Source organism: Micromonospora sp. NPDC049366, assembly GCF_044466625.1.
In the GTDB taxonomy this organism is placed as follows: domain Bacteria; phylum Actinomycetota; class Actinomycetes; order Mycobacteriales; family Micromonosporaceae; genus Micromonospora.
Window position 1 is genome coordinate 454482 of the sequence record NZ_JBITMV010000001.1, and the last position, 111455, is coordinate 565936.

The following is a 111455-nucleotide window of genomic DNA, read 5'->3' on the forward strand; positions in this document are numbered from 1 at the left end:
CGCCACGAGCGCGCTGGGTATGGGCTTCGACAAGCCCGACCTCGGCTTCGTGGTGCATCTCGGGGCACCGCCTTCGCCGATCGCCTACTACCAGCAGGTCGGCCGCGCGGGCCGAGCCGTGGAGCACGCCGAGGTGCTGCTCCTGCCCGGCGCCGAGGATGCGGCGATCTGGCGTTACTTCGCCTCGCTCGCCTTCCCGCCCGAGGAGCAGGTGCGGGCCGTGCTGGCCGCCCTGCACACCGACCGCCCGCTCTCCACGCAGGCCCTGGAACCCCTCGTCGACCTGCGCCGGGCCCGCCTGGAGTTGATGCTCAAGGTGCTCGACGTGGACGGCGCCGTCCGCCGGGTGCGCGGCGGCTGGCTCGCCACCGGCGAGCCGTGGACCTACGACGAGGCCCGGTTGCGCCGCGTCGCCGCCGCGCGCACCGCCGAGCAGCAGGCCATGCGGGAGTACGCGACCACGGCCGGCTGCCGGATGCGCTACCTGCGGGAGTGCCTGGACGACGCCGGGGCGGCCGACTGCGGGCGGTGTGACCGGTGTGCCGGGCCGCTCTTCGACGCCGAGGTGTCCGGCCCGGCGCTGACCGCCGCGCAGACGTTCCTGGGTCGGCCGGGCGTCGAGATCCCGCCGAAGAAGCTCTGGCCCACCGGGCTGGAGGCGGTCGGCGTACCCCTGAAGGGGCGGATCGCCCCCGCGGAGCAGGCGCTGCCGGGCCGGGCCGTGGGTCGCCTCTCCGACCTGGGCTGGGGCGGGCGGCTGCGCGGCCTGGTCGGTCCCGAGGCCGCCGACGGCCCGGTGCCCGACGACGTGGCCGGCGCGGTGGTCGAGGTCCTGAAGGCCTGGGCGCACGGCGACGACCCCTGGCCCCGGCGTCCGGTGGCGGTGGTCGCGGCCGGCTCGCAGCGGCGACCCCACCTGGTCGGGTCCCTCGCCGAGCGGATCGCCACGGTGGGCCGGCTCCCGCTGCTCGGCCAGCTTCCGCCGCACACCGGCGGTGCGGCGGCGGGGGGCAACAGCGCCCAACGGGTACGCGCGCTGCACGACGCCTTCACCGTGCCGCCCGACCTGGCCGCCGCGCTCGCCGGGCTGGACGGGCCGGTGCTGCTGGTGGACGACCTGGTCGACTCGGGGTGGACCATGACGCTCCTCGCCCGGGCACTGCGCCAGGCCGGCGCCCCGGACGTGCTGCCGCTCGCCCTGGCGGTCGCCGGCTGAGTGTCGTGACGGTCCGTCGCCGCCGGAGTGCGAAAAGTTCCCGAGCCGTGGGGATTGCGACCGTCGCCACGCCGCCGCGACAGCCGGCGGGCACCGGTCAGCGCGGCGGTACGGTGGGCGCCATGGACGAGGAGGGCGTCACCCGCACGGTGCCTGACCAGCACCCCGCCGCGCCTGACCGCGCCACCGTCCGGCTCGCCCTGGTCGTCGGCGGTCTGATCCTCGCCGTGCTGCTCGGCTTCGGCCTCGGCCGGATGGGCGCCGGGGGCGGCCCCGCCACGGCGGTGGGCCTGGAGACCGTCACCGACCACACGCACCCGCCGGGCACCGGCGCCCACGACCACGGCGCCGTCGCCGACCAGACGACCACCGACGCGGGTGGTCTCTCCGTCACCTCGGCCGGCTACACGCTGACCCCGCTGGGCGGCGCGTTCACCCCCGGCCGCGAAGGCTCGCTCCGGTTTCAGATCCGCGACGCGCAGCGCCGGGCGGTCACCCGGTTCGCCATCGTGCACGACAAGCCGATGCACCTGATCGTCGTCCGCCGGGACCTGAGCGGCTTCCAGCACCTGCATCCGACGATGGCGCCCGACGGCACCTGGTCGGTGCCGCTGACGCTGCCGCAGCCGGGCACCTGGCGGGCGTACGCCGACTTCACCACCGTCGCCGACGACGGCACCCAGACGGTGCTGACCCTCGGCGTCGACCTCGTCGCGCCGGGCCGGTACGAGCCGACGCCGTTGCCCGCCCCCACGAGCACCGGCACCGTGGACGGGTTCACCGTCGACTACCAGGGCACCCCGCAGGTCGGCGTGAACGTGCCGTTGACCTTCCGGATCACCGCCGACGGTGCCGCGCCGACGGTGGAGCGCTACCTCGGCGCGTACGGGCACCTGGTGGCGTTGCGCGAGGGGGACCTCGGCTATCTGCACGTCCACCCCGAACCGGCGTTGGTCGACGGGGCGGTGCGGTTCTGGCTGACCGTGCCCGGGCCCGGCCGCTACCGGCTCTACCTGGACTTCCAGGTGGCCGGCGTGGTGCGGACCGCGGAGTTCACCGTCACGGTGCCCTGAGGGTCGGGCTCACCGGCGCGGCGGGCGGTCTGGTCGTCCGCGCGGCCGGCGGTCCGGGTGGGGCTCTGTCGGCGCGGCGGGCGGAGTGGTCGTCCGCGCGGCGGGCGGTTTGGTGGGGCTCAGCCGGCGCGGCGGATGGGGCGGCGGGCGAGGTAGCGGAGCAGGTCGCGGATGTGGTGCTTCTCCTCGGCCGGGACGGTCGGATCGGCGAGCCGGTCCAGGATCACCCGGACGTCGGCCTCGACCGGGCCGTCGTCGGTGCGGCGGCGCGGTGCCGGACCGGCGTCGGGCAGGCCGAGGGCGCGGAACGCCGCCGCGACCGGCAGGTCCAGCGCGGCGCAGAAGCCTCGGACCTTGGCGAGTTCGGGGTAGTCCTGCCAGTCGCCGGCGAGCCAGCGGAAGACGGTCGAGCGGCCGACGCCGGTGTGGGCGGCCAGGTCGGTGACGGTCCAGCCTCGTTCGTCCCGAGCGTCGTCGATGGCCCGCCGCACGAACCGTGCGAACGCCATCTGTGGCGAAACCTCTGCGGAACCCATCCCTGCGGCTCTTCCCTCCCGACCGGAACACCGGGGACGATCTCGCACCTGAGCGTAGTACCAGATGGCCCGGAAACAATTGACTGACCGCACAAACTGTCCCATGAACGGGACCAAATTCCACGCAGCATCGTGGGGAGCCGGATCGATGGCGTGATGATTGCCGCCGGTCAACCAAACGTGGTGCCGCCGACCACCGCCGGCGCGGACCGGTCGATCAGTCCACAGCGGACGGATCGGGTGGGAGCAGGGTCTCCAGTCGTGGCGTCACCCGCCACTGGTCGACCAGCTCCCGGTAGTCCCGGCGCTGCTCCCGGCTCGGTCCACCGCCCGTGCGACGGGCCCGGATCAGCAGGTTGCGCGGGGTGTGCCGGGAGTCGACGAACTCGACCACCTCGGTGCGGTAGCCGTGCAACCGCAGCAGCGCGGCTCGCAGCGAGTCGGTCAGCACGTCCGCGAAGCGCTCGCGCAGGATGCCCTGCCGCGTCAGCAGCTCGTACGGGCCGGGCGCGGGTCGGCTGCGCAGTTGGGCGGCCAGGTCGTGGTGGCAGCACGGCGCGGCGAGCACCCAGCGGGCGTCCCACCGCACCGCCCGGGCCAGCGCCTCGTCGGTGGCGGTGTCGCAGGCGTGCAGGGCGAGCACCAGATCGGGCGTGGGCTCGACCACGGCGTCGGCGATCGTGCCGGCCACGAAGCGCACCCGCTCGCCCCAGCCCAGCCGCTTTGCCAGTTCGGTGTTGCGCTGCCGCTGGTCCTCGCGTACGTCCACCCCGACCAGTTCGACGTCGAGCCCCCGCTGCGCCAGGTAGCGGTACGCGGCGAAGGTCAGGTAGGCGTTGCCGCAGCCGAGGTCGACCACCCGCAGGGGACCCGTCAGGTCGTCGGGCAGGGTCGCGGCCAGCGCCCGCAGGAACGCGTCGACCTGCCGGCGCTTCGCCGCGGAGCCGCCGATCTCCGCGAAGATCGGATCGCCTGGGTCGAGCAGGTACTCCTTCTCCCGGTCGTGCCCGCCGGCTACGGGGGCCGGCCGGGTGGCGGCGGCGCGGTGCACCTGGGCCTCACCGGACTTCGTCACCCGCAGTTGGAGGGTCCGGTCGGCCGTCTCCACGTGCCAGTTGCCGAAGGGTTCGGCCAGCAGGGCCCGGACCGCGGTGTCGGCCTCCGTGCCGGGGGCGACGTTGCGGGTGTACGGGCGGGCGCCGTCCGACGTGGAGATCTGCAACCGGGGCCCGGCCTTGAGGGTCACCGGCCGCAGCTCGGCCCGGACCACCGAGGGGCGCTGTCCACGCCGACGCCCGGCGGCCACCGCCCGGGTCAGCGCGGGATCGAGCAGCAGCCCCCGCACCTCGTCCAGCGCGGCGTCCAGATTCTCCGGCATCTCCCCATCCTCCCCATCCTGTCGCCCCACCCCCCGCCCTCACCCCCGGCCCGCCCCTCCTCGCCGCCCCGTCCTCGTCTCCGGCGATCATGGAGTTCTGGTGCCTGAAATATCCTGCCTGGCGGCTTCTGTGAGGCACCACAACTGCATGATCGACGGGGGCGTGGGGTGGGGGTGGGGTGGCGGAGGACGAGGGTGGGGTTGGGGTGTGGGGTGAGACGGAGAGTCCCCCGGCCCGGGTGGGGGCGGGGGACTTCTCTGGTGTTCGTGTGTCAGTCGGCGGTGGCTTCGGCGGGCGTACCGGAGCCGGAACCGCCACCACGACGGCGTCGGCGGCGGCGCGGCTTCGACGACGCCTCGACGGCCTCCCCGGCGTTGGCCGTGGTCGGCTCGCTGGTGCCGCCCTCGGCGATCACCGCGGTCGCCTCGCCCGCGACCACCTCGCCGGCCCGGCGGCGACGCCGGCGGCGCGGGGTACGGGTGCCCTCCTCGGCGGCGTCGACGGCCACCGTGGGGGTGGTGTCCGGCGCGTCGGCGGACGACGAACCGGCGCGGCCCCGGCGGCTCTCGCCCCGACCGCCGCCGCCCCGGCGGCTGCGGCCGCCCTCACCTCGGCGGGACCGGCCACCGCCGAGGTCCTCCTCGACCTCGGCGGAGAGCCCGGCCCGGGTGCGCTCGGCGCTCGGCAACGTGCCGCTGACGTCCGGAGAGATGTGCAGGTCGGTGTAGAGGTGCGCAGAGGTGTGATAGGTCTCCGGCGGCTCCGGCATCTCCAGGCCGAGCGTCTTGTCGATGATCCGCCAGCGGGGCATGTCGTCCCAGTCGACGAAGGTCACCGCGACGCCGCTCGCCCCGGCGCGACCGGTGCGGCCGATCCGGTGCGTGTACGTGTCCTGGTCTTCCGGGCAGTCGTAGTTGATGACGTGCGTGACGCCGGTGACGTCGATGCCGCGCGCCGCCACGTCGGTGGCGACCAGCGTGTCGATCTTGCCGGCGCGGAACGCCCGGAGTGCCCGCTCACGTGCGCCCTGCCCGAGGTCACCGTGCACGGCGGCCACCGCGAAGCCGCGGAAGTCGAGGTCCTCGGCGACCCGGTCGGCGGCACGCTTGGTCCGCGTGAAGATCATGGTCAGGCCGCGGCCCTCCGCCTGGAGGATGCGCGCCACGATCTCGATCTTGTTCATCGAGTGGGTGCGGTACGCCAGCTGCTCGGTCTGCGGCGACGGACCGGTCTCGGCGGTGTGCCCGGCGTGGATCGTCACCGGGTGGCGCAGGAAGCGCCGGGAGAGGGTGACGATCGGGTCCGGCATGGTCGCCGAGAAGAGCATGGTCTGCCGGTCCTCCGGCAGCATCGCGAGGATCTTCTCGACGTCCTCGAGGAAGCCCAGGTCGAGCATCCGGTCGGCCTCGTCGAGGACCAGCGCGCGCACCCGGTCGAGCCGCAGGTGCTTCTGCTTCTGCAGGTCCATCAGCCGGCCCGGCGTGCCGACCAGGATCTCCACGCCCTTGCGCAGCGCCTCGATCTGCGGCTCGTACGCCACCCCGCCGTAGATCGGCAGCACCCGGACGCCCCGGGTGCGCCCGGCCGCGGCCAGGTCCTTGGCGACCTGGATGCCCAGCTCGCGGGTGGGGACGACGACCAGTGCCTGGGGCACGCCGTCGCCGCCCTCGGACGGCGCGAAGACCCGCTCCAGCAGCGGTACGCCGAAGCCGAGGGTCTTGCCGGTGCCGGTCGGCGCCTGGCCGATGAGGTCGGTGCCGCGCAGCGCGATCGGGAGCGCGTACTCCTGGATCGCGAAGGCGCGGGTGATGCCGGCGGCGGCCAGCGCGTCGACGGTCTCCTGACGCGCGCCGAGCTCGGCGAAGGTCGGTGCCTCCGGTCGTACCGGAGCGGTGGGGGCCAGCTCCTGGCCTCCCGTGCTTTCCTGCGTCAATTCGCTCATGTGGATGTGGGGGTGCCCTCTCGTGGTGCGCCCCGTCGTGTCCGCAGGGCGCGTCTGGTATGGCGCGGGCCACACGGTCGGGGGCGGATCGCCGAGCCGGACCGGGCCGCACGCGCGCGCCGCGGGCTTGGCGTCGAATCAGATCGGCGCCCACGGCAACTGCTCCATACTACCTGAACCAGCAGGGGGTCGTCCCGATTCCATTTCCGCACCGTCTCCTCCCGGGACGGTCGATGCGGCCGGACTAACGGGCGGTATCGGCGATCCGGGTGTGGTTTCGGGCATGGGTGGGGACTTCACCGGGCGACCGGAGAACGGGCCCGTTCGAGCCCCCCCGCGCGGGTGTCGTGGGCGGTAATCTCCGCTCGTGTCCGTGCCGACCACCCCCGGTACCGCCGTCACCGACCTGCTCGGCCTGGTCGCGCTCGGCGAGCTGCTCGCCTTCGAACGGATGGCCGGCGACGCCCGACTCGCACCCGACCTGCGGCGGCGCGCCGCACTGGGCGAGATGGCCGCCGCCGAGATCGCCAACTACCGTCGGCTCGCCGACCGGCTCGGCGCGCTGGGCGTGGCGCCGGAGGAGGCGATGGCACCGTACGTGGCGGCGTTGCAGGCGTACCACGACTCGACCGAGCCGCGGGACTGGGCGGAGGCGGTGACCAAGGCGTACGTGGGTGACGCGATCACCGACGACTTCATCCGGGAGATCGCTGTGGCGCTCGACGGGCCGGACCGGGAGCTGGTGCTCGACGTGCTGCACGAGTCGCGGTACGCCGAGTTCGCCGCCGCCGAGATCCGGGTGGCGGTCGAGGCGGACCCGCGGGTGGCGAACCGGCTCTCGATGTGGGCCCGCCGGCTCGTCGGCGAGGCGCTGTCCCAGGCCGGGCGGGTCGCCGCGGCCGACCGGGGAGCGCTCACCGCGCTGATCGCGCAGGGGGGTCGGGTGGACGCGCCGGCGCTGTTCCGTCAGCTGACCGCCGCGCACACCGCGCGCATGGCCGCCGCCGGCCTCAACAACTGATCACGATCGACCGGTGCCGGGGCGGGCGGATCGGACCGCACCCCCCGGCCCCGTGACGATCAGCGAACGGTGAACCCGACCGCCCGCGGGGACGCCTCGGCGATCTCGACGTAGGCGACCTTGTTGACCGGCACGATCACCCGCCGGCCCTTCTCGTCGGTCAGGGACAGCGTGCCGCTGTCGTTGGCGAAGGCGTCGGTCACGATCTGCTCGATCTCGGCCGGCGACTGCGCGCTCTCCAGAACCAGCTCGCGCGGCGCGTACTGCACGCCGATCTTGACCTCCACTGTGCCTCCTCAACTGGGGCGAAAGAGCCGCCGTGGGAAGGCTATCCGATCTCGGCCGGGACGGTCAGGCTGACTCACCTTGCAGGGGGAAGCTGGCGATCCCGCGCCAGGACAGCGCCGCGACCAGCGCCTCGGCCTCCGCCTTCGGCACCTGCCGGCCGCTGGCCAGCCAGAACTGGGCGGCGGTCTCCGCCGCGCCCACCAGCCCGGAGGCGAGCAGCTCGGCGTGCGAGCGGCAGACCCCGGTGTCGGAGATGATCGTGTCGGTGATCGCGGCGATGCAGCCCTGCTCCACCCGCTCCACGCGCTGCCGCACCGCCGGGTCGTTGCGCAGGTCGGACTCGAAGACCAGGCGGAACGCCTCGCTCTCGTGGTCGACGAAGTCGAAGTACGCGCGGACGGAGGCGCTGACCCGCTCCTTGTTGTCGCTGGTGCCGCGCATCGCCTCCTGGACCTTCGCCACGATGGCGTCGCAGTGCGTGTCGAGCAGCGCCAGGTAGAGCTCCATCTTGCCCGGGAAGTGCTGGTAGAGCACCGGCTTGGAGACCCCGGCCCGCTCGGCGATGTCATCCATCGCCGCAGCGTGGTAGCCCTGCGCGACGAACACCTCCTGCGCCGCGGCGAGCAGCTGCTTACGACGGGCCGACCGGGGCAGACGGGTGGGCCGTCCGGTCGCCTGTGCGCCGTTCCCCACAGCGGTCATGGGAACCTCCGAGTTCTTCGTCCGAGCCGGCACTTTTACCCCGAACCGGTCGACCTTGACGGCTCGTCGCGGAATTGGCCCGCCGCGGTAACTTATCGCCACTCTCACCACACGGTAGCCTCAGCGGGGGCGACCAAGGAGCGCACGGTGAGTGAAGCAGGGCAACCCGGTGCCGCCACCCCGGGAGAGCACGGCGACGGGACGGGTCAGCAGGACGACCCGGGCCGCGCCGGCGGTGGCTGGGCGCCCCCGGCGGCCGACTGGGCCGGCCCCGGTGACGGACCCGCCGCCCGTGCGGCGGCGGCGCGCTGGCGGACCGACCCGGCCCCGGGCTGGGCGGCTTCCTCGCCCGGCCACGGCGACCTCCCCGCCCCGCTGAACGGCCGGTCGGGCGAGCCCGAGCCCCCCGCCCGGATCAACGGCCACCGCAGCAACGGGGTGAGCCACCCCACTGAGCAGCCGTTCGGCCGGCCCACGCCGGTGAGCGCCCCGCCGGTCGACGACCGCCGTGAGCCGGGCGGTGACCGCCTGATCGTGCCCGCCCAGCGTCCCGCCCCCGCGGTCGAGCAGCCCCTCGGCCCCGCCGACCCGGAGTCCGGGCCCGCCCGTCACTCGTCCGACGAGCCGCCGGCCCACCCACCGCGCTGGGCCGAGCCTCGTTTGCCGACGTCGGCGCCGCCCGCGATGCAGGTCCCGCCGGTCGGCACGGCCGCGTCCGGCTTCGAGGTGCCGCCGGGCTTCCACGCGCCCGCCGCGGAGCGGAACGCCGCCGAGGAGCCTCCGGCGGAGCCGCGCGGGTGGGGTGCCGCCTACCCGCCGCCCGCCGATCCGCACGCCGCGCAGCCCCGGGCCGCCGCCGAGCCGCCGGCCAACGAGCCGGACTGGTCCGGGCCGAGCTGGAACCGGCCGAGCTGGGGTGGCGGCTGGGCCCCGGCCTGGTCACGCACCAACGAGCCCGCGGCGCGCCGGGGGCGCGACGACGACGAGCCGGCCGCGCGCCGGACCCGGGACGACGAGCCGACCGGGCAGCGCCGAGCCGACGAGGAACCGACCGGACACCGCGGCCGGGCCGACGACGAGCCGGCCGGGCGGGAGACCGAGGAGCCCGCCGGGCGCCGGGCCCGCGAGGAGGGGCGGCCGTCGTGGGCGGCCGAGCCGCACCGGGCGTACGAGCCCGTGCGGGCCGAGCCGAACCACCCGTACGAGCCGGTCCGCACCGACCCGGGCCAGCCCTACGAGGTGACCCGTGCGGAGTCCGGCCCGGCATATGCCGCCGAGGCCGAACGGCGCGTCACCGGGGACCGACCGGCCTGGGCCGGCGGCAGCCCGTCGGCCGCGCCGAGCAGCGGCCCGCCCGATCCGTCCGGTCCGTCCCCGGCGACCGTCGAGCGGCCGGCCTGGGCTGGCGAGCGTACGACCGGGGAGCCGCCGGCCTGGGCGGGCGACCGGGCGACCGGGGAGCCGCCGATGTCAGCGGAGCGGGGGTCCTGGGCACCCGTCCCGCCCCCGAGCAGCGCGGTGCCGGTGTCGCCGGCCGGTGTCCGGCCGAGCAGTGCCCCGCCGGTGCCGTCCAGCGCGCCGCCGGCCGCCCCGGATCGGCCGGCCTGGGCCGGCGGTCCGGGCGGGGTCTGGTCGGCGCCGCCCGACCGGCCGTCCTGGGCCGGGCGCCCGGCGAGCGTGCCGCCGGCGATGTCCGACCCGACCACCGGCGACGACGGCCCCGACGCGGCGCAGTCCCGTGCCGCGGGGCTCCGCTCCCGGTCCACTGAGCCGACCGGCCCCGCCCACCCGCAGGCCGTCGGTCACCGCCCCGATCCGGCCGCCGTCGGTCACCGCGCCGACCCCGCTGACCTCGGTCACCGCGCCGACCCCGCCGCCGTTGGTCAGCCCGCCAGTTCGGCCGCCGGTCACCGCGCCGCGAACTCGGCCGTTGCCGGCCACCCGGCCGCGACCGCCGCCGGTCACCACGCGCCGGCTGCGGCCGCGGATCCCCATGCCGCCGCACCGAGCAGGCCCGGCGAATCCGGGTCGACGAGTCCCACGGCGTCCTCCGCCACGAGCAGAGGCGGCCGGGGCGACCGCACCCTGTCCGCGCCCGCCCCGACGAGCGCACCGCCCTACGCGGCCCGCCGGTCCGCGCCCGACCCGGTAGCCTCGGCCGGCCCGGCCGACGACCACCGGCCGGACCAGACGGCGGCGGTGTTGCCGCAGCGCGTCCCCGCCGAGCCGGACGTGCCCGTCGTGCCGGAGCCGCCAGCCGTGGAGCCACACGCCGAAACCCCGGAACTCGCCCGCATCGCCACCCACCTGCGCCGCGACGACGAGCCCGCCCCGCCGCAGGAGCGGCCCGAGGGGTTCGACGTCAACGCGATCCTCGGTGCCGTACGGGAGGTGGCCGGCGTCCGTGACGCGTCGCTGCGGCGTACCGCCGCCGGCGCCCACAGCCTGCGCCTCGACCTGGCCGACGGGGCCGACGCGGCCGAGGTGAGCCGGCACGTCGCCCGCCTGCTCCAGGAGCGGATGGGGCTTGCCGCCGCACCGCAGAACGTGCCGGGCATGCCGGCGACGCCCCCGCCGCCGGTTCGTCGGCGCGGCGCGGAGCCCGCCGCGCCGCGGGGAGCCGAGGGTCGCGCGGAGTTCGGGTCCCGTGCCCCCGAGGGGCGGGCGGAGGCCGGCTCCCGGGCCGCCGAGCGCCGCGCCGCCGACAGTGGCGCGGGTCCGGTCGCCGGTCGGCCCGACCCCCGGGCCGAGGGGCGGGTGCCGCGTGCGGAGACCGAGACGCCTCGACGGCGCCGGCAGAACGCCCCGCCGCGCGGGCGGGCCACTGTGGAGGAGACCTCGACCGGCGCTGCGGCTGGCATGGCCACCGGCAGCCCGGCGACGATCGGGGCGTCGTACTCCGGGGCGCAGTTGACGACCACGGAGAGCGCGCCGTCCCGGCCGCTGGACACCGGCGGCGTGCCCGGCCCCCGGGTGGTGATCGACCACGTTCTGGTGAGCACGTTCGGGCTGGACGCCACCGTCGAGGTCCGGCTGATCGCGGGCGACCGGAACGCCTCCGGCTACGCCACCGGCCCGGCCGTCGACGGCTACGTCCTGCGGCTCTGCGCGGTGGCCGCCGCGGCGGCGGTCGACGAGCTGCTCCGTCGTCCGGACAACGCCGAGGGCGGGCGGTGCTTCGTCGAGCATGCCGCGGTGGTCCCGTTCGGCAACTGCGAGGTGGCCACCGTCGTCGTGCTGCTGGTCTGTGACGGGTGGGTCGAGCAGTTGGCCGGCTCGGCGCTGGTCGCGGGTGACCCGCGACAGGCGGTCGTCCGGGCCACTCTGGCCGCGGTGAACCGTCGCCTGGAGGCCCTGCTCGCCTGAGCTTCGGAGGGCAGACTGGGACGATGAAGCGTGCCACCCTCTGCCCGGAGCACGTCCTTCCCGAACACCGGGTCCCGCCGCCGTGGCCCGGTCGGCCGGTCCGGCTCGACGGCTCCGTCATCTACGTACGGGACACCCCGGCCACCGGCCCGACGGCCGAGCCCGCGCTCTACGTGCACGGCCTCGGCGGCTCGTCGCAGAACTGGACCGACCTGGCCGGCCTGCTCGCCCACCGGCTGGAGGGTCAGGCCATCGACCTGCCCGGCTTCGGCCGCAGCGAGCCGGGTGCCCGCTACACGGTGCCGGCCTTCGCCGAGCGGGTCGTCCGGTGGATCGAGCACTCCGGTCGAGGGCCGGTGCACCTGTTCGGCAACTCCCTCGGCGGGGCGATCTCCGTCCACGTGGCGGGGCTGCGCCCCAACCTCGTACGCACGTTGACGCTCGTCTCTCCGGCTCTGCCGTTCCTGGACTTCCGGCGCTCGTTGCAGGGCCGCATGCTGCCCCTGCTCGCCCTGCCCCGGGCCGAGCGCCTCGCCGCCCGTCGGCTCGCCCAGGTGGCGCCCGAGGTGATGGCCCAGCAGGTGATGGAGGCGTGCGTCGCCGACCTGAGCCGGATCTCCGCGCAGCGCCGCCAGGAGGCGTTGGAGGAGATCCTGGTGCGCTACCAGGCGGCGCACTACGCGTCCGCGTACGTCCGCACGTTCCGTGGTCTGGTCTCCAGCTTCCTGCGGTCGTACCTGCCGGGGTCGGGCTCGCTGTGGCGGCTGGCCCGGGCGGTGCGGGCACCCACGCTGGTCATCGGTGGTCGGCAGGACCGCCTGGTGGACGTACGCGTCGCGCCGCAGACCGCCCGGGTGATCCCGGACAGCCGACTGCTCATGCTGAACGGGGTGGGGCACGTGGCCCAGCTCGAGGTGCCCCGGGTGGTGGCCCGTGCGGTGCTGGGCCTGCTCGACGAAACGGGGGAGGGCGTCCGGCGTTCCGATCTGGCAGGCTGAGCCGGATGCCCAGCTCACCGTCCGGTCGATCCGCCGTTCCCCGGCCGTCGGCCACCGCAGCGGTCCCCACACCGCGTCCGCCCGCCGGCCGCGCGACCGGTCCGTCGCCCGCCGGTCCGGTGATCAGCGGGCGGGGCTCGTCGCCCCGGCCGGGCGACCGGCCCCGGCGCGGCGGTGGCCGCAGGTTCCAGGCGTTCGCCCAACTGGCCGCGGTGCTGCTGGCCGTGGGCGCGGCGGTCATCGTGGTGGCCCGGCACCAGGAGCCGCGTACGACGCCGCCGCCCCGCCCGGAGGCGGCGGCGCTGCCGTTGGTGGCCGCGTCGCCGGTGGAGTCGACCTCTCCCGTCGCGTCGGCGTCGAGCCCGGCCGCGCCGGAGCCGCCGGTGCTGACGCTGCCCGGGCCGGTGCCCTCCGCCGGCTCCGGCCGGTTCGGCTACGACGACCGCACCGGGCCGGTGCTGGGCCGGGGTGGGCGGTTGCAGCACTACCGGGTGGCTGTCGAGTCGGGCAGCCGGGAGGACGCGGGCGAGTTCGGCGAGGCGGTGCGGGTGGCGCTGGCCGGGCCGGGCAGCTGGGTGGACAGCGGCCAGCTGAGGTTGCAGCAGGTGCCCGGGCGGCAGGATGCGGACTTCACCGTCTACCTGGCCACCGCGCGCACGGCCGGGCAGATGTGTGCGGCCGGTGGGGTCGACATCCGGGTCGGCGGGCGTCCCTACACGTCCTGTCGCGCCCCCGGGAAGGTGATCATCAACCTGGACCGCTGGCGGCTGTCCGTTCCGCACTTCGTCCGGGCGCAGGTGCCGCTGTCGCTGTACCGGACGTACGTGGTCAACCACGAGGTGGGTCACCAGCTGGGGCATCGCCACGAGCGGTGCCCGGGTGCCGGCCGTGTCGCGCCGGTGATGATGCAGCAGACGCTCTTCCTGAACGGGTGTGTCGCCAATCCGTGGCCGTACCGGAACGGTCGCCGCTACTCCGGGCCATCGCTGTGATTCGCCCTATTTGGTCCCATTTAGAACAGATTATTCCGTCTGCGGCATTGGCAACATAAGTTGTTTTCACACGTATAAGCGGAGTAATGCGCGCTTAATCTGGCACGCTGGGATTCATGACGTCGTCGTCCCCTAACGACCCGCCTGAACCCGGTCATCGCGAGCGTGCGCCCCGGCCGGCGTCGGACCGGCCCCATCGGCCCGCGAGCCCCGCCCGCACCCGGATGTACCGGCGTCGCCGCCGCTCCCTGCTGCTCGGGCTGGTGCTGATCGCCGCCGCGACGGGCGGCGTGGCGGTGGCCCGGACCGGTCCGCCGCCGACGCCGCCGCCGACCGCGCTGCCGGGCCGGCTCCCGCAGGCCGCCGGAGCCGCGACGCACGCCGCGCCGCAGCCCGTGCCCTCGACCGGGGCGGGACGGTTCGCCGCCGCCGGCGGTGGGACCTCCGTCCAGGGCGAGGACGGCCCGCTGCACCGCTACCGGGTCGTGGTCGAGCAGGGCACCGGCCAGGACGTCGACGCGTTCGCCGCCAGCGTCGACGAGACGCTGGCCGACCCGCGCAGCTGGATCGGCTCGGGTGAGCTGCGCGTCCAGCGGGTGGCCGACCGGGCCGAGGCCGACTTCACCATCTACCTCGCCACCCCGGTCACCTCGGAGCGCATGTGCGCCGAGGGCGGGCTCAGCACCGAGGGCTACACCTCGTGCCGGCTGCCGGGTCGGGTCATCATCAACCTGGCCCGCTGGATGGAGGCCGTGCCCGACTACGGGGCTCCGCTGTCGGTCTACCGCACCTACGTCATCAATCACGAGGTCGGGCACGAGTTCGGCGAGGGGCACGAGGCCTGCCCGGGGCCGGGTCGGCCGGCGCCGGTGATGCAGCAGCAGACGTACGGACTGGACGGCTGCCTCGCCAACGCCTGGCCCTACGTCGACGGTCGCCGGTACGCCGGCGAGATCATCCCCTGACCCGGCCGCCGCGACGCCCGTCGGGCGGGGCGGGCGGCGTGGCCGGCCCCCCGACCGCCGCATCGGTCGACAGCTTTATTCCCGCTCCCGAATGGCGGGCGGAGTGTCCTCCCTCATGGCCGACCGGGACCTGAGCGAGCGACAATGGCGCGGTTCGCACCGCCGATCCCGGGGAGTCCACCGTGTCGTTGCCCCCCCTCGTCGAGCCCGCCGCCGAGCTGACCGTTGACGAGATCCGCCGCTACTCGCGCCACCTGATCATCCCGGATGTCGGGGTCGAGGGGCAGAAGCGGCTGAAGAACGCCCGGGTGCTCTGCGTCGGCGCCGGCGGCCTCGGCTCGCCGGCCCTCATGTACCTCGCCGCGGCCGGTGTCGGCACGCTCGGCATCATCGACTTCGACACCGTCGACGAGTCCAACCTTCAGCGCCAGATCATCCACGGCGTCTCGGACGTGGGCCGGAGCAAGGCCGAGTCCGCGGCGGCGAGCATCCGTGAGATCAACCCCCTGGTCAACGTGGAGATCCACAACACCGCGCTGGACCGGGAGAACGTCCGCGAGATCTTCGCCCAGTACGACCTGATCGTCGACGGCACGGACAACTTCGCCACCCGCTACATGGTCAACGACGCGGCGGTGCTGCTCGGCAAGCCGTACGTGTGGGGGTCGATCTACCGCTTCGACGGCCAGGCGTCGGTCTTCTGGGCCGAGCACGGCCCCTGCTACCGCTGCCTCTACCCGGAGCCCCCGCCGCCCGGCATGGTCCCGTCCTGCGCCGAGGGCGGCGTGCTCGGCGTCCTCTGCGCCTCGATCGGGTCGATCCAGGTCACCGAGGCGATCAAGCTGCTCACCGGCATCGGCGAGCCGCTGGTCGGTGGCCTGATGGTCTACGACGCCCTGGAGATGTCCTACCGCAAGATCAAGGTTCGCAAGGACCCGGACTGCGTGCTCTGCGGCGAGAACCCGACGGTGACCGACCTGCTGGAGGACTACGAGGACTTCTGCGGCGCGGTGTCGGTGGAGGCCCAGGAGGCCACCCTCGACGCGACCATCACCGCGGCGGAGCTGAAGGAGTGGCAGGACGCCGGCAAGGACATCTTCCTCGTCGACGTGCGCGAGCCGGCCGAGTACGAGATCGTCCGGATCCCCGGTGCCACCCTGATCCCGAAGGGCGACATCCTCTCCGGCGAGGCGCTGTCCCGGCTGCCGCAGGACCGCCAGATCGTGCTGCACTGCAAGTCGGGTGTCCGCTCCGCCGAGGCGCTCGCCGCGCTCAAGGCGGCCGGGTTCCGGGACGCGGTCCACGTCCAGGGCGGCGTGCTCTCCTGGATCAAGCAGGTCGACCCGTCGCTTCCGGCGTACTGAGTCGTCGACGAAGGGGCCTTTCCGACGACGGAAGGGCCCCTTCCGTCTGCCCGGGGTGGGCGGGGCCACCTGGCCGAGCTACCGAGGCGTAATCACGTTTGCGCCGGTAGCGTGTCCGCCGTGGTCGACTTGGACGCCGCGATCGGCTACGTCGTGGCTCATGGGGACGCGGTGGAACGCGCGCGTCTCTCCCGGCTCCGGACCGGCGCGTCGCCGCCACCGGAGCTTTTCGAGCGCGCGGAGGTCGGGCAGGCGCCCGACGGCGGTTGGCCGCCGGTCCTGGGCGGTGCCGTCGGCTCCGTCGACGCCACCTGTTTCCGGCTCGCCGAGCTCGACGACCTGGGCGCGCTCGGGCGGCCCGCCGCCCGCAAGGCCCTCGACTGGCTCGCGTCCCGGCAACTCGCCGACGGCAGCTGGGAGGAGGACGCCTCGCTCGCCGAGGTGGCGCCGCCCTGGGCCCGGCCCGGTGATCCCGAGGCCCGGTTCCTGCTGACCGCGAACGCCGGCTACTGGCTGGCCGTCGCCGGGCGGGACGCCCGCGCCGGTGGCCCGCTGGACAGCCGGGTCGGCGGGGCGTACGCCGGTGTGGTCCACGGCGCGGCGGAGGCCCTCGCCGGCCAGCTCGCCCCGGACGGCGGCTGGCCGTCGTACCTGCCGGCCGGGTGGCTGGCCGCGGCCGTCTTCCACGGCCAGCACATGTACGACGAGTCGGCGCGGATCCTGGTCGCGCTCGCCGGGCGGCTGCCCAGGATGTCCCCGGCGGACGCCGCCTGGCTCGCCGCGACGCTGCGCCGCGTGGACCTCGACCCGACCCACCCGACGATGCTGGCCGCCCGTCGCCGGCTCGCCGAGACCCAGCGCAGTGACGGTGGCTGGGAGAGCGACGACGGCCACCAGTTCGACGTCCACACCACGCTGACCGCGATCCGCGCCCTCCGCTGACGCTCGCCCGCGCCGGCCGGGAGCGCGCCGTGGTCAGCCGCGCAGGTGGCCGTCGCCGGTGACCACGTACTTGGTCGACGTCAGCTCCGGCAGGCCCATCGGCCCTCGGGCGTGCAGCTTCTGCGTGGAGATGCCGATCTCGGCGCCGAAGCCGAACTCGCCGCCGTCGGTGAACCGGGTGGAGGCGTTCACCATCACCGCCGCCGCGTCGACCCGGGCCACGAAGTCCCGGGCCGCGGTCGTCGAGTCGGTGACGATGGCCTCGGTGTGCCCGGTGCCGTACCGCCGGATGTGCGCGACCGCGGCGTCGAGCGAGTCGACGACGGCGACCGAGATGTCGGCGGAGAGGTACTCGGTGGCGAAGTCCTCGTCGGTGGCGGGCACGACCGCGGCGGAGAACGCGGCGACCTCGGGGGAGCCGTGCACGGTCACCCCGGCCTCCGCGAACGCGGCGAGCATCGGCGGCAGGAACGCGTCGGCGACGGCCGTGTGCACCAGCAGCGACTCGGCGGTGTTGCAGGTCGACAGGCGCTGGGTCTTGGCGTTCAGCGTGATCGCCACGGCCTTCGACAGGTCGGCGGCGGCGTCCACGTAGACGTGGCAGTTGCCCACCCCGGTCTCGATGACCGGCACCGTCGACTCCTCGACCACCGTGCGGATCAGCGACGCGCCGCCGCGCGGGATCAGCACGTCGACCAGCCCGCGGGCGCGCATCAGCTCCTTGACCGAGTCGCGGGAGGTGGCGTCGAGCAGCTGCACCGCGTCGGCGGGGAGGCCGGCGGCGGCGACCGCGTCACGCAGCACCTCGACCAGCGCCGCGTTCGAGTGCGCCGCCGAGGAGGAGCCGCGCAGCAGCGCCGCGTTGCCGGACTTCAGGCAGATGCCGGCGGCGTCGACGGTCACGTTCGGCCGCGCCTCGTAGATGATGCCGACCACCCCGAACGGCACCCGGATCTGGCGTAGCTCCAGCCCGTTGGGCAGGGTCGAGCCGCGGACCACCTCGCCGACCGGGTCGGGCAGGGCGGCCATCTGCCGCAGCGCGTCCGCGATGCCGGCCACCCGGCCCTCGTCGAGGGCGAGCCGGTCCAGCACGGCCGCGGTCAGCCCGGCCTCGCGGCCGGCCGCCAGGTCCGCCGCGTTCGCGGCCAGGATCTCCGGCGTACGCGCCACCAGCGCGTCGGCCATCGCGTGCAGCGCGGCGTCCTTGGCCGTACGCGTCGCCACGGCCAGCTCGTTCGCCGCCTCCCGGGCCCGCCGTGCCTGCTCGGTCACGCCCATCCTCGTCTCCCTCACAGCAGCACCAGGTCGTCGCGGTGGACGACCTCCCGTTCGTACGCCGGGCCGAGCGCCGCGGCGAGCTCCGAGGTGGAGCGGCCGAGCAGTCCCGGCAGCTCCACCGCGTCATAGTTGACCAGACCGCGGGCCACCGGCGCGCCCTCGGCGTCGACCAGGTCGACCGGGTCGCCGGCGGTGAACGCCCCGTCGACCGCGGTGATCCCCGCCGGGAGCAGCGACTTGCGTCGCCCGACCACGGCGGCGACCGCCCCCGGGTCGAGGTGCAGCCGGCCCCGGGGCGAGGTGGCGTGCGCGAGCCAGAACAGCCGCGCGGCCGGGCGCCGCTGGCGGGGGTGGAAGAACGTGCCGACCGCCTCGCCGGCCAGCGCCGGAGCGGCGAGCGGGGCAGCGGTGAGCACCACGGGGATGCCGAACCCGGTGGCGATGCGGGCCGCCTCGACCTTGGTCACCATGCCGCCGGTGCCCACCCCGGCGCGGCCCGCGCCGCCGATGGAGACGCCGCTCAGGTCGTCCTCGTCGCGTACCTCGGTGATCCGGGTCGACCCGGGCCGGGCCGGGTCGCCGGTCCACAGCGCGTCGACGTCGGAGAGGAGCACCAGCAGGTCGGCGTCGACCAGGGCGGCGACGAGCGCGGCCAGTCGGTCGTTGTCGCCGAACCGGATCTCCTCGGTGGCCACCGTGTCGTTCTCGTTGACGATCGGCACCGCCCGCAGGTCGAGCAGCTTGCGCAGGGTCCGGTAGGCGTTGCGGTAGTGCGCCCGCCGGGTGACGTCGTCGACGGTGAGCAGCACCTGCCCGACGGTCAGCCGGTGGCGGGCGAAGCTGGTCGCGTACCGGCCGATGAGCAGGCCCTGGCCGACGCTGGCCGCCGCCTGCTGGGTGGCCAGGTCGCGCGGGCGCCGGGCCAGGCCCAGCGGGGTCAGGCCGGCGGCGATCGCGCCGGAGGAGACCAGCACCACCTCGCGGCCCTCGGCGGCCAGCGCCCCGAGGGTGTCGACCAGTGCGTCGACCCGCTCGTCGGCCAGCCCACCGGCCGCGGTGGTCAACGAGGAGGACCCGATCTTGACGACGACCCGCCGGGCCGTCGTTACCGCTTCGCGCACCCGCCCATTCTGCGTGGTCACGGGCGCGGCGCCCGGCGGCGTTCCCATATCGTGGCGCTCGTGACCCCTGACGAGTACGTGGAGGCGGTGCTCGACCTGGTCGAGCGGATCCCACCGGGGCGGGTGATGTCGTACGGCGCGGTGGCGGACGCGCTCGCGGACCGCAGCGGGCGGACGTCGGCCCGCCTGATCGGCTCCATCATGTCCCGCCACGGCGGCTCGGTCCCCTGGCACCGGGTGGTCAACTCGGCGGGGCGGCTGCCACCCGGCCACGAGCGGGAGGCCCGGGCGCGACTGCGCGCCGAGGGGACGCCGCTGCGCGGCGAGCGGGTGGACATGGCGGCGGCCGGCTGGTCACCGGAAGAGGGGATGTGACCCACCCCATAACGTGAGTAACATTCGGCGCCATGGACGCGCCGCCGGTCGCCCCGGCTCCGGTCCCGGGCGGCCTTCCGCGTCGGGTGCACGCCGGCTACGCCCTCGGTTCGTTGGCCACCGGAGCCTTCGGCACGGTGCCCGGCTTGCTGCTCCTGCCCTACCTCACCGACACGCTCGGCGTCGCCGCCGGGGTGGCCGCGCTGCTGGTGCTCCTGCCCAAGGCGTGGGACGTGCTGGTCAACCCGGTGGCCGGGCGGATCTCCGACCGCACCCGCTCCCGCTGGGGAGCCCGCCGCCCCTACCTGCTCGTCGCCGGGCTCGCGCTCGCGGTGCTCTTCGCCGCGATCTTCGCCGGGCCGTTCGGCGTGGGCGACGCCGCCGGAGCGTACGTGGCGGTCGCCTTCCTCGCCACCGCCACCGCGTTCGCCTTCTTCCAGGTGCCGTACGTGGCGATGCCGGCCGAGCTGACCGACGACTACGCCGAGCGGACCCGGCTCATGACCTGGCGGATCGCCGTGCTTGCGCTCGCCATCCTGGTCTCCGGCGCGGTGGCGCCGGTCGTGGTGACCGCCGGCGGGGAGGGGCTGCCCGGGCACCGCTGGATGGGGCTCTTCGTGGCGGCCCTGATCACGGTCGGCGCGGTGGGCGCGTTCCTCGGCACCCGGTCCGCGCCGACCGGCGCGGTACGCCAGAGCGAGCCGACGCTGCGGGCGCAGCTCGCGGTGGCCGGGCGCAACCGGCCGTTCCGTGCGCTGCTGCTCTGCTTCGTGGTGCAGTCCGCCGGGGTGGCGACCGTCCTGGCCGGGGTCAACTACTTCGCCGACCAGATCCTGCGCGACCCGGAGACCGGAGCGACCCTGCTCTTCGCCTGCTTCGTCGGGCCGGCGCTGCTGGTGATGCCGCTCTGGACGCGGGTCGGCGCCCGGGTCGGCAAGCTGCGCGCCCTCGTGGCCGCCTCGCTGCTCTTCGCGGTGGGTGCGCTGGCCCTGGCCGCCGCCCCGGTGCTGCCCGCCGTCGCCGGGTACGCGGTGGTCGCCGCGATGGGCGTCGGCTACGCGGGCCAGCAGGTCTTCGCCCTCGCCATGCTGCCGGACTGCATCACCTTCGACGAGGCGCGCACCGGGCGGCGGCAGGCCGGGGTGCTCACCGGGCTGTGGACGGCCGGGGAGACGTTCGGGCTGGCGCTCGGGCCGGGCATCTTCGGCCTGGTCCTCCAGCTCACCGGCTACGTCTCCTCGGACACCGGTGTCGCGGCCGCCCAGTCCGACACGGCCCGCCTCGGCATCCTGCTCGGCTTCACCGCGCTGCCGGCCCTCCTGGTGGCCGTGGCCCTGGTGTTCCTCCGCCCGTACGACCTGACCCCCGCCCGCCTCGCGGCCGCGCGCACCGTCGACGCGCCCGTCGATCATGCGGTTGTGGTGGGGGACGAGAGCCGCTGAACCGCACGGAAAGGGCACCGCAACTCCATGATCGACGAGGAGACCGGGGGCTTCAGCGCCCTGCCGGAGCGAGGAGTTCCCGCGCCGCGGGTGCTGGACGAGATCGCGGCGTTGCGGGCGGCCGACCGGCCCACGCACGGGGGGCGGTTGTTCGCGTACGTCTACGACCCCGCCGTGCCCGGGCTCGACGAACTGGCCGCCGCGGCGTACGCGGCGAGCGCGCACGTCAACGGGCTCGACCCGACGGCCTTCCCGTCCCTGCTGGCCATGGAGAACGCCCTCGTCGGCGCGGCCGCCCGGCTGCTCGGCGCCGGCCCGGGCAGCGCCGCGCCGGACGCCGTGGGCAGCGTCACCAGCGGCGGGACCGAGTCCCTGATCCTGGCCGTCAAGACCGCCCGGGACGCCCGCCCCGACATCACCGCACCGCGGATCGTGGTGCCGGCGAGCGGGCACGCGGCCTTCGCCAAGGCGGCGCACTACCTGCGGGTGGCGCTGGACGTCGTGCCGGTCTCCCCGCAGACGCTGCGCCCCGACCCCGCCGAGGTGGCCGCCGCGATCGGGCCGGACACCGTGCTCGTCGCCTGCTCCGCCCCGTCGTACGCGCACGGCGTCGTCGATCCGGTCGCGGAGATCGCGGCGGCGGCCGAGGCGGTCGGGGTGCGCTGTCACGTGGACGCCTGCTTCGGCGGCTGGACGCTGCCGTACCTGCGGCGGCTCGGCGCGCCGGTGCCGGCGTTCGACTTCGCCGTGCCCGGTGTCACCTCGATCTCGGTCGACCTGCACAAGTACGCGTACGCCCCGAAGGGCGTCTCGGTGCTGCTGCACCGCGACCCGACGCTGCGGGCACCGCAGTACTTCGCGTACGCCGACTGGCCCGGCTACACGATGATCAACCCGACGATCGCCTCGACGCGCTCCGGCGGGCCGATCGCCGCCGCGTACGCCACGCTGCGGCACCTCGGCGACGACGGCTACCTGCGGCTCGCGGCCCTGACCCGGGACGCGGTGACCGCGTTGGCCGGGGCGGTGCGGGGCGTCGACGGGCTGCGGCTGATGGCCGAGCCGGAGTCGACAGTGGTCTGCTTCACGGTCACCGACCCGGGGCTCGACCTCTTCGTGCTGGTCGACGAGCTGACCGCCCGGGGCTGGCACACCCAGCCGCAGCTCACGTACGCCGGCCTGCCGGCCAGCGTGCACCTCACGGTGACCGCCGCCGTGGCGCCCCGGGTGGCGGAGTTCGGCCCCGACCTGGCGGACGCGGTCGTGGCGGCCCGGACGGCCGGACCGGTCGCGCTGCCGCGGGAGCTGGTCGCCCTCGCCGGCAGCCTGACGCCGGACGCGCTCACCCCGGAACTGGTCGCCGGCCTCGCCGCCGGTCTGGGCCTGGGCGGCGGCGAGACGGGCGGCGGTGCGGCGGCCGGGCCGCCGGTGCCGGAGCGGATGGCCCCGGTGAACGCCCTGCTCAACGCGGCCCCACCGGCGCTGCGGGAGCGGCTGCTGATCGAGTTCGTGGGCCTGCTCCAACGCCCCACCTGGGCATAGCGCGCGTGCGGTATCAACGACCATATGTATAGAGATCTGTAAATTAAAGGAGGTTTCTTCGCTTTAGCGTGCGGGCCCGGCCGGGAAGCTCCGGCCGGGCCCACCCCGATCGTCGACGGCCGCTGGTGCCCCGCGACCACGGGTGCCCTCAGGACACCACGTTCAGCTCGACCGTGTTGTCCTGCCGCTTCCGGTCCGCCCAGTAGCGGTCCTGCGCGTCGAAATGGATCACCTGAAGCTGCGGCCGGATGGTGCGGACCTCCGGCCCGTACCGGAACTCGAAGGTGTACGTCTTCCGTCCCCCGGCGGCCAGCGGGTCCAGCAGGCACGCGCCGGAACCGTCCCCGTCCACCGCTCGGCATCGCGTGAGAGTTCCACCGGTGGGTTCACCGATCGTGTCGAACCTGGCGAACCCGAGCCGGGGCACGTCCACCGGTCCCTTGTTGACGACGGTGACCGTCACGAAGGCGATCCGCTGACCGCTCTCGTCCGTCGGGCTGAGCCGGAGGTCACCCGCGCTCAGGGTGAGGTCGGTCAGCCGGGGATCCGCCCCGAACCGGGTCGGCCCGCTGGTCTGGTCGAACCGCTCGCCCGTCCACTTGTACGTGCGCCACTGCCGTTGGGGTGACCACGCGGGGGTGCCGCAGCAGGGCTGGATGTCGGCCACCTGCACCCGGACCACGCCGCCGGCCTCCACCGAGAACGCGGTGATGTCGTCCATGTCCTCCCGGGTGCCGATCACCCGGCCCAGCGTCACGATCCGGCCGTCGCGGTCACGGTCGAACGCCACCACCTGCTTCGCGCTCGCCTCGCCGTAGCGGCACGCCACGAGCGCGACCGTCTCGGTGGCCCCGTCGTCGTCCAGGTCGCCGTAGCGGAGGTCGCCGCGCACCTCCGGGAGGTACTCCCGCTGCGGCTCGCGCAGCCGCACGTCCCTGGTGGTGCAGGTTCCCGGGACGCCCGTCTGCCAGGCGGGCAGGTCGACCCGGGCGGCGAGGAGTCGGGCGCGGGTGATGCGCCCGTCCGGCGCCGCCGGGGTGGCGGGGGTCGCGCTGGGCGTCGCCGATGCGGACGGGGTCGGCGGCGGAGTCGGCGCCGACGGGGTCGGATCGCCGGTCTGGGCCGGTCCGGGCGGCGTGGGCCGCCCGTCGAGGGCCGCGTTCGCGCCGACCGGAATGGCCACCGCCAGCACCGCGACGGCAGCCGCGACCACGGCCGTCCGCCGGCGGCGTCGTACGGTCCGCCGCACCTCGCCCGTGCCGGGCGGCCGCACCGTCGGAACGTATGCCTCGCGGAACGCGTTCAGCTCGCCGTCGACCAGGATCTCCTGCGGGTCACTCATTGTCGTTCACCTCCTTCGTGGTGGTCAGGTGGGTCGCCAGCGCGGCCCGACCGCGGTGCAGCCAGGACTTGACCGTGCCCTCCGCCACCCCCTCCTGCCTCGCGATCTCACTGACGGACATGTCGGCCAGGTGGTACAGGACCACCGCTCGCCGATGCTGGAGCGGCAGCAGTGCCAGCGCCGCGGTCAACGCGACCCGGTCGGGGCCGGGGCCGGGCACGGTCTCCTCCCGCTGACGGCTCAACCAGGACCGGGCGGTCCGCAATCGCCGCCACCGGGTGGTGGCCAGGTTCCAGGCGACCCGGCGGACCCAGGCGACCGGGTCGTCGTAGCGGGAGACGCGGGACCAGCGGGCGAAGGCGCGGCAGAACGCCTCCTGCACCAGGTCCTGCGCCTGTGACAGGTCGCCGCAGTACGCGGTCAGCTGCACGGTCAGTGACCGGAAGTGCGCGTGGTAGATCGCGTCGAAGTCGACCCCGTCGGGGCGCTCCGCGCGCGGCACGGTGTCCTCGGGTGGTGGCTCACCGAGCCTCGGTTCCTTCGTCACCGTCATCTGATCCTCCCCGTTGACGTGGCCGTGGTCGCGGTACGGCCGTCACACGTCCGGCCCGGTAGACCGGTTGCACCCGCCTCCCGTCGCCGACCCTGTGGTTGACTGTCGAATCGGGGACACGGGAGGGAGACGGCGAGGTGCAGCTACCGGCGGTGCTCGGCGAGCCGATCCGGTTCGTGCTGAACTGGGGCCGCCGCTACTCGCTCTGGGTGTTCAACTTCGGCCTGGCCTGCTGCGCGATCGAGTTCATCGCGACCAGCATGGGTCGGCACGACTTCATGCGACTCGGCGTGATCCCGTTCGCCCACGGCCCGCGGCAGGCCGATCTCATGGTGGTCTCCGGCACGGTCACCGACAAGATGGCGCCGGCCATCAAGCGGCTCTACGACCAGATGCCCGAGCCGAAGTACGTCATCTCGTTCGGCGCCTGCTCCAACTGCGGCGGCCCCTACTGGGACTCCTACTCGGTGACCAAGGGCGTCGACCAGCTCATCCCGGTGGACGTCTACGTGCCCGGCTGCCCGCCCCGGCCCGAGGCGCTCCTGCACGGCATCCTGCGCCTGCAGGAGAAGATCGCCGCCGAGCAGTCCGGCGTCGGCGGGGTGCCCCGACCGGACGCGCTCGCCGCCCCCGTCGACACCGCACCCCGCGACGGCGCCGCCCCCCGCTCGGTCGAGTCGCTCACCGCTCCACCCGTACGCCCACCGGCAGGTTGACCGGTCGTCCGACTCTCCCGGCTGGCGGTCCGGGACTAGCGTGCGCAGCATGAGCACCTCCGCGGACCAGCGATCCGCCTTCATCATCGACGTCCTGACCGAGGAGTTCGGGGCGTCGATGACGCTCGACCCGGCCGCCTTCCGTCGCAAGTTCCGCAAGATGGCCGCGTCGCCGTTCGCGTTCTACCGGGGCAGCGCCTCGCTCTTCTACGCCGACCAGCGCGGCGACTTCACCGACGACCGTTTCCTCGACGAGCGCACCGGCCGGGTGTGGATCCACGGTGACCTGCACGCCGAGAACTTCGGGACCTACATGAACGCGTCCGGCCAACTGGTCTTCAACGTCAACGACTTCGACGAGGCGTACGTCGGGCCGTTCACCTGGGACCTGCGGCGGTTCGCCGCCAGCGTCGCCCTGCTCGGCTACGCCAAGGCGCTCTCCGACCAGGTGATCAGTGACCTGGTCGGTGCCTTCGCCCGGTCCTACCTGACGGAGCTGCGGGCGATCGCCGCCGGCGGGGACGACGCGATCGGCTCGATCACCCTCGACAATGCCGACGGGGTGCTCCGCCGGGTGCTCCAGCAGGCACGGCTCAACACGCGGGTGGACCTGCTCGCCGCGCAGACCACGATCGACAACTATGAGCGGCGGTTCTCCCTCGGCGACGGGGTGTTCGAGATCGACGGGAGCACCCGCGAGCGTGTCCTCACCGCCTTCCACGACTACCTGGGCACGCTGCCGGTCTCCTCGGCGCAGCTGCGCCCGGTGGAGGCGCGAATCAAGGACGTGGTGCTGCGCAAGGGCGTCGGCATCGGCTCGGCGGGGCTGCCGTCGTACAACCTGCTGCTGGAGGGGCACACGCAGGCGCTGGAGAACGACGTCGTCATCTACATGAAGCAGGCCCAGGTGCCGGCGGTCGCCCGGCACATCCCGGACGAGACCGTACGCGGCTACTTCCAGCACCAGGGCCACCGGACGGCCGAGTCGCAGCGGGCGTTGCAGGCGCATGCCGACCCGTGGCTGGGCTTCACCGAGCTGGACGGGGCCGGTCAGCTCGTCGCCGAGGTCTCCCCGTACGCCGCCGACCTGGACTGGGCGGACGTCAACGAGCCGGAGGAGCTGGCCGGGATCCTGGGCGACCTGGGCCGGGCGGTGGCCCGGATGCACTCCGTCGCCGACGACGAGTCCAGCCACGACCTGGTCGACTACTCCACCGAGGAGGCGATCGTGGCGGTGGTCGACCGCGACGAGCCCGGCTTCGTCACCCACCTCGCGGAGTTCGCCCACGAGTACGGGGTCCGCGCCCGCACCGACCATCAGCTCTTCGTGGACCTGTTCCGCAACGGCCGGCTGCCCGGCATCTGATCCGGCGACGGATCACACGGCGAAGTCCAGGACCACCTTGATGTCGTCCGGCCCCGGCTGGTAGGCCTCCTGGTAGCGGGACACCGGCAGCCGACGGCTGATCAGGGTGCTGAGCCAGTGCCGGTCGGCCCGGGCCAGCGCCTCGGCGGCCAGCTCCCAGTGCCGCCGGTTGGCGTTCACCGAGCCGAAGACCACGTTGTTCTCCAGCACCAGCGCCCGGTTGAGCGCGCCCGCGTCGAAGTCGATGGTCCGGCCGCCGCTGGAGACGCCGGCCAGGCAGACGATGCCGGTCGGCGCGGCCTTGCACATCACGTCCAGCACCACCGTCGGCGCCCCGGTGCACTCGACCACCACGTCCGGCTCGAAATCGAGGTCGTTGACCGGCACCGAGTGGTACGTCGCGCCGAGCGCGTGCACCAGCTCCGGCTTGGGACCGTCGGTGGCCAGGTCCAGCACGTGTACGGAGAGCCCGCGCTGACTGGCGAGCAGGGCGGCGAGCAGGCCGATCGGCCCGGCCCCGGTGACCAGGACGCTCTGCGGCTGCCACTCCGCCCGGTGCCCGATGCGTTCGATGTGGTCCCACGCCTTCGCCACCACGCTGGTCGGTTCGAGCAGCACCCCGACGTCGGAGAGGGCGGGGTCCAGCGGCACCGCGAAGGTCGGCCGGACCCGCCAGCGTTCCCGCGCGAAACCGGGCAGCGCCTTGATGCCGTGCTCGGTGTAGCGGCCGTTGCGGCACATGTCCCACTCGCCGACCGCGCAGTTGGTGCAGGGCACCGGGTCGGGGTGGCGTACGACACCGGCGACGAGGTCACCGGGCTGCAGTGCGCCGGTCGGATCCTCCAGCACCCGGCCCAGCGACTCGTGCCCGATCACCAGGCGGCGCTCGCCCGGCGGCGCCTCGCCGTAGTGCCCGGCGATGATCTCGTGGTCCGTGCCGCAGATACCGACGGCCACGGCCTCGACCAGGACGGCGCCCTCCTCCGCCGCCGGTTCCGGATAGTTCTCGTCCAGGGCCAGCGAATCGGCGACTCCGGGGATCACAGTCACAGCGCGCACGGTTCACATCTTGGCGTGCCGGCCCGGCTCGCGCCCCGTAAAGCGACAGATGCCCCACGGACGGCGCGGACGGCCCGGCGCGGCCGGGCGTTCGCGGTCCTAGGATCAGCGGCATGACTCCGGAAGAGGTCGGCCGCCGGATGGCCGCGCTGCTCGCGCCGGCCGAGGTCACCCCGTCGATCTCCGGCGGTCAGCGGCACACCCGCGCCACCGTCGACGTGCCGGCGGCGAGTTGGCGTTCGGCCCTGCTCGTCGCGCGGGACGACGGGGAGTTGGCCTGTGACTACTTCGACTGGCTCTCCGCCGTCGACGAGCTGGCCGACGGGTTCGACGTGGTCGCCCACCTCTGGTCGACCCGCCACCGGCACGGGGTGCTGCTGCGCGCCCGGGTGCCCCGGGAGGCGCCCGCGGTCGCCTCCGTCGTCGACGTCTACCCCGGTGCCGCCTGGCACGAGCGGGAGACGCACGAGATGTTCGGCATCGACTTCACCGGCCACCACGAGCTGCGTCCGCTGCTGCTCCCGCCGGAGTTCGAGGGCCACCCGCTGCGCAAGGAGTTCGTGCTCGCCTCCCGGGTGGCGAAGCCCTGGCCGGGGGCGAAGGAACCGGGCGAGTCGGAGGCGGGCGGTGGCCGTCGACCGATCCGGCCGCCGGGCGTACCCGCACCGGGTGAGTGGGGCACCACCCCCACCCCGGCCGGCGCCGGTGGCGTGGGGGAGGGGCCGCGCGGCGGCACTCCGGCCCGCCCGGCCCGGGAACGACCGGCCCGCCCGGCCCCCGGCGCCCGCCCGACGCGTACCCCCCGGCCGGCCTCCGGGACCTCCGGCCCGGCGGCGGGCGACGGCCCGGCGGGGAGCCGCCCTGCGGCGCCGCCGCAGGGCGGTGGGGAGCGGCCGGACGGTGCGGAGGAGGCGGGCTGATGCCGCTCTGGCTGGAGTTGGTGATCCGGGTCGGCGGCGTGCTGGTCGCCTTCCTCACGCTGCCGCTGCTCGTCGGGCAGGCCGAGCACAAGGTGATGGCGCACATGCAGGGCCGGTTGGGCCCGATGTACGCGGGCGCGTTCCACGGCTGGGCCCAGCTGGTCGCCGACGGGATCAAGTTCGTGCAGAAGGAGGACGTGACCCCGCGCGACGCCGACCGGGCGGTGTTCCGGCTGGCCCCGGCGGTGGCGCTGGTGCCCTACCTGCTCGTCCTGCTGGTGATCCCGCTCGGCCCGGACGACCTGGTCGGCCAGCCGCTGGACATCGGGTTGTTCTTCGTCCTCGCCGTGGTCGGCGTGGGCGTGGTGGCGGTGCTGATGTCGGCTTGGGCCTCGGCCAACAAGTACAGCCTGCTGGGCGGGCTGCGCGGCGCGGCCCAACTGCTCGGCTACGAGCTGCCGCTGGTGCTGGCCGCCGCCTCGGTGGCGATGGCCGCCGGCACGCTCAGCCTCTCCGGCATCGTCGAGGCGTGGCAGCCCTGGTGGCTGATCTGGCAGGCGCCCGCGATGGTCGTGTTCTTCATCGCCGGGCTCGCCGAGATCCGTCGCCCGCCGTTCGACATGCCGGTCGCCGACTCCGAGCTGGTCTTCGGCTACATGACCGAGTACACGGGGCTGCGCTTCGCGTTCTTCCTGCTCGCCGAGTACGTGGGCATCGTCGTGATCGCCGCGCTCACCACCGTGCTGTTCCTGGGCGGCTGGCAGGGGCCGTTCGCCGACGCGCAGCTCGGCTGGCTGTGGACGCTGCTGAAGGTCTTCGCCGTCGCGTTCGTGATCATCTGGCTGCGGGTGTCGTACCCGCGGCTGCGCGAGGACCAGCTCCAGCGGCTCTGCTGGCTGGTGCTGGTCCCCGCGTCCCTGGCCCAGCTGGTGCTGACCGCTGCCGTCCGCGTCGCCCTGTAGCGGGCGCTCAGCGCAGCGGCGTGTGCGTCGGTTCGACCCGCTCCTTCTCCGGTGGCGGCGGGGGTGGGGTGCCGTCGCCGAACGGGCGCCCGCCCAGCGCCTCCCGGCCGTGCGGGGTGAGCCAGTTCGACAGGTCCGGTCCGAGGGGCACGATCCCGGTCGGGTTGATGTCCCGGTGCACCTCGTAGTAGTGCCGCTTGATGTGGTCGAAGTCGATGGTGTCGCCGAAGCCGGGGGTCTGGAACAGGTCCCGCGCGTACGCCCACAGCACCGGCATCTCGGTCAGCTTCTGGCGGTTGCACTTGAAGTGCCCGTGGTAGACGGGGTCGAAGCGGACCAGCGTCGTGAACAGCCGTACGTCCGCCTCGGTGATCGTGTCCCCGACCAGGTACCGCCGGTCGGCCAGCCGCTCGCTCAGCCAGTCGAGCCGGTCGAAGAGCCGCCGGTACGCCGACTCGTACGCCTCCTGGCTACCGGCGAACCCGCACCGGTAGACGCCGTTGTTGACGTCCCGGAACACGACGTCGTTGACCTCGTCGATCTCGGCGCGCAACCGCTCCGGGTAGAGCTCCGGCGCGCCGTCGCGGTGGTACGCGGTCCATTCGGTGGACAGGTCCAGGCTCATCCGCGCGTAGTCGTTGGTCACCACCTGGCCGGTCGGCACGTCCACGATCGCCGGCACCGTGATGCCCCGGTCGTAGCCGGGGAACCGCGCGAAGTACGCGTCGGCGAGCCGCTCGATGCCGAGCACCGGGTCCCTGCCACCCGGATCGAGGTCGAACGTCCAGCTCCGGGCGTCGTGGGTGGGGCCGGCGACCGCCATCGAGATCGCGTCCTCCAGGCCGAGCAGGCGCCGGACGATGATCAGCCGGTTGGCCCAGGGGCAGGCGCGGCTGACCGCGAGCCGGTAGCGCCCGGCCGTCACCGGGTAGCCGTCCCGCCCGTCGGCCGTGATCCGGGTCGCGATGTAGCGCTGGTCGCGGGTGAACTCGCCACCGGGCTCCACGTACTTGCCGCCGGTCTCGCCCACGTCGCCTCCTCGGTCGTGGCCCGCCCCGTCCGCCGATGCGGTGGCCGACCCGGCCGGCGGCCCGTGGCGGGGATCCTGCTCCCCGCCCCATCATGGCGGATCTCCGGCCGGCCGGCCGGACGACGCTGGCTACGCTGCTCCGATGACCGATGTGGAGGCCGTCGCCCGGCGCTTCGTCGCCGACGTGTGGAACGCCGGCCGGGAGGAGTCCGCGTACGAGTTGGTGGGCCCGGAGTGCCCGGGGCTCGGCGGGACGGGCCCGGACGCCACGCTGGCCTGGCACCGGGACCGCCGGGCGGCGTTCCCGGACCTGCGCTACAAGATCGTCGACCTGGTCGCGGCGGGGGACCGGGTGGCCGTCCACTGGCGGGCGGCCGGCACGCAGGTCGGGCGGTTCGGCCCGGTGCCGCCGACCGGTCAGGTGGTCAGCTACTCGGGCGCGAGCTTCCTGCGCTTCGACGGGGCGGGCCGGATCGTCGACGTGTGGAGCTGCAACGAGCTGTTCCAACTCCTGCAGCAGCTCGGCGTCGAGATGATCCCGCCGGTCGGGGGTGTCAGCGGCGCCGGGGCGTGATCCGACTGACCGGCAGGTTGACCGGGAACGGCTCGCCGGTGTCGACGAACTTCGTCCACCGCCCCGTCTCGGTGTAGACCTCGTTCGCCGCGTCGATCCGGTAGGTGACGAACTCCAACCCGACGCCCTCGGTCTCGATCCGCCAGTAGAACGGGATGCCGGCCTGGGCGTAGAGCGTCGGCTTCAACACCCGGTCGATGGAGCGGGTGTTCGGGGAGACGATCTCGACGGCGAGGACCACCTCGTGCGGCTCGTACCGCGACGGTTCCCGCGCCGCGGCGGCCGCGGTCGTCACCAGCACGTCCGGGATGAAGGAGCGGGTGCGGTTGATCCGCACCTCGACCCCCTGGGTGACGTCGTAGTCGTCGGGGCACTCCGCTTCGAGCGCGACCATCAGCCGGCCGGCGATGGTCTGGTGCGTGCGGGTGGGGGAGGGGGACATCAAGAGCACACCATCGAGCAGTTCCCGGCGGTGGCCGTCCTCAGGCAGCGCGTCCAGATCGTCCGTCGTCCACCCACCGTCGGGCGGGTAGTCGCTCTGCAGCGCGGCGGTCATGGGCGGGTCCTTCCCGGTGTGTCGTTCTCCCCGCACCCACGGTACCGCCACCGGCCCTCGGGGGGTGGTCGCGCGCGCCCGGGGCACAGGGCAGGATGGTCGGCATGAGCGACCCCAGCGAGCACAGCGCACCGCAGGCCGGCGCCGGCGAGCGCGGGCTGCCCGGCGCGGGCCTGGTCAAGGGGCTCGCGGTCACGCTGAAGACGATGACCCGGCGCTCCACCACCCAGCAGTACCCGGACGTCGCCCCCGAGCTGCCGCCCCGCTCCCGCGGGGTGATCGCACTGCTGGAGGAGAACTGCACGGTCTGCATGCTCTGCGCCCGCGAGTGTCCGGACTGGTGCATCTACATCGACTCGCACAAGGAGGAGGTGGCGGTGCCCGGCGCCGCCCGCCCCCGGCAGCGCAACGTGCTCGACAGGTTCGACATCGACTTCTCGCTCTGCATGTACTGCGGCATCTGCATCGAGGTCTGCCCGTTCGACGCGCTCTACTGGTCGCCGGAGTTCGAGTACGCCGAGTACGACATCAAGGACCTGCTGCACGACAAGGACCACCTCGGCCAGTGGATGGGCACCGTCCCACCGCCGCCCGCGCACGACCGCAACGGCGAGCCGGCCAAGGAGGAGACCAGCGCGGCCCGGAAGGCCGCGGTCCCCGCCGCCCGGCCCACCGCCCCGGCCGTACGCCCCGAGCCCGCCCCCGGCGAGGGGACGCCGTGACCGGCGCGGACGTGCTGCTGGTCGCCCTCGGCGCGGTCGCCGTCGGCGCGGGGGTGCTGGTCGTCACCACGAAGCACCTGGTCCGCGCCGGCCTCTACCTGGTGGTCTGCCTCGGCGCGTTGGCCGGCGACTACCTGGTGCTCACCGCCGAGCTGGTGGCCTGGGTGCAGGTGCTGATCTACGTGGGCGCGGTCGTCGTGCTGCTGCTCTTCGCGGTGATGCTCACCCGGGCGCCCATCGGCGCCTCCGACGACCTCGACCGTCCCGGCTGGCCGGCCGCGCTCATCGGCGGCGGCAGCGGGCTGGGGCTGGCAGCGCTGCTGGTCGACGCGTACCGCTGGACGGCGGTGGACCTGCCGGAGGCGGGGACCGCCGAGCGGATCGGCGGGGAGATCTTCCGCAGCTGGGTGCTGCCGTTCGAGGTGCTCTCCGTGCTGCTGCTCGCCGCACTGGTCGGCGCCGTCGTGCTGTCCCGGCCGGACATCGGCCGGTCCGGCCCGGCCGGGCGGGGGATGGAGGCGCCGCGGTGAGGCCGGTGATCCCGTACGTCACGGCGGCGCTGCTGTTCGGCCTGGGCGCGTACGGCGTGCTGCGCCGCCGCAACGCGGTGCTGGTCCTGATGGCCGTGGAGCTGATGCTCAACGCGGTCAACCTGATCCTGGTCACCGCCGACACGACGGTGCGGGCGGTGCTGCCGCACAGCGGTCAGGTGTTCGCCCTGTTCGTGATCGTGCTGGCCGCCGCCGAGGTCGGGGTGGGTCTGGCCATCGTGCTCCAGCTCTACCGGCTGCGCGCCACCGTGGCCGTCGACGAGGTGCCGCTCGCGGAGCCGCCGGCCGTCGCGCCGGTGCCGGCCGCCGCCGTGCCCGCCGCTGCGAGTGGGGCGTCCGGCGGGCAGACCGGGCCGGGGGAGCAGCGGTGAGCACGGCCACGGTCCTCGGCGCGTTGCTGCCGGTCGTACCGCTGGTGGCGGGTCTGACCGGCCTGCTGCTGCCGCCGTCGCCGCGCGGCCTGGGCGGCGACGGCGTCGACGTCGAACAGCGTGCCCGGCGGGCGGCGATCACCCTCGGGGTGGCCGGCGCGGCCGGTGCCCTGGTGCTGGCGGTCGCCCTGCTGGCCACGTTGGACGGGCCGGTCGAGGCGTCCACCACCTGGGTCGACCTGGGCGGGCTCGCGGTCACCCTGGGCGTCCGGCTGGACGGCGCGGCGGCGCTGGTGGCCGTGGCGGTCGCCGCGGTCGCGTTGGCCGTGCAGGTCTACTCGATCGGCTACCTGAAGCGCGGTCCGCACGACGACGTGGACGTCGACCACCGCTACCCGCCGTACGCCGCCCAGATCAGCCTCTTCACCGCGGCGATGCTGCTGGTGGTGGTCTCCGGGGACCTGATCCTGCTGCTGGTGGGCTGGGAGGTGATGGGCCTCTGCTCCTACCTGCTGATCGCCCACGACCGTCGGCTCCCCGAGGCGCCGACCGCCGCGATGAAGGCGTTCCTCGTCACCCGGGTGGGTGACGTCGGGTTCCTGCTCGGCATCGCGCTGCTCGGCGTCTCCGCCGGCAGTTTCCGGATCGCCGACGTGCTGGCCCACCCGCACTCGCCCGGCATGCTGACCGCCGCCTGCCTGCTGCTGCTCGCCGGGGTGGCCGGCAAGAGCGCCCAGTTCCCGCTGCACACCTGGCTGCCCGACGCGATGGCCGGCCCGACGCCGATCAGCGCGCTCATCCACGCCGCGACGATGGTGGCCGCCGGCGTGTACGCGGTCACCCGCCTCTACCCGCTCTTCACCGCCGCGCCGGTCGCGTTGACCGTGCTCGGAGTGCTGGCCTCGATCACGCTGCTGCTCGGCGCGTTCGCCGCCACCGCGCAGGACGACATCAAGCGGGTGCTCGCCTGGTCGACGGTCTCCCAGATCGGCTACATGACCGGCGCGCTCGCGGTCGGCTCGCCGGCTGCCGCGCTGTTCCACCTGCTCACCCACGCGGCCTTCAAGGCGCTGCTCTTCCTCGCCGCCGGCGCGGTCATCCACGCGGTCGGCACGACGCTGATGTCCCGGATGGGTGGGCTGCGCCGCACCATGCCGGTGACGTTCTGGTGCACGGTCGTCGGGCTGGGCGCGCTGGCCGGGCTGCCGCCGCTGTCCGGGTTCTGGAGCAAGGACGGCGTGCTCGCCGTGGCGCAGGCCGCCGCGTTGGACGGCGACGGCCCGACCCCCGCCTGGGTGGGCTGGCTGGTCTGGCTCGCCGGGCTGGTCGGTGTCGCGGTCACCGCCTGGTACGCCACCCGCCTGCTGCTGCGCGCCTTCTTCGGCGACGCCCGCGTCCCGCTGGTCCATCCGCACGACCCGCCGGGCACGCTGCGTTGGCCGCTGCTGCTGCTCGCCGTCCCGGCCGCGCTGCTCGGTCTTGCCGGACTGGCCGGCGCGTTCACCGCCCGGCTGGTGACGGAGCCGCCCGCCACCCGGGAACACCCGTCGGATCTCCTGCCGCCCGAGCCGCTGGTCCACCTCACGCCGTCGCTGCTGCTGCCGCTGCTCCTGCTGCTGGTCGGCGCCGGGCTGGCCTGGGGCCGCTGGCGGCGGGACCCGGCCGCCGACCCGGCGACCGCGCTGGGCCCGCTGCGGCCGGTCCTCGCCCGCGCGTTCCGGCTCGACGACGTCCAGCACGCCCTCGTCGTACGTCCCGTCCGGGCGCTCGCCCACGTCGCGCGCACCGGTGACGAGGTGGTGGTGGACGGTGCTGTCGAGGGCAGCGGTCGGGCGGCGTCCGGGTTGGGCGCGGCGCTGGCCGCCCTGCACCGCGCCGCGCTGCCCCGCGCCGCCGCCGGGGTGCTCGCCGGGGCCCTGCTGATCGGCCTGGCCGCCGCCCTGATCGGAGCGAACGCATGACGGTCGGTCAGTTCCTGCTGGTCGCGGTGCTCGCGGTGCCGGCGCTCGGCACGGTCGCGGTGGTCGCGACGCGCGCCGACCGGGTGGCCCGGCTCGTCGGCACGGTGGCGGCGGGCCTGACGCTGCTCGCCGCGCTGCCGCTGGCCGCCGGGGACCGGGGCTGGTTCGCCTGGTCCGCCACCGCGCCGGCGGTGCGCCCGTGGCACCAGCTGGACCTGCCGTGGGTGCCCGGTCTGGACCTGCGCTTCCACCTCGGCGTGGATGGCATCTCCTACCCCCTGGTGGTGCTGACCGCCCTGCTGACCCTGCTCTGCTGCGGCTACACGCTCGCCCGGGTGCCGGCCGGCGGCAGCGGCCGCGCCCTGGTGGCGCTGCTGCTGGTCGTCGAGGTCGGCATCCTCGGCACGTTCCTGGCGCTCGACCTGGTGCTGTTCTTCCTCTTCTTCGAGGTCGTCCTCCTGCCCATGTACGCGATCATCGCCGGCTGGGGTGGCGAGGACCGGCGTCGGGCGGCCCGCAAGTTCGCGCTGTACACGCTCTTCGGCTCGGTGCTGCTGCTGGTCGGCGTCTACGTGGTGGTGTCGGCGGCGGGCACCGCCGACGTCGTGGCGTTGACCGGCGGCGCCGGGCTGTCCCGGGGCACCCAACTCGCCGCGTTCACCCTGCTCGCGCTCGCGTTCGCGGTGAAGAGCCCACTCTGGCCGCTGCACTCGTGGCTGCCGGACGCGCACACCCAGGCCCCCACCGTCGGCAGCGTGGTGCTCGCCGGGGTGCTGCTCAAGATGGGCACGTACGGGCTGATCCGGGTGGCGGTCGGGGTGGCTCCCGAGGGCGCCCGCTGGGCCGCGCCGGTGCTCGGGGTGCTCGCGGTCGCGGCGATCCTGGTCGGTTCGCTGGTCTGCCTCGCCCAGACCGAGCTGAAGCGGCTGATCGCGTACTCCAGCGTCGGGCACATGGGCTTCGTGCTGCTCGGGGTCGCCACGCTCACCACCACCGGCCTCCAGGCCGCGCTGATCGGCAACGTGGCGCACGGCGTGATCACCGGCCTGCTGTTCTTCCTGGCCGGAGCCGTCAAGGACCGTACGCACACCGGCGCGCTCGCCGACCTGTCCGGGCTGCGGGAGACCGCGCCCCGGCTCGCGGGGCTGCTCGGCTTCGCGGCGGTCGCGTCGCTGGGCCTGCCCGGGCTGGCCGGCTTCTGGGGCGAGGCGTTCGCGGTGATCGCGGCGGTCCAGGTGGGCGGTGCGCTCTGGACCACCCTCGGCGTGCTGGCGGCGGTGGGCGGGGCGCTCACCGCCGCGTACTTCCTGCGGCTGCTGCGTCAGGTCAGCCACGGTCGGCCCAGCCCGGCGGTGGGCCGGCTGACGCCCGGCCTGGCCGGCGCGGAGCTGACCGCGTGGACACCGCTGGTGCTGCTCGCGCTCGCCATCGGGCTGGCCCCGGCGCTGGTGCTGGGCGTGGCGGAGGCGCCGGTGGACGCCCTGGTGAAGGCGGTGTTCCGGTGAGCGCGGTGCAGAGCGTGGACAACGTGGCGCTGCTGCCGGCCTACCTGGCGGCGGGAACGGCCCTGCTGGTGCTCCTCACCGACCTGCTGTTCGCCCGGCCGCGCGCCACCCTCGCGGTGGCCGCCGTGGGCGCGGTCGCCACCGCGGTCGGCGCGGGGCTGGTCGCGGCCGGCGGCGAGCGGCGGACGTTCTGCGTCGCCGGGGACTGCTCGTTCGTGTTCGGGGACCGGGCGGGCCTGGTCGCGGCGGTGTTCGCGCTGCTCACGCTCGGGGTCCTCGGGCTCTCCGGCGGGCACCTGCGAGCAGGTCGGGCGCCGACGGGCGAGTACGCCTTCCTGCTGGCCTGTTCGATGACCGGCGGCGTGGTGCTCGGCGCGGCCGGTGACCTGATCACGCTGATCGTCGCCTTGGAGACGCTGACCCTGCCGCTCTACGTGCTGGTGGGGCTGCGCCGGGGCAGCCTGGCCAGCGCCGAGGCGGCGGTCACCTTCTTCGTGGTCAGCGTGGTGGCCACCACGGTCAGCCTGCTCGGCGCGGCGCTGCTCTACGCGGTCGGCGGCACCCTGCACCTGGGCCGGCTCGGTGTCCTGCTCGGTGAGCGTCCGGAGCTGCACGATCTGCCGTTGACCGCGGCGGCGGTCGCGTTGCTCGTCGTCGGGCTGGCGTTCAAGGTCGCGGCCGTGCCGTTCCACGCCTGGGCCCCGGCCACGTACGACGGCGCGCCCCTGCCGGTGGCCGCGTACCTGTCGACGGCGTCGAAGCTCGGCGGGGTGGTGGCGCTGCTCGCGGTGGTCGGGACGGCCCTGCCGGCGGACCGGACCGGCCCGGTGCTGGCCCTGCTCGCGGTGTTGACGATGACCGTGGGCAACCTGGTGGCGCTGCGCCAGCGGCGGACGGTCCGACTGCTCGCCTGGTCGTCGGTGGCCCAGGCCGGCTACATCCTGGCCCCGCTGGGCGCCCTGGCGCTCGCCGCCGGCCGCACCGGGGAGGCCCGCGCCGGCGCGTACGCGGCGGCCGTCGCGTACGCCGTCTTCTTCGTGCTGTTGGAGTTGGCCGCCTTCGCCGGGGTGACCGCCCTGCGCCCGGCGGACGCCGACGGCGGCGCCCTGGACGACCTGCGCGGCGCGGCCCGCCGCCGGCCCTGGATCGGTGCCGGGCTGGCGCTGGCCCTCATCGGGTTGGCCGGGCTGCCGCCCGGTCTGGCCGGCCTGTTCGCGAAGGTGACGGTGGTACGCGCGCTGCTGGACGGCGGGGCGGCCTGGCTCGCTTTGGTGGTGGCGGTGAACGCGGTGATCGGCCTCGCCTACTACCTGCGGGTGGCCGCGAGCCTGTACGCGCCGCTGACCCCCGAGGCGGCGCCGGTCAGCGTGCCCGGCGCGCCGGCCGCCGCCGCCCGGACGGTCGCCGTGGTGCTCGCCGTGGCGACGGTTGCCGCCCTGGTGGTCGGTTTCGCACCGCAGATCCTGCTCGACCTCGCCGCCCGCTGATCCGGCCCGTCGAGCCCTGCTCCTTCTCCTGGGTGCGCTCCCAGCGAACTCACAGCCATAGGACGGATGGTTGACGGGTACCGGAGTGTTGAACCGGTCGACGGGTCTCCTCGATCCGTACACCGAAGGAGTGATCGTGCACCACAACCGTCTGAAGACCGCCGCGCTGCTCGGCCTTCTCACCGCGCTTATCCTCGGGGTGGGCTACTGGTTCGGCGGCAGTGGCGGACTGGTCATCGCCGTCATCATCTCGCTGCTGATGAACGGCATCAGCTACTTCTACTCCGACAAGCTCGCCCTGCGCGCGATGCGGGCGCAACCGGTCAGCGAGGCACAGTTCCCCGAGCTGTACCGGATGGTGCGTGAGCTGGCGACCGAGGCGCGGCAGCCGATGCCCCGCCTGTACGTCAGCCCGACCGCGCAGCCGAACGCGTTCGCCACGGGCCGCAACCCGCAGCACGCCGCGGTCTGCGTCACGCAGGGCATCACCGAGATCCTCGACTACCGCGAGCTGCGGGGTGTGATCGGGCACGAGCTGTCCCACGTCTACAACCGGGACATCCTCATCTCCAGCGTGGCCGCCGGTCTCGCCGGCATCATCACCACCCTGGCCAACATCGCCTGGTTCATCCCGCTGACCAGCGGTGACGACGACGACGCGCCGAACCCGGCCGTGCTGCTGCTGACCATCATCCTGGGCCCGATCGCGGCGTCGATCATCCAGTTGGCGATCAGCCGGAGCCGCGAGTTCCAGGCGGACGCGTCCGGTGCCACGCTGACCCGCGACCCGCTGGCCCTGGCCAGCGCGCTGCGCAAGATCGACGCGGTGGCCCGCCGCCGGCCCCTGCCGGCTCAGGGCAACCTGACCAGCACGGCGCACCTGATGATCGCCAACCCGTTCTCGGGCGGCGGCATCGCGGCGCTGTTCTCCACGCACCCGAAGATGGAGGACCGCGTGGCCCGGCTGGAGCAGATGGCCGGCGCGGTCAACCCGGTGCAGTACCGGCGCTGACCCGCAGATCCCGACACCTCGCCCGCATCCGGTTCGCCGGGTGCGGGCGACGTCGTGTCCGGCGCAATATCCACTTCACCCGCCGGCCGCCCGGCGTTAGGGTCGAAACGGCTCATCACTCATTACAGCCCCTGGAGGTACGTGTGGCCGCGCTGCGCCAGTATCTGGGCGTCTGGCGGATCCCCGGAGCGCCGATGCTGCTGGTCACGGGCATCATCGGGCGGCTCGGGATCGGCATGACGCCACTGGCGCTCCTGCTGGTCGTCGAGCAGGTCACCGGGCGCTACTCGCTCGCCGCCGTCGCCGGCGGCATCTACGCCATCGCGGGCGCCGCGCTCAGCCCGATCGCCGGCCGGATCGCCGACCGCGTCGGCCCCAGCCCCGTGCTGCTCGCCACCGCCGTCGCGCACCCACTCGCCCTGACCGGGCTGCTGCTGGCCAGCCGGGCCGGTGCCGACGGGCTGGCCGGCATCTACCTCGCCGCCGCGGTGGCCGGCGCCACGTACCCGCCGCTGACCGCCGCGATCCGCGGCGCCTGGAACGACCTCACCGCACCCGCGTCCGGCCGGTACCACCTGCGCAACACCGCCCTGGCCGCCGAGACCTCCCTCTTCGAGATCGTCTTCGTGCTCGGCCCGCTGCTGGTGGCCGGCTTCGTGCTGGTCGTCGACGCGACCGCCGCCCTCGTCGGCGCCGCGGTCGTCACCCTCGTCGGCACCGCCGCCGTGGCCCTCGGTCGGGTCATGCGCGGCTGGCAGCCGCACGCGCGGGAGCACCAGGCCCGCGGCCTCGGCCCGCTGCGGGTCGCCGGCTTCCCGGCCCTGCTGATCTGCGTGGCCTGCCTCGGCATCGCATTCGGCGCCGCCGGCGTGACCGTGCCCGCCTTCGCCGGCAACGCCACCACCGACGACCCGGAGAGCCTCGCCGGCATCCTGCTGGCCGTCTGGGGCGTCGGCAGCGCCGCCGGCGGGTTCTGGTTCGGGGTACGCAAGCCCGCCCTGCGGATGACCCGCCAGTTCGCCTGGCTGCTCGCCGCCGTCGCCGGCAGCTTCGCCGTGTTCGCGCTGATGCCCACCCCGTTGGCGCTGGGCACCGCCCTGATCGTCGGCGGGGCCACCATCGCGCCCGCCCTCACCCTGGAGAACACCCTGGTCGGGCGGATCGCCCCGGCCGGCATGCTGAACGAGGCGTACACCTGGGTGGTCACCATGTCGGTGGCCGCCAGCGCGGCCGGGGGCGCGGTCGCCGGGCTGATCGTCGACCACGCCGGCGGCGTGCCCTGGGCGTTCCTCTTCGCCGGCGGCGCGGTCGCCGTCGGGGCCGGGGTCGCCGCGCTGCCCGCCGGGCCCATCGCCCGCGCGGAAGCCTCCGCCGTACGCCTCGAAGAGCCCGTCCCCGCCTGACAGCCGCGTTCGGTCTGCCGCCCTGCCGTCGGCCTGCCGCGTGCCCGCTTGCCGGCGTCCACCGGGCGCGGGGAGGGGCAGGCCAAGATCACGATTTGGCTCCGGCCGTTGACGGTCCAGTTGATCTGTCGTGTGCTGTGCGCGGACAGAGGTCCGGATCGGGGGAACGACGATGGAAACCGCGGCACCGGCACCGGCACCCGTTACGCCGAGACCGCAGCGACACCGTGCGTGGTGGCTGGTCGCGTCGGCGGTCGCGCTCGTCGGAGTGCTGGCTCTCGGGGCCGCCGGACTGACGGTCTGGCGGATCAGCGCCACCCGGACACCGGCGACCGCCGCCGCCCCGGTCACCGTCCCGGAACCCCTCGCCGGGCTGCCCGACCGGCTGCAGCCGCCGGCCAACCCGACCGCCCTGCCCAGCGGCCGGGCCGTGGGACGGGGAGCGCTGCTCTACCGGATCGACAATCCCGACGACTTCGACGCAGCGACCGGCTCCTTCGCCCCACAGCCGATGTATCTGGTGACCGCGTCCGGTGAACAGTTCGGCGTCGGACTGGCGGCCCGGGTCGGCGAACTCAGTCAGGCGCTCTCCCCGGACGGGCGGTGGTTCGCCCACCGCCGGGACGGACAGTGGTGGATCCGCGACCTCACCGGGACCGCCGAGTTGGCCGTTCCGGTCGGGTACGAGCTGCGGCTGTGGTCGACCGACGGGCGGGCGGTGCTGCTCGGGCAACGCTCCGGCAGCGGCGAGGCGTACGCGGCGTTCTCCCTGCCGGGAGGGCAACTCCGCACGCTGGCCCTACGCGGGATGGGGAACCGCCGGCATGTGGCCTTCCTGGACGGGCGTGAACTGGCCACCACGGAGTTCACCAACGCTCCCAACCCCCGGCCGTACCGTCAGCTCACCGTCGCGATCCAGGACGTTGACGGCCGCACGGCCCGCTCGGTGTCGGTCGCCACCACCCAGGAGGTGGGCCCCGGCGACCTCCGCAACGCGCCCGTCCCGCTCGTACGCGGCGGCGGTGACCCGCCGACGATGTGGGCCATGGTCGTGGGGACCGAGGTCCCGGCCGGGAAACCGGCGGGGACGGAACCGCCGGTGACGTTGGTCGGGGTCGACCTGCGTTCCGGCCGCCCGGTCGGCCGGCTCGAACTCGCGGTGCCTCAGGACCGCGAGAGCGAAGAATTCCTCGGCCTCGCCGGCACCGCGATCCTCCTGCAAAGTCACACGACGAACGGCAGCCAGCTGGTCGCCGCCGACCCGGCCACCGGCCAGCGTCGCGTGCTGACCACGCTGCCCGACCCGGCGCGGGTGTTCATCCCAGGCGAATAGGGCCGGAACCTGCACGCGGGCCGCGCAGGCCGTCACCAGTGCTGTCGCAGGACGATCGGGGCGACCAACGACGGCACTGGTGACGACGCCTGATCAGGCGGCAGGCGCCGTGCGCTGCCTAGCGGTAGTTGGTGAACTGGTGAGAAACCACCTGCTACCAGCGAAAACGCACCCATGATCGCCGCTAGGCCGTCGCCAGGCCGTCCGAGGGTAAGGCTAGTACCTTGTCCACGGCTCGACGCGTGCGATCCTCGCTGGTCGGCATGAGGTGGGTGTAGGTCCGGAGGGTGAAACCCGGGTCGGCGTGGCCGAGGTATTCCGACAGCGCCTTCACGCTCTCCCCAGCATCGAGCAGGACTGAGGCGTAGAAGTGCCGCAGGGCGTGCATCCCGGTGGCCCGGGAAGACTGGATACCGGCAGCCGTCAGGGCGGGATGCCAATAGTCCCGGTTGAGCGTGTGGCGGTCCAGGGCGACGTTCGTCCGACCGTGAACGACCAGGTTGACGGTCACCGGAGGACCGCCCGGCGTCTCCCACGGCAGCGTCACCGGAACCGGGGAGAACTCTTCCAGGTGACGGGTGAGGGCAGCGCCCACCGAGGCGGGCAACGGGATGTCCCGCGTCTTACGACCCTTGGGCAGCGCGTAGACCAGGCGGCTACCCACGATCTTCAACTGCCGGACCACGTGCAGGGTGCCCTTGAGGAAGTCGACGTCGTCCACGGCCAAGGCCAGCACCTCACCCTGACGAAGCCCGCAGCCCGCGCCTAGGTCGACGGCGACTCGGTAACGCGCCGGCAGGCCGGCTCGGATGGCGAGCACCTGCTCCCGGGACCAGGGCACCACCTTGCGGGGCGGCACCTTCGGTGGCCGGACCGTCTTCGCATGGCACGGGTTTCGAGGGATACGGCCGTCATCGACCGCCGCGTTGAGGATCGTGGCGACGTTGCTGTAGGCGACGACCCGGTAGGTGACCGCCAAGCCGAGCTGTTGCAACGAGCGGTCCAGCTCCCGCAGGTGGGCCGGCAGGATCGCCGCCAGCGCCCGGCCACCGAGGTAGGGGAAGATGTGCCGACGCAGCCGCCGCTCCGTTACCTCCCGAGTCGACTCGTCGAAGGTCTGTGCGGCCAACCACTGCTCCGCATACTGGCGGAAGGTCACCTTGCCGGCGGCAGGATCGATGTAGGCACCGCGCAGCTTGTCCGACTCCACCGAAACGAGGAACGCCTCAGCAGCCCGCTTCTCCTTGTCGGGGAAGGACTTCGACCGCTCCCGGCCATCCGGCGCGATGTACCGAACCCGATAGCGGAGACCCTTCCCGTGAAGCGGTGTCTTGACCCGCTCCGACTTGCCATCCGGACGCGGAACAGTCTTAAACCAGCGATCTTCAACGTGGGCCAAAGCTCGTCCTCCCCTCAGGCTGCGGCTTGCTGCTCGAACCAGGCCCGGACGGCATCCGGGTCATAGCGCAGATGGCGGCCGACGCGTCCGGCGGGTGGACCGATGCGGCGTTTGCGCCAGGTGTAGAGGGTCTGGACCGGGACGCCGAGGTAGGCCGAGACGTCTTCGACGGTCCAGAGCTTGAGCGGTTGGGCGGTGGTCATGTCGTCTCCCGTGATGGAGGGGTCAGGCGGCGGCCGACACGGTGTCGGCCGGGGTGGTGGCGTGTTCGTGGGCGAGTTCTTCGCGGCCGGTGGTGTGTCGCTCGCGGGCGAGGGCGGCGGCGGTGTTGGCGAGGAGGGCGTCTCCGGTGGTGTGCCAGCCGACGCCGGCGAAGGTGAGGGTGCCGACGATCAGCGTGGTGTCGTCGTCGAGGTGGTCGACGGCGCGGAGGGTGCCGGTGTGGTCGTCGGCCTGGTGGTGGTGTTCGTGGCGTCGGTAGGCGACGCGGGTGTCCCGCAGGAGCCGGAACGTGACGGAGTAGCGGCGGCCTTTGGTGAGGAAGTGGCCGCCGAAGCCGAGCATGTGCGCCCACCGCCGCAGCCGGGCGTAGGGGTTGGTCGTCGCTGGTTTCGTCGGTTCGGTGTCAAGGCTGGCTTGACGGTGGGCGACGCAGGTGGGGCAGGCCGGGTAGCGGGTGTGGGTGCCGCAGTCGGGGCACTGCCACCGGTCGACGAAGCCGGGCCGGGGTCGGTGGTCGCGGGGCCGCTCGGACAGGGGCCGGGGTGTGCTGGTGGGTCGGCCGATGCGCCAGCAGGCGTCGATGAGGCGGGCGGTGTGGTCGCCGTCGGGGTCGGCGTAGTCCCCGACCGTGTCGGCGTTGAGACGGGTGGAGGTGTGCCCGGTGGCCTCGGTGCTCTTGGTGGCGTACTTGGCAAGGTAGCCGGCGACCATGCCATCGGTGACCTCTCCGTCGGTTCCGGTGGTGATCGGTCGTAGGTCGACCTGGTCGCCCCAGGTGATCGGCCACCCGCCGGGCTGGTCGGGGTGGGCGGGGGTGTGGAACGCGATCTGCGCGGCGGCGTGGCGCAGCGCGTCGACGAGGTCGTCGATGGTGAACCCGGCCGGCGGGGGGACGACGGCGTCGGGGTCCTGGCCGTTGACGCCGTCGAGGCGGGCGATGGCGTGGAAGTGGACCGCTCCCCGGGCTTGGAGTTCGGCGACCTTCCCGGGTGAGAGCCGCACCGGGGCGACCGTCCGTGTCTTCCCGGAGGCGGTGACGACCTCAACGCGGGGGATGCCGCGGCGGCGGGCGAGTTTCGCCAGCCACCGTTCCGCGGCTTGCTTGGTGCGGTGCCACAGTTCGCCGGAGAACAGGTTCCAGACGACCTGGTGGTCGTGGTCGTAGCAGTCCAGGCACAACGGCTGCCCGAGCACGGCGTCACCGGCTTCGTGGCGAGCCCAGCAGACGGCCGGGCGGCCGTGGGCGCAGACGCCGGTGTCGCGGCGGGCGTGGCACGGCTCCGCACGGCAGTCGCAGCGCTTGCGACTGCGGCAGGTGTGCCGCTTCACCACCCGGTTGTGAACGATGCCGAACGACGGCGCGGTGAAGGTCGCGAACACCGCCGGATGCTCCGAGACCGTCTCGGGGACGCCCTTTCCGCCGACCAGCCCGGCGCGTAGAAGTTGGAAAGCGTCGCGCTGGTAGGTGCGGGCACAGGACGGGCAGACCCTCGACCGGCGGTTGCCGCAGGCGGTGTAGATCGCGGCGTCGGGCATGCCGTCGGTGTGCCGCTGGTCCAGGACCCGGCCGGTGGCGGGGTCGACGGTGTAGAGGCTGCCGGCGAGGCGGATGGGTCGGGTGCAGCCGGCGGCGGCGCGGACGTGGTCGAGCCAGCCGAAGTAGTCGGGTCGGGTGGCGCGTTCGAACGCGGACCCGGCCGCCGTGTAGCCGTAGACGGGCGCGATGGTGTCGGCGTTCGAGCCCACCCCCCGGGCCTTGGAGGCGCGGGGGGTGAGGTCCAGCGTCGAGGCCATCAAGCCGCGATCCCGGTGTGGGTGCGGGTGGTGATGGTGTTCTCTCGCACGATGGTGCGGCAGGCGCCGCACTGGCGGTGGGCCGGCTCGTGCCGATGACAGGGAATCGTGGTGGTCACCTGGCCGCAGCGGATGGTGACCGGGGTCCGGCAGGGTCCGCCAGGGATGACGTCCAGGAGCACCCGGCGGGTGTCGTAGGGGTGCGGGTCCGGCTGGGCCGGGCAGGTGTGCAGGACGTGAACGACGTCAACGAGGTGAATCGTCATCGGGCACCACCGGCCAGGGTGGTGAGGATGTGCCCGGCGGTGGTCGGAGTGACGTCGAGCCGGTCGGCCAGCTCGGCGGCGGTGATCGGGTCGCCGGTGGCTTGTTCGTGCTGCACGGCGGCGAAGCGGGCCATGGGCAGCAGGTGGGTAGGGACGTCGACCGGCTCGGAGGCCGGCACGGTGACGGGCACCGGGTCGACAACGGCCGGGGTGATGGTCGGCTCGACGGTCGGGGCGGGTGCCGGGGTGATGGCGGCCGGCGCTTCGGTGGTGACCTGCTCGGCCACGTGAACGCGGATCGGCTCAGCCGGCGCAGCGGCCGGTGGAGTGCCGTCCCGGGCAGGGGCCGGGGTGGGGGCGAGGACGAGTTTGACCAGGGCCATGAACGCCAGAGCGGGCACGGCGGACAGGAGCCAGCCGGACGGGCCGGGCTTGGCGACCGCCAACTGAGCGGCCAGGGAGAGACCGGCAGCGGCGACGAGCAGGAACAGCGGATAGCCGATCGCGCCACCTGACCGGCGGCGTCGGCGGATGCTCAACAGGGCGGCGATGGGGACGAGTTCGGAGATGACCGCGTTGGCCCAACCGAACCAACCCGGCGTGTTGGCCGGGCTGTTGGCCATCGTCCAGTCGTGAACGTGGGTGAAGGAGGCGGCACCGGCGAAGCCGGCGACGGTGAGCAGGATGAGGACCAGGACGACACCCTCCACGCGGGTGCCCCGATTGGTCGTGGTGGTGACGGTCATCAGTGGCCTCCGTGGCAGTCGAGGCAGCAGCCGTAGCGGCGGGGGATGTAGTAGGGCTGGACCAGGCCGCAGACGCGGCAGGTTCGGCGGGCGAGCAGGGCTTTGGCGATGGCCTCCCGCTGCGCCGGAGTAGCCACCCGCTTCGGTTTGGCGTGGTCGAGGCGGTAGAGGTAGGCGATGCGCTTGCCGCGCCGCCACAGCAGTTGCGCGACCGGGTCGTGTCCTGCGGGGCGGAGGCCGGCGGCGCGTAGTTGGCGGCGGGTGGCGAGGCCGTCGGGGGCCATGCGGTAGGGGAAGGTGGGGAACCCGTGCCGGATGCCGAGCGGGTCGTAGAAGCGGACCTGTAGGCCGATGTGGTCAGCGAAGTCGGTCACGGCCGGTCACCGCCCCAGCGTTGTTGGGCGGCTTGGCGGGAGATGCCGAGGCGGGCACCGATCTCGGCCCAGGAGTAGCCGAAGGCCCGCAGGCCGATGACGGCTTCGCCGATGGCGTCGTCGAGGTTGGCCGACAGGGCGACCAGGTCCCGGAGCGCTTCCACGTCTCCGGTGGCGACGCGGCGGCCGTGAGCCCGGATGATCCGGCGGGCGAAGGCGGCGAACGAGGTGTTCTCGACGATCTCCCGGCGGCGCTGCTGTCGAGGCACCGACGTCAAGGTGTGCTTGACGGTGGTCATCGGTTGTCGCCTCCCTGGTTGTGGAGGCAGTCCCAGTCGTCGGCAGCCGCGTGCAGGGCGGTGATGACCTGCTCGGCGGTGCGGGCGGGGTCGTCGTTCCAGGAGAAGGGCCAGGTGTGTTCCTCGATGAGGAAGCCGTCTTCGTCGGTGTAGGAGAGGGGTTCGTAGGCGTCGAGGTAGTCGACGAACGCGCCGAGGGCGGCGAGGGTGTCGGTGCGGGCGTCGCCGTCGAGGTGCAGGAAGTGCGTGACCCGGTGGCCGGTGCAGGCGATGCCGATGGCCCCGGCGACGCAGGCCGGCGGGGTGGGGGTGTCGGTGGTGGCGTAGTAGGTGCCCTGGTGCCAGCCGTGCCGGCGCAGGTAGAGGGCGGCCATCCGGAGCAGGTCAGCGGGTGTGACCTGCACTGCGGTGGGTGGGTTGTGGGTAGCCTTCATGGCAGCCACGTCCTTTCGGTAGGGCTGTTGGCGGGAGGTCGGCAGGACCAGCTCTGCTGGCAGGCGAAGTCCTGGTCCTGTCGGCCGTTTCAGTGGGTGCGCAGCCGCAGGTAGCGGCGGTGGCGGGTGTCGTCGCCGCCCATCGGTTGGGGTGCGGAGACGAAGACGAGCCGGCCGGTTCGGCTGGCGGCGTGGATCATCACGGCGATGTCCTCGGGACTGCCGATGACCCACAGTTCGGTGTATTGCGCGGCCCGCTGCTGGTTGGCGCGGGTGTAGGTGCGCTCTCGGGTGGTCATGCGACGGCCTCCCATTCGGTGGTGGTGCCGGCCGGCGCGGTGGTGGGTCGGCGGATCCAGGCGGCGTAGTCGGCGATGCCGGAGATTTGGGTGTCGGTGAGGTAGGCGACCTTGATGCGGCGGGGGATGCCGCCTTCGGCGATGAGGTAGGCCGCGCCCTGGTTGGTGGGTGCGATGTCGGTGGCCGTGTAGCCCTGCTCGGCCCAGCCGTGGCCGAGGACGATGTTCGAGCTGTTGGGGGTGGTGCAGCGGAACGCGGCGCGGTAGCCGAACAGGTCCCGCAGGCTGGTGGGGATGATGTCGAAGGACGGCCGCTGAGTGGCGGCGACCACGGGGATGCCGGCGGCGCGGCCCCGGGCGACGAGGTCGCGCAGGAGGGCGACGAACTCTTCTTGCTCCTGCTTCGACCCGACGGTGGCGGAGTAGTAGGCGATTTCGTCGACGAGGACGGTGATGACCGTCAGGTTGTCGGCGGCGGTGAGTTTGCGGCGCCCGTGGGCACGGAGCCAGGCGTAGCGGTTGTTCATCACGACCTGGAGCCGCCGCAGCACGGCGAGGGCTTCGGTGATGTCGGGGCCGATGAAGGCGTCGGCGACGTCTTCCCACTGGCCGAGTTCGACGAGTTTGCCGTCGAGCAGGACGAGTCGGGAGTCGACGGAGAGGGCGGCGTGGGCGGCGATGCCGTTGAGCAGGCCGGATTTGCCGCCGCCGGGTTCACCGCCGGCGAGGAGGTTGCGGTAGGCGAGGGTGATGTAGACGGGCTGACCGAACTCGTCGATGCCGATGAAGATGGGGTCGAACATCGACAGGCCAGGTCCCACCGGAACCCCGGAAGCGGGGGCGGGAATCGTGGTGGCCATGAGGTGCCCTCCTTGGGCGTGAAGTGGGCGCGAGGAGCCACACGAACGAGCCGCAATGGCTCCTCGCGTCCGAGGTTGGGTGTGGGTCAGATCCAGTCGGTGACGTCGTCGGCGGCGTCAGCCGACGAGGAAGCCGCGGGCTTGTTGCCGTTGGCGGTGGTGGCCGGCTTCTTCGGGACCGGCTTGCCCTGGGTCGGGAGGGTGATCGTCGGTGCGTCGACGTCCGGCAGGTCCAGGGCGGTGGGGACGACCGGGATGGGCCGGTCGGTGGTGGGGGTGTCGGGGTTGATGACGTCGGCCAGTGGGGAGGCGACGTCGGCGGTGAGGACTTCCCGGCGTTTGATGTCGAACCGCAGGTAGGCGGCGTTGCCGTCGGAGGCCCGCTCGATCAGCGCCGAGGCGGCGTGGCAGGCGACGGCGATCTTGTCCAGACGCCCTTCCAGGTCGGCCAGGGAGAGGCCGGGGCGTAGGTAGACCCAGACCCGCTCACCCACGGGGGTGGGCTTGGCCCAGAGGATCAGGGGGAGGGTGCCGGACTGGTTGGCGATGATGAACTGCGCGAAGCACACGCGCAGCCGGTGCCGCACGAACAGGCACATCCCCCAGGCGAGAATGGCCCGGCGGGACGCCGGGATCGCGGCGGGGACGCCGACGACCAGGGCGACCACCACACCGGTGACCAGACCCGACGTGTGGTTGGCCAGCTGCACCCAGAAGGTGAGCAGCCCGATGGTGAGCACGATTTCCGTGAACCACCACCACAGCCGTTGCAGCACCGGCCAGATCCGGACCAGGACCCAGGCCATGCCGCCGGTCGGCACGCCGATCAGCCCACCGAGGATGAGGGCGAGGATCGGGTGAATGGAGGAAGCGGCCACCACGGCCGCGAGTAGGCCGACGATGACCGCCGTCAGGATGAACGCCAGGCGAGCTTTCCTGGCCGAGGAACGGTGAACCCTGGTCTCGATGACCGTCACCGTGCCGCTGGACTTCCGCCCGAAGGAGCGGCGGGGGCTAGACTTGGACACGACGAGTCCTCCCAGATGATGGGCGGGATGAGTTGGAGGGCACGGGGTCGGCAGATGTAGGAGTCGGACCGACCCCGCGCCAGCTCTTGCAGGGTTTGCCACCACCGCAGGTGGTGACCAGACCGGGAATGTAGGAGTCGGAACCACTCCCGGACCGTTGGGGTTCAGCGGACCATCAGGCCGCGTTGAGGTGAGACACCGCAGGCTTCACGCAGCACCCTGCGCGAGAGACCTACTTGGCCGCCGACGTACCCGTCTTCGGCTTCAGCGAGATCGCACGGAACGCGACGCCGTTACGCCCGTTGGTCGCCCACGGGATGGCCTCCAACTGCTCGACCTCGATGAGCTGCCCCACCATCACGCCCGGCTTCTCACCCGCCGTGGTGATGGTGATGACCTCACCGCCCGTCTCGTCGAGCACGAAGACCTGGGTGGACCACATGAGCCGGCCCGTTCCCTTCTCCGACCGCTGACTGCCGTTCTGGTCGTTCTTCGGCTCCGGGTCCCTCGACACCGTCACCTGCTTCGCCTTGGTGTCCACGTACAGCTTCACAACAGACCTCCTGTGTCTCGGGTCGTCTTGAGCACATCCCCTGTGGACTTTCGCTCGTGACCTCTGCCAATAGGCTGCCGGTTTGGCGAGGACGAGCCACCCGACGACGTAGACAACTAGGGACGTCTTGGCTATGGTGAATGCGTCCTAGTCGTCCCTTGGAGGCTTCCGATGCCGAACGATCGACTCCGCGACACCATCCTTCGCAATGGGATGACGCCTGCCGTGATCGCCGAGAAGATCGGCGTTGATCCGAAGACCGTGGAACGATGGATCACCCAGGATCGGACGCCCTACCCGCGCCATCGACACGCGATCGCTGCTGTCGTTCGAGAGAGCGAGTCGTATCTGTGGCCGAACGCGGTGGCTCCCGAGAAGGCGTCGAAGATCGGGCAGAGCGAGATGGTCCAGCTCTACTCGCGACGTTCATCGGTGCCGTACGAGGTATGGCGGCGGCTGATTGATCGGGCGGAAGAGCAGATCGGCATCCTGGCCTATGCCGGCCTCTTCCTGGTGGAGCAGGATCCGAAGATCATTGACACTCTGCGCCAGAAGGCGCTCGACGGTGTCTCGGTGACGGTGCTCCTTGGCGATCCGACGAGCCCCGCGATCGAGCGGAAGAGTGTGGAGGAGGGCGCGCCGGGGGTCATGGCGGCGAAGATTCGCCAGGTGCAGGGGTACTACGACCGCCTTGAAGACGTGCCTGGCGTCACGGTCCGCTACCACGACACAACCCTCTACAACTCGATCTACCGGTTCGATGACGAGATGATGGTCAACATGCACGTACTGGGGTTCCCCGCTCCCCACGCTCCTGTGATGCATCTCCGCCGGATATCCGGCGGTGACCTGTTCGGCACCTACGCGGACAGCTTCGATCGGGTCCTGTCGGGCTCGCGGCCCAAGACGTCGAACGAGGTGGCAGCCTAGACGCATGGCGAGGACCGAGCATTACCACGACCCAGAGGCGCCGAAGGCCAACAGCATCGTTGTGGCGGTCTCCGTGTTCGTGCGTGACGAGCTCGGTCGTGTTCTGCTCATCCGGCGGAGCGACAACGGGCTATGGTCGCTGCCGAGCGGAGGGCAGGAGATCGGGGAGACGGTAGCCCAGACGGCAGTCCGGGAGACTCGCGAGGAAACCGGGATCACGGTCGAGGTAGCAGGGTTGGTGGGGGTCTACTCCGATCCTGGACACGTCATCGCGTACTCCGATGGCGAGGTGCGGCAGCAGTTCTCTCTGTGCTTCCGGGCTGTGCCTGTCGCCGGAGAGCCGACACCGAGCAGCGAGTCAATTGATGTCCGCTGGGTGCAGCACGACGAACTGGGCGACTACGACATCCACCCGTCGACCCTGCTGCGCATCCAGCACGGCTACGAAGAGCGCGCTGAGCCCTACATCGGTTGAGGAAGTCGCGCCGTCAACCGCTGCTGAGTGCGACGAACCGCGGCAACCATCTCCGGCTCAGCGCGGATGATGAAGCGCGTCACGAGGTGATCCGGACCGTAGCGAGACCGAATCTCCGCCAGCCGGTCCAAGACCTCGAAGTCCTGACCATCAGGGCCCGTCGTCATGTCCGAGAAGCACAGGGCATCAGCTACCGGGGAATCCTCCCGAGGGAACTCGGCGACCAGGACGTCATGCAGGCCCCGCGCTTCCGCTTCCAGCCAGGCGCAGGAGTGATGGGCAACCAGGCCGGCGATCCTGTCGTCGAACTGCTCCCGTCGCAGCCACCTCCCGCCATCGAGAGAGTGGAAGCCGGTATCGACCAAGTCAGGGCTGTACCCCACATCGTGCAGCCACGCGGAAGCCACCAACACGTCACGATCCTCGGGCGGGACGGCAGCGCTGACGGTCTGAGCCTTGGCCGCAACCGCACGAACGTGACTCCACCTCCGAGGCAACGGAGCTTCCAGCTTGCGGCGTGCGATCTCCCGGGCGACATCGACGAGGGTGGCCATGTGCTCAGCCTACGGAGCACCCCCGACTCCCACCATCCGGCGGACGGACCAGCAGGTGGCGGCCGTCTGCCGGCGAAGTGGTTCAAACTTTCTGTACGTCTTCAAGGCGGCCCTTGACGGGCCGCACGCGCCGCCGCCTGGGCAGGCGCCGGCCGCTGCCGCTGTCGCTCTGCGGCCGTCACGCTTGATGCCCGGCGGCTGGCGCGGAGAGCGGGGAGCCCGGAGGGCCGCCGCAGAAGGACAGGCCGTTGACCGGTGCAGTGGTGGGCCGGCACCCGGCCGGGCCGCGCGGCCACGAGCCCGCGCGACGTAGGGGAGCGCACGCCGGCCGCGCCGGCCAACTGGCGGCGGTCACGGGGTTGCCCTTAGGGCGCCTCCGGCGGGGGCGCTCCGGCTCCAGGATGGCCGAAGGTCGTAGGCAGCCGCCGGGTCCGTGGATGGTTGCGGTAGGCCATCCCGCCTGCCATCGACCCGGGCAAGCCGAGCAGACCGCCGCCCGACCCGCCAGCGTCCGTACGAGCCGTCAAGGTCCGCTTGACATGGCGGGCCGGGCGGCGGCCCGCTCCCCAGGAGGGCGGGTCGATGGCAGACGGGATGGCGATACCGGTGTCCTTGTGCGTGCACACATGTACGCCCACGTCGCGATGGCGTTACGCTTACACCATGCCTCAGAGGAAGCAGCAGCCGGCGCCGACCTCCCGTAGGTCCGTCGTCATGCGCGCTGCTAAGAGTGGCGCTCGCGTCACGAAGTCTGGCGTCTGGTCGAAGGCCAGGCGCATCGATGAGGTGACGAAGGCGGCTGCCCAGCGAGCCCAGGAGATTCGGGCTAGAGCAGACGCGGCACGCTCTCGGACACCGGACGCCGAGAAGGTCAGCCTGCCCGGTTTTGTGGGGATGCTGCGTAGTGGCCGCGCCGATCTTGCTGCTCGTGCCAAGGACATCGTTCGCGGCACTGAGACTGAGAGGTGACCGCTCTCAAGCCGCGGCCTTTCGTGGTGGTTGACACAGGACCCTTGGTCGCCATGATCGATGAGGACGACGAACATCACGCATCCTGCGTTAAGTGGCTTGAACTGGCGTTGCGCGAGCGGCGGACGTTGGTCATCCCGGTTCCAGTAATCACCGAAGTTTGTTACCTACTCAAGAGGGCAGTGGGCAGCGAGCACGAGGCAGCTTTCCTTGAGGAAGTAGCGCGCACTCCACCACACTTCCGCCTGTTCTATCCCGGTCGAACCAATTTTGCACGGATGGGGCAGCTCGTGCGGAAGTACGCGGATCTGCCCTTGGGCGCGACGGATGCTGCCGTGATTGCCTCAGCGGAGCACTTCGACACGACCGAGATCGCAACCATCGACGGACGGATGGCGGCCACTGTCAAAATCCGGGACCGCTTTCCGATCACTGCAGTGCCCTAGCACGCAGGTAGTGATGCAGCTAGGCGCCCCGTCGAGTCTCAGGCACTTCTTCTGTCGTTGGCCCGCCGGAGTCCTTCCCTCGTGTCTCTAAGCACCTTGAGAAGTTTCGCGCGCTGCTCTAGGTGCCACGCTGAGTGACCAGCGAGCTGAACCGAGCCAATCAGTCCCCAAACACCTATGAAGATCGAACTCCCGAAGACGCTCCAGCGAGCGAGTCGCCAATACCACTGTGAGGTTTCGGGGAGCGTTGGCCAGGCCAGGGCGGCCAGCAGGGAGACGAGGACGCCGATGGCGCACACCCAAATCACGATCTTGTAAGGCCGCGACACTGCTCGCAACCCGCCGGTGGTTCGTTCCAGGACGACTAGATACTCAGGGCTGAGGAGACTAACCAGGATCGTGTGGGCAGCCATCACGATGCCAGTCAGTGTCGCAAGCAAGGCTGTCACCGCTAGGAGGATCGTGCCAGCTTGGGCGGCGGGTTTGTCTGCGAAGGTCACAAGGGCGCCTGCGCCGACACCAACAGGAATGGCGAGCATGAAGTCGATGGAGAGCAGCACGGCGCCGAGGCGGGTGTGCGCGAGCCGCGACCAGGTCGCTCTCAGGCGCTCCCGAGCGGCAGGGGACTCAGCAGGTCCGTCGCGGCCGTTGGGGATAGATCTATAACCGTCGTCCGTAGTCATCACGGCTCCTCGGTAACCTCAAGCATCCCTAGTTCCATGATGAGCACGTCCACCGACACTTCACCATCGGCCTCTGCGGGCACAGTTGAAATCGGGCTTTCGCCGTCAAGTTCGCTAGCCCAGACAGTTTCGATCGTTTCGCCATTAACCCGGCGCTCGCCGGCTGCAACGGCGTGACCGTAACCACGCATGACGTGGTCGAGCATCTGCTGAGTCAGTTCGACGTCCGTGTCGATCCGCTCCCCCCGAAGGTCAAGGGTGGCAACGTCGAGGTGAAGGCCTTCGATCAGGCGTTCGACCTCAGGGCGGCCTTCGTAGTTGGGGTTGGGGCGCTCCAGGTGAAAACGAAGTCGCTTGACGTTCTCAACGCTCCGCTTCCAGTCACCAAACGACTGAGCCCGTGTGAGCGCGACGATGTCCCACTCGCGGGCACCTGTCGCTTGTCGCAGTATGTCCAACATTGCCCCGGTAAAGGAGGTGACGCGGATGTCCTGCTTCCGGGTTTGAAAGATCAGAGCAAGGTCCGCGAGCCGGATCGCAAAAGGCGTGGCAAGCCCGCCGGGGACATCGGTGTGCTCGAAGTCCTGTTCCTCTTCGTCCCACAGGTCGACGCCGGTACTGGACTCGAAGCCCAAACGCCCGTGAAGAAACCCGTCGACCTGGTGCACCTGCCCGAGTCGCCAGAGTCGTCGGTAGCGAATCGTCTCTGCCCCCGGCACCAGTGCCGCAGCGACCTCTTCAGCGGGCGTTCCAAAGACCGACCCCTGCTGAGGAGGGATGATCCTGGCACGAGCCAATTTGCCAACGTGATTCCGAGGACTCATCCGGGCGATCTTAGGCACGGTGTTGATCTGCCGCTAGACCTGTCAGTCGTCAGAAAGTTGCCTGCTGTGATGTCCGGCAGCATAGGGCTAGGTCCAGCAACAAGCCGCTCTAGGCCGTCGCCAGGCCGTCGGAGGCCAGCCAAGGCCAGCCAACGATGACCATTGGCGACGACGTTTACGCAGGTCGCATAGAGTGATCGATCTAATGACCTGGGGTGGACCGGTTGCCTTACCTGTAGTTGGTGAACTGGAGGGCCACCCCGAAGTCCTCGCCCTTGAGCAGCGCGATGACGGCCTGGAGGTCGTCCTTCTTCTTGCCGGTGACCCGCAACTGGTCGCCCTGGATCTGCGCCTGGACGCCCTTCGGGCCCTCGTCGCGGATCTTCTTGCTGATCGCCTTGGCCTTGTCCGAGTCGATGCCCTGGATGACCTTCGCGTCGATCTTGAACACCTTGCCCGACGGGCGCGGCTCGCCCGCGTCCAGCGACTTGAGCGAGATGTTCCGCTTGATCAGCTTCTCCTTGAAGACCTCCAGCGCGGCCCGCACCCGCTCCTCGGTCTCGGCCTGGAGGCCGATCGCCTCCTCACCCGACCAGGAGATCTCAGCACCGGTCCCCCGGAAGTCGAACCGCGTCGCCAGCTCCTTCTCAGCCTGCCGAAGGGCGTTGTCGACCTCCTGACGGTCGACCTTGCTCACGATGTCGAACGACGGGTTGGCTGCCATGCTCATGCTCCTGCTGTCCGGCGGTCATCTGGCGTTCCGTCGCCCGCTGACCAGCGGTACGACCCTCTGACGGTACCCGGTTGCGCCCGTGCCGGGTGGAGCCGCTATTCTTGCTTCCGCCGCCGCGTCACGACGCGGTGGGGTGCCCTGGCGGGTTGCCCGAGCGGCCAATGGGAGCGGACTGTAAATCCGTCGCGAAAGCTACAGAGGTTCGAATCCTCTACCCGCCACCAGGTGCGACAACGGCCCCTGACCAGCAGAGATGCTGATCAGGGGCCGTTCTTGTTTGTCCGGCGGGGTCCGGCTCGGTCCAGCCGTTGACGACTGGTTGTGGGCAGATGGTGGGCGGGTCGATCTTGCCGCTGAGGGCTCTCCTGGGGCCGCGAGCCGGGGCTGGTGCTCTGGGTTGGCCCAGCGGAGTTCGTGCGTGTAGCGAGCGGCTGAGGGTTCTGCGGCGAGTTATCGCCGGCTGCATGTCGGGGACCGGGGGCAAGCCAGTCCCGGGGTTGGACTGGCGCGGCAGTCGGAAGCCCTGATCGTCGGCGAGGCCGACCGGTTCGGCTTCCGTACCGCCTAGCCGCGATCCTGCCGCCGGCCGGATCAACAGACTCGGGGCGGCGGTCCGGCGGCAGTCGGTGGCTCTCCGCCCCGGCGCCGGAGGCGGCCGGGGCGGCTTGCCGCCGGCCGGGTCACCGCCCCCGCGCCGCGCGGAGCGCGGTGCCTTGATCGACCGGCGGGTAGTGGCGAACCCGGCCCAGGTCGCCGCGCTGCTGGAGGCGGTGAAATCTCTCGGCAAACGGGCCGACAAGGTGACAGCCTTCTTCGGCTGCCTCTACTACGCGGGGATGCGCCCCTCAGAAGCGGCCGACCTGCGGCGGGAAGACTGCGACCTGCCCGGCAGGTGTGCCGACTGCGGCGCTGACTTCGACGACCTGGCGGCGGTCCAGCCATCCCGGTCCTGCGACCACGAGAAGATCGAATTTCGCTGGGGGCGCCTGGTGCTCGCAGGCACCTCGCCGCGGGCCGGGTCGCACTGGACCGATGACGGCGGCTCGCACGAGCGGCGGGGACTCAAGCACCGGGGGCGGCAAGAGACCCGGACCGTGCCGATCCCGCCCCGGCTCGTCGAGCTGCTGTGCGCCCACGTCGAGAATCACGGCGTCAGCCCAGACGGGCGCTTCTTCCGTGGCCTGCACGGCGGGCCGCTCTCCGAGTCGGTCTACGACCGTTGGTGGAAGCTCGCCCGGGAGCGGGCGCTGACCGAGACTCAGGTCTCGTCGCCGCTGGTGCGCCGCCCGTACGACCTACGGCACGCGGCGGCCTCGCTCTGGCTGAATGCCGGCGTCCCGCCGACCGAGGTCGCCCGGCGCCTGGGCCACGGCGTCGCCGTCCTGCTCCGGGTCTACGCCAACTGCATCGACGGCGGAGGCGACACCATGAACGACAAGATCGGCGATGCTCTCGGATGAGGTTGCTGCGGACCTCAGCTGCTCGCGGGCGTCCTATTGAGCCTAGCTGTGGACGAGGTGCGCTAGAAGGAGAGAGTGGAGTTGCCAGCGCCGCAAGATCGAAGCCAGTCCGGAGTTCGTGTCGTGGTTGGTTCGAATCCGGCCGCTGATAGTCTCGTGCCAAAGCTGCGGCTTTGGGGCATCCGTCGGTCAATCGCTCTGGCCGTCGCAACTGCGCTGCTGCTAGTCGGAGGCTCGGTTGCTGCGGCGCTTGCATATGCCGGCTGGCCTGGGCTCCAGCGGGACGCAGCGGTCACCGCGGCCACGATGTTCGACCTATTGAAGCTCGTCTTCGCGGTTGTTGCGGGTGTCGGTGGCGTCGCCGCCTTGGTGGTCGCCTACCGCCGCCAGCGGGTAGCGGAGCACACGAATAAGCTGGCTGAATTCGCTCATCAACTGGCGCACGCTGCTGATCTGCGTGCTGAGGTGACCAAGGTTCTCGCTCAGGCGGCCGACGAACGAGCAAAGATTGAGACTGACCGCAACGGTGTCCGTCTGTTCAATGAACGCTTCGCCACGGCATCCGAGCAGCTTGGGTCCGCGAAGGTAGCCGTACGTTTGGCGGGCGTCCATGCCATGGCGGGTCTTGCCGATGACTGGTGGGAGGGGCGGCAGACCTGCATCGACGTTCTCTGCGCCTACCTCCGCCTGCCCTACACCCATCCCGCCGATGTTTCGGACCAGGCGCCGGCGCAGGCCGACGATCAAGTTCCGATTGCGAACGTCGAGATCGATCGCGCTTCTCGCGAGGAGCGTGAGGTGCGACATACCGTCATCCGCCTCGTCGGTAGACGCTTACGTCATGTCGCAGACGACTCCGCCTCATGGCGAGGCTATGACTTTGACTTCACCGGCGTGGTCTTTGACGGCGGGGATTTCACGGGCTCGGTGTTCAGTGGCGGGCGGGTTTCCTTCGGCGGAGCCATTTTTCGCGGGGAGTCGGTGTCCTTTGGTGGGGCGAGATTCGATGGCGGGTTGGTGTCCTTTGCTGGGGCGAGTTTCGACAGCGGGAAGGTGTCTTTCGACTCAGCGAAATTTGATGGTGGGGAGGTCTCCTTTGTTGGGGCGAGTTTCGGCGGAGGGAAGGTATCTTTCGACTGGGCGACATTTGATGGCGGGGAGGTTTCCTTCGTTGGGGCGAGTTTCGACGGTTCGGAGGTCTCCTTCGACCGAGCCACGTTCGACGGCGGGGAGGTGTCCTTCCGTAGGGCCACGTTCAAGAGTCGGCTGGTGTCCTTCAGGGAGACGAGGTTCAGCAGCGGGCAAGTTTCGTTCGATGCGGCGAGTTTCAGCGGTTCAGGGCTGTACTTCGACCGGGCCACGTTCGACGGTGGGCGGGTGCACTTCCGCGGGGCGACGTTTGACGGTAGCTACGTGACGTTTGACAGAACGACGTTCCACGGTGCCGAGGTCACCTTCATTGGGGCGACGTTCAGCGATGGGCGAGTGTCCTTTGATGGGGCGATGTTCGACGATGGATGGGTGAATTTCGATGAGGCGCGGTTCGGCGGTGGGATGGTGGTCTTCGGCGCGGCGAAATTCGACGGCGCGCGAGTGTCCTTCCGTAACGCGACGTTCGCCGATGGATGGGTGGGCTTCGGCGAGGCAAGGTTCAGCGGTAGGCAAGTGGACTTCAGCGGGGCGAAGTTCGTCGGAGGGGAGGTGCTCTTCCACGGGGCAGCTTTCCTGATTCCGCCCAGGTTCGACGATTGGCCCGCCGGACAACCACCGGGTGTTCTGTTTCTGCCCGAAGCGTGAGTTATCTGTGCCGTGGGCAGATGGTGGGCGGCCAGCCCTTCCGAGTTTGGGCCGGGAAGAAAAGGCGCAGCTCAGCTTGGCTGACCGGCACAGGATGGCGGACGCCCTGTAAATCCGTCGCGAAAGCTACAGAGGTTCGAATCCTCTACCCGCCACTAGGCAACGGGAAGGCCTCTGACCTGCGGAAACGCAAGTCAGAGGCCTTCCTCGTCTTCTGCTCCAGTCGACCGCTGTCAGCCGCGATCCCCACCCCATCGGGCACGCAACGGGCACGGAGGTGTCGCCGTGGAATCCCTTCTTTCGGCCGTTGGAGCCGTTGTGGGAGTCGCTGGCGCGTCTCATAACGGCATGGCTCGCGAGCCGACAGTTGCGCGCGGCTGGGCGCCGGGCGGCCGAAGCTGCGGATGTCGCGGCCGAACTCGTCAAGGACATCGATGAGACCTACCGGCCGGAAGACTTCAACCGCCGCGTGTATCCCTCGTAGAGGAGGGAGCCGGAAGGGGCGGCCGGTATCGATGACCGGGTATCTCGCCTCGTCGAGTCGCTGGGCGAGGCCGAGTCGATCGTCACAGAGCTTCAGGCCGAGCTGCGTGCGCGCCACGCCGCGGTAGACAGGCTGCGAGCCGAGGAGGAGCAGAGCCGGCAGTTGGCAGCGCTCAGGGCGGAGGAGGCGAAGGCCGTCCGGGGCGTCATCGATGCCGCGATCGCCTCGGCGCACGCCTCATTGCAGCAGAGCATGCTGAAAGAGCAGTCGGAGCTTCGCGCCCGCCTGAGGCTGCTGCAGAAAGACCTTGAGCAGGCTCAGCGCAAGAGCCGCAAGGAGCAGATGCTGTTCTTCCTTGCTGGTGCGTTGCTGTCGATCCCGATCGGGCTCCTCGTGAACGCCTTTTCGTAGCTCACCGCTGCTGGCTGTTTGAGCGGATCTCCTCGTCGGGAGGGGGAGACCTTCGACCGGGTCACCGACCGCCCGGTCTCCGAGGCGGGAAGCAAGAACCCCACCACCCTGGTACGCACAGCCGGCGTACGTCGAGATGAAGTGGCTCCGGGCGGCGACCAAGACCCGGCGGTCGCTCGCGTGAGAGCACTTGGTTCAGTTGCCCTCGGCAGCGCTGCCGCCGCCGTTCCCGCTTCGTGGCATAGCTCCCTGGCCCGGTGATCAAGAGGTTTGGGTCAGTCCGGGGCCGGATCCTGACGCAAACCTCTTGATCACCGAGGGCGGGCGAGGCAGCGGGGGCGGGTCAGGAGGCTGGCTTTGCCTTCTTGGCTCCGCCCCAGAGGGAGCCGGGGTTCACGCGGCGCGGATACCTTTCGAGCATCGCGGCGTACAACTCCTCGGCCGTCGTGGTGCGGGCGGCGATCTCGTCGAAGTCGCGCAGGTAGGTCGCGGTCTCGGCGAGGATGGCCGGGTCGTCGGCCCGGTCGGGGTTCTTGTGCCCGGCGACCACCGCGACCGGGTCCAGCTCCCGCAGCCGGTCGACGGTGGCCGCCCAGTGGGCCCGCGTCTCGGCGGTGCTCTCGGCCATGTACTGGTGGGTGTCGTTGTACGCGACGTCACCGGCGACCAGCAGCCGCAGGTCGGGCACCCAGAGCACGGTGGATCCGGCCGTGTCGGTGGCGCCGGTGCCGATCGCCTCCAGCCGGTGCCCCTCCAGGTCGATGGCGTCGCCGTCGAGCGTCTCCGGCACGGGCAGGTGCTGCGGGATCTGGCCGGGGAACAGCTGCTCCCAGAACGAGTCGACCCACTCCGGCCCGACCTGGACCTCCGCGCCGGCGACCGTCTCCCTGGTGGCCACCGCGCGTACGCCCGGGAAGGCGTCGACGATCTGGCCGATCCCGAACAGGTGGTCGCCGTGCCCGTGGGTGATGTAGACGTGTGTCAACCGGCGCCCGAACGACCGCACCCAGTCCACGAGCGCCTGGTTCTGCTCGACGGTGGTGTAGGTGTCGACGAGCACGGCGTCGCGTTCGCCGTACACCAGGGTGGCGGTGTTGGCGACCCAGCGCAGGTCTTCGGGTCCGAAGGGCAGGTCCCGGGTGGCACTCGGCCGGCGCACGGAATGGACGGCGTACTCCATGGTTGGCTCCTGGTTCTCGGTGAGGGCGTGCGGCTCAGTACCGGACGGTGCTGGAGCCGAGCCGCGGCGATACCACTGTCGCTCGGCCGTCGACCGTCGCGCCCGCGAACGCCAGAGACGGGGCCAGGAGCCGGTTGTTGTCGGCGGGGAAGTTGAGCGCCGGCGTGGAGACCTCGTCGAGACGGGCCGTCCGCTCCGCCGACAACCGCACGTCGACCGCGTCCAGGTTCGCCTTCAACTGGTCGAGGCGCCGGGCCCCGATCAGCACCGACGACACGCCGGGGCGGGCGCCGACCCAGGCCAGCGCCGCCGCGGCCGGTGTCACCCCGGCGTCGGCGGCCGCCTCGTGGAGTGCGTCGATCACCTGCCAGTCGCGCTCGCCGGGCGCGCCGACCAGGTTGCCGCGCGCGGTGTCGACGGCACCGCTGCTGGTGCCGCGGGTGAACTTCCCGGAGAGCCAGCCGCTCTTCAGCGGGCTCCACGGGAGTACGCCGAGGCCGTGCTCGGCCGCCATCGGGATGAGCTCGCCCTCGCCCGTACGCTCCAGCAACGAGTACTCGATCTGCATGGCGATCGCCGGCGTCCAGCCGCGGAAATGCGCGACGACCTGCGCCTCGGCCGCCTTCCACGCGGGCAGGTCGGACAGCCCCACGTACCGGACCTTGCCGGCGGTGACCAGGTCGTCGAGGGCGCGCAGGGTCTCCTCGATCGGCACCCCGCGGTCCCAGTTGTGCAGCCAGTACAGGTCCAGGTAGTCGGTGCCGAGCCGGCGCAGGGACTCCTCGGCCTGGGCGACGACGGCCTTGCGCCCCGCGCCGCCGCCGTTCGGGTCACCGGGGTACAGGTTGCCGAAGAACTTCGAGCCCAGCACGATCCGGTCGCGCAGGCCCGACCGGGCGGCCAGGTAGTCACCGATGATCTTCTCGGAGTGGCCGTTGGTGTAGATGTTGGCGGTGTCGATGGAGTTGCCGCCCCGCTCCAGATACTCGGTGAGCATGGCTTCGGACTCCTCGACCGAGGCGCCCCAGCCGTGGTCCTCACCGAAGGTCATCGCGCCGAGCGTGTACGGACTGACGCGGAGGCCGGACCGACCCAGCGTCACGAAGTTGTCGAGTGGCATGTGTCGAGTGCACACCCGCGGGCCCGGACCGTGTAGACCAATAGCGCCATCGCGTTGCCTGATCCTGCCAAAGTGACAGAATCGGCCAGGTGAGCGCGCTGCCGGAGATCCGCGACCTGGTGCTGCGTCACGTCGGCCGGCCGACACCGGCCGGTCTCGTCGTCCACCGCGCCGACGCGCCCACCGAGCCCATGCCGTCCCAGTCCGCCCCGGTGTTCGCCCTGGTGGTGCAGGGCGCGAAGCGTGCCACCCTGGGGACCCGACTCTTCGCGTACGGTGCCGGGCAGTTCGTCGTCGCGTCGATGGAGCTGCCGGTGATCGCCCACGTCAGCGAGGCCTCGCCCCGCGAGCCCTACCTCGTCCTGGGCCTCACTCTGCGGCCGCCCCTGATCGCCGAGCTGCTGCTGGACATGCCACCGCGGGCCGGCGGCGGTCCGGCGCCCGGGATCGCGGTCAGCACGGCCGGCGAGGACCTGCTCGACGCGGTGGTACGCCTGCTGCGGCTCCTCGACCGACCGGACGACCAGCGGGTGCTCTGGGCGGCCCTGGAACGCGAGGTCGTCTGGCGGCTGCTGACCGGCGAGCAGGGCGGCACGGTCCGTCAGGTGGGGCTCGGCGACAGCAACATCGTGCAGATCGAGCGTGCCATCCGATGGATCCGCGAGCACCACGCCGACCTGTTCCGCGTCGAGGACGCGGCGCGCGTCGCCGGGATGAGTCTGACCTCGTTCCACCGCCACTTCCGCGCCGTCACGACGATGACGCCGATCCAGTTCCAGAAACTCATCCGGCTCCAGGAGGCGAGGAGCAGGCTGCTCGCCTCGCCCGGCGACGTGGCGGCCGTCGGATTCGCCGTCGGGTACGAGAGCGCGTCGCAGTTCAGCCGCGAGTACCGGCGGTTGTTCGGCCTGCCGCCGGGCCAGGACGCGGCCCGCTTCGCCCGGGTCGGTCCCGCGCAGCTCACCGACGGCGTGGTGTAAGCGGGAAGGTGAACACGAGCCGGGAACGCTAGGGTCGCGTCGCGTCCGGCGACGGCGCGCCTGTCGGCGGGCGCGAGGGCCGGGCCGGGAAGGCGAATACGACGCATGTCCGAGCTGACGCTGCCGATCCGCACCGAGCGGCTGCATCTGCGTACCTTTCACATCGACGATGTCGACGCCCTGCTGACCTACTACGGTGACCCGCGCGTCGCTCGCTACATCCCGTGGGAGCCGTGGACGCGCGAGTTCGCGGCCGAGATGGTCGGCCGACGGGTGAACTACACGGGCATCACCGGGCCGGAGTCGCGACTGGCGCTCGTGGCCGAGCACGAGGGTGAGGTCGTCGGCGACGTCATCCTGTGGCCGGCCGACGAGACGCTCTCGCGCGGGGAGGTGGGTTGGGCCTTCCACCCGTCGGTGGCGGGCCGCGGGTTCGCGACCGAGGCCGCCCGTGCCCTCATCCGGGTGGCGTTCGAGGAGTACGGCATGCATCGCCTTATCGCACACGTCGACGCGCGCAACGAGGCGTCGGCCCGGTTGTGTGAACGGGTGGGCATGGTGCGGGAGGCGCACCTGCGGCAGAACCACTGGGCCAAGGGGGAGTGGGCCGACACGCTCATCTACGGGCTGCTCGCGGCAGAGTGGACGGCCTGATTCCGGCCTGTCGGAGCGAGGAATCGGCGCTGGCCGCAACCGTTGTGTCCGTTACCGGCGGGGGTATTGAAGGCAGTCACATCCACGGCTACCCTCGGTGACTCGCCGTACGCTAACCGATCATCAGGTCCCACTCGTCCGGCGCCGGTACGATCCCCGCCCGACCCGGCGGACCGGCCGGCGTACTGTCCGGTAGATCGGTTACAAGCGGTAAACGGTTATTGCGTCCTTGGTCTTTTCTTCGTACGACGATCCCACGTGCCGCTCGTGATCTGCACAGACGTTCCACGTGGTCGGCCCGGATGTCGCTGATGGCCCGACAAGCGGACGACCCTCTACGCCCGCGCTTTCCAGGCCGCCGGGCCCTGTGGCACCATCGGGGGAACCCGTACCCCCCGTCTTTCACCCCCAGGAGCACAAATGTCTGCTCGACGCCTGGGCCGGCTGCTCGGCTCCCTCATGTTGCTCGCCGGTCTGGTCGCCCTGCCGGCCCTCGCGATCGACACCCAGATGCACGCGGTCGACTACAACTGGCAGATGCCAGCGGTACACGCGCTGCTGCCGTAACGCTGAGTGACGCCGCTTCGGCGGCGTTCACCACGACGAGCTGGCCACGGCGAGGGGACGGCAGTGTCGCGTAAACCATCCTCTCGCCGCCGCACCGAGCAGGCCTGGCTGATCACCGGGCCGCTCGCGCTGTGTGCGGTGGTCTTCTGCACGATTCTGGGGCTCACGTCGTCGCCGGCCGTCGGCGAGTGGCCGCTGACACTGCTGCTCACCGCGGCAATGGTGGCGGCGACTCTTCCGGTCATCAACATCGTCGTGCGCCGGCAGGCCCTCGGCATGGCCCTCACCGAGGTCCCGCTGGTCCTCGCCCTGCACGAGTTGCCGCCGCTGTCGGTCGTGCTGGCCTACACCACGGCCACGCTCATCGTGCAGATCCGGCGCAAGCTCGTCCCGGCGAAGTTCTGGTTCAACGTCGCGCTGGCCGCGGCCGCCACCTCGCTGGCCAACCTGGTGCTCGTCGCGCTGCCCGAGCCGCAGGGCGTCGGCCCCGGCACGTGGGCCATCCTGCTGGCCGCGGTGGGCACCCACACCCTCGCCACCCTGGCCGCCGTCGTCGCCGTGATCTCGGTGGTGCAGGGCCGGCAGGCCGGGTTGGAGCTGGTGCGCACCGCGCCGCCCACCCTGCTCACCGCGGCCATCAACCTCTCCCTCGGCCTGCTGATCATCGTCGCCCTGAAGGCCACGCCCTGGGCGCTGCTGCTCTTCGCCGGGCTCGCCGTCGCGTTCCTGCTGGTCTCCCGGTCCTACGCCCAGTTCCTGCGTCAGCACCGCACGCTGGCCGACATGTACCAGTTGACCAAGGCGATCACCGAGAGCGGCGCCGACGGCACACTGGTCGACGTCCTGATCAGCCGCATCCGCAGCCTCATGCAGGCTGAGCACGCCACTCTGTGGCTGCCGGCGCAGGGCCGGCACCCGGAGGTGTTGCTGACCAGCCAGGAGGGCAAGCCGGGTCTGCTCGACTCGGCGACCACGCCGGCGCTGCTGCGGGAGACCGCGGTCGCCCGGCAACGGACCATCGCGCTGGGCAGTCGGCTCGGCGGCGAGGCCGAGCTGCGCGGGGCGCTGAGCAGGGACGCGGTCAAGGACGTCATCCTCGTGCCGCTGCGCTCCGGCAAGGCGGTGATCGGCACGCTGGAGGTGGTCAACCGCCTCGGCGACACCAACCACTTCGCCCCGGCGGACATCCCCGTCCTGGAGACGGTGGCCGCGAACGCCGCCGTGGCCCTGGAGAACTCGCGGCTGGTCGACCGGCTGCGGCACGACGCGTACCACGACGCGCTGACCAAGCTGCCCAACCGGCGGCGCATCACTGGCGCGCTCGGCGAGTCGGTGAAGATCCGGGCGCCGGGCGAGGTCGTGGCGCTGCTCCTCTTCGATGTCGACGGGTTGCGTCAGGTCAACGAGTCGCTCGGCCACGCCGCCGGCGACAAGGTCCTCGCCGAGGTCGCCGAGCGGCTCCGTGCGTCAGCGCCGTCGTCGGCCCTGGTCGGGCGGGCCGGGGGCGACGAGTTCCTGGTCACCATGCGGCTGGAGAGCGCCGAGGCGGCCCTGGAGCTGGCCGCGCAGCTCCGCGAGCAGATCCGCGACGAGATGGTCTTCGACGCGCTGACCCTGGACGTCGACACCGCGGTCGGGGTGGCGGTCCACCCCGAGCACGGCAGCGACCCGGCGACCCTGCTGCAACGGGTCGACCTGGCCGCCACCGCCGCGAAGTCGGTGCCGGGCAGCGTGCAGTTGTTCAACCCGGCCCTGGAGTCGCGCTCGCTGCGCCGGCTCGGTCTCGCCGGAGACCTGCGCCGCGCCCTCGACGAGGGGGAGGTGAAGGTCTACTTCCAGCCGAAGGTCACCCTGCGGGACCGTCAGTTGGTCGGTGTGGAGTGCCTGGCCCGCTGGGAGCATCCGACGCACGGCAGTGTCGCCCCCGCGGACTTCGTCGCGGTGGCCGAGCACACCGGCCAGCTCGGCCGGCTCACCGAGGTGGTGCTCCGGGAGGGGCTGCGGCACAGCCGGGCCTGGGACCAGGCCCACCAGCCGCTCTCCGTGGCGGTCAACCTCTCTCCGCGTACGCTCACCGACAAGGCCTTCCCGGACCTCGTTCAGGAGCTGCTCACCGAGTACGAGGTGCCGCCGCAGCGGCTCACCCTGGAGATCACCGAGGCGGGCGTCCTCGACGGCACCGACCGGCCGATCCCGACCCTGCGGCGCCTGCGGGATCTGGGCGTACGGCTCTCGGTGGACGACTTCGGCACCGGTGACTCCTCCCTCGCCCACCTGCGCCGGCTGCCGGTGCACGAGGTGAAGGTCGACCGGTCCTTCGTGCAGGGCATGGCGACCGACCCGGGCGACCTGGCGATCGTCAACGCGGTGGTCACGCTCTCCCAGCAGTTCGGCCTGGCCGTGGTCGCCGAGGGCGTGGAGAGCGAGTTGACCCTGGAGCTGCTCCAGGACATCGGCTGCGAGATCGGCCAGGGTTTCCTGTTCAGCCGGCCGCTGCCGTACGAGCGGCTGGAGGCGTGGTTCGGCGCCCAGGTCGACCCGGAGTCGATCTCCAGCACCGAGCTTCCCCGGCTGCGTGTGGTGCCCTGACCTGCGGTGATTGCCCCCGGGGGGATCCGATTTCACCTGGGGGGCGGGGCCGTGTACTCTTACCTCTGCGCGCCCCACGGGGAGATCGCGCAGGCCCCCTTAGCTCAGTCGGCAGAGCGTCTCCATGGTAAGGAGAAGGTCTACGGTTCGATTCCGTAAGGGGGCTCTAGGGTCGCTGGACCCACCGCGGCGGTGTAGCTCAGATGGCAGAGCAAGCGGCTCATAATCGCTGTGTCGCCGGTTCAAGTCCGGCCACCGCTACTCTCGTCCTCCGGGCGTGCCCCGGTGGTCGGCAGGAAGGGGCGCCGCAGGCGCCCACTTTGCATGTCCGCGCAGTCAGTGCGTAAGCTGGCGCGCTGTAGTTGTTATCCGTAGCGAGGAAGGCACTCCGCCGTGGCGAAGGCGACCGATGTCCGGCCGAAGATCACTTTGGCGTGTGTGGAGTGCAAGGAGCGCAACTACATCACGCGCAAGAACCGTCGTAACGACCCGGACCGCATCGAGCTGAAGAAGTTCTGCCCGCGCGACGGTCGGCACACGGTCCACCGCGAGACCCGCTGACGTTCGGCCGGCTCGCGCCGGCCACCCAGTTTCTCACCGAACGCCGATCTGACCGGCCGGCGCGGCTTTCGCCGCGGCCGACCGCTCGGGTCGGCGTTCGTGCTTTCCGTGTAGGTTCGCGGCATGTCCCTGGACCCGTCCTACGTCGGCCGGAGTTACCCGCCGACGGCCCCCTATCTGGTGGGCCGAGAGAAGATCCGTGAGTTCGCCACCGCCATCGGCGCGACCGACCCGGCGTACCACGACCCGGAGGCCGCCCGCGCGCTCGGGCACCCGGACGTGGTGGCCCCGCCCACCTTCCCCTTCGTGGTGACCATGGCGGCCACGCAGCAGATCGTCGAGGACCCGGCGCTCGGTGTCGACTACAGCCGCGTCGTGCACGGCGACCAACGGTTCGCGTACACCCGGCCGGTGGTGGCCGGCGACGAGCTGGTCTGCGTCAACACCATCGAGGACATCACCAACCGGGGCGGGCACGGCTTCCTGACCACCCGCACCGACGTCAGCACGGTCACCGGCGAACCGGTGGTCGCGGTCTGGTCCAAGCTCGTCGTACGCGGGGAGGCCTGAGATGGAGCTGGCACCCAGGACGTTCCGGGTGACCCGCGCGGACCTGGTCCGCTACGCCGGTGCCTCGGGCGACTTCAACCCGATCCACTGGAGCGACCGGTTCGCCACGAAGGTGGGGCTGCCCGGCGTGATCGCCCACGGCATGTTCACCATGGCGCTGGTCGGCCGGGCCGTCACCGAGTGGGCCGGCTCGCCGGACGCGGTGGTCGACTACGGGGTCCGGTTCACCCGGCCGGTGGTGGTGCCCGACGACGACCAGGGCACCGAGATCGAGGTCAGCGCGGTCGTGCGTGAGGTCACCGAGGACGGGCTCACCCGGCTCGACGTGACGGCCACCTGCCTGGGGGAGAAGGTGCTCTCGCAGGCCCGGGCGACCATCCGCACGGCACGCTGACGGGGCGCCGCCACGCGCGATGGGCAGACCGGTTGGGAAAGTCGGTCGGCTACCCGTACACTGGTCCGCCGTGGGGCATGTGACCCCTGCCTGGCCCTGTGGCCTGGTGGGGCGAATGGTGCCGCACAGGGGTGTAGCTCAATTGGCAGAGCAGCGGTCTCCAAAACCGCAGGCTGCAGGTTCAAGTCCTGTCACCCCTGCGCCTCAGGCCTGACCGTTCCCGTGGGTCGCGCCGCCGAGATGGCGGCGTCCGGCCCGTGGTGGTGGTATCGGCGGGGTGGTCCGAGGCATCGGGCCATACCGGCCGGTCCGCCGGCCGCGGCCCGTCGCGGGACGGTTGGTCCGGCCGGCGTGACCAGCGCCGCGCACGCCGCCCGGCGTGCGAACCCGAGAACCCGCGACGGAGGGCGAAGTGGCCGACAACAAGCGGCGCGGCGAGGACGCCGGCGACGATCGTCTCAACGACGAGATCGTCGACGACGTGGCCGGCGACGACGCCACCGACGCGGACGAGCCGGTTTCCCGGGGTGGCACCGCGACCCGGTCGCGCAACCGGGCCGAGTCCGCCGACAGCCGGAAGACCCGGTCGGAGACCGACCGCGTGGGCCTCTTCGGTCGCATCGCCCGGTTCTTCCGCGAGGTCGTCGCCGAACTGCGTAAGGTCATCTGGCCGACCCGCAAGGAGTTGCTGACCTACACCGCCGTGGTGGTCACCTTCGTCGCGGTGATGCTGACGATCGTGGCTGCCCTGGACTACGGCTTCGCCAAGGGCGTGCTGTGGGTCTTCGGCAACCCCAGCTGACCGGCTCCGAGAGCCGATAGTGACGGAAGTGAGCGAGCGTGCCTGAGTACGACGAGACCGCCGGACCCGCGGACGAGCAGTCCACGGTGGCGACGGCGGCGGACGACGAGTCGGTCGAGGCCGCCAGCGAGCCGGAGTTCCCGACCACCGAGCCGGAGCCGGACGAGGACTACGACCCGGTCGCCGAGCTGCGGCAGAAGCTGCGCTACGCGCCGGGCGACTGGTACGTGGTCCACTCGTACGCCGGTTACGAGAACAAGGTGAAGACCAACCTCGAGACCCGGATCACGAGCCTCGACATGGAGGACTACATCTACCAGGTCGAGGTGCCGACCCGGGAAGAGGTCGAGGTCAAGAACGGCAAGCGGTCGCAGGTCCAGGCGAAGGTCTTCCCGGGCTACATCCTGGTCCGGATGGAGCTGACCGCCGAGTCCTACTCCTGCGTGCGCAACACGCCGGGCGTCACCGGCTTCGTCGGTGCGACGGACCGGGCCGACCGGCCTGCTCCGCTCTCGCTGGACGAGGTGCTCAAGTGGCTGGCCCCGGCCGTCGAGACCGAGCAGAAGAAGGCGAAGCCCGAGATCAAGGTCCTCGACTTCGAGGTCGGCGACTCGGTCACCGTCACCGACGGCGCCTTCGCCTCGCTGCCGGCCACGATCAGCGAGATCAACGCCGACCAGCAGAAGCTCAAGGTCCTGGTGTCGATCTTCGGCCGCGAGACCCCGGTCGAGCTCAACTTCAACCAGGTCGCCAAGATCTGATCTCCGGTCGCCGGCGGTGGGCACGTCCCGCCGCCGGCGTCGCCGTTTCCGCCTGGCCCGGCGACCTCGCCGGACGGGCCGGCTTCGGCCTGCGCTACTCTTGAGAGTCGCTGCCCTCGCGCCGCGCTGACCGTGCGCGCCCCGAGGCGGTGTCGATGAGCACCATTCCCAGTTCCAAGCCCCAGGAAGAGACATGCCTCCGAAGAAGAAGCTCGTCAAGACGTTCACGCTTCAGCTGCCGGCGGGCCAGGCCACTCCGGCGCCGCCGGTCGGTCCCGCGCTCGGCCAGCACGGCGTGAACATCATGGAGTTCTGCAAGTCCTACAACGCGCAGACCGAGTCGCAGCGGGGCGACATCGTCCCCGCCGAGATCAGCGTGTACGAGGACCGGTCCTTCACCTTCGTGCTGAAGACCCCGCCGGCCGCCCGGCTGCTGATCAAGGCCGCCGGTGTGCAGAAGGGCTCGGGCGTCCCGCAGGCCCAGAAGGTCGGTTCGGTGTCCCGCGCCCAGGTGCGTGAGATCGCCGAGCGGAAGATGGCCGACCTCAACGCCAACGACCTCGACCAGGCCGAGAAGATCATCGCCGGCACCGCCCGCTCCATGGGCATCACCGTCACCGACTGATCCCGGCCAGCCCCGACCCGTACCGATCGTGGGAGGGCGCGCGGACGTCGCGGCCCGCCATAGACCACAGGAGTAACCAGAACATGCAGCGCAGCAAGAGCTACCGCAAGGCCGCCGAGGTCATCGACCGGGCCAAGCTCTACACCCCCGCCGAGGCCGTGAAGCTGGCCAAGGAGACCACCAACGTCAAGTTCGACGCCACGGTCGAGGTCGCCATGCGCCTCGGCGTCGACCCCCGCAAGGCGGACCAGATGGTCCGCGGCACGGTCAACCTGCCGCACGGCACCGGTAAGACCGCCCGCGTGATCGTGTTCGCCGCCGGCGCGAAGGCCGAGGAGGCCACCGCCGCGGGCGCCGACGAGGTGGGCACCGACGAGCTCGTCGCCCGGATCCAGGGTGGTTGGCTCGACTTCGACGCGGCGATCGCCACGCCGGACCAGATGGCCAAGATCGGCCGGATCGCGCGGATCCTGGGCCCGCGCGGTCTCATGCCGAACCCGAAGACCGGCACGGTGACCATGGACGTCACCAAGGCGGTGCAGGACATCAAGGGCGGCAAGATCACCTTCCGGGTGGACAAGCACTCGAACCTGCACCTGATCATCGGCAAGGCCTCGTTCTCCGAGAACCAGCTGATCGACAACTACGCCGCGGTGCTGGACGAGGTCCTCCGGGCCAAGCCGTCCGCGGCCAAGGGCAAGTACCTGAAGAAGGTCACCCTGACCACCACCATGGGCCCGGGCGTCCCGGTCGACCCGAACGTGGTGAAGAACATCCAGGAGGGCTCGGCCGAGAGCTGAGTCGTCCACCCGCACGGGGCGTCGCCACGGTCGTGGCGGCGCCCCGTCGCGCTTCCGGTGTGGCAGTCTCGTTCCATGCGGCTGGAGGACGTCTGGCTGCGGTACCGGCGGCGCGGGCCGTGGGTGCTGCGGGGAGCGGACGTACGGATCGGTGCGGGCGAGGTGGCGGTCGTGCTCGGCCGCAACGGCGTGGGCAAGTCCACGCTGCTCCAGGTGGCGGCGGGAGTGCTCCGGCCGGGCCGCGGGCGGGTCGTGGACCGGCCGGCGTCGGTCGGGTGGGTTCCGGAACGCTTCCCGGCGGACCAGCCGTTCACCGTGGACCACTACCTGACCGCCATGGGCCGGATGGCCGGGCTGTCGTCGTCCGAGGCCGATCGCGCCGTGGACGCCTGGACCGAACGGCTGGCCCTCGGCCGGTTCCGCCGAGTCCGGCTGCCGGAGCTGTCCAAGGGCACGGCCCAGAAGGTCGGCCTCGCGCAGGCGATGCTCCGGCCGCCCGGCCTGCTGGTGCTGGACGAGCCGTGGGAGGGGCTGGACGCCGCCGCCCGTGAGCTCGTACCGGAGCTGATCGACGAGGTGCGGGCCGGCGGCGGAGCGGTCCTGGTCAGCGACCACCGCGGGGAGGTCGCACGGCTGGCCGGCGCGCGCCGCCTGACGCTGACCGACGGGGTGGTCTCCGAGGAGACGCCGCCCGGCGAGGAGGCGTACGCCGTGGTCGAGGTCGCGGTGCCCGCCGCGCGGGTCGACGACGCCGTCGCGCGCCTGCGCGCCGAGGGCCACCAGATTCTCGGCGTACGCCCCGGCCGGCCACCCGTCCCGACGCCGGCGGGTCCCGGTGACCGGGTCGGACCGGTGACTGGGGTCGTCGCCAAACCGTCCACCGGGGGTGACCGGTGACCGCGCTGGTCCGGCTGCGCCTGGCCGGCTTCCTGCGGACGGGGCGGGCGGTCGCACCGCTGCTCGCCGGTCTTGTCGCCCTCGGCATCCTCTACGGCGGGGGTCGGGCCCAGCCCGCGGAGGCGTACGGGGTCTCGGCCGTGGTGCTCTTCCCGGTGCTCGCCTGGCAGACGAAGGTGCTGCTGGACGTGGAGCCGGACGGTCAGCGCCGGCTGGCCCAGGTGGTGGTCGGTGCCGGCCGGGAGCGGTCGGCGGGGCTGCTGGCGGCCGCCGTGGCGGCGCTGGGCACGGTGGCGATCGCGCTGGTCTTCCCGTGGCTGATCGGCGGTGTCACCGGCCCCGTCGAGCCGGGGGACCGGCCGGTCGTCGTCGGGGTTGCCCTCGGGGTGTGGGCGCACCTGCTGGCCGTACCTCCGGCGGTGACGCTGGGCGCGCTGGCCAGCCGGGCCGTCACCCGCAGCGCGGGCTACGGCGTCGCCGTGCTGGCCCTCGGCGGGGTCGGCGCGGTCGTCCTCGGTCTCGGCGGCTCGGTCGCGCCCTGGCTGGTGCCCCCGATCATGGCCACCGCTCGTGCTACCGGGGGCGAGGCCGCCGCGCCGACTGTGATGCTGCTCACTGCCTGGGCGGCGGCGTGGAGCGCGGTGGCGGCCGCCGGCTACCTCTGGCGGCGCCGGGCGCGGGCCTGACCGTGCTCGCCGAGGCCCCTCGGGCGGGGGCGTGAGCGGGCGCACCGGGGGCCGGTTTGGCGAGCCGGCCACGGGTCGCGTAACCTTGCCGAGAAGTTCCACCCAGAGACCGCTGGTCACCGTGCTCCGGCACGGTCGAAGGTCCCGCGACGACGGGCGACCCGCGTAGGGCGGCAAGCGAAAATCGGTGCTGGTGTCCATGGTCCGCCGACCGTGGTCGTCTAGGCCGGCCCTCGCCCCGTGCGCCCTGCGCCGGGGCTTTTCTCGTTGTCGCGCTTCCTGAGGCGCCGTCGAAGCGACCGCTTACGACGGCGACCAGCCTCGAGCAACGAGAGAGGAGGGACATGGCGGACAAGCCGATCCGGGCCGACAAGGCCACGGCCGTCGCCGAGCTGACCGAGAGCTTCCGCAGCGCGGGTGCCACGGTGCTGACCGAGTACCGCGGTCTGACGGTTTCCCAGCTCACCCAGCTGCGGCGCTCGCTCGGCAAGGAGACCAGCTACACCGTCGCGAAGAACACGCTGGCCAAGCGTGCCGCGGCCGATGCTGGCATCTCCGGCCTCGACGAGCTGTTCACCGGTCCTACCGCGCTGACTTTCGTTTCGGGCGACGTCGTCGAGGCGGCGAAGGGTCTTCGCGACTTCGCGAAGGCCAACCCGAAGCTCGTCATCAAGGGCGGTGTCTTCGAGGGCAAGGCCATTTCCGCGGCCGAGGTCACGAAGCTCGCCGACCTGGAGTCCCGTGAGGTGCTGCTGGCCAAGCTGGCCGGCGCGATGAAGGGCAACCTGAGCAAGGCCGCGGCCCTGTTCCAGGCGCCGCTCTCCAAGGCCGCCCGTGCGGCGGCCGCCCTGGCGGACAAGCGCGAGAAGGAGGGCGCCGAGGCGGCCTGAGGCCACCCGGCGCACCCACGTTCTTAGTTTTCACTTTCAGAAAGGACGCCAGACATGGCGAAGCTCAGCACCGACGAGCTGCTCGACGCGTTCAAGGAGATGACGCTGATCGAGCTCTCCGAGTTCGTGAAGCAGTTCGAGGAGACCTTCGAGGTCACCGCCGCCGCCCCGGTCGCCGTGGCCGCGGGTGCCCCGGCCGCCGGCGGCGCTGCCGCTCCGGTCGAGGAGGAGAAGGACGAGTTCGACGTCATCCTCGACGCCGACGGTGGCAAGAAGATCCAGGTCATCAAGGTCGTGCGTGAGCTGACCGGCCTGGGCCTCAAGGAGGCCAAGGACCTGGTCGAGGCCGCGCCGAAGCCGGTCCTGGAGAAGGTCAACAAGGAGACCGCCGACAAGGCCAAGGCCAAGCTCGAGGGCGAGGGCGCCAAGGTCACCCTCAAGTGACCTGAGGCTCCACCCGCGCGTGGCCGGTTCGAGTGAGCCGGCGCACACACCGCGTCGCGGGGGGGGGGGGGGGCGCCCCGGGGGGCCCCCCCCCCCGGGGGGGGGGGGGCCCGCCCCCCGGGCGGGGGGGCGGGGGGGGGGGCGCGGCGGCGGGCGGGGCGGGGGGGGGGGGGGGGGGGCGGCCCGGCCCCCCCCCCCCCCCGGCCGGCCCCCCGGGGGGGGGGGGGCGGGGGGGGCCCCGCCCCCCCCCCGGGGGGGGGGGGGGGGCCCCCCCCCCCGGCCCCCCCCCCCGCCGTGTTTGGTGACGCCCAGCGGCAGCGCATGTGAGCAGGGCGTCCGGACGCGCGGTCCGGCACGGCGGCGGCGGTCCGTGGTACCGCGTACGCGGGAAAGACGCGGCGACCCGGGGGCGGCCCCTTGACGCGGCCCCGGGCCGCCAGGCACGCTGACACCAGCAAGACCTTCCGCGCTTGCGACGGCCACCACCGGGGTAATGACAGCGGCGACACCACAGGCCGCACGACCCCGAGCGGCCCGGCAGGAACGTTGCGTTCCGAGCGGCCCGGTAGACCCCCGATCGGGGGTCCCGAGGCACGTTCCGCAACGACCTGCGGGGTGGGCTGGACAGCGGTTAGCCTCTCGGCTACACTGCTAGTTTGCGCTGCCTTCCGACTTGACCCCTGCTCGGAAATGTCCGTTTGCGGATAATTCCGGCGGGGTCATTGGAGTGCACGCGTACCAGCCGTTCTGCAGCACCGGTCCTCGGAAGGACGCATCTTGGCAGCTTCCCGCCCTGCGAAGACCAGTCGTACGTCGAGCGCTTTCGCTCCCCGCCGAGTTTCATTCGGCAGGATCACCGAACACCTCGAGGTCCCCAACCTCCTCGCCATTCAGAACGAGTCCTTCGACTGGCTCGTCGGCAACGAGGCTTGGCAGGGCCGGTCGGCGGACGACCCGCACGCACGCTCGGGTCTCGCGGAGATCCTCGACGAGATCAGTCCCATTGAGGACTTCTCCGGCACCATGTCGCTCTCCTTCTCTGCCCCGCGCTTCGACGAGGTCAAGGCCTCGATCGAGGAGTGCAAGGAGAAGGATCTGACTTACTGCGCCCCGCTGTTCGTGACCGCGGAGTTCACCAACAACACCACCGGCGAGATCAAGAGCCAGACGGTGTTCATGGGTGACTTCCCGATGATGACGCCGAAGGGCACGTTCATCATCAACGGCACCGAGCGGGTCGTGGTCAGCCAGCTCGTCCGGTCCCCGGGCGTGTACTTCGACAAGCAGCCGGACAAGACCTCCGACCGCGACCTCTCCAGCGTCAAGGTCATCCCGAGCCGGGGTGCCTGGCTGGAGTTCGACATCGACAAGCGCGACACGGTCGGCGTCCGCATCGACCGCAAGCGCCGGCAGGCCGTCACGGTCCTGCTCAAGGCCATCGGATGGTCGGCCGAGCAGATCCGTGAGCGGTTCGGCTGGTCCGAGCTGATGATGACCACGCTCGAGAAGGACCACATCGCCGGCCAGGACGAGGCGCTTCTCGACATCTACCGCAAGCTCCGCCCTGGCGAGCCGCCGACGCGTGAGAACGCCCAGACCCTGCTCGACAACCTCTTCTTCAACCCGAAGCGGTACGACGTCGCCAAGGTCGGTCGTTACAAGTTCAACAAGAAGCTCGAAGTGGACGTGCCGATCACCACCGGCACGCTCACCGAGGACGACATCGTCGCCACCGTGGAGTACCTCTGCCGGCTGCACGCCGGTGAGGAGGGCTACGAGGCGGACGACATCGACCACTTCGGCAACCGTCGTCTGCGCACCGTGGGCGAGCTGATCCAGAACCAGGTTCGGGTCGGCCTGTCCCGCATGGAGCGGGTCGTCCGCGAGCGGATGACCACCCAGGACGTCGAGGCGATCACGCCGCAGACCCTGATCAACATCCGCCCGGTGGTGGCGGCGATCAAGGAGTTCTTCGGCACGTCGCAGCTGTCCCAGTTCATGGACCAGACCAACCCGCTGGCGGGCCTGACCCACCGGCGCCGGCTGAGCGCGCTCGGCCCGGGTGGTCTGTCCCGGGAGCGGGCCGGCTTCGAGGTCCGTGACGTGCACCCGTCCCACTACGGCCGGATGTGCCCGATCGAGACGCCGGAAGGCCCGAACATCGGCCTGATCGGCGCGCTGTCCACCTTCGCCCGGGTCAACCCGTTCGGCTTCATCGAGACGCCGTACCGGAAGGTCGTCGAGGGTCGGGTCACCGACCAGATCGACTACCTGACCGCGGACGAGGAGGACCGCTTCGTCAAGGCGCAGGCCAACGCGCCGCTGCGGGCCGACGGCTCGTTCGCCGAGGACCGCGTCCTGGTCCGCCGTAAGGGCGGCGAGACCGAGGACGTCCCGCCGGCGGCCGTGGACTACATGGACGTGTCGCCGCGGCAGATGACCTCGGTCGCCACCGCGATGATCCCGTTCCTCGAGCACGACGACGCCAACCGGGCGCTGATGGGCGCGAACATGCAGCGCCAGGCGGTGCCGCTGGTCAAGGCCGAGGCGCCGCTCGTGGGCACCGGCATGGAGTACCGGGCCGCCGTCGACGCCGGTGACGTGGTCGTCGCCGAGGTCGGCGGTGTCATCGAGGACCTGTGCGCCGACTACATCACCGTGCACCAGGACGACGGCCACCGCCGGACGTACCTGCTGCACAAGTTCCGCCGCTCCAACGCCGGCTCCTGCGTCAACCAGAAGCCGGTGGTCTTCGAGGGCGACCGCGTCGAGGCCGGCCAGGTCATCGCCGACGGTCCCTGCACCGACGAGGGCGAGATGGCGCTCGGGCGCAACCTGCTCGTGGCCTTCATGACCTGGGAGGGGCACAACTACGAGGACGCGATCATCCTGTCGCAGCGCCTGGTGCAGCAGGACGTCCTCACCTCGATCCACATCGAGGAGCACGAGGTCGACGCCCGGGACACCAAGCTCGGTCCGGAGGAGATCACCCGCGACATCCCGAACGTCAGCGAGGAGATGCTCGCCGACCTCGACGAGCGCGGCATCATCCGGATCGGCGCCGAGGTCGTCCCCGGCGACATCCTGGTCGGCAAGGTCACGCCGAAGGGCGAGACCGAGCTGACCCCGGAGGAGCGGCTGCTCCGCGCGATCTTCGGTGAGAAGGCGCGCGAGGTCCGGGACACCTCGCTGAAGGTTCCGCACGGTGAGACCGGCACGGTCATCGGTGTGCGGACCTTCTCCCGGGAGGATGGCGACGAGCTGCCTCCGGGCGTCAACGAGCTGGTCCGGGTCTACGTCGCCCAGAAGCGGAAGATCCAGGACGGCGACAAGCTCGCCGGCCGCCACGGCAACAAGGGTGTCATCTCCAAGATCCTCCCGATCGAGGACATGCCGTTCCTCGAGGACGGCACCCCGGTCGACATCGTGCTCAACCCGCTCGGCGTGCCGAGCCGGATGAACATCGGTCAGGTCCTGGAGACCCACCTCGGGTGGGTGGCCAAGACCGGCTGGAAGATCGAGGGCGAGGACACCGAGTGGAAGCGTCAGCTCCGCTCGATCGAGGCCCACGAGTCCGAGCCGGACACCAACGTGGCCACCCCGGTCTTCGACGGTGCCCGCGAGGAGGAGATCTCCGGTCTGCTCGCGTCGACCCTGCCCAACCGGGACGGCAACCAGCTGATCGGTTCCAGCGGCAAGGCGCAGCTGTTCGACGGTCGCTCCGGCGAGCCGCTGCCGGACCCGATCGCGGTCGGCTACATCTACATCCTGAAGCTCAACCACCTGGTCGACGACAAGATCCACGCTCGGTCGACCGGCCCGTACTCGATGATCACGCAGCAGCCGCTGGGTGGTAAGGCGCAGTTCGGTGGTCAGCGCTTCGGTGAGATGGAGTGCTGGGCGATGCAGGCGTACGGCGCCGCGTACGCCCTGCAGGAGCTGTTGACGATCAAGTCCGACGACGTTCTCGGCCGGGTGAAGGTCTACGAGGCCATCGTCAAGGGCGAGAACATCCCGGAGCCGGGCATCCCGGAGTCGTTCAAGGTGCTGCTCAAGGAGCTGCAGTCGCTGTGCCTCAACGTTGAGGTGCTCTCCAGCGACGGCGTGGCCCTCGAGATGCGCGAGACCGACGACGAGGTGTTCCGGGCCGCTGAGGAGCTGGGCATCGACCTGTCCCGGCGCGAGCCGAGCTCGGTCGAGGAAGTGTGACGTCGAGGTCCCGGGGGCGGGTGACCGCCCCCGGGACCCGACCCCGGTGAGCTGCTGGCGCAACAAGCGACGTGTGAGGGATATATAACGTGCTCGACGTCAACTTTTTCGACGAGTTGCGAATTGGGCTGGCGACCGCCGACGACATCCGTCAGTGGTCGCACGGCGAGGTCAAGAAGCCAGAGACGATCAACTACCGCACCCTGAAGCCGGAGAAGGACGGGCTCTTCTGCGAGAAGATCTTCGGTCCTCAGCGGGACTGGGAGTGCTACTGCGGTAAGTACAAGCGGGTCCGGTTCAAGGGCATCATCTGCGAGCGCTGCGGCGTCGAGGTGACCCGGTCCAAGGTCCGCCGTGAGCGGATGGGCCACATCGAGCTGGCCGCCCCGGTCACCCACATCTGGTACTTCAAGGGCGTGCCGAGCCGGCTGGGCTACCTGCTGGACCTCGCGCCCAAGGACCTCGAGAAGATCATCTACTTCGCCTCGTACGTCGTGACGAGCGTTGACGCCGAGGCGCGTCACCGTGACCTCTCGACTATCGAGAACGAGATCCTGGCCGAGAAGCGGCAGTCCGAGAACAGCCGCGACTCGGAGATCGAGAAGCGGGCCGCCAAGCTCGAGGCCGACCTGGCCGAGCTGGAGGCCGAGGGTGCCAAGGCGGACGTCCGGCGCAAGGTCAAGGAGGGCGGAGAGCGCGAGATGCGCCAGATCCGCGACCGGGCCCAGCGCGAGATCGACCGCCTGGACGAGGTGCTGGACACCTTCCGCAAGCTGGAGCCGAAGCAGCTGGTCACCGACGAGCTGCTCTACCGCGAGCTGCGCGACCGGTTCGGTGAGTACTTCACCGGATCCATGGGCGCCGAGGCGATCAAGGCGCTGGTCCAGAACATGGACCTCGACGCCGAGGCCGAGAACCTGCGGGAGACCATCCGGTCCGGCAAGGGCCAGCGGAAGATCCGGGCGCTCAAGCGGCTCAAGGTCGTGGCGGCGTTCCTGAACACCCGCAACTCGCCGCTCGGCATGGTGCTGGACTGCGTCCCGGTCATCCCGCCGGACCTGCGCCCGATGGTGCAGCTCGACGGTGGTCGGTTCGCGACCTCCGACCTGAACGACCTGTACCGCCGCGTGATCAACCGGAACAACCGCCTCAAGCGGCTGATCGACCTCGGCGCGCCCGAGATCATCGTCAACAACGAGAAGCGGATGCTCCAGGAGGCCGTCGACGCGCTGTTCGACAACGGCCGCCGCGGCCGGCCGGTCACCGGTCCGGGTAACCGTCCGCTCAAGTCGCTCTCCGACATGCTCAAGGGCAAGCAGGGCCGGTTCCGCCAGAACCTGCTGGGCAAGCGCGTCGACTACTCCGGCCGTTCGGTCATCGTGGTCGGCCCGAAGCTCAAGCTGCACCAGTGCGGCCTGCCCAAGCAGATGGCGCTGGAGCTGTTCAAGCCCTTCGTCATGAAGCGGCTGGTCGACCTCAACCACGCGCAGAACATCAAGTCCGCCAAGCGGATGGTCGAGCGGCAGCGGCCGGTCGTGTGGGACGTGCTGGAAGAGGTCATCGGCGAGCACCCGGTGCTGCTCAACCGTGCGCCGACCCTGCACCGCCTGGGCATCCAGGCCTTCGAGCCGCAGCTGGTCGAGGGCAAGGCGATCCAGATCCACCCGCTGGTCTGCACCGCGTTCAACGCCGACTTCGACGGTGACCAGATGGCGGTCCACGTGCCGCTGTCCGCCGAGGCCCAGGCCGAGGCCCGGATCCTGATGCTGTCGTCGAACAACATCCTCAAGCCGGCCGACGGCAAGCCGGTCACCATGCCCACCCAGGACATGGTCATCGGTCTCTACCACCTCACCCACCTCACCCCCGGTGAGAAGGGCGAGGGCCGGGCGTTCAGCTCGGACGCCGAGGCCCGGATGGCGTTCGACAACGGCGAGCTGCACCTGCAGGCCCCGGTCAAGATCCGGCTGCGCGGCATCGTCGGCGTCGACAACGGTGCCGGCGCCGAGCCGTGGACCGCGCCCGAGGGTTGGGCCGAGGGCGACACGCTGACCGTGGAGACCACGCTCGGCCGGGTCCTGTTCAACGAGACGCTGCCGCAGGGCTACCGCTTCGTGAACTACGAGATCCGCAAGGGTCAGCTCTCCGCGATCGTCAACGACCTCGCCGAGCGCTTCCCCAAGGTGGCCCTCGCGGCCACCCTGGACGGGCTCAAGGAGGCCGGTTTCCACTGGGCCACCTGGTCCGGCGTGACGATCGGTATGGAGGACGTCATCGCCCCGCCGCGCAAGGCGGAGATCCTGGCGAAGTACGAGACCGAAGCCGACCGGATCGACAAGCAGTACCAGCGTGGTCTGATGACCGCCGAGGAGCGTCGCGGCGAGCTCATCGAGATCTGGACCAAGGCGACCAACGAGGTCGCCAAGGAGATGGACACCGCGCTGCCGCAGGAGAACCCGCTGTGGAAGATGATCAACTCGGGTGCTCGCGGTAACCTGCTCCAGCTCCGGCAGATCGCGGCGATCCGTGGTCTGGTGGCCAACCCCAAGGGTGAGATCATCCCGCGGCCCATCAAGGCCAGCTACCGGGAGGGTCTCTCCGTGCTGGAGTACTTCATCTCCACGCACGGTGCCCGTAAGGGTCTCGCCGACACCGCCCTGCGTACCGCCGACTCGGGTTACCTGACCCGTCGTCTGGTGGACGTCTCGCAGGACGTGATCATCCGCGAGGAGGACTGCGGCACCGACCGGGCCATCCCGATGCAGATCGGCGAGCGGCTCGACGGCAAGCTGGTCGTGCACGAGCACGCCGAGACCAGCGTGCACGCCCGGACCCTGGCCGACGACATCAAGGGGCCGGACGGCACCGTCGTCGCCGAGCGGGGTCAGGACATCAACTCGATCCTGGTCGACAAGATCGTCGCGGCCGGGGTGGAGACGGTGCGGGTGCGCAGCGTTCTCACCTGCGAGTCGAAGCTGGGCGTCTGCGGTGCGTGCTACGGCCGCTCGCTGCCGACCGGCAAGACCGTGGACGTCGGCGAGGCGGTCGGCATCATCGCCGCCCAGTCGATCGGTGAGCCGGGTACGCAGCTGACGATGCGTACCTTCCACACCGGTGGTGTCGCGGGTGAGGACATCACCCAGGGTCTGCCGCGTGTCCAGGAAATCTTCGAGGCCCGCGTCCCGAAGGGTAAGGCGCCCATCGCCGACACCCCCGGCCGGATCCGGATCGAGGACGGCGAGCGGTCGCGGAAGATCATCGTGGTGCCGGACGACGGCAGCGACGAGATCGTCTACGACAAGATCTCCAAGCGGGTCCGGCTGCGGACCCAGGACGGCCAGCACGTCGAGGTCGGCGAGAAGCTCACCGAGGGCACGATCGACCCGCACGAGCTGCTCCGCATCCTCGGCCCGCGGGCGGTCCAGGTCCACCTGACCCAGGAGGTCCAGGAGGTCTACCGGTCGCAGGGTGTGCTCATCCACGACAAGCACATCGAGATCATCATCCGCCAGATGCTCAAGCGGGTGACGGTCATCGACTCCGGCTCGACCGAGTTCCTGCCGGGCGTGCTCGTCGACCGGGCGCTCTTCGAGTCGGAGAACCGCCGGCTCGTGTCCGAGGGCGGCGAGCCCGCCGCCGGTCGTCCGGTGCTGATGGGTATCACCAAGGCCTCGCTGGCCACCGACTCCTGGCTCTCGGCGGCCTCCTTCCAGGAGACCACCCGGGTGCTGACCGACGCGGCGATCAACTCGCGCAGCGACTCGCTCGTCGGCCTCAAGGAGAACGTGATCATCGGTAAGCTCATCCCGGCCGGTACGGGCATCAGCAAGTACCGCAACGTCCGGGTCGAGCCGACCGAGGAGGCGAAGGCCAAGGTCTACTCGATGACCGGCTACCCCGAGACCGACTACGGGTTCGGGCCGGCCAGCGGGCAGGCGGTTCCGCTGGACGACTTCGACTTCGGGTCGTACCGCTAAACAGCACGATCGACGAGGCCCCCGGCGTTCGCCGGGGGCCTCGTCGCGTCCGGACCGGTACGCGGCCGGCGGCCCGTTCGGCATGATGGGGGTATGACGACCGCACCCGGGCAGGTGCCCGTCGCGGAGCACCCGACGCGTCACCCGCTCGACCCCGATCCCGCCCGTGCCACGAAGGCCAGGGCGGTGTTCGCGCTGGGGTTGATGGCGGCGTTGACCGGCCTGTTCCTCGGTGGGGTGGTCCCCGCCACGGTGGCGTTGTACCTGGCTCGGCAGGCGCGCCGCGAGGCGTACGCCTCCGGAGGTTTTCTCACCGGCGCGGCCTGGCTGCGGCGGGGGGAGCGGTTGGCGTGGACGGGCCTGGTGCTGGCGGCGTTCTGCGTGGTGGCCGTGGTGGTGATCGCGGTGGTTCGGCTGGCCGGGGCGCCCCTCGGGCACGACTACCCGTCGAACGTTGACTGACCGTCCCGCCCCGACCGGTCGGGGTGCCACCCACGCCGGTGGGCGCGCCCCGCACCGCGCCATCGGGCGCGGCCGGTGTGCGGTCCGGCGGTAGCCTGGCCGGTGTCCGTCGCGGTGGCGGCCCTGTCGAGGAGGAGAAGCTCGTGACGGAACCGGCGCGACCCTCGTCGGGCGACCCCGAGCGGCCGTCCGACGTCCCGGACACCGGCGCGCCCGACGCCGCCGGGCCCGCGCCGGACGTCCAGACCGCATCGGGTGCGCCCGCGTCCCCGTCGTCGCCCGGCGGGGGCCCGACGTCCCCCTCGGGCGGCCCCGGCCAGCCGGCCGCGGCTCCGGCTCCCGGTGATTGGGGCTCGCCGCCGCCGGCCGGGTGGGGCTCGCCCGCACCGGCCGGCTGGGGTGACCCGCCGGCTGCCGGGACCGCGGGTCCTTGGGGTGGCCCTCCGCCGACCGCGCCGGGCGGCCAGCCGTCGTCCCTGCCGCCGACCGGCTGGGGCGGCCAGCCGTCGTCCCTGCCGCCGACCGGCTGGGGCGGCCAGCCGTCGTCGCCGGGCGGACAGCCTCCGTTCCCGCCGTCGCCTCCGGCCGGCTGGGGTGGTCAGCCGTCGTCCTCGGGTGGCCAGCCGTCGTCGCCGGGCGGACAGCCTCCGTTCCCGCCGTCGCCTCCGGCCGGCTGGGGTGGTCAGCCGTCGCTCCCGGGTGGTCAGGCGCCGTTTCCGCCGTCGCCGACGGGCTGGGGCGGGCGGCCCTCGGGCGCGCCGGCGCCGTGGGGCGCGCCGCCCGGCTGGCACGCGCCGCCGCCGCCCCGCGATGCGCGGCTCCTGCCGCCGAAGCGGATCGAGGCGGTGCCCGGAACGCCCTACGGGGTGGTGCACCTGGAGGTACCGCCGGTCACCTCCGGGCTCGCGGTGGGCGCCCTGGTGGCCGGTATCGCCTCGATCCTGGTGTCGGTCCTGGTCCTCTGCTTCGGCGTGACCGGGTCGGGCTGGACCGGAGTGTGGGCGGCCGGCGCGTTCACCGTGCTCGGTGTGCTGGCCGGTGCCGGCGCGGTCGTGGCCGGTCTGCTCGCTCGGCGACAGATCCGCCGACCGGCCGCGCCGCCCGCGGTGCGGTTCACCGGCCGTGGACTGGCCGTGGCCGGGATGAGCTGTGGTGGGGCGGGGTTGGCGATCAGCCTGCTCGGTCTGGCCCTCGCCCTGTTGGTCGCCCTCACCTGAGCGCCGGCCCGGTCGCCCCGGTGCCGCACCGACCTCCGTCGGCCGCCGGGCACCGGTCTCGTGATCCACTCCGTCTCCCGGATGTCGCGCTGTCCGGTCCGGGATACCGCGACATCCGGGAAGACCAGTGGATCATTGAGCTCGGCCCCGCATACGTGATCCGCGTCGCACCCGGGGAGGGGCCGGCGAGGTCGGTGAGGCCCGGAGTGGTCGCCGGTGCGGGTGTGGTGGCGGCGGCCTGACGGGGCCGACGGGCCGTATCGCGACGAAGCCGGTACACTTGTATGCGTAGGTGCCCATCGGGGGCGCGCAGGCGAGACAGACCGACGGCCGCGGCGGCGTGGTTCGGCGGACCATTCCGTTTTGACCTGGGCGGCTGTGGTAGGTAACCTTTCCCCTTGTGCCCGGGCATGCCCGGGCAACTCGTGCGTGGGCTGGATCCGGTTGTCCGGAGATCGAGCGGCAGCACGACACAAGCCGAAGACCCGGCCCGGGGCAACCCGCGTGCCGGTGACATACCCCGGTACGCGCGTGAGCGTCGACGCCGGGACCGTGAGCTGGGCGACACGCCCGACCGCGGGTGCCGGGACCTCCCAGTGGGGCCCTGGTCGGAATGTAGGAGAGCCGATCAGCAGGTCGGCTACGGCAGACGGCGCGGTCGCGACAAGCGCGGCCGAAGGGAGCGGAGAAACCCGGTGCCCACGATCCAGCAGCTGGTCCGAAAGGGCCGCCAGGCCAAGACGACCAAGACCAAGACCCCGGCGCTGAAGGGGTCTCCCCAGCGTCGCGGCGTGTGCACCCGCGTGTACACCACCACCCCGAAGAAGCCGAACTCGGCCCTGCGCAAGGTCGCTCGCGTCAAGCTCAGCAGCCAGATCGAGGTGACCGCCTACATCCCCGGTGTCGGCCACAACCTGCAGGAGCACTCGATCGTGCTCGTCCGCGGTGGCCGTGTGAAGGACCTCCCCGGCGTGCGGTACAAGATCGTTCGCGGCTCGCTGGACACCCAGGGTGTCCGCAACCGCAAGCAGGCTCGCAGCCGCTACGGCGCGAAGAAGGAGAAGAGCTGACATGCCGCGTAAGGGACCCGCTCCGCGGCGGCCGCTGGTCGCTGACCCGGTGTACAACTCGCCGCTGGTCACCCAGCTGGTGAACAAGATCCTGCTGCGCGGCAAGCGCCAGCTCGCCGAGCGCATCGTGTACGCGGCCCTGGAGGGCTGCCGCGAGAAGTCCGGCACCGACCCGGTCGTCACCCTGAAGCGGGCGATGGACAACGTCAAGCCGACCCTCGAGGTGCGCAGCCGCCGCGTCGGTGGCGCCACCTACCAGGTGCCGGTCGAGGTGCGCCCGGCCCGCGCGACCACCCTGGGTCTGCGCTGGCTGGTCACCTACTCCCGGGCGCGTCGCGAGAAGACCATGGTCGAGCGGCTCATGAACGAGCTGCTGGACGCGAGCAACGGCCTCGGTGCCGCCGTCAAGCGGCGCGAGGACACGCACAAGATGGCCGAGTCCAACAAGGCCTTCGCGCACTACCGCTGGTAACACCCTGGTTCCGGCGCCGACCGGCGCCGGAACCGCCACCAGTTGTGTCGAGACGACGATAAGTAGGGATTGAAGTGGCCGCCGCAGACGCGCTCGCCAACGTACGCAACATCGGCATCATGGCGCACATCGATGCCGGTAAGACCACTACCACCGAGCGAATCCTGTTCTACACCGGTATCACGTACAAGATCGGTGAGGTCCACGAGGGCGCTGCCGTCATGGACTGGATGGAGCAGGAGCAGGAGCGCGGTATCACCATCACTTCCGCCGCCACCAAGTGCGAGTGGAAGGGCCACACGATCCAGATCATCGACACGCCCGGCCACGTCGACTTCACGGTCGAGGTGGAGCGGTCGCTGCGCGTGCTGGACGGTGCGGTCGCGGTGTACGACGGTGTCGCCGGCGTGGAGCCGCAGACGGAGAACGTCTGGCGCCAGGCCGACAAGTACAACGTCCCCCGGATGTGCTTCGTCAACAAGCTCGACCGGACCGGTGCCGACTTCTTCCGCTGCGTGCAGATGATGATCGACCGGCTCAACGCCACTCCGCTGGTGCTCCAGATCCCGATCGGTACCGAGGCCGAGCACATCGGTGTCATCGACCTGATCGGCATGCGCGCCCTCACCTGGCGCGGGGAGACCCAGAAGGGTGAGGACTACGCGATCGAGGAGATCCCGGCCGAGCTGGCCGACTCCGCGGCCGAGTGGCGCGAGAAGCTGATGGAGACCCTGGCCGACGTCGACGACGCGGTGATGGAGCGGTACCTGGAGGGCGAGGAGATCGCCGTCGAGGACATCAAGGCCGCCATCCGTCGCGCGACCATCGCCGGCAAGGCCAACCCGGTGCTCTGCGGCTCCGCGTTCAAGAACAAGGGCATCCAGCCGATGCTGGACGCCGTGGTCGACTACCTGCCGTCGCCGCTGGACATTCCGGCGATCGAGGGCACCGCGACCGACGGCGAGACCCCGATGCAGCGGAAGCCCTCCACCTCGGAGCCGTTCTCGGGCCTGGCCTTCAAGATCCAGACCGACAAGCACCTCGGCAAGCTCACCTACGTCCGGGTCTACTCCGGCGTGGTCGAGTCCGGGTCTCAGGTGGTCAACTCCACCAAGGACCGCAAGGAGCGGATCGGCAAGATCTACCAGATGCACGCCAACAAGCGGGAGGAGCGCAGCTCCGCCAAGGCTGGCGACATCATCGCGGTGCAGGGTCTCAAGCAGACCACCACCGGTGACACCCTGTGCGACCCGGCGAACCCGGTCATCCTGGAGTCGATGACCTTCCCGGAGCCGGTCATCGAGGTCGCCATCGAGCCGAAGACCAAGGCCGACCAGGAGAAGCTCAGCACCGCCATCCAGCGGCTGGCCGAGGAGGACCCGACCTTCCGCGTCAAGCTGGACGACGAGACCGGCCAGACGGTCATCTCCGGCATGGGCGAGCTGCACCTGGACATCCTGGTCGACCGGATGCGCCGCGAGTTCAACGTCGAGGCGAACATCGGTAAGCCGCAGGTGGCGTACCGCGAGACCATCCGCCGCGCGGTGGAGAAGGTCGAGTACACCCACAAGAAGCAGACCGGTGGTTCCGGCCAGTACGCCCGGGTGATCATCAGCCTGGAGCCGCTGCCGCTGGACAACGACTCGCCGACCTACGAGTTCGCGAACGCCGTCACCGGTGGCCGCATCCCCCGGGAGTTCATCCCGTCGGTGGACGCGGGCGCCCAGGACGCCATGCAGTACGGCATCCTCGCCGGCTTCCCGCTGGTGGGTGTCAAGCTGACCCTGGTGGACGGTCAGTACCACGAGGTTGACTCGTCCGAAATGGCGTTCAAGATCGCCGGTTCGATGGCGCTGAAGGAGGCGGCCCGCAAGGCCGACCCGGCGCTGCTCGAGCCGATGATGGCCGTTGAGGTCACCACTCCGGAGGAGAACATGGGTGACGTCATCGGCGACCTCAACTCCCGCCGTGGCATCATCCAGGCGATGGAGGAGCGCGGCGGTGCCCGCGTCGTCCGCGCCCTGGTGCCGTTGTCGGAGATGTTCGGCTACGTCGGCGACCTGCGGTCGAAGACCCAGGGCCGGGCTAGCTACAGCATGCAGTTCGACTCCTACGCCGAGGTTCCGGCCTCGGTCGCCAAGGAGATCATCGCCAAGGCGACGGGTGAGTGACGCTCGCCTGAGCTGATCCGATGAGCCGGGGCCGGCCGCGGGAGGGAACTCCCGCTCGCGGCCACCTCGGTCGGATTGCGTGAATCCGGGCCTGTAGGCTTCATCGCCGCAGAACCCACAAAGGCTCTCCGGCCGTCAGGCCGGAAAGGCTGTCGACAGAGTCCTAAGCGCCGACCGGCGCACCGGGGCGAACGAACCAAGAAAGTCCACAGGAGGACACCAGTGGCGAAGGCGAAGTTCGAGCGGACTAAGCCGCACGTCAACATCGGCACCATTGGTCACATCGACCACGGTAAGACGACGCTGACGGCGGCCATCACCAAGGTCCTGCACGACCAGTTCCCGGACCTGAACCCGTACACGCCGTTCGACGAGATCGACAAGGCGCCGGAGGAGAAGGCCCGCGGCATCACGATCTCGATCGCGCACGTCGAGTACCAGACCGAGGCGCGTCACTACGCGCACGTCGACTGCCCCGGTCACGCCGACTACATCAAGAACATGATCACCGGTGCCGCGCAGATGGACGGCGCGATCCTGGTGGTGGCGGCGACCGACGGCCCGATGCCGCAGACCCGCGAGCACGTGCTGCTGGCCCGTCAGGTCGGCGTGCCGTACATCGTCGTGGCGCTCAACAAGAGCGACATGGTCGACGACGAGGAGCTCCTGGAGCTCGTCGAGCTCGAGGTCCGTGAGCTGCTCTCGTCGCAGGAGTACCCGGGTGACGACCTGCCGGTCGTTCGGGTCTCGGCGCTGAAGGCCCTCGAGGGTGACCCCGAGTGGACCGGCAAGCTGATGGACCTGATGACCGCGGTCGACAACGCGATCCCGCAGCCGGAGCGCGAGACCGAGAAGCCGTTCCTGATGCCGATCGAGGACGTCTTCACGATCACCGGTCGTGGCACGGTCGTCACCGGTCGCGCGGAGCGCGGCGTGCTCAAGCCGAACGAGGAGGTGGAGATCGTCGGTATCCGCGAGAAGTCGCAGAAGACGGTCGTCACCGGCATCGAGATGTTCCGCAAGCTGCTCGACGAGGCCCGCGCGGGTGAGAACGTCGGTCTGCTGCTGCGTGGCATCAAGCGCGAGGACGTCGAGCGCGGCATGGTGGTCATCAAGCCGGGCACCACGACCCCGCACACGGAGTTCGAGGCGACCGTCTACATCCTCTCCAAGGAGGAGGGCGGCCGGCACACCCCGTTCTTCCAGAACTACCGTCCGCAGTTCTACTTCCGGACCACGGACGTCACCGGTGTCGTCACCCTCCCCGAGGGCACCGAGATGGTCATGCCGGGTGACAACACCACCATGACGGTGAAGCTGATCCAGCCCATCGCCATGGAGGAGAACCTCAAGTTCGCGATCCGCGAGGGTGGCCGCACCGTCGGCGCCGGGTTCGTCACCAAGATCATCAAGTGAGCTAGGTAACCCCGATTAGACCCGCCGCCGGTCGTGCGGCATACTAGTCAGGTTGCGTAACGGCAGTTCGCTGCCCGTGTTCGGCTGAGTCGAACCTCCGGGCGGCAGGACAGTCGAGCGTGGGGTGGTTGGCGGTTCGGCCGCCAACCACCCTCGCACGGCGTTCAGGTCGCAGTAGCGATCGGCGCCTTGACCCACCGCGTGGTCGGAACGCTCCGGAGCCCGGGGCGGAGCCTGGCCCGAGGGCGCGACACGCCCGACCGCGGGGGTCGGCGAAGTGGGCCTGCACCAGCCGGTGCAGGCGCCCGCAACACAGCGGCATCGAGAGAAGGAACAGAAGCCACCATGGCGGGACAGAAGATCCGCATCCGGCTCAAGGCCTATGACCACGAGGTCGTCGACTCCTCGGCTCGGAAGATCGTCGAGACGGTGACGCGTACCGGGGCGCAGGTCGCTGGCCCGGTGCCGCTGCCCACGGAGATCAACCGTTTCTGCGTCATCCGCTCGCCGCACAAGTACAAGGACTCGCGCGAGCACTTTGAGATGCGTACGCACAAGCGGCTGATCGACATCATCGACCCGACCCCCAAGACGGTCGACTCGCTCATGCGCCTCGACCTGCCGGCTGGCGTCGACATCGAGATCAAGCTGTAGGGACCGGACAAATGGACAGGCAAGTTAAGGGGATCCTGGGCGCAAAGCTCGGTATGACCCAGGTCTGGGACAACAACCGTGTTGTGCCGGTGACCGTGGTCGAGGCCGGCCCGTGCGTCATCAGCCAGGTTCGTAGCGCCGAGAAGGACGGTTACTCCGCGGTCCAGCTCGCCTACGGCGCGATCGACCCTCGCAAGGTCAAGAAGCCGGTCAGCGGCCACTACGCCAAGGCGGACGTGGCGCCGCGCCGGCACATCGTCGAGCTGCGCACCACCGACGCCGCGGACTACTCGCTCGGCCAGGAGGTCACGGTCGAGGAGTTCCCGGCGGGTGTCACGGTCGACGTGACCGGCCGGACCAAGGGCAAGGGCTTCGCCGGTGCGATGAAGCGGCACGGCTTCCACGGTCTGGGCGCGGGCCACGGTGTCGAGCGCAAGCACCGCTCGCCCGGCTCCATCGGCGCCTGCGCCACCCCGGGTCGTGTCTTCAAGGGCACCCGGATGGCGGGCCGGATGGGTGGCGTGCGCTACACCGTCCAGAACCTGACCGTCCAGGCGGTCGACACCGAGAACAACCTCCTGCTCGTCCGCGGTGCCATTCCCGGCCCGAAGGGCGCGCTCGTCCTGGTCCGCACCGCGGCCAAGACCAAGGTGAAGAAGGGCGGTGTGGCCAAGTGACCACCGTTGACGTCCTCACCGTCGAAGGCACCAAGAGCGGCTCGGTCGAGCTGCCGGCTGACATCTTCGACGCGCAGGCCAACGTCGCGCTGATGCACCAGGTCGTGGTCGCGCAGCTCGCGGCCGCCCGGCAGGGCACGCACAAGACCAAGACGCGCGGCGAGGTCGCCGGCGGCGGCAAGAAGCCCTACAAGCAGAAGGGCACCGGTCGTGCCCGCCAGGGCTCGATCCGCGCGCCGCAGTTCGCCGGCGGTGGCGTGGTGCACGGCCCTGTGCCGCGTGACTACAGCCAGCGGACCCCGAAGAAGATGAAGGCCGCCGCCCTGCGTGGCGCCCTGTCCGACCGGGCCCGCGCCGGCCAGGTGCACGTCGTCGAGGCGTTCGTCGCCGGCGAGAAGCCGTCGACCAAGGCCGCCCTGGCCACGCTGGCCAAGCTGACCGAGGCCCGTCGGGTCCTGGTCGTGCTGAGCAGCACCGACGAGCTGAACTGGGTGTCGCTGCGCAACGAGCCGCGCGTGCACCTGATCGAGGCCGGCCAGCTGAACACGTACGACGTGCTGGTGGCCGACGACGTGGTCTTCACGAAGGACGCCCTGGACGAGTTCCTGGGCGTGCCCGCCGAGACCACCGAGGAGGGTGGCAAGTGAGCACGATCGCCGACCCGCGCGACATCATCGTGGCGCCGGTCGTCTCGGAGAAGAGCTACAGCGAGCTGAACCGCAACTGGTACACCTTCCTGGTGCACCCGGACGCGAACAAGACCGAGATCAAGATCGCTATCCAGCAGATCTTCAACGTCCGCGTCCTGACGGTCAACACGCTCAACCGCGAGGGCAAGCGCAAGCGGACCCGTACCGGGTTCGGGAAGCGCAAGGACACCAAGCGGGCGATGGTGAAGCTGGCTGACGGTGACCGTATCGAGGCCTTCGGCGGCCCGGTCAGCTGAGGGGTGTAGACAATGGCTATCCGTAAGTACAAGCCGACGACGCCGGGCCGGCGTGGCTCCAGCGTTGCCGACTTCGCCGAGATCACCCGGTCGACGCCCGAGAAGTCGCTGCTGGCGCCGCTGCCGAAGAAGGGCGGACGCAACGCCCACGGCCGGATCACCACGCGGCACCACGGTGGCGGTCACAAGCGGCAGTACCGTCTGATCGACTTCAAGCGGGTCGACAAGGACGGCGTGCCGGCGAAGGTCGCGCACATCGAGTACGACCCGAACCGCACCGCGCGTATCGCGCTGCTGCACTACGCCGACGGCGAGAAGCGCTACATCATCGCGCCGAAGGACCTGAAGCAGGGCGACTCGGTGGAGTCGGGCCCGGGCGCGGACATCAAGCCCGGCAACAACCTGCCGCTGCGCAACATCCCGGTCGGTACCACGGTTCACAACGTGGAGCTGCGTCCGGGCGGTGGCGCCAAGCTGGCCCGTTCGGCCGGCGTCGGCATCCAGCTGCTCGGCCGTGAGGGCGCGTACGCGACCCTGCGCATGCCGTCTGGCGAGATCCGGCGGGTCGACGTGCGCTGCCGGGCCAGCGTTGGCGAGATCGGCAACGCCGACCAGTCGAACATCAACTGGGGTAAGGCCGGCCGTATGCGGTGGAAGGGCAAGCGCCCGACCGTCCGTGGTGTCGCCATGAACCCGGTCGACCACCCGCACGGTGGTGGTGAGGGTAAGACCTCCGGTGGTCGCCACCCGGTCAACCCGCAGGGTAAGCCCGAGGGCCGCACCCGTCGTAAGGGCCAGCCGAGCGACCGGCTGATCGTCCGCCGCCGCTACGCCACCCGCAAGCGCGGCTAACAGGAGAGCTGACTTATGCCTCGCAGCCTGAAGAAGGGCCCGTTCGTTGACGACCACCTGATCAAGAAGGTGGAGACGCAGAACGACAAGGGCACCAAGAACGTCATCAAGACCTGGTCGCGCCGCTCGACGATCATCCCGGAGATGCTCGGGCACACGATCGCCGTGCACGACGGACGCAAGCACGTCCCGGTGTTCGTGACCGAGGCGATGGTCGGGCACAAGCTCGGCGAGTTCGCGCTGACCCGCACGTTCAAGGGTCACGAGAAGGACGACCGGAAGAGCCGTCGGCGCTGACGCCGCGGGCATACGGATAGAGGATCAAGGGGTTACAGCGATGCCAGGAAAGGGCGACGCTCCGGTGCTTCCGGGCGCGCGGGCGGTTGCGCGGCACGTGCGCATCTCGCCGATGAAGGCGCGCCGGGTGGTCAACCTCGTCCGCGGCCTGCCCGCGAAGGAGGCGCTCACGGTGCTGCAGTTCGCGCCGCAGGCTGCGAGCGAGCAGGTGTACAAGGTGCTCGCTAGCGCGATCGCCAACGCGGAGAACAACGAGCGGCTGGACCCCGACGCGCTGCTCGTCAGCGAGGCGTTCGTGGACGAGGGCCCGACGATGAAGCGGTTCCAGCCGCGGGCGCAGGGCCGGGCGTACCGGATCCGCAAGCGCACCTGCCACATCACGGTGGCGGTCGAGGCCGTCGCGCCGGCCGCGCCGCGCAAGGCCGCGAAGAAGACGGCTCCGGCGAAGCAGGCCGCGCCGGCCGAGACGCAGAGCAACACGGAGGGCGCGGAGTAATGGGTCAGAAGGTTCACCCGCACGGGTTCCGGCTCGGGATCTCGACCGACTGGAAGTCCCGCTGGTTCGCGGACAAGCTCTACAAGGACTACATCGGCGAGGACGTCAAGATCCGTCGCATGATGTCCAAGGGCCTGGAGCGCGCCGGCATTTCCAAGGTCGACATCGAGCGGACCCGGGACCGGGTCCGGGTCGACATCCACACCGCCCGGCCGGGCATCGTCATCGGTCGTAAGGGCGCGGAGGCCGACCGGATCCGCGGCGAGCTGGAGAAGCTGACCGGCAAGCAGGTGCAGCTCAACATCATCGAGGTGAAGAGCCCCGAGTCGGACGCTCAGCTGGTCGCGCAGGGCGTGGCCGAGCAGCTGTCCAGCCGGGTCAGCTTCCGTCGGGCGATGCGCAAGGCCATGCAGTCGGCGATGAAGAACCCGGTCTGCAAGGGCATCCGGGTGCAGGTCTCGGGCCGTCTCGGCGGCGCCGAGATGAGCCGGACCGAGTTCTACCGTGAGGGCCGGGTTCCGCTGCACACGCTGCGGGCCAACATCGAGTACGGCTTCTTCGAGGCCCGTACCACCTTCGGCCGGATCGGTGTGAAGGTCTGGATCTACAAGGGCGACGCGGTCCCGGGCCGGGAGGCCCCGGCCGAGGCCGGTCCGTCCCGCCCGCGCCGTGACCGTGGCGACCGGCCCGAGCGGCCGCGCCGTGGTCGGTCGGGTTCGTCCGGCACGACCGCCGGCGGTACCGAGGCCGGCCGGGCTGCCGCGACGACGCTCGCGCAGCAGGCCGAGACGCCGAGTGGGGACGCGGTGGATCCCGCCGCCGTCGCCGCCGCGGCAGAAACGCAGCAGGAGGGCTGACAGATGCTGATGCCGCGCAAGCCCCCGAAGGGCTTCCGCAAGCCGCACCACCCGGACCGCAGTGGCGCGTCCAAGGGTGGTAACCGGGTGGTGTTCGGCGAGTTCGGGATCCAGGCTCTCGAGCCGGCGTACGTGACCAACCGGCAGATCGAGTCGGCGCGTATCGCGATGACCCGTCACATCAAGCGTGGCGGCAAGGTCTGGATCACGATCTTCCCGGACCAGGCCCTCACCAAGAAGCCGGCGGAAACCCGGATGGGTTCCGGTAAGGGCTCGCCCGAGTGGTGGGTCGCCAACGTGAAGCCGGGGCGGGTTCTCTTCGAGATGTCCTTCCCCAACGAGCAGATCGCGCGAGAGGCGATGCGTCGCGCGATCCACAAGCTCCCGATGAAGTGCCGCATTGTGACGCGCGAAGTGGGTGAGTCCTGATGGCAGCGGGCGTTAAGGCCGCCGAGCTGCGTGAGCTCTCCGAGGAGGAGCTGGTCACGAAGCTGCGGGAGGCCAAGGCGGAGCTGTTCAACCTCCGCGTGCAGGCCGCAACCGGGCAGCTGGACAACAACCGGCGGCTGCAGGTCATCCGTCGGGAGATCGCCCGGATCTACACGATCATGCGTGAGCGCGAGCTGGGGCTCTCGGCCGCGCCGACTGAGGTGACTGCAGGATGAGCGAGAACACCACCGCCAGCGCGCGGGCGCGCCGCAAGGTCCGTGAGGGTCTGGTCGTCAGCGACAAGATGGAGAAGACCGTCGTCGTCGAGGTCGAGGACCGGGTCAAGCACGCGCTGTACGGCAAGATCATGCGCCGGACCAGCAAGCTCAAGGTGCACGACGAGCAGAACAGCGCCGGCATCGGCGACCGGGTCCTGATCATGGAGACCCGGCCGCTCTCCGCCACGAAGCGTTGGCGGCTCGTGGAGATCCTGGAAAAGGCCAAGTAGCGAAGGCTCGAGCTCGCCCGGCGTCGCGTCGGGCGCGGGTTCCGCCAGGCTCCGGCCGCCACGGCGGCCGGAGAACCGGCAGACATAGGAGATAGACGTGATTCAGCAGGAGTCGCGACTGCGCGTCGCCGACAACACGGGTGCTCGGGAGATCCTGTGCATCCGGGTTCTCGGTGGCTCCGGTCGGCGCTACGCGAGCATCGGCGACGTCATCGTGGCCACCGTCAAGGACGCGATCCCCGGTGCCGGTGTGAAGAAGGGCGACGTCGTCAAGGCCGTCGTCGTTCGCACCGTCAAGGAGAAGCGGCGCCCGGACGGGTCGTACATCCGCTTCGACGAGAACGCCGCCGTCATCATCAAGGACGGCGGGGACCCGCGCGGTACCCGTATCTTCGGCCCGGTGGGCCGTGAGCTGCGGGACAAGCGGTTCATGAAGATCATTTCTCTCGCGCCGGAGGTGTTGTGACCGTGAAGGTCAAGAAGGGCGACACGGTCGTCGTCATCGCCGGCAAGGACAAGGGTGCCAAGGGCAAGGTCATCGCGGCCTACCCGCGGCAGGACAAGGTCCTCGTCGAGGGCGTGAACCGGGTCAAGAAGCACACCCGCATCAGCACCACTCAGCGTGGCGCCAAGACCGGTGGCATCGTCACCCAGGAGGCCCCGATCCACGTCTCGAACGTGATGGTCCTGGACTCCGACGGCAAGCCGACTCGCGTCGGCTACCGGATCGACGACAACGGCCAGAAGGTCCGCATCGCGCGTAGCACCGGTAAGGACCTGTGATGACCACGGCTACCGAAACCAAGACCCTGCCGCGCCTCAAGGAGCGGTACCGCAACGAGATCGTGGCCCAGCTGCGCGAGCAGTACAGCTACGGCAACCCGATGCAGGTGCCGCGGCTGGTCAAGATCGTCGTCAACATGGGTGTCGGCGAGGCCGCCCGTGACGCCAAGCTGATCGACGGCGCCGTCCGCGACCTGGCCACGATCACCGGCCAGAAGCCGCAGGTGCGTCGGGCGACCAAGTCCATCGCGCAGTTCAAGCTCCGCGAGGGCATGCCGATCGGCGCGAAGGTCACCCTCCGCGGCGACCGGATGTGGGAGTTCCTGGACCGGCTGCTCTCCATCGCGCTGCCGCGTATCCGCGACTTCCGCGGTCTGGACGGGCGCAAGCTCGACGGGCACGGCAACTACACGTTCGGTCTGACCGAGCAGTCGGTGTTCCACGAGATCGACCAGGACAAGATCGATCGCCAGCGGGGCATGGACATCACGGTGGTCACCACCGCCACGACCGACGACGAGGGCCGGGCGCTGCTCAAGCTCCTGGGCTTCCCGTTCAAGGAGAACTGAGATGGCCAAGAAGGCGCTGATCCTCAAGGCGGCCGCGAAGCCGAAGTTCTCGGTTCGCGCGTACACCCGCTGCCAGCGGTGCGGGCGTCCGAAGGCGGTCTACCGCAAGTTCGGTCTCTGCCGGGTGTGCATCCGGGAGATGGCCCACCGCGGTGAGCTGCCCGGCGTGTCCAAGGCTTCCTGGTAATAGCCCGGCGCGCTCCGCGCGTCAGCTGCACTGTCTCTTCGCCGTAGGCCTGCGGGCGAACGCGGGAACCCCGGCGAGAAAGGTTGACGAAATCCATGACGATGACCGACCCGATCGCAGACATGCTCACGCGTCTGCGTAACGCCAACCAGGCGTACCACGACCGGGTGACGATGCCCTACTCCAAGATCAAGGCGAACATCGCCGAGGTCCTGAAGGCGGAGGGTTACATCGCCACCTGGTCGGTCGAGGAGCCCGAGGAGGGCGCCGTCGGCAAGCGACTGGTCGTCGAGCTGAAGTACGGCCAGAACCGCGAGCGGAGCCTGGCCGGCATCAAGCGCGTGTCCAAGCCCGGTCTCCGGGTGTACGCCAAGTCGGACGGGCTCCCCCGGGTGCTCGGTGGGCTGGGCGTGGCGATCATTTCGACGTCCCAGGGGCTGCTCACCGACCGGCAGGCCCGCAAGCGGAGCGTTGGCGGGGAAGTCCTCGCCTTCGTCTGGTAACGGGAGACAGGTAGAAATGTCGCGTATTGGACGTAAGTCGATCCCGGTGCCAACCGGCGTTGACGTCACCATCGACGGGCAGACCGTCAAGGTCAAGGGCCCGAAGGGCGAGCTGTCGCACACCCTGGCCGAGCCGATCACGATCGAGAAGGGCGAGGACGGTCAGCTGTCCGTCAACCGCCCGAACGACGAGCGGAAGGCCAAGGAGCTGCACGGGCTCAGCCGTACCCTGGTCGCCAACATGATCGTCGGCGTGACCGAGGGCTACCGCAAGAGCCTGGAGATCGCCGGCACCGGTTACCGGGTCACGGCCAAGGGCCAGGACCTCGAGTTCGCGCTCGGGTTCTCGCACCCGGTCGTGGTCACCGCGCCGGCGGGGATCACCTTCACCGTGGAGCGGCCGACCCTGTTCCACGTGGCCGGCATCGACAAGCAGCAGGTCGGTGAGGTCGCCGCCAACATCCGGAAGATCCGCCCGCCGGAGCCCTACAAGGGCAAGGGCGTGAAGTACCAGGGCGAGGTCATCCGCCGCAAGGCTGGAAAGGCAGGTAAGAAGTGACCGCCACGCTGCTCAAGCGCCGCCGCGGCGTCGCCGCCAAGCGCGCCGTCGGGCGGGCGCGTCGGCACTTCCGGGTCCGCAAGAACGTCAGTGGCACCGCCGAGCGTCCGCGCCTGGTCGTCACCCGTTCGCTGCGGCACATCGTCGCCCAGATCGTCGACGACACCAAGGGTCACACCCTGGCGTCGGCGTCGACCCTGGACGCCTCGCTGCGCGGCACCGAGGGCGACAAGAGCGCCCTCGCCGGCAAGGTGGGCGCCCTGCTCGCCGAGCGGGCCAAGGCCGCCGGCATCTCCAAGGTCGTCTTCGACCGCGGCGGCAACCGGTACGCGGGGCGGGTCGCCGCGCTCGCCGACGCCGCCCGCGAAGCCGGGCTCGAGTTCTAGTAACCCCGTCACGAGAGAGAAGGAAGGCTGCTGATGCCAGGTCAACAGCGCCGTGGCGGCGGGTCCGGTGGCAACGAGGGTGGTCGCCGCGACAACCGCCGTGAGGGCGGCCGCGGAAACGCGCCCGTCGAGAAGACCCCGCACCTTGAGCGGGTCGTCGCGATCAACCGCGTCGCCAAGGTCGTGAAGGGTGGTCGTCGCTTCAGCTTCACCGCCCTGGTGATCGTGGGCGACGGCGACGGCACGGTCGGCGTGGGCTACGGAAAGGCCAAGGAGGTGCCCGCGGCGATCGCCAAGGGTGTCGAGGAGGCCAAGAAGCACTTCTTCAAGGTGCCGCGGATCGGTCAGTCGATCCCGCACCCGGTTCAGGGCGAGGACGCCGCCGGCGTCGTGCTGCTCAAGCCGGCCTCCGCCGGTACGGGTGTCATCGCCGGTGGGCCGGTGCGCGCGGTGCTGGAGTGCGCGGGCATCCACGACGTGCTCTCCAAGAGCCTCGGCTCGTCGAACCCGATCAACATCGTGCACGCCACCGTGGCGGCGCTGAAGGGGCTCGAGTCCCCCGAGGCCGTCGCCGCCCGCCGTGGCCTGCCGGTGGAGGACGTCGCGCCGGCCGCCATGCTGGCGTCGCGGGCGGGGGTGGCTTCCTGATGGCTCGCCTGAAGGTCACCCAGGTCCGATCCGAGATCGGGACCAAGCAGAACCAGCGTGACTCGCTGCGTTCGCTTGGTCTCAAGCGGATCAACGACGTGGTGGTCAAGGAGGACCGGCCCGAGATCCGCGGCATGATCTTCACTGTGAACCACCTCGTGAAGGTCGAGGAGGTCGAGTAATGACGATCAAGGTTCACCACCTGCGCCCGGCGCCGGGGTCCAAGACCGCGAAGACCCGCGTGGGTCGCGGTGAGGGCTCCAAGGGCAAGACCGCCGGCCGCGGTACCAAGGGTTCGAAGGCCCGCAAGAACATCTCGGCGGCGTTCGAGGGTGGGCAGATGCCCATCCACATGCGCCTGCCGAAGATGAAGGGCTTCAAGAACAAGTTCAAGGTGACCTTCCAGGTGGTCAACCTGGACCGGCTCGCCGAGCTGTTCCCGAACGGCGGCCAGGTCGGTCCGCTGGAGCTGGTCGAGGCCGGCGCGGTCCGCAAGGGCCAGCCGGTGAAGGTCCTCGGCACCGGGGACCTCGGTGGCGTGACTCTCCAGATCTCGGCGCACGCGTTCAGCGCGTCGGCGAAGGAGAAGATCGCCGCCGCCGGTGGCTCCGTCACCGAGCTGTAAGGCAATCCATGGCGCCCGTCCAGTTGATCGCAACTGGCGGGCGCCATGGTCTACCTGGGCCGTGTGCGGCCAGTAACATCGGAAGCGATTTATGTAGCCGGGCACACCTGCCCGGCACGGGATCGGGCTGTTAGAGTCCCTTCCCAGCCATGGATATCGGGCGCTCGCCCGACACCCACCCCGATCCGCCAGGGACATCCGGCGGCCCGCCTCGCGCAGGAGGAAGAAGTTGCTGTCCGCCTTTCTCAGTGCGTTCCGTACGCCTGACCTGCGCAAGAAGCTGCTGTTCACAGTCGGCATCATCGCGGTCTACCGGCTGGGGGCGACCCTGCCCAGCCCCGGTGTGTCGTACGGGAACGTGCAGAAGTGCCTCGACCTGCTGCAGGGCGACACCACTGGTGTGCTGAACCTGCTCAACCTGTTCTCCGGTGGGGCACTGCTTCAGCTCTCGGTCTTCGCGCTGGGCATCATGCCCTACATCACCGCGTCGATCATCCTGCAGCTGCTGACCGTGGTGATCCCGCGGCTGGAGCAGCTCCGCAAGGAGGGTCAGTCCGGCCAGGCGAAGATCACCCAGTACACCCGCTACCTGACGCTCGGCCTCGGTGTGCTGCAGGCCTCGACGTTCGTGGCGCTGGCCCGCTCCGGGCAGCTGTTCCAGAACCGCTGCGACCAGTTCCCGATCATCCCCGAGGGCACCGGCATCCCGGACTGGCTGACCCTGGGCATCCTGGTCATGACGATGACCGCCGGCACCGGCGTGGTCATGTGGCTCGGTGAGCTGATCACCGACCGCGGCGTCGGCAACGGCATGTCCGTCCTGATCTTCACCTCGATCGCCGCCCGCCTCCCCGGCGAGGGCTGGCAGATCAAGACCTCCCAGGGCTGGTGGAAGTTCTTCCTCGTCATCGCCCTGGTCCTGGTGGTCATCACCCTGGTCACCTTCATCGAGCAGGCGCAGCGCCGGATCCCGGTGCAGTACGCCAAGCGCATGATCGGCCGGCGGATGTACGGCGGCACCTCCACCTACATCCCGCTGAAGGTCAACCAGGCGGGTGTCATCCCGGTCATCTTCGGCTCGTCGCTGCTCTACCTGCCGCAGCTGGCGCTGCAGTTCTTCGACCAGAACAACCCGGGCAAGACCCAGGCCTGGATCCAGAACAACCTGGTGGCCCCCGACAGCCCGATCTACATCTCGATCTACTTCCTGCTGATCATCTTCTTCACGTACTTCTACGTCTCGATCACGTTCAACCCGACCGAGGTCGCGGACAACATGAAGAAGTACGGCGGGTTCGTGCCGGGTATCCGCCCGGGCAAGCCGACGGCCGACTACCTGGACTTCATCCTCAGCCGGATCACGCTGCCGGGCGCGCTCTACCTGGGCATCGTCTCGATCCTGCCGAACTTCTTCTTCATCTGGCTGGACAACCAGCAGTACCAGAACTTCCCGTTCGGCGGCACCGCTGTGCTGATCATGGTTGGCGTCGGTCTGGAGACCGTCAAGCAGATCGAGAGCCAACTGATGCAGCGGAACTACGAAGGGTTCCTGCGGTAGATGAGACTCGTTCTGGTTGGCCCGCCGGGCGCGGGCAAGGGCACGCAGGCCGAGTTCATCGCTGCGCACCTCTCGGTTCCGAAGATCTCGACCGGCGACATCTTCCGGTCGAACGTGTCCCAGGGCACGCCGCTCGGCGTCGAGGCGAAGCGCTACATGGACGCTGGCGAGCTGGTACCGGACGAGGTCACCATCAACATGGTCCGGGACCGGCTCGCCGAGCCGGACGCCGGTGAGGGCTTCCTGCTCGACGGCTTCCCGCGTACGACGCCGCAGGCCGCCGCGCTCGACAAGCTCCTCGCCGACCTCGGCACCGCGCTGGACGTGGTGCTGGAGCTGGTGGTCGACGACGACGAGGTGATCCGGCGGCTGTCCGGCCGGCGCACCTGCCGGGGCTGCGGCAAGATCTGGCACGTCGAGTTCGACGCCACCACCCGCGAGGGCATCTGCGACCGGTGCGGCGCCGAGCTGTTCCAGCGGGACGACGACAAGCCCGAGACCATCGCGACCCGCCTGCGGGAGTACGCGGAGAAGACCGCGCCGCTGGTCGACTACTACGGCGCCCAGGGCAAGCTGGTCGGGATCGACGCCACCGGCCCGGTGGAGGACGTCACGGTCCGCGCGATCGACGCCCTGCGCTCGTACGGGGGTTGACGTCCCGCCGCTCTCCGGCGGATAGAGTGCGAACAGCGGGGTACGTGCGGCGTGCCCCGCTGAACGGCCACGAAAGGTAACGCTCCATGCGTCGTCCCCAGCTGGACATCCAGCTGAAGACCCCGGACCAGATCGAGAAGATGCGTGCCGCCGGTCTGGTGGTCGCCGAGGCCCTGCGCCGGATGCGCGAGGCGGTCGCCCCGGGGATCAGCACCGCCGACCTGGACGCCATCGCCGAGTCGACCATCCGGGAAGCCGGGGCCGTCCCCTCGTTCAAGGGCTACCACGGCTACCCGGCGTCGATCTGCTCGTCCGTCAACGAGCAGGTCGTTCACGCGATCCCGGCGCCCAGCCAGGTGCTGGCGGACGGCGATCTGATCTCGATCGACTGCGGTGCGGTGCTCGACGGGTGGCACGGCGACGCGGCCATCACGGTCGGTGTCGGCGACGTCGACCCGGCGCTGCTGAAGATGGCGGCCGTCGCCGAGGACGCGATGTGGGCGGGGATCGCCGCCGCGGCCCGTGGCGCGGCGAGCGGCCGGGGCCGGCTCACCGACATCTCCCACGCCGTGGAGGACGCCGTCCGCCGCGGTGGCCGGTACGGCATCGTCGACGGCTACGGCGGGCACGGCATCGGCACCGAGATGCACCAGGACCCGCACGTGCTCAACCACGGGCGGCCGGGGAAGGGCCCCCGCCTGGTGCCGGGGATGGCGCTGGCGATCGAGCCGATGATCACGATGGGCTCGCCCCGTACGGTCGAGCTGGCCGACGGTTGGACCGTGGTGACCCGGGACGGGTCGATGGCGGCGCACGTCGAGCACAGCATGGCTCTGCTGCCCGACGGCGTGTGGGTGCTGACCGCCCCCGACGGCGGTCGGGCCCGTCTCGGTGACCTGGTGACCGCCCGCCAACCCGCCGGCAGCCCCACCCCCTGACCACCCCGCTCATCCCAGGCCCCGAGGGGCCCCAGCCGCTCGGGGCAGCGGGTGCCCCGCTGACAGCCCCCCACCCCACCCACCCGCCCACACTCGCTCGGTGATCAAGAGCTTTCGGTCAGATCGGGGCCCGATCCCGACGCCGAACTCTTGATCACCATGGCCAGGCCGTGGCCGGGGCGAGACCGGGGTCGGGGTCAGGCCGAGCCGGGGCCGGGCCGGGGTGGGGGAGAGGTGCGGGAGCGTGGGGTTTGTCTGGTTCGGGGCGTAGTGGTGGGGCGGTTTGGCGGCAGCGCGCCGTCCGGCGTACACTTTCAGATCGGCGCACAGCGTCCACTCCGGCATGCCCATCCTGCGCTTCGGTGGGGTCGGAGACCGCGGCTGGCGCGGGCTACCTGATCTTGGTCGGTTACCCGTGAAAGACGTTGTGGGCCGTCCGGAGCAACCGACGTCAGGACAGCGGAGGACATGCCGAAAAAAGACGGAGCCATCGAGATCGAGGGTCGGGTCATCGAGCCCCTGCCGAACGCCATGTTCCGGGTGGAGCTCGCGAACGGCCACAAGGTGCTGGCTCACATCAGCGGCAAGATGCGGCAGCACTACATCCGCATCCTGCCGGAGGACCGGGTCGTCGTCGAACTCTCGCCGTACGACCTGACCCGCGGGCGCATCGTCTACCGCTACAAGTAAGCCTGACGGCGGCCGGAAGCTACCCCGTGTCCGTCTTCGACGTCCGAGGTCGCGCCAGACGCGTCACCGGGCCTGATGGGAAGTAAGGCAACCGTGAAGGTCAAGCCGAGCGTCAAGAGGATCTGCAACAAGTGCCGGGTGATCCGCCGGCACGGCCGGGTCATGATCATTTGCAGCGACCCGCGCCACAAGCAGCGCCAGGGCTGAGCCCCTCGTCCGGTCGCGTCCGCGGCCGGTGAGGACCGGCCGGGCGGCAGATCCGGAGCACACACATCACACATGCTCGTCCCAGCCGCGAGCGGTACGCGTCACGCGTACTCCTTCGTGGCCAACCCCCGGTCGGAGGCCGGGGCCCGCTCGGGCAGCGGCCGTTCGGTCGCCGGCGCGAATCGCGTCGGAGGCGACACGGCCGGGGCGGGGTGGGACGGGTGCAGACCTCCGCCACAACATCACGAGGAGCACGCCCGCACATGGCACGTCTAGTCGGCGTCGACCTCCCCCGCGAAAAGCGGATGGAGATCGCGCTCACCTACATCTTCGGCGTGGGTCGCACCCGCGCTCTGGAGACGCTCGCCGCCACCGGCATCTCGCCGGACAAGCGCGCCCGGGACCTCACGGATGAGGAGCTCGTCCAGCTCCGCGACCACATCGAGGCCAACTACAAGGTTGAAGGCGACCTGCGCCGCGAGGTCGCCGCTGACATCCGCCGCAAGGTCGAGATCGGCTGCTACGCCGGTATCCGGCACCGCCGGGGCCTGCCCGTGCGTGGCCAGCGGACGCGGACCAACGCCCGCACCCGCAAGGGCCCGAAGCGGACCGTCGCCGGCAAGAAGAAGCCCGGCAAGAAGTAAGACGTAAACCGGAAAGCCGGTCGGGGTCCGCCGAGCTGGGCCAGACCGGTTCCGGGAAGTCAACTAGGAGCGCAGAAGACTTATGCCACCGAAGGCTCGTGCCGGAGCCGCCGTCAAGAAGGTCCGGCGCAAGGAACGCAAGAACGTCGCCCACGGGCAGGCGCACATCAAGAGCACCTTCAACAACACCATCGTGTCCATCACGGACCCGACCGGTGCGGTCATCTCCTGGGCCTCCGCGGGCCAGGTGGGCTTCAAGGGCTCGCGTAAGTCGACCCCGTTCGCCGCGCAGCTGGCCGCCGAGGCCGCCGCGCGTCGGGCGATGGAGCACGGCATGCGCAAGGTCGACGTCTTCGTCAAGGGCCCCGGCTCCGGCCGGGAGACCGCCATCCGTTCGCTGCAGGCCGTCGGTCTGGAGGTCGGTCAGATCTCCGACGTCACCCCGCAGCCGCACAACGGATGCCGTCCGCCGAAGCGTCGCCGGGTCTGAGAGGTAGAGAGAGATGGCTCGTTACACCGGTGCTGACTGCCGCCGTTGCCGGCGGGAGAAGATGAAGCTGTTCCTCAAGGGCAGCAAGTGCGATGGCCCGAAGTGCCCGTTCGAGTCCCGGCCGTTCCCGCCCGGGCAGCACGGCCGCGGCCGCACCAAGGAGACGGAGTACCTGCTCCAGCTCCGCGAGAAGCAGAAGGCCCGCCGCGTGTACGGCGTGCTGGAGAAGCAGTTCCGCGGTTACTACGAGGAGGCCGTGGCCAAGCAGGCCAAGACCGGTGAGGTCCTCCTGCAGATCCTCGAGTCGCGGCTGGACAACGTGGTCTACCGGGCCGGCTACGCCGGTTCCCGTGACATGGCCCGCCAGCTGGTCAAGCACGGTCACTTCACGGTGAACGGCAAGAAGGTCGACATCCCGTCGTACCGCGTCAAGGAGCACGACATCATCGAGGTTCGGGAGAAGAGCAAGCAGCTCACCCCGTTCGTGGTGGCGCAGGCGCAGGCCGGTTCGCGGTCGGTGCCGGCCTGGCTGGAGGCGATCCCCAGCCAGATGAAGATCCTCGTGCACTCGCTCCCGGCCCGCCAGGTGATCGACACCCAGGTCCAGGAGCAGCTGATCGTCGAGCTCTACTCCAAGTAAGGGCTCGTTGCGGTGGCCCGTCCTCCGGGGCGGGCCACCGGAACAGTTTGTGTCGTGGGCGTCAAATAGCGGGCGCCCCGGAAGAGAAGAGAAGACATGCTCATCAGCCAGCGACCCTCCCTCTCCGAGGAGTCGATCAACGAGACCCGTTCCCGGTTCACCATCGAGCCGCTGGAGCCGGGCTTCGGTTACACCCTGGGCAACTCGCTGCGGCGTACGCTGCTGTCGTCGATCCCGGGTGCGGCCGTGACCTCGATCAAGATCGACGGCGTGCTCCACGAGTTCACCACGATCCCCGGGGTCAAGGAGGACGTGGTCGAGCTCGTCATGAACATCAAGGAGCTGTGCGTCAGCTCCGAGCACGACGAGCCGGTCAGCATGTACCTGCGCAAGCAGGGCCCGGGCGACGTGACCGCGGGTGACATCCAGCCGCCGGCCGGCGTCTCGGTGCACAACCCGGACCTGAAGCTCGCCACCCTGAACGGCAAGGGCCGGCTCGACATGGAGCTGACCGTCGAGCGGGGTCGCGGCTACGTGACCGCGGCGCAGAACAAGCAGGCCGGCGCCGAGATCGGCCGGATCCCGGTCGACTCGATCTACTCGCCGGTGCTGAAGGTGACCTACCGCGTCGAGGCGACCCGTGTCGAGCAGCGGACCGACTTCGACCGGCTGATCATCGACGTCGAGACCAAGCCGTCGATGGGCCCGCGCACCGCGCTGGCCTCCGCCGGCTCGACGCTGGTGGAGCTCTTCGGCCTGGCTCGGGAGCTCGACGAGACCGCCGAGGGCATCGACATCGGGCCGTCCCCGCAGGACGCCCAGCTGGCGGCGGACCTGGCCCTGCCGATCGAGGAGCTGGACCTGACCGTCCGCTCCTACAACTGCCTCAAGCGCGAGGGCATCAACTCCGTTGGTGAGCTCATCGGGCGTACCGAGGCCGACCTCCTCGACATCCGCAACTTCGGGCAGAAGTCGATCGACGAGGTCAAGATGAAGCTCGCCGGGATGGGCCTGGGGCTGAAGGACTCGGCTCCGAACTTCGACCCGGCGCACGTCGTGGACGCCTTCGGCGAGGCCGACTACGACACCGACGACTACCGCGAGACCGAGCAGCTCTAGTCCGCGCTGCCGCCACACCTGAGGAGCACCAAGCATGCCCACGCCCACCAAGGGCCCCCGCCTCGGCGGCAGCCCCGCGCACGAGCGGCTGATGCTGGCCAACCTGGCCACCGCGCTGTTCCAGCACGGCAAGATCCAGACCACCGAGACGAAGGCCCGGCGGCTGCGTCCGCTGGCCGAGCAGCTCATCACCAAGGCCAAGCGCGGCGACCTCGCCTCGCGGCGTCGGGTGCTGGGTGTCGTCAAGGACAAGGACGTGGTCTACGCCCTGTTCGACCAGATCGCGCCCCGGTACGCCAACCGCCCCGGCGGTTACACCCGGATCGTGAAGACCGGTCCGCGCAAGGGTGACGCCGCGCCGATGGCGATCATCGAGCTGGTCGAGGAGCTTCAGGTCGCCGAGCCGAAGGCGAACAAGAAGACCGCCGCCCGCAAGGCCGCCCAGCAGGACAAGGTCGAGGCGCTCGCCCCCGCGGAGGAGACCCCGCGGGCCGAGTCGGCCGACCAGGACGCGGAGCCGCCGGTCTCGGCGTCCGGCGACACCGCCGAGGCGCGCGAGGACAGCGACCTCGCGGTCGAGGAGAACAACGAGAAGGCCTGATCACGGGCTTTCGTCGGGCCCGGCACCCCTGGTGGGTGTCGGGCCCGACCTGTCACGGAGGTACGAGGTGGACGAGCGGACCCGGCTGCGGCTGGACGTGTCGTACGACGGCACCGGCTTCTCGGGCTGGGCGGCTCAGCCGACCCGCCGGACCGTCGCGGGGGTGCTCGTCGAGACGCTCGACCTGGTGCTCGGCGCCGGCACCGCCACCGGGCTGACCGTCGCCGGCCGCACGGACGCCGGGGTCCACGCGACCGGGCAGGTCTGTCACCTGGACCTGCCGACGGCCGTCTGGCGGGAGCGGGAGGGGCAGTTGCTGCGCCGGCTGGCCCGGCTGCTCCCCACCGACGTGCGGATCCGGGCGATCACCGAGGTGCCGGCCGAGTTCGACGCCCGCTTCTCGGCCACCTTCCGGCGCTACGAGTACCGGGTGACCGACGCCCCGTACGGGGCCGAGCCGCTGCGCCGGCACGAGATCCTGGCCTGGCCGAAACCGCTGGACGTCGACGCGCTCAACACCGCGGCGGCCGGTCTGGTGGGCGAGCACGACTTCGCGGCGTACTGCCGGCGCAAGGAGAACGCCACGACCCTGCGCGAGGTGACCCGGCTGGAGTGGCGGCGGGAGCCGGACGGCGTCCTGGTCGCCACCGTGCAGGCGGACGCCTTCTGCCAGGCGATGGTCCGCAGCCTGGTCGGCGCCATGCTGGTCGCCGGGGACGGCCGGCGGCCCGTCGAGTGGCCCGCCAGCCTGCTCACCCGCCGCGAGCGGTCCAGCGAGGTGACCGTCGCGCCCGCGCACGGGCTGACCCTGGTGGCGGTCGGTTACCCGGACGACCCGGCCGAGTACGCTCGCCGCGCCGACCTCACCCGCCGCCTGCGGGTACCCGCCGAGGCCTGAGCTCCGCCGAATCGCGGCCGCCTAAACCGCCGGCCGCCGAGCTGTCGGCCGCCGAACCGTCGGGCGGCCCTGGACGCGCGACGGGTGCGTGCCCCGTGGTCACGCACCCGTCGACGTTCCGTGCGGCCGTCAGTCGCCCGGCAGCTCGTCCGTGCCGTCCTGGCCGCCGGTGCTCCCGGACGGTGCGTCGCTGTTCCCGGACGGTTCACCGGCGCTCTCCGAGGCGCCGGTGGTGGGCTGGCTCGCCGTCCCACCGGCGGCTCGCCGGTCCAGCACGCCCTTGTTGAGGTGCTGCTCGATCAGGTCGAAGAGGACCTCGCGAGCCGCGCTGTCGCCGGACCGGATCGTCTCGCCGTCGCTGCGGACGACCACGGCGTACGCGAGGTAGTGGCCGCGTACCTGCCAGCCGACGCGGGCGGGGGCGGAGGCGACCGCCTCGCTGTCCTCGTCGGCCGCCATGCCGCGGAAGCGGCCCTGCCGCTCGTCGAGCAGTTGGCGGATCCGGTCGCGGGCTCGCTCGGCGCTGGCGCGGTCGGTCAGGTTGAACAGGCCGGCGGTGACCAGGTGGGTGCCGTCCGGGGAGCGGAGCGTGGCCCGGACCACCTGGTTGCAGCCGAGCCGGACCAGCAGGTCGGCGATCTCGTCGGTGGCCGCCACCGCGCAGCTGCCGCTGGACTGGGTCTTGAGGATCTTGTAGGCCGGCTGCCCGTCGGCCGTCACCAGCTCCTTGCCGGGGAAGACCTCCTTCGCGGTCAGCGGCGCCTGGTCGGTGTCCCGCGAGTCCAGGTCGTCCCGCTCCGGCGCACCGGACGGATCGGCGCCGGCCTGGTAGGACGGCGTGGACTGCGGCTCGGGGGTGCGGTCGACGAGCAGGGCGGCCGCGCCGAGCCCGCAGAGCGCGAGCAGGACGAGGACGGCTGCGCCGCCGATCAGGACCTGCCAGAGCCGGCCGCCGCCGCGCCGTGGGGACGCCGGCTCGGCCGGGGCGGGCGACTCGTACCCCCGGGACGGGGGCGGACCGGAGGCGGCCGACGGCGCCGGTGCCACCGGGGCCTCGGCCCGCACCGGCAGCGGATCGGGTGTGGACGCGGGCAGCGCCATCCGGCTCGTGCGCGGCAGCGACGGCGTCGGGAAGCGCGACGGGGAGGGCCCTGCCGGCGGCGGACCGGCGCCGAGCACCGACAGGTCGGACCCGGGTTCCGGGTACTCCACGAAAGCGTCCTCATCGGACTCGTACCGATACACCATGACGCTCAGAGTAGGAGTGTTTGTCCCTTTCGGTGGTAATAATGGGAAATTGCCGGCGCGGGTCGGGCCGTCGCCGCCCGGCACCCGGGCCGGTGCGAGAATTGCCGGCGTGACCGGCGACCACTACTTCACCGCTGAACCCACGACCGCCGCCCGCGGGCGGGAGGTCGAGTTCACCGCCGCCGGCCGCGACTTCACGCTCGCCTCCGCCAGCGGCGTCTTCTCCGCCGACCGGCTCGACCCCGGCACCGCCGTGCTGCTGCGCAAGGCCGAGCTGCCGACCGCCGACACCACCGGCGACCTGCTCGACCTCGGCTGCGGCTTCGGCCCGATCACCTGTGTGCTGGCCAGCACCGCGCCGTCGGCCACGGTCTGGGCGGTCGACGTGAACGAGCGGGCCCGCGAGCTCACCGCCGCCAACGCGGAGCGGGTCGGCGCCGCCGACCGGGTGCGGGTCCGCACGCCGGACGACGTGCCGGCCGACGTCCGCTTCGCGCAGATCTGGTCGAACCCCCCGATCCGGATCGGCAAGGACGAGCTGCACGACCTGCTGCGTCGCTGGCTGCCCCGGCTCGCGCCCGACGGGGTCGCCTGGCTCGTGGTAGCCCGGCACCTCGGCGGTGACTCGTTGCACCGCTGGCTGGTGGACGAGCAGGGCTGGCAGGTGCGGCGGCAGGCCAGCCAGAAGGGCTACCGGGTGCTGCACGTCAGCCGGTAAATGGATGTACCGCCCCACCTGGTCTGAGGCAGGATCCCGGCGTGGGTTACGTGGACGTGGCAGCGGTCGGGCACACCCTTCCCGACGGCCGGGAACTCTTCGCCGACGTGTCCTTCCGCGTCGGCGAGGGCGCGAAGGTGGCGCTGGTCGGGCCGAACGGGGCGGGCAAGACGACGTTGCTGCGGATGGTCGCCGGCGACCTGCCCGTGCGCGTCGGCGGCATCGCCCGCGCCGGTGGGCTCGGCGTGATGCGGCAGTTCATCGGCATGATCGGCGACGGGTCGACGCTCGCCGACCTGGCGCTGTCGCTCGCCCCGCCCGCGCTCCGCGACGCCGGCCACCGACTCGCCGCGACGGAGGCGGCCATGCGGCAGGCCGAGGTGCGCGGCAAGTACAGCACCGCGGCGGGGAAGGCCCAGCTGGCGTACGCGGACGCGCTGGCCGCCTGGGGCGAGGTCGGCGGATACGACGCGGAGGTGTTGTTCGACACCGTCGCCACCATCGTGCTCGACCTGCCCTGGGAAGCCGCCCGGGAGCGGCCGGTCCGGACCCTCTCCGGTGGGCAGCAGAAGCGGTTCGCGCTGGAGCTGCTGCTCCGCGGCCCGGACGAGGTGCTCCTCCTCGACGAGCCGGACAACTTCCTCGACGTGCCAGGCAAGCGGTGGCTGGAGGGTCGGCTGCGTGAGTCGGCGAAGTCGGTGCTCTACGTGTCGCACGACCGGGAGCTGCTGGCGCGTACGGCGGACCGGGTGGTCGCGGTGGAGGGTGGCAGCGCCTGGGTGCACCCGGGCGGCTTCGCCAGCTGGCACGAGGCGCGGGTGGCCCGGCACGACCGTCTGGACGAGCTGCGCCGCCGCTGGGACGAGGAGCACCAGAAGCTGCGCGAGCTGATGCTGATGTACAAGCAGAAGGCCGCGTACAACGACGGACTGGCCTCCCGCTACCAGGCCGCGCAGACCCGGTTGCGCAAGTTCGAGGAGGCCGGGCCGCCGCCCGTACCCCCGAAGGACCAGGACATCCGGATGCGCCTGACCGGCGGGCGGACCGGCAAGCGTGCGGTGATCGCCGAGCAGCTCGAACTGGACGGCCTGACCTACCCCTTCGACCTGGAGCTCTGGTACGGCGATCGGGTCGCGGTCCTCGGCGCCAACGGCACCGGGAAGTCGCACTTCCTGCGGCTGCTCGCCCGCGGCGGCACCGACCCGGACCCGGCCAGCATCCCGGCTGAGGGGGCGAAGCTCGCGCCCGTCGCGCACGGCGGGGTGGTCCGCCTCGGCGCCCGGGTCCGGCCCGGCCACTTCTCCCAGACCCACGACCGGCCGGAGCTGGTGGATAAGACGCTGGTCGAGATCCTGTGGCGGGGTGACGAGCACCGGGCCGGCATGGACCGGCACGCGGCGATGGCGGCGCTGTTCCGGTATGAGCTGGCCGCGCAGGGCGACCAGCGCTTCGGCACCCTCTCCGGGGGGCAGCAGGCCCGGTTCCTGGTCCTGCTGCTCGAACTCTCCGGGGCGACCCTGCTGCTGCTCGACGAGCCCACCGACAACCTCGACCT

Annotated in this window: 120 protein-coding genes and 4 tRNA genes (2 of these 124 cut by a window edge); 93 read left to right on the forward strand and 31 right to left on the reverse strand. The window is 71.3% G+C overall.

Annotated elements, in window-relative coordinates:
- Both ACIBTV_RS02120 and ACIBTV_RS02125 read left to right on the forward strand, forming a co-directional pair.
- Positions 1-1216: the 3' portion of a DEAD/DEAH box helicase gene (locus ACIBTV_RS02120; RefSeq protein WP_396701434.1), read on the forward strand. It extends 983 nt beyond the left edge of the window; only the last 1216 of its 2199 coding nucleotides appear in the window; its start codon lies off the left edge, out of view; it ends in the stop codon at positions 1214-1216.
- Positions 1217-1338: 122 nt separating this feature from the next.
- Entirely contained in the window at positions 1339-2289 is a 951-nt protein-coding gene (locus ACIBTV_RS02125; RefSeq protein ID WP_396701436.1) for a hypothetical protein, read from the forward strand.
- A 119-nt stretch (positions 2290-2408) separates the two neighbouring features.
- Here ACIBTV_RS02125 and ACIBTV_RS02130 read toward each other — a convergent pair whose 3' ends face one another.
- The 3 genes from ACIBTV_RS02130 to ACIBTV_RS02140 form a co-directional block, all read right to left on the reverse strand.
- Positions 2409-2825, reverse strand: a complete 417-nt coding sequence (locus tag ACIBTV_RS02130) for a helix-turn-helix domain-containing protein (protein WP_091594804.1) — start codon at positions 2823-2825, stop codon at positions 2409-2411.
- Between the two features lie 217 nt (positions 2826-3042).
- On the reverse strand, positions 3043-4203 hold the full coding sequence (locus tag ACIBTV_RS02135; protein ID WP_396701438.1) for a class I SAM-dependent methyltransferase: 1161 nt from the start codon (positions 4201-4203) through the stop codon (positions 3043-3045).
- A gap of 272 nt (positions 4204-4475) precedes the next feature.
- On the reverse strand, positions 4476-6146 hold the full coding sequence (locus ACIBTV_RS02140) for a DEAD/DEAH box helicase (RefSeq protein ID WP_396701440.1): 1671 nt from the start codon (positions 6144-6146) through the stop codon (positions 4476-4478).
- A 367-nt stretch (positions 6147-6513) separates the two neighbouring features.
- On the opposite strand from ACIBTV_RS02140, the gene ACIBTV_RS02145 reads away from it, so the two are divergent.
- A complete protein-coding gene (locus ACIBTV_RS02145) occupies positions 6514-7167 on the forward strand; it encodes a ferritin-like fold-containing protein (protein WP_396701442.1) in 654 nt (217 codons plus the stop codon).
- A 59-nt stretch (positions 7168-7226) separates the two neighbouring features.
- Here ACIBTV_RS02145 and ACIBTV_RS02150 read toward each other — a convergent pair whose 3' ends face one another.
- Positions 7227-7454 carry a DUF3107 domain-containing protein gene (locus ACIBTV_RS02150; protein WP_396701444.1) on the reverse strand — a complete coding sequence of 76 codons (228 nt, stop codon included), beginning with the start codon at positions 7452-7454 and terminating at the stop codon, positions 7227-7229.
- Positions 7455-7518: 64 nt separating this feature from the next.
- On the reverse strand, positions 7519-8157 hold the full coding sequence (locus ACIBTV_RS02155) for a TetR/AcrR family transcriptional regulator (RefSeq protein WP_396701446.1): 639 nt from the start codon (positions 8155-8157) through the stop codon (positions 7519-7521).
- 1467 nt (positions 8158-9624) lie between these two features.
- Here ACIBTV_RS02155 and ACIBTV_RS02160 point away from each other — a divergent pair.
- The 6 genes from ACIBTV_RS02160 to ACIBTV_RS02185 all read left to right on the forward strand — a co-directional run bounded on the left by ACIBTV_RS02160 (position 9625) and on the right by ACIBTV_RS02185 (position 16784).
- The gene (locus ACIBTV_RS02160; protein ID WP_396702042.1) at positions 9625-11523 is read left to right on the forward strand and encodes a hypothetical protein; all 1899 of its coding nucleotides are present in this window, start codon (positions 9625-9627) and stop codon (positions 11521-11523) included.
- A gap of 23 nt (positions 11524-11546) precedes the next feature.
- Complete coding sequence (locus ACIBTV_RS02165; RefSeq protein ID WP_396701448.1) at positions 11547-12521, forward strand: alpha/beta fold hydrolase; 975 nt, start codon at positions 11547-11549, stop codon at positions 12519-12521.
- Between the two features lie 5 nt (positions 12522-12526).
- The gene (locus ACIBTV_RS02170) at positions 12527-13513 is read left to right on the forward strand and encodes a DUF3152 domain-containing protein (RefSeq protein ID WP_396701450.1); all 987 of its coding nucleotides are present in this window, start codon (positions 12527-12529) and stop codon (positions 13511-13513) included.
- A 224-nt stretch (positions 13514-13737) separates the two neighbouring features.
- Positions 13738-14478 carry a DUF3152 domain-containing protein gene (locus tag ACIBTV_RS02175; protein WP_396701452.1) on the forward strand — a complete coding sequence of 247 codons (741 nt, stop codon included), beginning with the start codon at positions 13738-13740 and terminating at the stop codon, positions 14476-14478.
- Positions 14479-14660: 182 nt separating this feature from the next.
- Positions 14661-15842 (forward strand): adenylyltransferase/sulfurtransferase MoeZ, encoded by a 1182-nt coding sequence (moeZ, locus tag ACIBTV_RS02180; protein ID WP_396701454.1) that lies wholly within the window; start codon positions 14661-14663, stop codon positions 15840-15842.
- 120 nt (positions 15843-15962) lie between these two features.
- On the forward strand, positions 15963-16784 hold the full coding sequence (locus ACIBTV_RS02185; RefSeq protein WP_396701456.1) for a prenyltransferase/squalene oxidase repeat-containing protein: 822 nt from the start codon (positions 15963-15965) through the stop codon (positions 16782-16784).
- 33 nt (positions 16785-16817) lie between these two features.
- On the opposite strand, the gene ACIBTV_RS02190 is transcribed toward ACIBTV_RS02185, so the two are convergent.
- Both ACIBTV_RS02190 and proB read right to left on the reverse strand, forming a co-directional pair.
- A complete protein-coding gene (locus ACIBTV_RS02190; protein WP_396701458.1) occupies positions 16818-18062 on the reverse strand; it encodes a glutamate-5-semialdehyde dehydrogenase in 1245 nt (414 codons plus the stop codon).
- 11 nt (positions 18063-18073) lie between these two features.
- A complete protein-coding gene (gene proB, locus ACIBTV_RS02195) occupies positions 18074-19231 on the reverse strand; it encodes a glutamate 5-kinase (protein ID WP_396701460.1) in 1158 nt (385 codons plus the stop codon).
- Positions 19232-19243: 12 nt separating this feature from the next.
- On the opposite strand from proB, the gene ACIBTV_RS02200 reads away from it, so the two are divergent.
- Genes ACIBTV_RS02200 through ACIBTV_RS02210 form a run of 3 tightly spaced genes read left to right on the forward strand, consistent with a single transcriptional unit; the run spans position 19244 to position 22542 of the window.
- Complete coding sequence (locus ACIBTV_RS02200; protein WP_396701462.1) at positions 19244-19558, forward strand: MGMT family protein; 315 nt, start codon at positions 19244-19246, stop codon at positions 19556-19558.
- A 32-nt stretch (positions 19559-19590) separates the two neighbouring features.
- Entirely contained in the window at positions 19591-21000 is a 1410-nt protein-coding gene (locus tag ACIBTV_RS02205; RefSeq protein WP_396701464.1) for an MFS transporter, read from the forward strand.
- A 27-nt stretch (positions 21001-21027) separates the two neighbouring features.
- On the forward strand, positions 21028-22542 hold the full coding sequence (locus ACIBTV_RS02210; RefSeq protein ID WP_396701466.1) for a pyridoxal phosphate-dependent decarboxylase family protein: 1515 nt from the start codon (positions 21028-21030) through the stop codon (positions 22540-22542).
- A gap of 148 nt (positions 22543-22690) precedes the next feature.
- On the opposite strand, the gene ACIBTV_RS02215 is transcribed toward ACIBTV_RS02210, so the two are convergent.
- Both ACIBTV_RS02215 and ACIBTV_RS02220 read right to left on the reverse strand, forming a co-directional pair.
- Positions 22691-23884 (reverse strand): hypothetical protein, encoded by a 1194-nt coding sequence (locus tag ACIBTV_RS02215; RefSeq protein WP_396701468.1) that lies wholly within the window; start codon positions 23882-23884, stop codon positions 22691-22693.
- Positions 23877-24437: an RNA polymerase sigma factor gene (locus ACIBTV_RS02220; RefSeq protein WP_396701470.1), complete on the reverse strand. Its 561-nt coding sequence runs from the start codon at positions 24435-24437 to the stop codon at positions 23877-23879. Before ACIBTV_RS02220 ends, ACIBTV_RS02215 begins: the two co-directional genes overlap by 8 nt.
- A 137-nt stretch (positions 24438-24574) precedes the next feature.
- Here ACIBTV_RS02220 and ACIBTV_RS02225 point away from each other — a divergent pair, with 137 nt between their 5' ends.
- Complete coding sequence (locus ACIBTV_RS02225; RefSeq protein WP_091594840.1) at positions 24575-25153, forward strand: NADH-quinone oxidoreductase subunit B; 579 nt, start codon at positions 24575-24577, stop codon at positions 25151-25153.
- A 49-nt stretch (positions 25154-25202) separates the two neighbouring features.
- On the forward strand, positions 25203-26519 hold the full coding sequence (locus ACIBTV_RS02230) for a DUF2252 domain-containing protein (protein ID WP_396701472.1): 1317 nt from the start codon (positions 25203-25205) through the stop codon (positions 26517-26519).
- 12 nt (positions 26520-26531) lie between these two features.
- On the opposite strand, the gene ACIBTV_RS02235 is transcribed toward ACIBTV_RS02230, so the two are convergent.
- The gene (locus tag ACIBTV_RS02235; protein WP_396701474.1) at positions 26532-27578 is read right to left on the reverse strand and encodes a glucose 1-dehydrogenase; all 1047 of its coding nucleotides are present in this window, start codon (positions 27576-27578) and stop codon (positions 26532-26534) included.
- A gap of 113 nt (positions 27579-27691) precedes the next feature.
- On the opposite strand from ACIBTV_RS02235, the gene ACIBTV_RS02240 reads away from it, so the two are divergent.
- Together ACIBTV_RS02240 and nuoH are read left to right on the forward strand one after the other, a co-directional pair.
- On the forward strand, positions 27692-28498 hold the full coding sequence (locus ACIBTV_RS02240; protein ID WP_396701476.1) for an NADH-quinone oxidoreductase subunit C: 807 nt from the start codon (positions 27692-27694) through the stop codon (positions 28496-28498).
- A complete protein-coding gene (gene nuoH, locus ACIBTV_RS02245; protein ID WP_396701478.1) occupies positions 28498-29460 on the forward strand; it encodes an NADH-quinone oxidoreductase subunit NuoH in 963 nt (320 codons plus the stop codon). Before ACIBTV_RS02240 ends, nuoH begins: the two co-directional genes overlap by 1 nt.
- 7 nt (positions 29461-29467) lie before the next feature.
- Here nuoH and ACIBTV_RS02250 read toward each other — a convergent pair whose 3' ends face one another.
- Entirely contained in the window at positions 29468-30490 is a 1023-nt protein-coding gene (locus tag ACIBTV_RS02250; protein WP_396701480.1) for a glutathione S-transferase family protein, read from the reverse strand.
- Between the two features lie 142 nt (positions 30491-30632).
- Between ACIBTV_RS02250 and ACIBTV_RS02255 the strand changes: the two genes are divergently transcribed.
- Positions 30633-31064: an ester cyclase gene (locus tag ACIBTV_RS02255; protein ID WP_396701481.1), complete on the forward strand. Its 432-nt coding sequence runs from the start codon at positions 30633-30635 to the stop codon at positions 31062-31064.
- On the opposite strand, the gene ACIBTV_RS02260 is transcribed toward ACIBTV_RS02255, so the two are convergent.
- A complete protein-coding gene (locus tag ACIBTV_RS02260) occupies positions 31045-31620 on the reverse strand; it encodes a Uma2 family endonuclease (protein ID WP_396701483.1) in 576 nt (191 codons plus the stop codon). The genes ACIBTV_RS02255 and ACIBTV_RS02260 overlap by 20 nt on opposite strands.
- Positions 31621-31715: 95 nt before the next feature.
- On the opposite strand from ACIBTV_RS02260, the gene ACIBTV_RS02265 reads away from it, so the two are divergent.
- The 9 genes from ACIBTV_RS02265 (at position 31716) to ACIBTV_RS02305 (ending at position 41965) form a co-directional block, all read left to right on the forward strand.
- A complete protein-coding gene (locus tag ACIBTV_RS02265; RefSeq protein WP_396701485.1) occupies positions 31716-32342 on the forward strand; it encodes a NuoI/complex I 23 kDa subunit family protein in 627 nt (208 codons plus the stop codon).
- Complete coding sequence (locus tag ACIBTV_RS02270; protein ID WP_396701487.1) at positions 32339-32872, forward strand: NADH-quinone oxidoreductase subunit J; 534 nt, start codon at positions 32339-32341, stop codon at positions 32870-32872. Before ACIBTV_RS02265 ends, ACIBTV_RS02270 begins: the two co-directional genes overlap by 4 nt.
- Positions 32869-33264 carry an NADH-quinone oxidoreductase subunit NuoK gene (gene nuoK / locus ACIBTV_RS02275; RefSeq protein WP_396701489.1) on the forward strand — a complete coding sequence of 132 codons (396 nt, stop codon included), beginning with the start codon at positions 32869-32871 and terminating at the stop codon, positions 33262-33264. The genes ACIBTV_RS02270 and nuoK overlap by 4 nt, the downstream gene beginning before the upstream one ends.
- The gene (locus ACIBTV_RS02280; protein WP_396701491.1) at positions 33261-35225 is read left to right on the forward strand and encodes an NADH-quinone oxidoreductase subunit L; all 1965 of its coding nucleotides are present in this window, start codon (positions 33261-33263) and stop codon (positions 35223-35225) included. Before nuoK ends, ACIBTV_RS02280 begins: the two co-directional genes overlap by 4 nt.
- Positions 35222-36730 carry a NuoM family protein gene (locus ACIBTV_RS02285; protein ID WP_396701493.1) on the forward strand — a complete coding sequence of 503 codons (1509 nt, stop codon included), beginning with the start codon at positions 35222-35224 and terminating at the stop codon, positions 36728-36730. Before ACIBTV_RS02280 ends, ACIBTV_RS02285 begins: the two co-directional genes overlap by 4 nt.
- The gene (locus tag ACIBTV_RS02290; protein ID WP_396701495.1) at positions 36727-38217 is read left to right on the forward strand and encodes an NADH-quinone oxidoreductase subunit N; all 1491 of its coding nucleotides are present in this window, start codon (positions 36727-36729) and stop codon (positions 38215-38217) included. The genes ACIBTV_RS02285 and ACIBTV_RS02290 overlap by 4 nt, the downstream gene beginning before the upstream one ends.
- A gap of 136 nt (positions 38218-38353) precedes the next feature.
- On the forward strand, positions 38354-39229 hold the full coding sequence (gene htpX / locus ACIBTV_RS02295) for a zinc metalloprotease HtpX (protein WP_396701497.1): 876 nt from the start codon (positions 38354-38356) through the stop codon (positions 39227-39229).
- A gap of 143 nt (positions 39230-39372) precedes the next feature.
- Complete coding sequence (locus ACIBTV_RS02300; RefSeq protein WP_396701499.1) at positions 39373-40632, forward strand: MFS transporter; 1260 nt, start codon at positions 39373-39375, stop codon at positions 40630-40632.
- Positions 40633-40804: 172 nt separating this feature from the next.
- A complete protein-coding gene (locus tag ACIBTV_RS02305) occupies positions 40805-41965 on the forward strand; it encodes a hypothetical protein (protein WP_396701501.1) in 1161 nt (386 codons plus the stop codon).
- 184 nt (positions 41966-42149) lie between these two features.
- Here ACIBTV_RS02305 and ACIBTV_RS02310 read toward each other — a convergent pair whose 3' ends face one another.
- The 12 genes from ACIBTV_RS02310 to ACIBTV_RS02365 all read right to left on the reverse strand — a co-directional run bounded on the left by ACIBTV_RS02310 (position 42150) and on the right by ACIBTV_RS02365 (position 50239).
- Positions 42150-43175 carry a tyrosine-type recombinase/integrase gene (locus ACIBTV_RS02310; protein WP_396701503.1) on the reverse strand — a complete coding sequence of 342 codons (1026 nt, stop codon included), beginning with the start codon at positions 43173-43175 and terminating at the stop codon, positions 42150-42152.
- A gap of 203 nt (positions 43176-43378) precedes the next feature.
- A complete protein-coding gene (locus ACIBTV_RS02315; RefSeq protein WP_278141757.1) occupies positions 43379-43567 on the reverse strand; it encodes a helix-turn-helix domain-containing protein in 189 nt (62 codons plus the stop codon).
- A gap of 22 nt (positions 43568-43589) precedes the next feature.
- Positions 43590-45380 (reverse strand): replication initiator, encoded by a 1791-nt coding sequence (locus tag ACIBTV_RS02320; RefSeq protein WP_396701505.1) that lies wholly within the window; start codon positions 45378-45380, stop codon positions 43590-43592.
- The gene (locus ACIBTV_RS02325) at positions 45380-45646 is read right to left on the reverse strand and encodes a hypothetical protein (protein WP_396701507.1); all 267 of its coding nucleotides are present in this window, start codon (positions 45644-45646) and stop codon (positions 45380-45382) included. Before ACIBTV_RS02325 ends, ACIBTV_RS02320 begins: the two co-directional genes overlap by 1 nt.
- Complete coding sequence (locus ACIBTV_RS02330; protein ID WP_396701509.1) at positions 45643-46392, reverse strand: hypothetical protein; 750 nt, start codon at positions 46390-46392, stop codon at positions 45643-45645. Before ACIBTV_RS02330 ends, ACIBTV_RS02325 begins: the two co-directional genes overlap by 4 nt.
- Positions 46392-46766: an RRQRL motif-containing zinc-binding protein gene (locus ACIBTV_RS02335; protein ID WP_396701511.1), complete on the reverse strand. Its 375-nt coding sequence runs from the start codon at positions 46764-46766 to the stop codon at positions 46392-46394. The genes ACIBTV_RS02330 and ACIBTV_RS02335 overlap by 1 nt, the downstream gene beginning before the upstream one ends.
- Positions 46763-47065, reverse strand: a complete 303-nt coding sequence (locus ACIBTV_RS02340) for a hypothetical protein (RefSeq protein ID WP_396701513.1) — start codon at positions 47063-47065, stop codon at positions 46763-46765. Before ACIBTV_RS02340 ends, ACIBTV_RS02335 begins: the two co-directional genes overlap by 4 nt.
- Positions 47062-47499: a hypothetical protein gene (locus tag ACIBTV_RS02345; RefSeq protein ID WP_396701515.1), complete on the reverse strand. Its 438-nt coding sequence runs from the start codon at positions 47497-47499 to the stop codon at positions 47062-47064. The genes ACIBTV_RS02340 and ACIBTV_RS02345 overlap by 4 nt, the downstream gene beginning before the upstream one ends.
- Before the next feature lie 89 nt (positions 47500-47588).
- The gene (locus ACIBTV_RS02350; RefSeq protein ID WP_396701517.1) at positions 47589-47798 is read right to left on the reverse strand and encodes a hypothetical protein; all 210 of its coding nucleotides are present in this window, start codon (positions 47796-47798) and stop codon (positions 47589-47591) included.
- On the reverse strand, positions 47795-48658 hold the full coding sequence (locus ACIBTV_RS02355; RefSeq protein WP_396701519.1) for an FtsK/SpoIIIE domain-containing protein: 864 nt from the start codon (positions 48656-48658) through the stop codon (positions 47795-47797). Before ACIBTV_RS02355 ends, ACIBTV_RS02350 begins: the two co-directional genes overlap by 4 nt.
- Positions 48659-48744: 86 nt before the next feature.
- The gene (locus ACIBTV_RS02360) at positions 48745-49686 is read right to left on the reverse strand and encodes a hypothetical protein (protein WP_396701521.1); all 942 of its coding nucleotides are present in this window, start codon (positions 49684-49686) and stop codon (positions 48745-48747) included.
- A 232-nt stretch (positions 49687-49918) separates the two neighbouring features.
- Positions 49919-50239, reverse strand: coding sequence for a hypothetical protein (locus ACIBTV_RS02365; protein ID WP_396701523.1), 321 nt, complete (start codon positions 50237-50239; stop codon positions 49919-49921).
- A 171-nt stretch (positions 50240-50410) separates the two neighbouring features.
- On the opposite strand from ACIBTV_RS02365, the gene ACIBTV_RS02370 reads away from it, so the two are divergent.
- Together ACIBTV_RS02370 and ACIBTV_RS02375 are read left to right on the forward strand one after the other, a co-directional pair.
- Positions 50411-51169: a helix-turn-helix domain-containing protein gene (locus tag ACIBTV_RS02370; protein WP_396701525.1), complete on the forward strand. Its 759-nt coding sequence runs from the start codon at positions 50411-50413 to the stop codon at positions 51167-51169.
- A 4-nt stretch (positions 51170-51173) separates the two neighbouring features.
- A complete protein-coding gene (locus tag ACIBTV_RS02375) occupies positions 51174-51644 on the forward strand; it encodes an NUDIX domain-containing protein (protein WP_396701527.1) in 471 nt (156 codons plus the stop codon).
- On the opposite strand, the gene ACIBTV_RS02380 is transcribed toward ACIBTV_RS02375, so the two are convergent.
- On the reverse strand, positions 51632-52198 hold the full coding sequence (locus ACIBTV_RS02380; RefSeq protein ID WP_396701529.1) for an HD domain-containing protein: 567 nt from the start codon (positions 52196-52198) through the stop codon (positions 51632-51634). The genes ACIBTV_RS02375 and ACIBTV_RS02380 overlap by 13 nt on opposite strands.
- A 995-nt stretch (positions 52199-53193) precedes the next feature.
- On the opposite strand from ACIBTV_RS02380, the gene ACIBTV_RS02385 reads away from it, so the two are divergent.
- Positions 53194-53613: a type II toxin-antitoxin system VapC family toxin gene (locus ACIBTV_RS02385; RefSeq protein WP_396702043.1), complete on the forward strand. Its 420-nt coding sequence runs from the start codon at positions 53194-53196 to the stop codon at positions 53611-53613.
- 38 nt (positions 53614-53651) lie between these two features.
- Here the strand turns inward: ACIBTV_RS02385 and ACIBTV_RS02390 are convergent, their stop codons facing one another.
- The 3 genes from ACIBTV_RS02390 to ACIBTV_RS02400 form a co-directional block, all read right to left on the reverse strand.
- Entirely contained in the window at positions 53652-54296 is a 645-nt protein-coding gene (locus tag ACIBTV_RS02390; protein ID WP_396701531.1) for a hypothetical protein, read from the reverse strand.
- Entirely contained in the window at positions 54296-55120 is an 825-nt protein-coding gene (locus tag ACIBTV_RS02395) for a hypothetical protein (protein WP_396701533.1), read from the reverse strand. The genes ACIBTV_RS02390 and ACIBTV_RS02395 overlap by 1 nt, the downstream gene beginning before the upstream one ends.
- A 229-nt stretch (positions 55121-55349) precedes the next feature.
- Complete coding sequence (locus ACIBTV_RS02400) at positions 55350-55844, reverse strand: YajQ family cyclic di-GMP-binding protein (RefSeq protein WP_396701535.1); 495 nt, start codon at positions 55842-55844, stop codon at positions 55350-55352.
- A 149-nt stretch (positions 55845-55993) separates the two neighbouring features.
- On the opposite strand from ACIBTV_RS02400, the gene ACIBTV_RS02405 reads away from it, so the two are divergent.
- The 4 genes from ACIBTV_RS02405 (at position 55994) to ACIBTV_RS02420 (ending at position 60005) form a co-directional block, all read left to right on the forward strand.
- Positions 55994-56077, forward strand: a tRNA-Tyr gene (locus ACIBTV_RS02405).
- A gap of 489 nt (positions 56078-56566) precedes the next feature.
- A complete protein-coding gene (locus ACIBTV_RS02410; protein ID WP_396701537.1) occupies positions 56567-57313 on the forward strand; it encodes a tyrosine-type recombinase/integrase in 747 nt (248 codons plus the stop codon).
- Positions 57314-57631: 318 nt separating this feature from the next.
- The gene (locus tag ACIBTV_RS02415; RefSeq protein WP_396701539.1) at positions 57632-59110 is read left to right on the forward strand and encodes a pentapeptide repeat-containing protein; all 1479 of its coding nucleotides are present in this window, start codon (positions 57632-57634) and stop codon (positions 59108-59110) included.
- Between the two features lie 646 nt (positions 59111-59756).
- Complete coding sequence (locus tag ACIBTV_RS02420) at positions 59757-60005, forward strand: hypothetical protein (protein WP_396701541.1); 249 nt, start codon at positions 59757-59759, stop codon at positions 60003-60005.
- A 343-nt stretch (positions 60006-60348) separates the two neighbouring features.
- Here the strand turns inward: ACIBTV_RS02420 and ACIBTV_RS02425 are convergent, their stop codons facing one another.
- Both ACIBTV_RS02425 and ACIBTV_RS02430 read right to left on the reverse strand, forming a co-directional pair.
- Positions 60349-61185 carry an MBL fold metallo-hydrolase gene (locus tag ACIBTV_RS02425; RefSeq protein ID WP_396701543.1) on the reverse strand — a complete coding sequence of 279 codons (837 nt, stop codon included), beginning with the start codon at positions 61183-61185 and terminating at the stop codon, positions 60349-60351.
- Between the two features lie 34 nt (positions 61186-61219).
- Positions 61220-62305: an aldo/keto reductase gene (locus ACIBTV_RS02430; RefSeq protein WP_396701545.1), complete on the reverse strand. Its 1086-nt coding sequence runs from the start codon at positions 62303-62305 to the stop codon at positions 61220-61222.
- An 89-nt stretch (positions 62306-62394) separates the two neighbouring features.
- On the opposite strand from ACIBTV_RS02430, the gene ACIBTV_RS02435 reads away from it, so the two are divergent.
- From ACIBTV_RS02435 to truA, 58 genes are all read left to right on the forward strand, one after another.
- Positions 62395-63285, forward strand: coding sequence for an AraC family transcriptional regulator N-terminal domain-containing protein (locus ACIBTV_RS02435; RefSeq protein ID WP_396701547.1), 891 nt, complete (start codon positions 62395-62397; stop codon positions 63283-63285).
- 105 nt (positions 63286-63390) lie between these two features.
- Positions 63391-63939: a GNAT family N-acetyltransferase gene (locus ACIBTV_RS02440; protein WP_396701549.1), complete on the forward strand. Its 549-nt coding sequence runs from the start codon at positions 63391-63393 to the stop codon at positions 63937-63939.
- A gap of 420 nt (positions 63940-64359) precedes the next feature.
- Positions 64360-64506 (forward strand): hypothetical protein, encoded by a 147-nt coding sequence (locus ACIBTV_RS02445; RefSeq protein ID WP_396701551.1) that lies wholly within the window; start codon positions 64360-64362, stop codon positions 64504-64506.
- Positions 64507-64569: 63 nt separating this feature from the next.
- Positions 64570-67095: a putative bifunctional diguanylate cyclase/phosphodiesterase gene (locus ACIBTV_RS02450; RefSeq protein WP_396701553.1), complete on the forward strand. Its 2526-nt coding sequence runs from the start codon at positions 64570-64572 to the stop codon at positions 67093-67095.
- Positions 67096-67188: 93 nt separating this feature from the next.
- A tRNA-Thr gene (locus ACIBTV_RS02455) sits at positions 67189-67261 on the forward strand.
- Positions 67262-67283: 22 nt separating this feature from the next.
- A tRNA-Met gene (locus tag ACIBTV_RS02460) sits at positions 67284-67356 on the forward strand.
- 132 nt (positions 67357-67488) lie between these two features.
- Entirely contained in the window at positions 67489-67656 is a 168-nt protein-coding gene (rpmG, locus tag ACIBTV_RS02465) for a 50S ribosomal protein L33 (RefSeq protein ID WP_007073056.1), read from the forward strand.
- A 123-nt stretch (positions 67657-67779) separates the two neighbouring features.
- Positions 67780-68226: a MaoC family dehydratase N-terminal domain-containing protein gene (locus ACIBTV_RS02470; RefSeq protein ID WP_396701555.1), complete on the forward strand. Its 447-nt coding sequence runs from the start codon at positions 67780-67782 to the stop codon at positions 68224-68226.
- A 1-nt stretch (position 68227) separates the two neighbouring features.
- The gene (locus tag ACIBTV_RS02475) at positions 68228-68620 is read left to right on the forward strand and encodes a MaoC family dehydratase (RefSeq protein ID WP_396701557.1); all 393 of its coding nucleotides are present in this window, start codon (positions 68228-68230) and stop codon (positions 68618-68620) included.
- 127 nt (positions 68621-68747) lie between these two features.
- Positions 68748-68820, forward strand: a tRNA-Trp gene (locus ACIBTV_RS02480).
- Between the two features lie 212 nt (positions 68821-69032).
- Positions 69033-69422 carry a preprotein translocase subunit SecE gene (gene secE, locus ACIBTV_RS02485; RefSeq protein ID WP_396701559.1) on the forward strand — a complete coding sequence of 130 codons (390 nt, stop codon included), beginning with the start codon at positions 69033-69035 and terminating at the stop codon, positions 69420-69422.
- A gap of 38 nt (positions 69423-69460) precedes the next feature.
- Entirely contained in the window at positions 69461-70183 is a 723-nt protein-coding gene (gene nusG / locus ACIBTV_RS02490; RefSeq protein ID WP_091594911.1) for a transcription termination/antitermination protein NusG, read from the forward strand.
- Between the two features lie 193 nt (positions 70184-70376).
- On the forward strand, positions 70377-70808 hold the full coding sequence (rplK, locus tag ACIBTV_RS02495; RefSeq protein WP_091594913.1) for a 50S ribosomal protein L11: 432 nt from the start codon (positions 70377-70379) through the stop codon (positions 70806-70808).
- A gap of 83 nt (positions 70809-70891) precedes the next feature.
- Positions 70892-71608: a 50S ribosomal protein L1 gene (rplA, locus tag ACIBTV_RS02500; RefSeq protein ID WP_396701562.1), complete on the forward strand. Its 717-nt coding sequence runs from the start codon at positions 70892-70894 to the stop codon at positions 71606-71608.
- 75 nt (positions 71609-71683) lie between these two features.
- Positions 71684-72505, forward strand: a complete 822-nt coding sequence (locus ACIBTV_RS02505; protein ID WP_396701564.1) for an ATP-binding cassette domain-containing protein — start codon at positions 71684-71686, stop codon at positions 72503-72505.
- Entirely contained in the window at positions 72502-73191 is a 690-nt protein-coding gene (locus ACIBTV_RS02510) for a hypothetical protein (RefSeq protein ID WP_396701566.1), read from the forward strand. The genes ACIBTV_RS02505 and ACIBTV_RS02510 overlap by 4 nt, the downstream gene beginning before the upstream one ends.
- A 344-nt stretch (positions 73192-73535) precedes the next feature.
- On the forward strand, positions 73536-74081 hold the full coding sequence (rplJ, locus tag ACIBTV_RS02515) for a 50S ribosomal protein L10 (protein WP_091594921.1): 546 nt from the start codon (positions 73536-73538) through the stop codon (positions 74079-74081).
- A 54-nt stretch (positions 74082-74135) separates the two neighbouring features.
- Complete coding sequence (gene rplL / locus ACIBTV_RS02520) at positions 74136-74525, forward strand: 50S ribosomal protein L7/L12 (protein ID WP_396701568.1); 390 nt, start codon at positions 74136-74138, stop codon at positions 74523-74525.
- 777 nt (positions 74526-75302) lie between these two features.
- Positions 75303-78734, forward strand: coding sequence for a DNA-directed RNA polymerase subunit beta (locus tag ACIBTV_RS02525; RefSeq protein WP_396701570.1), 3432 nt, complete (start codon positions 75303-75305; stop codon positions 78732-78734).
- An 89-nt stretch (positions 78735-78823) separates the two neighbouring features.
- Positions 78824-82711, forward strand: a complete 3888-nt coding sequence (locus ACIBTV_RS02530) for a DNA-directed RNA polymerase subunit beta' (protein ID WP_396701572.1) — start codon at positions 78824-78826, stop codon at positions 82709-82711.
- Between the two features lie 93 nt (positions 82712-82804).
- Positions 82805-83173: a hypothetical protein gene (locus ACIBTV_RS02535; protein ID WP_396701574.1), complete on the forward strand. Its 369-nt coding sequence runs from the start codon at positions 82805-82807 to the stop codon at positions 83171-83173.
- 836 nt (positions 83174-84009) lie between these two features.
- On the forward strand, positions 84010-84390 hold the full coding sequence (locus ACIBTV_RS02540; protein ID WP_396702045.1) for a hypothetical protein: 381 nt from the start codon (positions 84010-84012) through the stop codon (positions 84388-84390).
- A 695-nt stretch (positions 84391-85085) separates the two neighbouring features.
- Positions 85086-85460, forward strand: coding sequence for a 30S ribosomal protein S12 (gene rpsL, locus ACIBTV_RS02545; RefSeq protein WP_007465318.1), 375 nt, complete (start codon positions 85086-85088; stop codon positions 85458-85460).
- 1 nt (position 85461) lies between these two features.
- The gene (gene rpsG, locus ACIBTV_RS02550; RefSeq protein WP_046567226.1) at positions 85462-85932 is read left to right on the forward strand and encodes a 30S ribosomal protein S7; all 471 of its coding nucleotides are present in this window, start codon (positions 85462-85464) and stop codon (positions 85930-85932) included.
- 74 nt (positions 85933-86006) lie between these two features.
- The gene (gene fusA, locus ACIBTV_RS02555; protein ID WP_396701576.1) at positions 86007-88103 is read left to right on the forward strand and encodes an elongation factor G; all 2097 of its coding nucleotides are present in this window, start codon (positions 86007-86009) and stop codon (positions 88101-88103) included.
- Positions 88104-88325: 222 nt separating this feature from the next.
- On the forward strand, positions 88326-89519 hold the full coding sequence (tuf, locus tag ACIBTV_RS02560) for an elongation factor Tu (protein WP_091594933.1): 1194 nt from the start codon (positions 88326-88328) through the stop codon (positions 89517-89519).
- 345 nt (positions 89520-89864) lie between these two features.
- The gene (gene rpsJ, locus ACIBTV_RS02565; RefSeq protein ID WP_007073037.1) at positions 89865-90173 is read left to right on the forward strand and encodes a 30S ribosomal protein S10; all 309 of its coding nucleotides are present in this window, start codon (positions 89865-89867) and stop codon (positions 90171-90173) included.
- A gap of 11 nt (positions 90174-90184) precedes the next feature.
- Positions 90185-90850: a 50S ribosomal protein L3 gene (rplC, locus tag ACIBTV_RS02570; RefSeq protein WP_396701578.1), complete on the forward strand. Its 666-nt coding sequence runs from the start codon at positions 90185-90187 to the stop codon at positions 90848-90850.
- A complete protein-coding gene (gene rplD / locus ACIBTV_RS02575; protein ID WP_396701580.1) occupies positions 90847-91497 on the forward strand; it encodes a 50S ribosomal protein L4 in 651 nt (216 codons plus the stop codon). The genes rplC and rplD overlap by 4 nt, the downstream gene beginning before the upstream one ends.
- Entirely contained in the window at positions 91494-91796 is a 303-nt protein-coding gene (gene rplW, locus ACIBTV_RS02580) for a 50S ribosomal protein L23 (RefSeq protein WP_076466668.1), read from the forward strand. The genes rplD and rplW overlap by 4 nt, the downstream gene beginning before the upstream one ends.
- Before the next feature lie 12 nt (positions 91797-91808).
- Complete coding sequence (rplB, locus tag ACIBTV_RS02585) at positions 91809-92648, forward strand: 50S ribosomal protein L2 (protein WP_396701582.1); 840 nt, start codon at positions 91809-91811, stop codon at positions 92646-92648.
- Between the two features lie 15 nt (positions 92649-92663).
- The gene (gene rpsS / locus ACIBTV_RS02590) at positions 92664-92945 is read left to right on the forward strand and encodes a 30S ribosomal protein S19 (protein ID WP_091125151.1); all 282 of its coding nucleotides are present in this window, start codon (positions 92664-92666) and stop codon (positions 92943-92945) included.
- Positions 92946-92985: 40 nt separating this feature from the next.
- On the forward strand, positions 92986-93441 hold the full coding sequence (gene rplV / locus ACIBTV_RS02595) for a 50S ribosomal protein L22 (RefSeq protein WP_091594941.1): 456 nt from the start codon (positions 92986-92988) through the stop codon (positions 93439-93441).
- Positions 93441-94298, forward strand: a complete 858-nt coding sequence (gene rpsC / locus ACIBTV_RS02600) for a 30S ribosomal protein S3 (protein WP_091594943.1) — start codon at positions 93441-93443, stop codon at positions 94296-94298. Before rplV ends, rpsC begins: the two co-directional genes overlap by 1 nt.
- A gap of 3 nt (positions 94299-94301) precedes the next feature.
- A complete protein-coding gene (rplP, locus tag ACIBTV_RS02605) occupies positions 94302-94727 on the forward strand; it encodes a 50S ribosomal protein L16 (RefSeq protein WP_007465292.1) in 426 nt (141 codons plus the stop codon).
- Entirely contained in the window at positions 94727-94963 is a 237-nt protein-coding gene (rpmC, locus tag ACIBTV_RS02610) for a 50S ribosomal protein L29 (protein WP_012015118.1), read from the forward strand. The genes rplP and rpmC overlap by 1 nt, the downstream gene beginning before the upstream one ends.
- Positions 94960-95235, forward strand: a complete 276-nt coding sequence (gene rpsQ / locus ACIBTV_RS02615) for a 30S ribosomal protein S17 (RefSeq protein ID WP_091594945.1) — start codon at positions 94960-94962, stop codon at positions 95233-95235. The genes rpmC and rpsQ overlap by 4 nt, the downstream gene beginning before the upstream one ends.
- A gap of 97 nt (positions 95236-95332) precedes the next feature.
- The gene (gene rplN, locus ACIBTV_RS02620) at positions 95333-95701 is read left to right on the forward strand and encodes a 50S ribosomal protein L14 (protein WP_020520472.1); all 369 of its coding nucleotides are present in this window, start codon (positions 95333-95335) and stop codon (positions 95699-95701) included.
- Complete coding sequence (rplX, locus tag ACIBTV_RS02625) at positions 95698-96018, forward strand: 50S ribosomal protein L24 (RefSeq protein ID WP_013288626.1); 321 nt, start codon at positions 95698-95700, stop codon at positions 96016-96018. The genes rplN and rplX overlap by 4 nt, the downstream gene beginning before the upstream one ends.
- Positions 96018-96587 carry a 50S ribosomal protein L5 gene (gene rplE / locus ACIBTV_RS02630; RefSeq protein ID WP_396701586.1) on the forward strand — a complete coding sequence of 190 codons (570 nt, stop codon included), beginning with the start codon at positions 96018-96020 and terminating at the stop codon, positions 96585-96587. The genes rplX and rplE overlap by 1 nt, the downstream gene beginning before the upstream one ends.
- Before the next feature lies 1 nt (position 96588).
- Positions 96589-96774 carry a type Z 30S ribosomal protein S14 gene (locus tag ACIBTV_RS02635; RefSeq protein WP_007073023.1) on the forward strand — a complete coding sequence of 62 codons (186 nt, stop codon included), beginning with the start codon at positions 96589-96591 and terminating at the stop codon, positions 96772-96774.
- Positions 96775-96869: 95 nt separating this feature from the next.
- Entirely contained in the window at positions 96870-97277 is a 408-nt protein-coding gene (gene rpsH / locus ACIBTV_RS02640; RefSeq protein WP_013288624.1) for a 30S ribosomal protein S8, read from the forward strand.
- A 16-nt stretch (positions 97278-97293) separates the two neighbouring features.
- Complete coding sequence (rplF, locus tag ACIBTV_RS02645; protein ID WP_396701589.1) at positions 97294-97836, forward strand: 50S ribosomal protein L6; 543 nt, start codon at positions 97294-97296, stop codon at positions 97834-97836.
- The gene (gene rplR / locus ACIBTV_RS02650) at positions 97833-98222 is read left to right on the forward strand and encodes a 50S ribosomal protein L18 (RefSeq protein WP_091594952.1); all 390 of its coding nucleotides are present in this window, start codon (positions 97833-97835) and stop codon (positions 98220-98222) included. The genes rplF and rplR overlap by 4 nt, the downstream gene beginning before the upstream one ends.
- Positions 98223-98255: 33 nt before the next feature.
- Positions 98256-98870, forward strand: coding sequence for a 30S ribosomal protein S5 (gene rpsE, locus ACIBTV_RS02655; protein ID WP_091102580.1), 615 nt, complete (start codon positions 98256-98258; stop codon positions 98868-98870).
- The gene (gene rpmD / locus ACIBTV_RS02660; protein WP_012015110.1) at positions 98870-99052 is read left to right on the forward strand and encodes a 50S ribosomal protein L30; all 183 of its coding nucleotides are present in this window, start codon (positions 98870-98872) and stop codon (positions 99050-99052) included. Before rpsE ends, rpmD begins: the two co-directional genes overlap by 1 nt.
- A complete protein-coding gene (gene rplO / locus ACIBTV_RS02665; RefSeq protein ID WP_396701593.1) occupies positions 99052-99495 on the forward strand; it encodes a 50S ribosomal protein L15 in 444 nt (147 codons plus the stop codon). The genes rpmD and rplO overlap by 1 nt, the downstream gene beginning before the upstream one ends.
- 229 nt (positions 99496-99724) lie before the next feature.
- On the forward strand, positions 99725-101053 hold the full coding sequence (gene secY / locus ACIBTV_RS02670) for a preprotein translocase subunit SecY (RefSeq protein ID WP_396701595.1): 1329 nt from the start codon (positions 99725-99727) through the stop codon (positions 101051-101053).
- Positions 101054-101707 (forward strand): adenylate kinase, encoded by a 654-nt coding sequence (locus tag ACIBTV_RS02675; RefSeq protein WP_396701597.1) that lies wholly within the window; start codon positions 101054-101056, stop codon positions 101705-101707.
- Positions 101708-101793: 86 nt separating this feature from the next.
- A complete protein-coding gene (map, locus tag ACIBTV_RS02680; RefSeq protein WP_396701599.1) occupies positions 101794-102645 on the forward strand; it encodes a type I methionyl aminopeptidase in 852 nt (283 codons plus the stop codon).
- A gap of 468 nt (positions 102646-103113) precedes the next feature.
- Positions 103114-103335, forward strand: coding sequence for a translation initiation factor IF-1 (infA, locus tag ACIBTV_RS02685; RefSeq protein WP_007073013.1), 222 nt, complete (start codon positions 103114-103116; stop codon positions 103333-103335).
- A gap of 93 nt (positions 103336-103428) precedes the next feature.
- Complete coding sequence (rpmJ, locus tag ACIBTV_RS02690) at positions 103429-103542, forward strand: 50S ribosomal protein L36 (RefSeq protein ID WP_088982067.1); 114 nt, start codon at positions 103429-103431, stop codon at positions 103540-103542.
- Positions 103543-103805: 263 nt separating this feature from the next.
- The gene (gene rpsM / locus ACIBTV_RS02695; protein ID WP_007073012.1) at positions 103806-104186 is read left to right on the forward strand and encodes a 30S ribosomal protein S13; all 381 of its coding nucleotides are present in this window, start codon (positions 103806-103808) and stop codon (positions 104184-104186) included.
- Between the two features lie 82 nt (positions 104187-104268).
- Positions 104269-104676, forward strand: coding sequence for a 30S ribosomal protein S11 (gene rpsK, locus ACIBTV_RS02700; protein ID WP_007073011.1), 408 nt, complete (start codon positions 104269-104271; stop codon positions 104674-104676).
- 13 nt (positions 104677-104689) lie between these two features.
- Positions 104690-105316: a 30S ribosomal protein S4 gene (gene rpsD, locus ACIBTV_RS02705; RefSeq protein ID WP_396701601.1), complete on the forward strand. Its 627-nt coding sequence runs from the start codon at positions 104690-104692 to the stop codon at positions 105314-105316.
- Between the two features lie 96 nt (positions 105317-105412).
- Positions 105413-106435: a DNA-directed RNA polymerase subunit alpha gene (locus ACIBTV_RS02710; protein WP_007073009.1), complete on the forward strand. Its 1023-nt coding sequence runs from the start codon at positions 105413-105415 to the stop codon at positions 106433-106435.
- A 34-nt stretch (positions 106436-106469) separates the two neighbouring features.
- Entirely contained in the window at positions 106470-107036 is a 567-nt protein-coding gene (rplQ, locus tag ACIBTV_RS02715) for a 50S ribosomal protein L17 (protein WP_091594965.1), read from the forward strand.
- 67 nt (positions 107037-107103) lie between these two features.
- Complete coding sequence (truA, locus tag ACIBTV_RS02720) at positions 107104-107934, forward strand: tRNA pseudouridine(38-40) synthase TruA (protein WP_396701604.1); 831 nt, start codon at positions 107104-107106, stop codon at positions 107932-107934.
- A 129-nt stretch (positions 107935-108063) separates the two neighbouring features.
- Here truA and ACIBTV_RS02725 read toward each other — a convergent pair whose 3' ends face one another.
- On the reverse strand, positions 108064-109182 hold the full coding sequence (locus ACIBTV_RS02725; RefSeq protein ID WP_396701606.1) for a hypothetical protein: 1119 nt from the start codon (positions 109180-109182) through the stop codon (positions 108064-108066).
- 109 nt (positions 109183-109291) lie between these two features.
- On the opposite strand from ACIBTV_RS02725, the gene ACIBTV_RS02730 reads away from it, so the two are divergent.
- Positions 109292-109900, forward strand: a complete 609-nt coding sequence (locus ACIBTV_RS02730; protein ID WP_396701608.1) for a class I SAM-dependent methyltransferase — start codon at positions 109292-109294, stop codon at positions 109898-109900.
- A 41-nt stretch (positions 109901-109941) separates the two neighbouring features.
- Positions 109942-111455: the 5' portion of an ABC-F family ATP-binding cassette domain-containing protein gene (locus ACIBTV_RS02735; RefSeq protein ID WP_396701610.1), read on the forward strand. 163 nt of this gene lie beyond the right edge of the window; only the first 1514 of its 1677 coding nucleotides appear in the window; it begins with the start codon at positions 109942-109944; the stop codon falls past the right edge of the window.

Coding starts and splice junctions, on each gene's coding strand:
- ACIBTV_RS02125 (WP_396701436.1), top strand. CDS start 1,339: ATGGACGAGGAGGGCGTCACCCGCACGGTGCCTGACCAGCACCCCGCC.
- ACIBTV_RS02130 (WP_091594804.1), bottom strand. CDS start 2,825: ATGGGTTCCGCAGAGGTTTCGCCACAGATGGCGTTCGCACGGTTCGTG.
- ACIBTV_RS02135 (WP_396701438.1), bottom strand. CDS start 4,203: ATGCCGGAGAATCTGGACGCCGCGCTGGACGAGGTGCGGGGGCTGCTG.
- ACIBTV_RS02140 (WP_396701440.1), bottom strand. CDS start 6,146: ATGAGCGAATTGACGCAGGAAAGCACGGGAGGCCAGGAGCTGGCCCCC.
- ACIBTV_RS02155 (WP_396701446.1), bottom strand. CDS start 8,157: ATGACCGCTGTGGGGAACGGCGCACAGGCGACCGGACGGCCCACCCGT.
- ACIBTV_RS02160 (WP_396702042.1), top strand. CDS start 9,625: ATGTCAGCGGAGCGGGGGTCCTGGGCACCCGTCCCGCCCCCGAGCAGC.
- ACIBTV_RS02165 (WP_396701448.1), top strand. CDS start 11,547: ATGAAGCGTGCCACCCTCTGCCCGGAGCACGTCCTTCCCGAACACCGG.
- ACIBTV_RS02170 (WP_396701450.1), top strand. CDS start 12,527: ATGCCCAGCTCACCGTCCGGTCGATCCGCCGTTCCCCGGCCGTCGGCC.
- ACIBTV_RS02175 (WP_396701452.1), top strand. CDS start 13,738: ATGTACCGGCGTCGCCGCCGCTCCCTGCTGCTCGGGCTGGTGCTGATC.
- ACIBTV_RS02190 (WP_396701458.1), bottom strand. CDS start 18,062: ATGGGCGTGACCGAGCAGGCACGGCGGGCCCGGGAGGCGGCGAACGAG.
- proB (WP_396701460.1), bottom strand. CDS start 19,231: ATGGGAACGCCGCCGGGCGCCGCGCCCGTGACCACGCAGAATGGGCGG.
- ACIBTV_RS02205 (WP_396701464.1), top strand. CDS start 19,591: ATGGACGCGCCGCCGGTCGCCCCGGCTCCGGTCCCGGGCGGCCTTCCG.
- ACIBTV_RS02210 (WP_396701466.1), top strand. CDS start 21,028: ATGATCGACGAGGAGACCGGGGGCTTCAGCGCCCTGCCGGAGCGAGGA.
- ACIBTV_RS02215 (WP_396701468.1), bottom strand. CDS start 23,884: ATGAGTGACCCGCAGGAGATCCTGGTCGACGGCGAGCTGAACGCGTTC.
- ACIBTV_RS02220 (WP_396701470.1), bottom strand. CDS start 24,437: ATGACGGTGACGAAGGAACCGAGGCTCGGTGAGCCACCACCCGAGGAC.
- ACIBTV_RS02230 (WP_396701472.1), top strand. CDS start 25,203: ATGAGCACCTCCGCGGACCAGCGATCCGCCTTCATCATCGACGTCCTG.
- ACIBTV_RS02240 (WP_396701476.1), top strand. CDS start 27,692: ATGACTCCGGAAGAGGTCGGCCGCCGGATGGCCGCGCTGCTCGCGCCG.
- nuoH (WP_396701478.1), top strand. CDS start 28,498: ATGCCGCTCTGGCTGGAGTTGGTGATCCGGGTCGGCGGCGTGCTGGTC.
- ACIBTV_RS02255 (WP_396701481.1), top strand. CDS start 30,633: ATGACCGATGTGGAGGCCGTCGCCCGGCGCTTCGTCGCCGACGTGTGG.
- ACIBTV_RS02260 (WP_396701483.1), bottom strand. CDS start 31,620: ATGACCGCCGCGCTGCAGAGCGACTACCCGCCCGACGGTGGGTGGACG.
- ACIBTV_RS02265 (WP_396701485.1), top strand. CDS start 31,716: ATGGTCGGCATGAGCGACCCCAGCGAGCACAGCGCACCGCAGGCCGGC.
- ACIBTV_RS02285 (WP_396701493.1), top strand. CDS start 35,222: ATGACGGTCGGTCAGTTCCTGCTGGTCGCGGTGCTCGCGGTGCCGGCG.
- ACIBTV_RS02305 (WP_396701501.1), top strand. CDS start 40,805: ATGGAAACCGCGGCACCGGCACCGGCACCCGTTACGCCGAGACCGCAG.
- ACIBTV_RS02315 (WP_278141757.1), bottom strand. CDS start 43,567: ATGACCACCGCCCAACCGCTCAAGCTCTGGACCGTCGAAGACGTCTCG.
- ACIBTV_RS02320 (WP_396701505.1), bottom strand. CDS start 45,380: ATGGCCTCGACGCTGGACCTCACCCCCCGCGCCTCCAAGGCCCGGGGG.
- ACIBTV_RS02325 (WP_396701507.1), bottom strand. CDS start 45,646: ATGACGATTCACCTCGTTGACGTCGTTCACGTCCTGCACACCTGCCCG.
- ACIBTV_RS02330 (WP_396701509.1), bottom strand. CDS start 46,392: ATGACCGTCACCACCACGACCAATCGGGGCACCCGCGTGGAGGGTGTC.
- ACIBTV_RS02340 (WP_396701513.1), bottom strand. CDS start 47,065: ATGACCACCGTCAAGCACACCTTGACGTCGGTGCCTCGACAGCAGCGC.
- ACIBTV_RS02345 (WP_396701515.1), bottom strand. CDS start 47,499: ATGAAGGCTACCCACAACCCACCCACCGCAGTGCAGGTCACACCCGCT.
- ACIBTV_RS02350 (WP_396701517.1), bottom strand. CDS start 47,798: ATGACCACCCGAGAGCGCACCTACACCCGCGCCAACCAGCAGCGGGCC.
- ACIBTV_RS02355 (WP_396701519.1), bottom strand. CDS start 48,658: ATGGCCACCACGATTCCCGCCCCCGCTTCCGGGGTTCCGGTGGGACCT.
- ACIBTV_RS02370 (WP_396701525.1), top strand. CDS start 50,411: ATGCCGAACGATCGACTCCGCGACACCATCCTTCGCAATGGGATGACG.
- ACIBTV_RS02375 (WP_396701527.1), top strand. CDS start 51,174: ATGGCGAGGACCGAGCATTACCACGACCCAGAGGCGCCGAAGGCCAAC.
- ACIBTV_RS02380 (WP_396701529.1), bottom strand. CDS start 52,198: ATGGCCACCCTCGTCGATGTCGCCCGGGAGATCGCACGCCGCAAGCTG.
- ACIBTV_RS02390 (WP_396701531.1), bottom strand. CDS start 54,296: ATGACTACGGACGACGGTTATAGATCTATCCCCAACGGCCGCGACGGA.
- ACIBTV_RS02395 (WP_396701533.1), bottom strand. CDS start 55,120: ATGAGTCCTCGGAATCACGTTGGCAAATTGGCTCGTGCCAGGATCATC.
- ACIBTV_RS02400 (WP_396701535.1), bottom strand. CDS start 55,844: ATGGCAGCCAACCCGTCGTTCGACATCGTGAGCAAGGTCGACCGTCAG.
- ACIBTV_RS02425 (WP_396701543.1), bottom strand. CDS start 61,185: ATGGAGTACGCCGTCCATTCCGTGCGCCGGCCGAGTGCCACCCGGGAC.
- ACIBTV_RS02430 (WP_396701545.1), bottom strand. CDS start 62,305: ATGCCACTCGACAACTTCGTGACGCTGGGTCGGTCCGGCCTCCGCGTC.
- ACIBTV_RS02440 (WP_396701549.1), top strand. CDS start 63,391: ATGTCCGAGCTGACGCTGCCGATCCGCACCGAGCGGCTGCATCTGCGT.
- ACIBTV_RS02445 (WP_396701551.1), top strand. CDS start 64,360: ATGTCTGCTCGACGCCTGGGCCGGCTGCTCGGCTCCCTCATGTTGCTC.
- ACIBTV_RS02470 (WP_396701555.1), top strand. CDS start 67,780: ATGTCCCTGGACCCGTCCTACGTCGGCCGGAGTTACCCGCCGACGGCC.
- ACIBTV_RS02475 (WP_396701557.1), top strand. CDS start 68,228: ATGGAGCTGGCACCCAGGACGTTCCGGGTGACCCGCGCGGACCTGGTC.
- rplK (WP_091594913.1), top strand. CDS start 70,377: ATGCCTCCGAAGAAGAAGCTCGTCAAGACGTTCACGCTTCAGCTGCCG.
- rplA (WP_396701562.1), top strand. CDS start 70,892: ATGCAGCGCAGCAAGAGCTACCGCAAGGCCGCCGAGGTCATCGACCGG.
- ACIBTV_RS02505 (WP_396701564.1), top strand. CDS start 71,684: ATGCGGCTGGAGGACGTCTGGCTGCGGTACCGGCGGCGCGGGCCGTGG.
- rplJ (WP_091594921.1), top strand. CDS start 73,536: ATGGCGGACAAGCCGATCCGGGCCGACAAGGCCACGGCCGTCGCCGAG.
- rplL (WP_396701568.1), top strand. CDS start 74,136: ATGGCGAAGCTCAGCACCGACGAGCTGCTCGACGCGTTCAAGGAGATG.
- ACIBTV_RS02535 (WP_396701574.1), top strand. CDS start 82,805: ATGACGACCGCACCCGGGCAGGTGCCCGTCGCGGAGCACCCGACGCGT.
- rpsG (WP_046567226.1), top strand. CDS start 85,462: ATGCCGCGTAAGGGACCCGCTCCGCGGCGGCCGCTGGTCGCTGACCCG.
- rpsJ (WP_007073037.1), top strand. CDS start 89,865: ATGGCGGGACAGAAGATCCGCATCCGGCTCAAGGCCTATGACCACGAG.
- rplC (WP_396701578.1), top strand. CDS start 90,185: ATGGACAGGCAAGTTAAGGGGATCCTGGGCGCAAAGCTCGGTATGACC.
- rplB (WP_396701582.1), top strand. CDS start 91,809: ATGGCTATCCGTAAGTACAAGCCGACGACGCCGGGCCGGCGTGGCTCC.
- rpsS (WP_091125151.1), top strand. CDS start 92,664: ATGCCTCGCAGCCTGAAGAAGGGCCCGTTCGTTGACGACCACCTGATC.
- rplV (WP_091594941.1), top strand. CDS start 92,986: ATGCCAGGAAAGGGCGACGCTCCGGTGCTTCCGGGCGCGCGGGCGGTT.
- rpsC (WP_091594943.1), top strand. CDS start 93,441: ATGGGTCAGAAGGTTCACCCGCACGGGTTCCGGCTCGGGATCTCGACC.
- rplP (WP_007465292.1), top strand. CDS start 94,302: ATGCTGATGCCGCGCAAGCCCCCGAAGGGCTTCCGCAAGCCGCACCAC.
- rpmC (WP_012015118.1), top strand. CDS start 94,727: ATGGCAGCGGGCGTTAAGGCCGCCGAGCTGCGTGAGCTCTCCGAGGAG.
- rpsQ (WP_091594945.1), top strand. CDS start 94,960: ATGAGCGAGAACACCACCGCCAGCGCGCGGGCGCGCCGCAAGGTCCGT.
- rplE (WP_396701586.1), top strand. CDS start 96,018: ATGACCACGGCTACCGAAACCAAGACCCTGCCGCGCCTCAAGGAGCGG.
- ACIBTV_RS02635 (WP_007073023.1), top strand. CDS start 96,589: ATGGCCAAGAAGGCGCTGATCCTCAAGGCGGCCGCGAAGCCGAAGTTC.
- rpsH (WP_013288624.1), top strand. CDS start 96,870: ATGACGATGACCGACCCGATCGCAGACATGCTCACGCGTCTGCGTAAC.
- rplF (WP_396701589.1), top strand. CDS start 97,294: ATGTCGCGTATTGGACGTAAGTCGATCCCGGTGCCAACCGGCGTTGAC.
- rpsE (WP_091102580.1), top strand. CDS start 98,256: ATGCCAGGTCAACAGCGCCGTGGCGGCGGGTCCGGTGGCAACGAGGGT.
- rpmD (WP_012015110.1), top strand. CDS start 98,870: ATGGCTCGCCTGAAGGTCACCCAGGTCCGATCCGAGATCGGGACCAAG.
- rplO (WP_396701593.1), top strand. CDS start 99,052: ATGACGATCAAGGTTCACCACCTGCGCCCGGCGCCGGGGTCCAAGACC.
- ACIBTV_RS02675 (WP_396701597.1), top strand. CDS start 101,054: ATGAGACTCGTTCTGGTTGGCCCGCCGGGCGCGGGCAAGGGCACGCAG.
- map (WP_396701599.1), top strand. CDS start 101,794: ATGCGTCGTCCCCAGCTGGACATCCAGCTGAAGACCCCGGACCAGATC.
- infA (WP_007073013.1), top strand. CDS start 103,114: ATGCCGAAAAAAGACGGAGCCATCGAGATCGAGGGTCGGGTCATCGAG.
- rpsM (WP_007073012.1), top strand. CDS start 103,806: ATGGCACGTCTAGTCGGCGTCGACCTCCCCCGCGAAAAGCGGATGGAG.
- rpsK (WP_007073011.1), top strand. CDS start 104,269: ATGCCACCGAAGGCTCGTGCCGGAGCCGCCGTCAAGAAGGTCCGGCGC.
- rpsD (WP_396701601.1), top strand. CDS start 104,690: ATGGCTCGTTACACCGGTGCTGACTGCCGCCGTTGCCGGCGGGAGAAG.
- ACIBTV_RS02710 (WP_007073009.1), top strand. CDS start 105,413: ATGCTCATCAGCCAGCGACCCTCCCTCTCCGAGGAGTCGATCAACGAG.
- rplQ (WP_091594965.1), top strand. CDS start 106,470: ATGCCCACGCCCACCAAGGGCCCCCGCCTCGGCGGCAGCCCCGCGCAC.
- ACIBTV_RS02725 (WP_396701606.1), bottom strand. CDS start 109,182: ATGGTGTATCGGTACGAGTCCGATGAGGACGCTTTCGTGGAGTACCCG.